Consider the following 91,157-nt stretch of genomic DNA (forward strand, 5'->3'; position numbering starts at 1 on the left):
TGGAAGCCGTCCATCGGCACGACCTCCACGGCGCCTTCCGGCAGCAGATCGTGCAGGCTCGCCGACAATGTCGACTTGCCGGCCCCCGGCGGTCCGGCAATGGCGACGATGAAGCGCTTTGCCTTGCCGGCGCGCTTGAAGATGGTGGCGGCGAGATGGGCGATTTCGGACATGGCGGCCTCGCTTGCCCCTGATGGTTGGCGCGACCGTTATTCTGGCGGCACTCGGCGGAAATTTCAAACCGGCATTTTGGGTAAGGTGCGGTGGTCAAGTGTCGAAACGCCGACGTTCGAAGCCAATCCGCTCAACCAGCCGCGGCCTGCCCGATGCGCAGGAAATCGCTGTCGAACGGCACCTCCCGCGCCGAGCCTCGGCCCAAGAGCCGCATGCGGCCGTCCGCCGTGGTGACCTCTTGCGGCGGCTCGCCGCCCGCCAGCGGCAGGGCGCCGATGACATGGCGGAAGGAGACGCTGGCGCCTTCGCCGACCGTAAACGCCGTCGCCACGCCTTCGCGTGTCAGCCAGTTGTCGCCGATCGAGGCGGCATGGCCGACGGCTGTGCGCCCGTCCTCGATGCCGAGCACGCCCAGATGCCGGCCGCTCCACGGCGCGTAGTCGCGGCCGCCATTGCTGAACCACAGCATGGTGACCGGCAGCTCGGCCGGGTTCTTCAGCACCAGAACCAGATCGTCCTCGGCCCGGCGCGCCAGGGCCGTCCAGCCTGGCCCGCCATGATCGGCCTCGACCAGCGTGACGAAATCCTCGCGCCGGTCGTCCATGCGGTAATCCGTCAGGTCGAGCGTGCCGCCGCCGGCGGCGGGAAAATGGCCGAGATCGCTGCTGCGTCCGGGATAGGCGAGCAGGAAGCGGCCGCGCGCGGGATCGGGCTCCAGCGGATCGGCCGGCGAGGCCGCGAAGCGTTTTGGCGAAAAGGCCAGCCGGCCGCCATCCGTCATCGCCGTCATCGGATGATGGGCGACGGAGATCGCGCCGTGGCCGCCGGAAAACACATGTTCCTGGTAGAGAAAGGCATGGCCGTCGCGCAGCGTCAGGATCTTGTCGACGGTCGCGCCCATCACCTTGCGGCGCAGCCGGAAAACGGCTCGCCAGCCGCCGTCCACGGCGCTGCTTTCGGTGACGTCCCAGGCGCTGTTGGCCGGCCAGCCATGCAGCGGCGCTTCCTCGACATCGCTGCGCGAAAACGGCGCGCACAGGAAATCGCCGGACAGCCGCACCGTGCCCTCGGGCAAGTCGGCCGGCAGCGTCTCGCGTGGCGCGCCGACCCAGGGTGCGCGGTGCAGCGGCCGCAATTGGCGCCCGCCATTCTCGATCACCATGTCGGCGACATGGCCGACCGTGGTGTCCAGCGAAACCGAAATGCCGCGTGCCTTGAGGGTAACCGTATCCATAGCGCTCTCATCGAATCCGAAGGCGCAACAAGAACCGTTCGCCGCCGGTTGCGCAAGCGCCGCGACCGGCATTTTGCATCATCCTAGGAACGCAAGCTTGCGAAAGCAGACAAAGCTGGGGCTACCGCTATTAACCAAATGGACGCAGCCGGCGGGTTACGTTAGCTTCGCCGCATCTCAGCAACAGCCCAGCCAGAACAGACCTGTCCTTGTCCCCCTTGCGTCGCCTTCCGCTCGTCCAGAGACTTTTCGTCGCCCTTGGCCTGTTGCTGATGGCTGCGGGCTGCTCGACCACGACACCGCCGGACTCTGTGCTCGCCGTGCCGGCGCCGCCGCAGAAATACGCCGCCATCGTCGTCGATATCAGAAGCGGCAAGCAGCTGTTCGAGGTCAATTCGAGGGCGCAGCGCTATCCGGCCTCGCTGACCAAGATGATGACGCTCTACCTCCTGTTCGAGGCGATGGAGAGCGGCCGCGTCTCCAAGGAAACGCAGATCCCGGTCTCCGACCACGCCGCCTCGCAGCCGCCGACCAAGCTGCGATTCCGGCGCGGGGAAACGATCGACGTCGACTCCGCCATCCGCGCCATCGTCGTCAAGTCGGCCAATGACGTGGCGGTGGCGGTGGGCGAATATCTCGGCGGCTCGGAGGAGCAGTTCGCCGCCATGATGACGTCGAAGGCGCGCCAGCTCGGCATGACCAGCACCATTTTCCGCAACGCCTCGGGCCTGCCCGACGACGGCCAGGTCACCAGCGCGCGCGACATGGCGGTGCTCGGCATGGCGCTGCACCAGCGCTTCCCCCAGCATTTCCACTATTTTTCCGAAAGCGACTTCATGTTCCGCGGCCGGCTGGTGCGCGGCCACAACGACATGCTCGGCCGCGTGCGCGGCGTGAACGGCATCAAGACCGGCTATATCAGGGCTTCCGGCTTCAACATCGTCACCTCCTACGAAGCCGACGGCCGCCAGCTGATCGTGGTGGTGATGGGCGCCGACAGCGCCCGCCAGCGCAACGACCATGTCGAGGCGCTGATCCAGCGCAACCTATCGCCGGCGGTTGCCGACGCCCCGACCAGGGTGATGTACGCCGAACAGCAGTGAACGGGCGAGCTGCGGGGCTGCCTCGCTTCGGACCAGCTTGCTCAACTATCGAAGTCAGTGCCGCCCCTCATCGCCCTGCCGGGCACTTCTCCCCGTATAGTGACGGGGAGAAGGGGCTGGCCGCAACCTCGGCACCCTTTTTGCAGCGTTGGTGATGGGCGAAACCGGCGATAACAGCCCCTCTCTCCCCGTTCTACGGGGAGAGATGTCCGGCAGGACAGTGAGGGGCGGCGCAGTCGCTCGAAAGCGGGCGATGGCGTCCACTTGACCCGATAGGAATTTTTTCTTGACAGGTTGAAGGCAACTATGCTACTATTCTCGCTATGGTGCTGATTTGCGCCGGCCACCCGCCGCAAGGCGGGTTTTTGTTGCCGTCGCTCAGGCGCCAGCCGATCACTTCGTCGGAGCAAGGAGCGTAGCGACGCGGCGCGAGGATCCATGCCGCGACTCGGCAGGCGCCGCAACGGTTCGCAATTCTGCTCCACCGCCGCCAATGCCACGGAATGGATCCAGGCTCCGCGACGGAGCTTCGCCCCCGTTATGGTTTTCCCCAGGGGTTGATAACGATTTCATAGAGCCGCCGCCAACCTCGAATGTCTCTCTACCAGCCCCGAAAGGCGGCCCGCTGCCCCTTCCTGTCACGCAATCGTCCGCAAGGCGTGGCATAGGCATGCCAAATCGCCGTGATGCTGGCTAAGCATCGCCGCGTCGGTCTATCGTCTTCCACCACAGCAGGAGCCCGCACCATGAGCACCCTCCCCAAGGCGTCCGAGCAGCAGGCGGACAATGACAGCGGCGGCGAATATTTCGAGGCGCCGACCACGGGGGAGGACCTGCACGGGGTTTCGGACGAGCATTTCGACACGCCGGAAGTGCCGGACTCCGAGCCGGCCTTGCCCGGAACCTCGCGGGCAAAGCCCAAGAAAAGACCGTCGGCGATCTCGGGCCGCAAATTCCGCAAGCGCGACCTGGTGCGCATCGACGATTTGCGCCCGAGCCTGGCCGACCGCATCCGCTCCGACCATCCCGACCTGCCGCATGGCGCCCGCATCAGCCGCGAGGAGCTCGGCCGCTACCGCATGCGCTACATGGAGGAGCTGCTCCAGCAGGAGCACGGCGAATTCTCCGAGCTCGACCGCCAGGTGGTGGAATCGATCGCCAGGCAGGACACGATTTCGGAAAACTCGGAAGAGGAGTTCGAGGAGCACCGCTCGTTTGCCGATCGCGTCTCCGACAACATGGCGGCCTTCGGCGGCAGCTGGTGGTTCCTGATCTCGTTCGCCGGCGTGCTCCTGGTGTGGATCGCCATCAATTTGTTCGAGGGCTTGAACCGCGCCTTCGATCCCTACCCCTTCATCCTGCTCAACCTGCTGCTCTCCTGCATCGCCGCCATCCAGGCGCCCATCATCATGATGAGCCAGAAGCGCCAGGAGGTGAAAGACCGCCTGCGCTCCTTCAACGACTACCGCGTCAACCTCAAGGCCGAGCTCGAAGTGCGCCATCTGCACGAAAAACTCGACTACCTCATCTCGCGCCAATGGACCCGTCTGGCCGAGATGCAGCAGATGCAGCTCGACGCCATGCATGAGCTGACCGGAGCGAAGAAGGCGAAGCGCGCGGCACGGGGAGTGAGGAGGCGGGCGGTGCGGGGCGAGGCGGGAGGATGAGGCATTGTCTGCGCAGCGATTTCGTTGAGCCGCTGCAGAAATTGTCTGCCGGTAGAAAGTCTGGCGTTAAAGTTTAATTTCCCGAAGAGGAATACCAAGGCAACGGCAATAGCTTGTGCCGGAATAGCCGCAAGGGGTAGCGGGCGTGGCCGTCAAAATTGTGGTCGCGGTAACGGATGGAGACTGGTTCGAGCAGCTCCGCCGGATGCCAGATTTGATGGAGGTCAATTTCTGGTCGCCATCGCCAAGACCGTTTCGAGCGTTGCAACCGGGTGAGCTGTTTCTGTTCAAATTGCATGCCCCGATCAACATGATCGTGGGAGGTGGGATCTTCGCTTCCTCTACAGTCATGCCCCTATCGCTGGCATGGGAGGCGTTCGGCAAAAGCAATGGGGTGACGAGCCTCGCCGAGATGCGAACACGCATCCTCTGCTATCGAAAGCTCGATCCGAGAACAGCCGGACCCGTCGAGATCGGTTGCCGAGTTCTCACCCAGCCCTTCTTTCTCGAAGAGAGCCGCTGGTTTCCGCCACCGCCATCTTGGTCAAAGAACATTGTTTCGTTTACGACCTACGGGACTGATAGTTCTGAAGGCGCGGCACTTTGGAATTCGGTGCAGGACGCAATGACTCCCGCTGTTTCCACCAGCACAGGGTTTTCGGAAGAGGCGTCGCGATTTGGTGAGCCTGTGCTGATACGACCGCGTCTCGGTCAAGGAGCGTTTAGGCTGTTGGTGACGGATCTTTATGACAGGCGATGCGCCATTACGAAGGAGCGTACCTTGCCAGCATTGGAGGCCGCCCATATTCGCCCCTATGCCGACGGTGGAGAACACTCTCCGAACAATGGCATCCTCATGCGGCGGGACATCCACAGCCTGTTCGATCAAGGGTATGTGACCATTACTCCTGATAGTCGTTTTGAGGTGAGCCGGCGCATTCGCGAGGAATTTGAGAATGGTCGACACTACTACGAACTTCACGGATCGTCCGTTGCTGTCCCTTCCATCGCCAGTCAGCAGCCCGATCGCGATGCGCTGACCTGGCACAACAACAGCCGGTTTCTCGGATGACTCGCATTCGAACAAAAATGAGTTCGCCGTTGAAGCCCGCGCCCGCTTCCGCTAAGAAGCCGTGACTTGCCGGTTCACCCGGTTCGTTTTCCGGCCCGCCGGGAAGCACCCGTAGCTCAGCTGGATAGAGCGCTGCCCTCCGAAGGCAGAGGTCACAGGTTCGAATCCTGTCGGGTGCGCCACTCAAGCCGCTGATTTGATTGGTATATTCGCGCCGATTTTGCGCGATGCCCCCTCCAAATACCCGTCCTGTCACAACGTTGTCACAGCAAATGAACGGACAAGCATGGCATCAATCAGAAACACCAGAGTAACAACCCAGCTGTTTCATCGATTGCTGCCACGCTAACAGAGTTAGGGAACATGACGGTGTCTTAGATCACAAGTCTAGGCCACGCGCCCGCTGCCGTTCAATTTTTCCGCCAACGCCTGCGTCTCTGTCGCGCTTTTTGGATGGCATTTTTTGTGCACGGCCGCGCCGTTTTCGAGCGACGTCGGTCCGCCCTTGCCGTGTTCCTCGATATGGTGAATTTCGACCTCACGCCAGTTCATCGCCACGTCGCACACCGCGCATTGTTTTTTCTGACGGTAGAACAGAACGCTTCGTTCCAGTTCGCCGTAAAGCCGCACTGGGTCCTTAGGCTGCAGCGGCTGAAGGCTCCCCAGCATCTTCTCCTGGTAGAAACGATGTCGCTGGGCGATCGTGTCTCCTCGATCCGAATTGACGCGTGTCCATTGCGCATACTGCGACCAGTACTCACTCGGCGTGGAGGCCTTCCTCGTCAGATTTCCTTCGGCGACTGCTGCCAAAAACTTGTCTAGCGCTTCCGGTAAGCGGCCTTCCCAGCTGCGCACATAGTCGTCCCATAGCGTGTCAGTGAGCAACACGAGGTGGATCGCGTCATGCCCGCGCAACTTTCCGTGCTTTCCAGGCTGGAGCAGTTGGGCAAGCTTGTCGAGAATGGCGACCAGGCGAGCTGCGCCATCGGACGCAGAATCGAAATCGAGATTCTGGTAATAGAAATCGTCCAACGCCTGTGCGTTGATGTCGCAATAGCTATCTGCGCCACTTTCCCGCCGATGGAAGAACAGCACAGCAATCTGCGCCGCGAGCTGCCGTGTCTTGCCACGATCCTGCCCAGGCTTCATGCCCAACGAGCGCACGAAGAAATCGTGGCCGGGATAGCGTACCAGCTCAGGCTTACCACCGATCTGCAATATGAAATCCGTGAAGTTGCCGGGGAACGCGTCCCGCCTCTCCTGCGCGCTTAGCGGTACGCCGCCCTGCAACCGGACGAAAAGGTCCCTTACCTCATTGGCGTCTTTCGTTTCAATCTTCGCCACGGGAATTGAGGCATCGAGGAAGCGTGCCTGCAGTTCCTCACCCAAACCCTCAAAGTTCTTATGCGCCCAATCGCACGGCTGATTTTGGATGAAGCCAGGGAACTTGGCAGCCGCTGCGTCCACTATCGGATCGAACAACTTGAATGCACCTTGCGCGAACTCGCTCAGCGCGTTTATCCGTTGCTGACCGTCGATCACTTCGAGCCCCTCGCTTTTCATACCCGCGACGCTCTTCGAAACATGATGCAGGTAGATGCGAGGCAAGGGATAACCGCGCAGCACGGAATCGATAAGTTTCTTCTTCTGCGTTGAATTCCAGACGATACCCCGCTGATATTCTGGATTCGCTTTCAGCATCTGTTCCTTGTGTAATTCGACAAGGTCCCCAACCGTCATGGTCTCCGATTTAGCTTTCACGATTCGCCCCCAAACTTCAAAGTGCGTTACGACTTCGTTGATAATCCTGTATTTGTCTAAGTTGCCCTATATAGCTCTATGCCTGCTCGTATTTTGAGACCACTTTGAGCGCGAGCAATAGTGCGTCCGTCGCCGTGGTTGCAGCCTCCACGAGATCTGCTCGGTGTAGTCCAGTTCACTTTGGCAGCCGGCCTCCTCAACAACATGTCGTTAATGGCTTTGAATGTCTGCTGATACAAAAGCACACTCCCTCAGTTTGCGCCGCAAGCTACCTGGGCGAGTGCCTTCTGCCAACGAGTTGCGCAATGGCGAAGCTTCTGCGCAGGCCGGCTTCCTTCAGCGCCTCGCAGCAACTGATCGCGGTGCGGTCGTTCTGGTAGAAAATGGCGGTCGGGCGGCACTTGGCCGCTCCCGCCCTAAACCCACCCAGCCGCCTCAAAAAACCCCGGCACTTCGTCCAACCGCCGCGCCACCGCGTCCGGCTCGTAATCCGCCGGCGGCCTTCGTCCTGTCCCGCGGTCGACCCACACCGCGCGGAAGTGCAGGTCGCGGGCTGCGGTCAGGTCGAGGTGCGGGCTGGCGCAGATGTGGACCAGCTCGTCCCTGGTCACGCCAAGGGTGCGCCAGGCGTGTTCGAAGATCTGCCGCGACGGCTTGTAGGCCTGCGCCTGTTGCGCGGTGATGACCCGGTCGATGGCGCCGCCCAGCTGCGCGACATTGCCGGCGATGATGGCGTCGTCGGTGTTGGAGATGATCGCCAGCTTGAAGCCGGCTTGCTTCAGCTTTTGCAGCGTCGCGACGACCTCCGGGAAGGGCGGCATGCGGCCGATCGAGGATGTCAGCAGTTCGGCGTCGCCGGCTTCCGCTTCCAGCGAAAAATCCCGCATCGCCAGCTGCAGCGCCTTGGCCGTCACCTCGGCGAAGGAGAGGTGCGGCCTGGTATGCTCGAGCTGGTGTTCGTGCCGGTCGTAGACCGGGATGAATGTCTGCGCCTCGATCCTGCGGCCCTTGCGCGACAGGATCGTCTCCATCGCGGCCATCAGCCCTTCATCCCATTGGATCAGCGTGCCGTAGCAGTCGAAAGTAAGCCAAGTCGGGCGCGGTCCGCCAAGTGCCATTCGGGTATCCCCTGCGAAAGACGTCGGAATCCCGAGGGAGATTAGACCACTGCTCGCTTTTATCCAGATGCAGGGTTCCCCGCGTTGGAGGGCCACCTCTCGGCCGTGGAGATCATCTTCGCTGTGTCCGGACATCGCAGCCACCGGAGGTCACAGTTGCGCCGGAGGCAGGCCAACTACCCCTGTCGACCAACTGCGCCTAGGCACTCGCCGTCAACGTGGAGAGCTGGTCGGTGTCGTAGCGGTTCCGCAGCTCGGCAAGCGCCTTCGGGTCCGGGGAGCTCTTTGCGGCCAGCCTGGCAAGTTCCTCGAAATAATGCTCATGCCCGGGCGGCGAGACGGTCATCAGCACGCTGGCCGGTTTCTCGCCGACATTGGTGATGTTGTGCTGCACGCCGGGCGGAATGAACAGGAAGGTGCCGGGGGTCGCCCGGATTACCTGCGCGCCGACGTGCCAGACACATTCGCCGTCAAGCACATAGAAGGTCTCTTCCTGCACGCGATGGATATGCAGGCCGGTGGCGAAGCCGGCCGGTATGGTCCAGTCGAACATGCTCGTGTGTCTGGTATCCTCGCCGGTGACGAGAAACACCATCGGCTGGCCACGCAACATGACCCCCTTGTTCTCGTCGGGCATCCGGATGACAGGGGCGGCGCTCATTTGATCCTCCATCGGTTCGCTGCTTTTTCCCGCAGCCACCGGCACAGGATGCCTCTACCCGGCCGGCCAGTCGTGAAGCCGTTGCGAAATCATTGCGAAAAGATTGCAAACGGTATCTCCTTCGGGAATGGCAACGAGCCTCGCCTTTGGCCCCTTTCGCATCGACGGCGAAGCCGGGATCCTGTTCCACGGTGACCAGCCGACGCCGCTCGGCCAACGGGCCGTCGCGCTGCTGGCGCTGCTTGTCGAACGCACGGGCAAGCCGGTTCCCAAGCAGGCGCTGATCGACGCCGCATGGCCGGGCCAAGCGATCGAGGACAGCAATCTGACGGTGCAGATCGCGGCGGCCAGGCGCATGCTGGAGAGCGCGGCCGGCGGCGGAAGCTGGATCGAGACGCTGCCGCGGCACGGCTATCGCTATGTCGGGCCCGAGGTCGCGATCGGTGGCCTGGGCCCCGAGGCGGCAACGCTGACATGGCCCGGAAAGCCTTCGATCGCGGTTCTGCCGTTCTCGAACCTCAGCGGTGATCCCGAACAGGATTATTTCGCCGACGGCATCGTCGACGACATCATCACCGGCCTGGCGCGCATCAACTGGCTGTTCGTCATCGCGCGCAACTCCTCCTTCACCTATAAGGGGCGCGCGGTGGACGTGAAGCAGGTCGGCCGCGAGCTCGGCGTCCACTATGTGCTCGAAGGCAGCGTGCGCAGGGCCGGCGGCAGCGTGCGCGTCACCGGCCAGATGATCGACACCTCGACCGGCGCCCACATATGGGCCGAGCGCTTCGACCGCGCCTCCGCCGATATTTTCGCGCTCCAGGATGAGATCGCGCTGGCGGCCGTCGGCGCGATCGCGCCCAGCCTGCGGCGCGTCGAAATCGAGAGGGTGAGGCGCAAGCGCCCCGACAGTCTCGATGCCTACGACCTCGTGCTGCGCGCCCAGCCGGACGTGGATTCCGGCATGCCCGAACGGGTGGCGCAGGCGCTCGTGCTGCTCGAACGCGCCATCGAACTCGAGCCGACCTATGCGCTTGCCCATGGCAACGCCGCCATGTGCCATCATTGCCTGTTCCTTCGCGCCGGCTTGCAGGAAGCCGATCGCGAGGCTTCGGTACGCCATGCCCGGCTGGCCATCCTGCACGGACAGGACGACGCGGCCGCGCTTACCCTTGCGGGGTTTTCGATCGGCATGGATGGACATGACCGCAAGGCCGCCTTCACCGCCCTGGAAGCCGCGCTTGCCGTCAGCCCGTCATCCGCCCTGACCTACATTCTGGGCAGCGTCATCCTCGGCTGGAGCGGCGAAGCGGAGCAGGCCATCGCGTGGAGCGAGCGCGGGATGCGGCTCAGCCCCTTCGACCCCTGGGCCTTCGCCGCCTTCGACGCGCAGGCGATGAGCCATCTGCTGCGCGGCCGCTATGACGAGGCCTGCCGTGCCGCATACAGGTCGGTGCAGGCCAATCCCGCCCACAGCATCACCTATGTGCAACTGGCCGCCGCCTTGGCCAAGCTCGGCCGGCTGGACGAGGCGATGGCGGCAGCGGCGCGGGTGCGTGAGCTGCATCCGACGTTTCGCTACGGTCGGCAGTTCGCCGCCGTACATTGCGCCCCGGCGGTCGCGCAATGCCTTGGCGAGGCGCTGCAGGCCGCCGGTCTGCCGCAATAGCGCCGGTGCGTCTTCATGGAGACCGGCCTGGGCGGCAGATGGCGGACGGGCGGTTCTTCGGCGCCCTTACCGCACCACGCCCCTGCAAGCCCAGGCAACGTTCGCAAACGACCGCGCGCCATCCGGCCGGCCGGCCTCATAGGCATCGCGGACGGCGGCCTCGCTGCGCGTCCGCTCGGCTGGATCGAGCGTCATCATGTATTTGCCGAGCGGGCCTTCGCCGGCCGCTATCGGCGCCCAATAGTCGTCGAAGTCCCGGTAGTCCATGCGGATCATCAGCTCGGTTTCGGTCACGTCGGCCAGGTCCTGCTCGACAAAAGTCCGCTTCATTTCGCCCGGCTGCATCATCGGCTGGAAGCAATAGCGGCTGCGCATCTGGCGTCCGCCTTCGCTGAGCGCGGCCACCGTGTCGATCATCATGCGCATGCCGGGCATGCCACCGAGATGATCCCACACGACGGCCGCCACCACGCCGCCCGGCCGCACCACGCGGCGCATCTCGCCCACCGCCTTGCCGGCCTCCGGCACGAAGTGGAGCACGAGCAGCGCCAGCGCGCGGTCGAAACCATCGTCGGCGAACGGCAAGGCGGTGGCGTCGGCTTGCTGGATCTCGATGCGCGGGTCGGTGTTGCGCCGCTTCGCCGCCTCGACGAAGACGGGCGAAAAGTCGATTGCCGCGATCGCCGCGAGCTCGGCGGATTTGGCCAGCTCGAATGTCAGGCTGCCGGTGCCGCAGCCGACGTCGAGGATCTTTTCGCCGCGGGCAAGCCCGGCGAAGTCGATGAATTTGGGCGCGAGCTTGCGGCTCCAGCGGCCCATGAGCTGCTCATATCCGCTGGCGTCATGAACGGTGAAACTTGATGTCATCTCGCTCTCCCTGCGCTGAAGAGGCGAGGCTAGGGCAATTCCGGGAAAGGTGTGAGGCGGTTTTCCGTCCGCGGTCGCGCGACCTGCCTTCGACGAATGGCTAGTGCCTGGGCGTGGGCTCCGCGCGGTTTAGCCCTCACTGGCGGGTCAACATCGCCCAACTCCGCCTTTCGGTGGGTGCCTGAAGGTCACTTCAACCGTACGATTCCCGGCCCGCCGGATCCGCGCCTCGCCAGCCCGTTTGGCATCCTGGCGCAACGGGCTGGCCGAACGCCCGGCTTCAGGGCCGCACGGCGGTCACTTCGATTTCGACCAGGAAGCCGGGACCGGCGAGGCCCGCGACCTGCACCACCGAACGCGTCGGCAGGTTCGGCTGGTCCTTGGTGCCGAAAAACTTCGTGTATCCTTTCATGAAGCCAGCAAAATCCATCTTGCCGCCCTTGGCGGGATCGCCGACCAGGAAGACCTGCATCTTGACGACGTCGCCCATCTTCAGGCCGAGATCGGCCAGCGTCTTGTCGATCGACTTCAGCACCGAGCCGGTCTGGGCCTCGGTGTCGCCATAGGCGGCGATCGTCGCCTTGTCGGCCTTCTCGTCGATGACCGACGGCACGGCGCCGCTGAGATAGACCGTGGTCTTGCCGGCCGGCACCTCGACGGCGCGCAGGATCGGAAAATCCGAATTCGGAATCTTGTGGCGAACGACGTCGTCGGCCACGGCCGCGCCGGCCGCCAGCATTCCCGCCGCCAGCACGGCGGCCCCAATCCATGATTTCCCGATCGATGGTTTCATGACCCGTTTCCTTCCATTCGAGAGGGCGGCGAGCGCCGGAATGCCCGCCGCGCGGTTTGCGTTGCCGCATGTGCGGGCGACATCCGCCACTCAGCGGACATCCTTCACGTCCTGCGCCGTCACGGCATCCTTGTAGTCGTTGCCGAAATGCGTCCTGACATAGTTGACCACGGCCGCGACCTGGTCGTCGCTCATCATCTGCCCCACCGGCGGCATGCCGTTTTGCCCGTGCAGGACGAGGCTTACGGGATAGCCGCCGGTCTCCAGGTTCTTGTTCTTGGCCAGCGCCGGATAGTGGCCGGCGCCGACCGCGCCTTGCCCCTTGTCCAGGTGGCAGGCGGCGCAGACATTGGCATAGAGCGCCGCGCCGTCCTTTTCGGTGAAAGTATCGCCCTGGCTGAACGTGACACCGGCCGAATCGGCGAACGCGCCGGGGGCCGTGAACGCCATGGCGACGGCCATGGCGGCGATGAGACCGCTGGGTCTTTTGAAGGAGCTGCTCATGATGGGATGCCTCGCGGGATACGGGGTGAACGAAGGGATCGGCATGGCCTCATCCCTGCATGACGCGCTGGTGCAGGCGGGTGATGGCGTTGAGCGAGGACAGGATCGCGCCCTCCTGCCAGGCGGGAATGTAGGAGGCATGCTCGCCGGCCAGCACGATGCGGCCGTCGATCTGGCACAGATTGTCGTAATGCTCCTTGCGTGCCTCCTCGGTCCAGTCGCCCGCGCAGCCAAGCGTGAAGGGCGAGCGGTGCCATGCCCAGGAAACGCCGGTCTCGAACTCCTGCTTGTATTGCGGGTGGATCTGCGCGCCGTATTCCACCGCCTTCTGCACGCGCTCCTGCGGGGTCATGGCGGTGAATTCGTAGGAGTTCGGTCCGTTCCATGTGTAGCAGCCGAGCAGCACGCCCTTGCCGCCGGCGTTGAAGCCGGTGCTGGGGTAGGAGATCTGCGAGATCGGCAGGTTGGTGTAGCTGACGCCGCCGAAGATCGATTCGTCCTCCTCCCAGAAACGGCGCTTCATCTGCAGGCCGACCTTGACCGAGGACGCATAGGGCACCGCCCCGATCGCCGCCTGCATGGCGCCGCCGACCTGGATTTCGATCTGGCTGAGGATGGTGAGCGGAATGGTGCACACGCACCAGTCGGCGCTGGCTTCCTGGGCGGTTCCGGGGTTTTTCGCGTCCTCATAGGTCACCGTCACGCCCTTGTCGTTCTGGGCGATCTTGGTGACCTTGGCATTGTAGGTGATGAGGTCGCCGACCTGCTTGGCGAAGGCTTCGCCGATCCTGCCCATGCCGCCGACCGGCTGGAACATGGTGGTCTGGAATTCGTAGAGCGAGAAGTTGGCGAGGCTGCCCCACAGGCGCGAGTTCAACACATCGGACGCGCCGATGACCTGACCCGCGGCCGGCTCGGCGCCGATGCCGCCGCCCGGCTCCTTCTCGTAGCCGCGGAACTCGGCGGTCGCGAGGCTGGATTTGTAGCTGTAGTCCTTGTCCAGCGCCCCCCAGGACTGCAGCGCCTCGAGCAGCACCTCCTGGTCCTCCTTGGAGACGAGCCCTTCCAGCTGGCCCTTCTTGGCCACCTTGGCCAGCAGCTCCGACGTGTGGCCCTTGAAGTCGGTCTCGATCTCGCGCACGCGCTTGGGCTTGCCGCCGAAGGCCTCGGTCGAGTGCAGCAGGGCGTTGTGATTGGTCTGCTGGAACGGCTCCAGCGTCACCCCGAGCCTCCGGCAGTAGGCCAACAGCCCGTTGTGATGGTAAGGGATGCGCCAGGGGCCGGGATTGAGGTAGAGCCCCTCGTCGAACTCGCATTTCTGCGTGTAGCCGCCAAGTTCGGCAACGGTGTCGCCGCCGCGTATCGTCCAGTTGCGGCCGCCGGCGCGGGCATTGTATTCGAGGATCTTCACCTTGTAGCCGGCCTGGCGCAGTTCCAGGGCCGCCAGCATGCCGGCCAGGCCGGCGCCCAGGACGAGCACCGAAGCGCCCTTCGGGTCGCCTTCGAGCTTGATCGGTCCCTTGTAATCGGACTCTGCCGCCAGCCCCATGCTGGTCATGGCCTGGTACATTGCGGCGCTGCCCGCCGTGATGCCGATCATTTTGAGAAGGTCGCGCCGGCGCATGCCGGCAAGGGATTGTTCGAGCTGCATGTTCGTCTCCTCGATCAGCGGCACGCCGCGATCCGCCGCCTGTTGCCCCCGCAAGCTCGAGGCGAGCCCCGGTGGACGACGCAAGGCTATGCCTGCAACCCAATCTGTTCAACCAACACGCCGCGCTTGGAACAAATGTCCTCGAATCTTGGCGCAATAGGGCTCTCGCGGCGTCGCTGGCCGGCATTTTTCACGCCTTCGCGGCCTCGGGGCCGGCGGCCAGACCGCTTGCTGTGCCAATTGAAAGGGCACGCCTGGCTGCCCCGGCAGCGGGAACGTCCGTGGCCGGCCGGCGCTCGCGGCGCCGGCTTTCATCACTCAAAATGCTTGCCTTGTCCGCCGGTCGGTCAGCCTGCCACGGCCCGCACGCTCTCCCTCTCCACCAGCGGACATTCCAGCTTGGTGATGGGATAGCGCCCCCGTCTCACCGTCGCTGGCGCCTCGAGCTGTTCGATCGCCCATTGGCCCATCGCCATATGCGGCAGGATCGAGGTGGTCAGCGGCGGGAACAGATGCCTGGCGATTTCCTCGTCGTCGTAGCCGACCACGGAGATGTCCTGCGGGATGTGCAGGCCGGCTTCCTTCAGCGCTTCGTAGCAGCCGATCGCGGTGCGGTCGTTCTGGCAGAAGATGGCGGTCGGGCGGTCCTTCAGCGCCAGGAGCTTGACGGTCGCGGCATAGCCGGCACTTGCCGACCAGTCGCCCTCGACCACCAGTTCGGGATCGAAGGGGATGTCGGCGGTGGCAAGAGCGCGGCGGTAGCCTTTCAGGCGGTCCTGTGCCGCCTGCATCCAGGGCTCGCCGGTGATGGTGGCGATGCGGCGGTGGCCGTGGCTGATCAGGTGCCGAGTGGAGCTCTGGCCGCCGGCGATCTCGGAGGGCACCACGGCGGGGAAGGCATAATCCGACGTGTAGCAGTTGAGCAGGATCACCGGGATGTCGAGGCTGTAGAGGAAATCGGGCGCCGTGATCTCGCGGGTGAAGATGGTCATGTAGATCAGCGCCGAAATGCCCCGCCTGGTCAGCGCCTCTATGGCGCGCGGCTCCATCACGGCGTCGCCCATGGTCTGCGCCACCAGAAGCACGTTGCTGGCGTTCCACGAGGCCTGGCGCGCGCCCTCGATGGCGACGACGGCTTCCGGGCTGGTGGCGAGCTGGTCGACGGCGAAGCCGATCACCCCGTCCAGCCCGTCGAAGGCGCTGGCCGGCGCCTTCAGTGCCGAAAAGGCCGGCGCACTATAGCCCAGCGCGCGCGCCGCCTCGATCACCCGCTCGCGCGTCTGCCGCGACAGTTTTATGCCAGGCGAATTGTTGAGCACGAAGGAAACAGTCGCCTGCGAGCAGCCAGCGGCGCGCGCAATGTCGGTCATGGTGACCCGGCCCTTGGGCTTCACCGGCGCCTTGCGGCGCCTTGCCGTCGCGATATCGGTGGTCTCGCTCATGCTGTCCGTGTTCCCCGGCCTGTCCGGCCTGCCCGGCGACCATCAAGGCCGCGCCGGTTTATAGAAATATCGGCTGACTTATATCTATTAGCGGGCGACCGGTCTACTGGCTAAGGGGCTCGGGCAGCTTAAAATCACAGCATATGAGCCGATTGTCCCTTTTGCGCCAAACCCTTACGTTCTCGGCAAAGCCAACAGCGTCACCGCCGGCGCGGTCGCCATCGAACGCAACTAATACCGTTTACTAATACGAAAATGCGCTGTAACGTCGGTCCGTCGCGTCCGTTTTCCCTGGGGCGCGGTGCATGCGAATGGCCCGATGGCAAGCGGATAGTACCCCCGCGAAGCCTTGTCGCGGACATGTGATATGTCAGACAAATCGGACTATTTACGAACGGGGGATGAGTCTCTAAAGTCCGTCGCCGTGGCTGGAACGACGCCATCTTCAGTGCCGGGAACCCTTGAGGAGGAGGGCGTCCAAGCCGCGAACGGCAAATCAGACAAGTGCAGGATCGGCCGGTCCGACGACCGGCCAAAACGGGAGGTTGAACATGAAATCCTTGATACGCAATGCATCCGTGGCCACCGCGGCGCTGCTGCTTGGCCTGACGGCGAGCACGATCGCGCGCGCCGACGACAAGCCGACGCTGGCCTTCGTCGTCAACGGCGCTTCCGACTTCTGGAAGGCGGCCGAAGCCGGCGTCAAGAAGGCGCAGGGCGAACTGCCCGACTACAATCTCGAGCTGAAATATCCCGAGCAGTCCTCGGTCGCCATCCAGCAGCGGCTGATGGACGATCTGGTCACCGCCGGCGTCAAGGGCATCATGGTTTCGGCCGTCGATCCCAAGACCTCGACCGACGGGCTGAACAAGATCGCCTCGGAAACGGCGCTGTTCACCACCGACAGCGACGCTCCGCAGACCAAGCGCGTCGCCTATATCGGCTCGTCCAATGTCGATGCCGGCAAGCAGGCGGCCGAAATCGCCAAGAAGGCGATGCCGGATGGCGGCAAGTGCCTCGGCTTCGTCGGCCTGCTCGGCGCCGACAATGCCAAGGAGCGCATCCAGGGCATGAAGGATGGCCTGGCCGGCACCAAGATCGAGCTCGTCGACGTGCGCGGCGACGACATCGACCAGGCCCGCGCCAAGAAGAACGTCGAGGACGCGCTCGTCGCCAGCCCCGACGTCACCTGCATGGTCGGCTTCTACTCCTACAACACGCCGCGCATCTATGAAGCGCTGCGCGATGCCGGCAAGCTCGGCTCGATCACCGTCGTCGGCTTCGATGACGATCCGATCACCCTGGGCGGCGTCAAGGAAGGCACCATTGCCGCCACCGTCGTGCAGCAGCCCTTCGAGTGGGCCTATCAGGGCATGAAGCTGATGGCATCCTATCTCAAGGGCGACAAGTCGGGCATCCCGGCCGACGGCCTCATCATCATCCCGACCAAGATCATCGGCAAGGATGACGTCGACGCCTACGCCGCCAATCTGAAGGCGATGGCTGGAAACTAAGACCGAAGGCAGTTCAGCCGGCTCAACGTCGCTTGAGCCGGCTGCTCTTGCATTGACGAACCCTTCGAGGCCAGTCAGTCTGCCAAGAGGTCGGCCCGCCAACGCTGTCAGGCATGATGAATTATTCCGACACATCCATCGCCGCGACCATCGCGTTCCTCAGCCTCGAGAACGTGCGCAAGACCTATCCGGGCGTCGTAGCGCTCGATGGCTTCTCGATGGAGGTCAGGCCGGGCGAGGTCATCGGTCTCGTCGGCGAGAACGGCGCCGGCAAATCCACCTTGATGAAGATCCTCGGCGGGGTGACGCGGCCGGACAGCGGCACCGTCACCGTCGACGGCACCGCCCATGACGGCCTGAGCGTCGAGGGCAGCCTTGGCTCCGGCATCGCCTTCGTCCACCAGGAACTCAACCTCTTCGAGAATCTCGACGTCGCAGCCAACATCTTCTTCGGCCGCGAACCGCTGCGCGCCGGGCCGCTCAGGCTCGTCGACCGCGCCAGGCTGCGCGCCATGGTGGCGCCGCTCCTGAAGCGCGTCGGCGCCAATTTCTCCGCCGACACGCCTGTCGCCGAACTGTCGCTCGCGCAGCAGCAGATGGTCGAGATCGCCAAGGCGCTGTCGATCAAGGCAAGGCTGGTCATCCTCGACGAACCGACGTCGAGCCTGCCGATCGCCGAGACCGACAAATTGCTCGACGTCATCAGGGCGCTGAAGGCGGACGGCATCAGCGTCATCTTCATTTCGCATCGCCTGCACGAGGTCGAGCGTGTCGCCGACCGCGTCATCGTGCTGCGCGACGGCATGCTGGCCGGCACCTTGCCCAAGCGCGACATCAACCACGACCAGATGGTCAAGCTGATGATCGGCCGCATGCTGAAGGAGCGCGAGAAGGCTTCCGAGGCGGCCCGCGCCCCCGGCGCCGTCGCCCTGTCGGCCAAGGCCATCCGCACCCCGACCTATCCCGGCCGCCCGGTAGATCTCGACGTCAGGCGCGGTGAAATCCTCGGCCTTGCCGGCCTTGTCGGTTCCGGCCGCACCGAGCTGGCGCGGGTGTTCTTCGGCATCGAAAGCAGCCTCGGCGGCACGCTCGAGCTCGCCGGCAAGCCGCTCGCCCTGGGCTCGGCGGCCGATGCCGTCGCGCACGGCATCTTCCTGGTGCCGGAGGACCGCAAGCTGACCGGCATCCTGCTCGACCTTTCGATCGCCCAGAACATTTCGCTGCCCAACCTGCCGGCGCATGCCAAGCGCTCCTTGGTGTCGACCAGCGCCGAAACGGCAACCGCCGAGAAGCAGAAAAAAGATCTCGGCATCAAGGCGCCCTCGGTGCAGACGCGCACCGGCACGCTGTCGGGCGGCAACCAGCAGAAGGTCGTGCTGGCCAAATGGCTGGCGATGAACCCCAAAGTGATGATCCTCGATGAGCCGACGCGCGGCATCGACATCGGCGCCAAGGCGGAGATCTACGGGCTGATGCGTGCGCTGGCCGACGCCGGCGTCGCCGTGCTGATGATCTCCAGCGACATGGAGGAGGTGATCGGCGTGTCCGACCGCATCGCCGTCATGCATGAGGGCCAGATCTCGGGCATTCTCGACAAGGACCAGTTCAGCCAGGAAAACGTGCTGCTGCTGGCGGTAGGCAAGCAGCCGAAATAATTCTGCCGCCGCGCCGCGGAAGCGCTCGGGCCGGCATTGGGGAGAAGATGATGAGCAAGAAAGATCTCGGCCTGCTGATCCTGATCCTGGTGGTCGGCGCCATCGTTGCCATCATCAATCCGCGCTTTCTGCTGCCGATCAACCTTGCCAACACCTCGAACCTGATCGGACTGTTCGGCATCCTGTCGATCGGCCAGGCCTTCGTCATCATCACCGGCGGCATCGAATTGTCGGTCGGCTCGCTGGTGGCGCTGCTGGGAACGCTTTTCATCGACTTCATCGCCGTGCGCGGCATGGAATGGCCGCTGGCCTTCGTGCTCATCCTGGTGCTCGGTGCCATCATCGGCCTGGCGCATGGCTGGCTGATCACGCGGCTCAAATTGCAGCCCTTCGTGGTGACCTTGTGCGGCCTTTTGATCTATCGCGGCGTCGCCCGCTTCTACACCGCCGACGGCACCGCCGGCTTCGCCTTCGGCCAGAATTTCCCGGAGCTCGAATTCTTGACCGCCGGCCGCTCCTGGGGCGTGCCGAACTCCTTCTTCGCCCTGATCGTCATCGCCATCGTCATGTGGGTGGTGCTGCACCGCTCGGTGTTCGGCCGCTATCTCTACGCCATCGGCAAGAACGAGGAGGCGGCGAAATATTCCGGCATCCGCACCGGGCGTGTCGTCATGGCCGCCTACGTCATCTGCGGGGTACTGACGGCGCTGTCGGCGATCTATTTCGCCATGTACACGCGATCCATCTCGCCGGCCAGCCACGGCCAGTTCTACGAGCTTTACGCCATTGCCGCGGCCGTGCTCGGCGGCTTCTCGCTGCGCGGCGGCGAGGGCTCGCTGATCGGCGTCATCCTCGGCACCGTGCTGCTGCAGGAGCTGCAGAACCTCGTCAATCTGCTCGGCATCCCGTCCTCGCTCAACTTCGCGGTGATGGGCGGCGTCATCCTCATCGGCGTGCTGATCGACCAGCAGTGGGGCGTGTTCCGCGCGCGGCGGCGCATGGTCGACGCCAGCCGCAAGAGCATCGCCGGGGCAGCGGCGGAATAGTCAGGGGCAAAAAGCCGCCGTCCGCCGTGGCCGTCGAAAGATAACGCCGCTCTATCTCGCCCGCCCCGCAATTCCGCTCGATCTGTTGTCGGCCGTATCTGTGCGGCCCCAAGTGACTTGAGTGCAAAAGGGGGGCGGCATCGCGAAAAGCGGTCTTGCGAGCTTCCATCCGGATTGGAACGAAACCCTTATCTGGGCGTTGTTCAAAGCTTTTCTATTCGGAGGCATTGTCATGGCCGCGAATCCGCTAAGCACCGCCAAGGTGGGAGGTCATCCCATCCATCCGATGCTCATTCCCTTTCCTGTCGCGTTCCTTGTCGGCGCGTTTCTCACCGATTTGATGTTCTGGGGCACTGCCGACGCCTTTTGGGCACGCGCGTCGATGTGGCTGATTGGGGCAGCCATCGTCATGGCTCTCCTGGCGGCGATTGCCGGCTTTATCGATTTCCTGAGCGAGCCGCGCATCCGCGCCCTGACGGACGCCTGGTACCACATGGTCGGCAATTTGACCGCCGTCGTTCTGGCGCTGATCAATTTCTATCTTCGCTACAGCCAAGGCGCCGAAGCGGCAGTTCGCCCATGGGGAGTGCTGCTTTCATTGATCGTTGTCTGCATCCTGCTGTTTACCGGCTGGAAAGGCTGGGAAATGGTGTACCGCCATCACGTCGCGGTTCTGGACGCGCCGACACAACCTTCGGCAACGCCGTCGGCCGGCACGCGTCGTGCCGATCACGACCGGCACGCGGCATAAAACGAAGGCGCATTCGATATTCAGGTCAGGCGGGCGCCACCTGACCATCAACACCTTTAGTCGATCAGCCCCGACATGTCGGAGAATGCCATCGCCTTGCGCAGCACCTCGGCAAAGCGCTCGCCTGCCGCTTCGCGCGAACCGCTATTGTCGATTGAGGTGACGCCGGGTCCGGAGAGCGTCACAGGGGCGCTTCGCGCCAGGCGTGCCAGAACCTCCCCGCGCGACTCGCGGCCACGCATCGCCAGCCGCCCGGCCAGCACATCGGGCGAAGCGGTGATCTCGACGACGGCCAGGTTGGCATAGCGCTTCCGCAAGCTAGGGATGATCGCACGCGATACATTGGCGACAGCGACATGGCCGTTGGCCACTGCCCAATCGACCTCGGCCGGCAGGCCGTAGCGCAGGCCGTGCGCTTCCCAGGAAACGGCGAAGGCGCCGTCGGCTTCGGCCTCGATGAAGGCGGCATCGGCCAGCGTGTCGTGATCCTCGCTTGCCGTGTCGCTCGGTCTGGTGATGACGCGGCGCACGAATTCCAGCCGCGTCTCGTCGGCGAAGAGCGCCTTGGCATGGCCGATGATCGTATCCTTGCCGGCGCCGCTCGGGCCCACCACGGCAACGAAGACGCCGTCGCGTATCGGAAACGCCTCGGCCGACAGTTCACGCTCGATCAATGCCGAAGCCATCACGCGACCCGCCGCCCCTGCCGCCAGACCGTGCGCACCACCGGAACGTGGTCGTCGAGGCGCACGCGCACCAGGTCGGCCCGGCGGCCCTCTTCGATGACGCCGCGATCGGAAAGACCGACGGCCTCGGCCGGGTTCTTGGACACCATTGCCACCGCCTGCGGCAGGGAAATGCTATCGACGACGTCGCCGAGAAAGAAGGCGGACTGGATCAGGCTGAAGGGGATGTAGTCGGACGACAATATGTCGAGCAGGCCGTCGCTGGCCAGCGTGCGCGCCGAGACATTGCCCGAATGGGAGGCGCCGCGCATGACATTGGGCGCGCCCATCAGCACGCCGAGCCCGGCATCCTTCGAAGCTCTGGCGGCCTCCTCGGTGGTCGGGAATTCGGCAACGCGCACGCCTTGCTCGATGGCTTCGTCGACATGGCCCGTCGTCGCATCATCATGGCTCGCAAGCACGATGCCGCGCTCGTGGCAGGCGGCGGCGATGAAGACGCGGTTCGGGGCCGAATTCCGGGCCGATTCGCCCATCCGCTTCTCGCAGAATTTCTGGAAATCGTGATCGGTCAGCTTCAGCTTGCGTTGGTAGTAGTAGGCGTAGGTTTCGAGGTTGACGAACTGGCGCTGGCCTGGCGCATGGTCCATCAGCGAGGCGAGCTTCACCCGTTCGTCGGTCTCGAAATTGGCGAAGGCCCTGAGGCAATCCGGCGCCGAGACCTCGCAGCGCAGATGGATGAAATGGTCGGCCCGCAATCGATCCATCCGCACGCTGTCCTCGATCGCGTCGGCGAGCTTGCGGATATCGGCGGCGTTGAGATCGGCATCCTCGTCCATGCCGACACGCAAGGCGTCGAGCACGGTGGTAATGCCGGCGGTCGCCACTTGCGCGTCATGGGCGAGGACGGCGGCGATCGGGTTCCACCGCACCTTCGGCCGCGGCGCATAATGGCCTTCGAGATGATCGGTGTGAAGCTCGACCAGCCCCGGAATGATGAAGTCGCCAGCCATGTCCTCGCCGGCTCGCACGGCGCCGGCGGATATGTCGGCGATCAGACCGTCACGCATCACGAGCGAGCCCTCGATGATCTCGTCGGCAAGAACGATGCGGGCGTTGCTCAGAATGGTCTCGGCGGTCATTTCAGGCAGTCCTTGGTTTTTTCTGGCCTTTACGGCTTGTTGCTTCAGGCGGTTTTTCTGGCCGGACGGCGCCCGAGCGCGTGTTGGGAAAGCACCATGAACGGGGCGCCAGGTTCGGGCTCGATGAACAACGTCAGCGCGTCCACCGGAACCGGCTGGCGCAGCACCTCGGCGAACAGGCCCTCGATTGCCAGGCAAAGACGAGGGCTATCCTGTGGCCCGGCCCTGCCGGACAGCGTCATGTGAAAGCGGAAGCTCTCGAAGACGTAAGGGTAGCCCCATTGGCAGAGATTGCGGAATTCGCCCGGCTTCAGCGAGTCCGGGCTGCGCCGCTCGATCTCGGCCTCCGTCAACGGCGCGCGAAAGCGGTCGAAATCGCGCACCACATCATCGGCGAAGCGATTGAGCGGAGGCAATGGCGCCTCCGGCACCAGTGCGAAGAAACCGTCGATCTGGCTGACGACGAGACGCGGGATCATCACAACCGGCGTCGCCTCGGCAAAGGCGTCGAGCGCTGCGCGCAACGAGGCTTCGGTTTCGTTGGCCGCTAACCGGAAAGGGGCTTTCAGCGTTGCGTGAAAACCATAGCGCCGTGCCGATGCGGTGTGGAAGGCGACTTCCGCCGCCGACAAATCGCCCACCGCCTCCACCGGTCGCGTCGCGGCGCCGAACGGGTCACGGCCCAGCCAGTTGGCGGCGATCCGCGCCAATTTTTCGTCCTGTTGGGGGGTGAAGTAGATGGCGTAGCGCATCGAAAATCCTCGTCAGACCGTTGCCATAGGTGATTTCCATGACGGATTGACGAAGCTTTGAAGGGTTTTCGAAGGCAAATCGACTCCGCCGGTCCTTAGCCGACGATTTTTCTGATCTGGACCAACAGGTTCAGCCGTGAACGCGCAACGGTCAGGCCTTCATCAGCCATTCGTGCTCGGGCGCATTGTGGAATTTCCACGTCCGCTTCGGGCCGGCCATGACGTTGAGATAGTAGAGATCGTAGCCATGGCAAGCCGCGCAGGGGTGATAGCCCTTGGGCACCAGCACGACGTCGCCGTCCTCGATCGCCATCGCCTCGTCCAGCGCGCGGGAGCCGTCCTTGTCGGCGTCGGTATAGACCCGCTGGAAAGCAAAGCCCTGCGGCGGGTTGAGGCGGTGATAATAGGTTTCCTCGAGATAGGATTCGTTAGGCAGATTGTCCTGGTCGTGCTTGTGCGGCGGATAGCTCGACGTATGGCCGCCGGGCGTGATGACCTCGACCACCAGCAGCGAATCGGCCGGCTTGCCCTCGGGCAGGATGTTGGTGACGTAGCGCGTATTGGTGCCCTTGCCGCGCACCTCCTGGCCGAGGTCGTCAGGCCCGATGACGCGAACCGGCAGGCCGCCGCTCAATCCCGGCGCCGAGCAGACCGCCAGTTCCAGTCCGCTATCAGCCGTCACCGACCAGTCCGATCCCTGCGGCACATAGACCGACCATGGTTTGCCTTCGAAGGGCGACATGCGCTGGCCAAGCAGGCCGAGATCCTTGCCGCCGGCCGTGACCGTGCCCTTGCCGGTGACGAACACCAGGCAGACTTCGCGATCGTCCGTTGTTCCCGAAGCCGTTTCGCCCGGTTCCAGCCGGTGCAGGTCGAACCCGACATAGGTCCATCCGGCGCTTTGCGGCGTGACATGCGCGACACGGCCATGGCCCTTGTCGGCTTTGACCAGCAGCTTCGACATCCGGTTACTCCTTCGGTTCGACTTCGGCGGGCGCCTTGTTCTCGTCGGCCGGCTTGTAGAGATAAAAAAACTGCCAGACGCCATAGCCGGCGAAGCCCAGCGCGATCACGCCCCAGAACGGCGTGCCGCTCGCGAATTCGATGATCGACCAGATGACGCAGACCGCGACGACGGCGACACGCCGCCATAGGGGCCGGAAGAAGGGGTGCTCGGAATCTTTCATCGCGGCAACCTACAGCAAGCCCGGCCTGGCGAGAACCCGATCAGACATCGGGGAAGCCCTGGGTCTCGACCGTGTAGCCGGCCGCCGTCATCACCCGCATCAACTCCTTGTGGCCCACCTGCGCCATCTTGAGCGGCGGGTTCTTCTTCGGGTCCTGTTCGGCCTCGACCACGAACCAGCCTTCATAGCCGTGGTCGGCGAAACGCTGCACGATGGCGCCGAAATCCAGCGAGCCGTCGCCCGGCACGGTGAAGGCGCCGAGAGCCACCGCATCGAGGAAGGACTGCCTCGTGCGGTCGAGCTTCTCGATCACGCCCATGCGTACATCCTTCACATGCACATGGCTGATGCGCTTGTGGTGATTGTCGATGGCGCGCAGCACATCGCCGCCGGCAAAGGCCAGATGTCCAGCGTCAAGCAGCAGCGGAATGCCCGCTCCGGAATGGCGCATGAAGGCGTCGAGCTCCGCCTCGGTCTCGACCACCGCCGCCATATGGTGATGATAGGAAAGCGGCATGCCTTGCTCGGCGCACCATTCGCCGAATTCGGTCAGGCGCCTGGCATAGGCCTTCATCTCGTCGCTCGAGAGTTTCGGCTTGGTGGCGAGCGGCTTCGAGCGGTCGCCCTGGATCGAACGGCCAACCTCGCCATAGACGATGCAAGGCGCGTTGACCGCCTTGAACAGGTCGATCATCGGCTGGATGCGATCCTTGTTCTTGCTCATCTCCTCGTCGACCAGCGTGCCCGAGAACCAGCCGCCGCACAGTGTGACGTCAGCCGCCTTCAGGATCGGCAGCATCACCTTGGGGTCCTTGGGAAAGCGCCGTCCCATCTCCATGCCGGTGAAGCCGGCCGAACGCGACTGGCGTAGGCACTCCTCCAACGACACGTCGTCGCTGAGTTCCGCAAGATCGTCGTTCCACCACGCGATGGGGGACATGCCCAGTTTGGCTTTCAAGTCGTCACTCCGGTTCTTGTTCACCCTCCCCCTTGTGGGGAGGGTCGCTGCGAAGCAGCGGGGTGGGGGTGCGGCGCCAGACCCCACCCGGACCTTCGGTCCGACCTCCCCACAAGGAGAGGTAGGGGGTGGGCAGCGCCGAGATCAATCGCCGACGCTCTGCATCCGCCGCTTCTCGTCATAGACCTTGCGCGCCGCGTTCACTTGGCTGCGCTCGGAGACTTCCGGCACCGCCACGTCCCACCAGTGGCCGCCGGCATCGGTGGAGACCAGCGGATCGGTGTCGATGACCAGTACCGTGGTGCGGTCGTTGCCTTTCGCCTGAGCCAGCGCCGTCTCCAGCCCTGCGATCGACGAGACCTTCTCGGCGATCGCCCCCATGCTCGCGGCGTGCGCGGCAAAGTCGACGTCGGGCAGCACCTCGTGGCGCGCGTCCTTCAGGAGATTGTTGAAGTTGGCGCCGCCGGTCGCCATCTGCAGCCGGTTGATGCAGCCAAAACCCCTGTTGTCGAGCAGCACGATGGTTAGCTTCAGGCCGAGCATCACCGAGGTGGCGATCTCGGAATTGAGCATCAGGTAAGAGCCGTCGCCGATCATGACGACGACCTCTTCGTCAGGCTTGGCCATCTTGGTGCCGAGCCCGCCCGCAATCTCATAGCCCATGGTCGAGAAGCCGTATTCTGCGTGGTAGGAGCCGGGCGCGCCGGCCTGCCAAAGCTTGTGCAATTCGCCCGGCAGCCCGCCGGCGGCGTTGAGCAGCGTCACGCCGGAGCCCATGGCGCGTTGCACGGCGCCGATCACCTGCGCGTCGGAAGGGTAGGCGGCATTGGTCGACGCCGTCACCTTGGCGGCTTCGGCCTGCCATTCCTTCTTGCCGGCTGCCGCATTGTCGGTCCAGGCGGATGGCGCCTTCCAACCCTTCAGCGCGGCACCGAGTTCGGCCAAGCCTTCGGCCGCGTCGGCGACCAGCGGCGATGCCCGATGCTTGCCGGCATCGAAAGGCTGCACATTCAAGCCGATGATGGTCTTGCCCGAATTCTTGAACAGCGCCCAGGAGCCGGTGGTGAAATCCTGCAGGCGCGTGCCGATGGCGAGCACGACATCGGCCTCTTCCGCCAGCCGGTTGGCGGCCGACGTGCCGGTGACGCCGATCGCCGCCATGTTGAGCGGATGATCGTCCGGCAGCGAGGATTTGCCGCCCTGCGTTTCGCAGACCGGAATGCCGGCGCCTTCAACGAATTTCGCCAGTTCGTCCGAGGCCCGAGAATAGAGCACGCCGCCGCCGGCGATCACCAGCGGCTTGCTTGCGCTCTTCAGCGCTGCAACCGCAGCCGCCAATTCAGCCCGGTCCGGGCGCGGCCGGCGCTGGCGCCAGACCCGTTCGGCAAAGAAGCTCTCGGGATAGTCATAGGCCTCGGCCTGCACGTCCTGGCAGAGCGACAAGGTCACCGGCCCGCATTCGGCCGGGTCGGTCAGCACGGCCATGGCGCGGTTGAGCGCCGGGATGATCTGCTCCGGCCGCGTGATGCGGTCGAAATAGCGCGACACCGGACGAAAACAGTCATTGACCGTCGCCGTGCCGTCCGAAAAATCCTCGGCCTGCTGAAGCACCGGATCGGGAACGCGGTTGGCGAAGACGTCACCCGGCAGAAACAGGACAGGCAACCTGTTTACATGCGCAAGTGCCGCCGCCGTCACCATGTTGAGCGCGCCGGGCCCGATCGATGAGGTGGCGGCCATGAAGCGGCGGCGGAAATTGGCCTTGCCATAGGCGATCGCCGCATGCGCCATCGCCTGTTCATTGTGGGCGCGGAAGGTCGGCAGTTTGTCGCGCACCTGGTAGAGCGCCTCGCCGATGCCGGCAACATTGCCGTGGCCGAAGATGGCCCAGACGCCGCCGAAGATCGGTACCTTTGCGCCGTCGATCTCGGTCATCTGTTTGCTCAGGAAACGGGTCAGCGCCTGCGCCATCGTCAGGCGGATTGTCTTGCTCATTGGTTTCCTCCGCAGTCCCTGTGCCCGTGCCTTCTTATGCTGCTTTACGGCCGCGCGCGGCAAGCCATGCCTCGGTCAGTTGCTCGAAGCGCGATGCCATGTCGGCAATCGCTTCGTCGTCCGACATCTTCCCGGAAAGCCATTGTTCGGCGGCATTGATGAAGATGGTGCGGCCGACCGCGAAACCCTTGACGATAGGCGCCTTGGCCGTCGCTGCGAAGGCGGCCTCCAACTCGTCCTGCGGCGCCTCCAGGCCGAGCAGCACGACTCCGCGGCACCAGGGGTCGTTCTTCAGGATCACGGCCTCGATCTTCGTCCACGCGCCTGCGGATGCCTGCGGTTCGAGCTTCCACCAATCCGGCTTGATGCCGAGTGCATAGAGTTCCTCAAGCGCGCGCGGGATGGTCTTGTCGTCGAGCTTGCCGTGCTTGCCGGCGATGATCTCGATGAGAAGCTCCCTCCCCACTTTCCGCGCGGCCTCGAACAGGGCGCGCAATTTCTGCTGCTGTTCCTCCTTCAAGCCCGGCGGATCGTCGGGATGATAGAAGCACAGGCATTTGATGCAGTGTTCGACCGGCCATTCGGTGAGCTGCGAGCCGATATCCTGCGAGAATTCGAAACGCAGCGGCCGCGAGCCCGGCAACTCTACCGGCCGCCCGAGCCAGGCAAAGGAATGCCTGGCGAATTCGAACATCGCCTCGCGGCCATGTCGCTCGTCAAGCAGCATGCCGTAGCCGTCGCGTCCGGCGGCGACCTTGGCCGCCGCCTTCACCGTCAGCACCTTGAAATCCTCGATGCGCGAGGCATCGGCGCCGGTCTTGGCCGCGACGTCCTCGAGCTGCACCCGGTGATCGCAGGCGAACGCCATCAGCGAGGGAATGTCGTGCCGGCGCGTCGTTGCCCAATGGATGTGGTTGATCGCCTCGTCCTTGCGCAAGGCCAGATGCCTGCTGCCGTGCTCGAGGAAGAACTGCAATTCCTCGAAGGTCGGATATTCCGGCGCGCACAACAGCCGCGACACGGCGAAGGCGCCGCAGGCATTGGCCCAGGTCGCCGCCGTGGCAAGGCTTTCGCCGCCCAGCCAGCCGCGCAGGAAGCCCGACATGAAGGCGTCGCCGGCGCCAAGCACGTTGTAGATCTCGATCGGAAAACCCTTGCCGACCACGCCGTCCTCGAGATCGTCGCTGATAGGCCCGTCATAGACGATGCAACCCATGGCGCCGCGCTTCAAGACGATGGTGGCCGGGGACAGCGAACGGATCGTCTTCAGGGCGCTCAGGCAGTCGTCGGCGCCCGAGGCGATCATGATCTCTTCCTCGGTGCCCACGACGAGGTCGCAATCGGGCAGCACCGTCTTCAACTGCGCCGAGACGCGGTCGGACTTGACGTAGCGCTCAAAACCCTCGGCGTGGCCGGCCAGGCCCCAGAGGTTCGGCCGGTAGTCTATGTCGAACACGACCTTGCCGCCCTTGGCCTTCATGATGCGGATCGCCTTGCGCTGGGCGGCATCGCTGTTGGGCCGGGAAAAATGCGTGCCGGTGACGACGACCGCGCGAGCCGAGGAAATAAACGCCTCGTCGATGTCCTCCTCGGCCAGCGCCATGTCGGCGCAGTCGGAGCGGTAGAAGATCATCGGCGAAACGCCTTCGCTCTCGACCGAAAGCAGCACCAGCGCGGTCAATCGCTCCTTGTCGGTCTTCAGCCCGTCGGTGTTGACGCCTTCGCGCTTCAATTGTTCACGGATGAAGCGGCCCATCTGCTCGTCGCCGACCCGCGTCAGCAGCGCCGAACGCAGGCCGAGCCGCGCCGTGCCGACCGAGATATTGGCGGGGCAGCCGCCGACCGACTTGGCGAAGGAGGTGATGTCCTCCAGCCGCGAGCCGATCTGCTGGCCATAGAGGTCGACGGAAGCCCGGCCGATGGTGATGACGTCGAGCGCAGCGTATTTCGCGTCCACGGCTTCGCTCATTGGAACCTCCCGTCGGGCCTGTTATGTTGGGGTACACGCGCGAGCGGCAGCGTGGCGCCGAAAAATATGAAATAATAATTCCAATCCATAGTCAATATGGAATGAGCATTCCCCGATCTAAAATCGCCTTTTGCCTTCCCCTCAGGCCTTGCGCCCCTTGCCGGGGTTGCGCCGCTTCTCGCCGACGCCAACGGTCAGCGCCATGGCCAGCGCCATCGTCGCCGATAGCGAGCGGAAGCCGGCAAAATCCGCCTCGGCAACCTCGAACCAGACGCTGGCGAACTGAGCAAGCGGTGAAAACGAGCTGTCGGTGATGGCAATGATCGGCACGCCCTGTTCGGAAATCGTGCGCGCCTCCTCGATCGTGGCCGGCGCATAGGGCGAGAAGGAAATGGCGACGACGGCATCCGCGGGCGTCGCAAAGCTGACCATCTCGGCGTTGAGGCCGGCGGCTGATTCGATCAGCTGGTTGCGGATCTTCAGCTTGCCAAGCGCATAGGCGATGTAGGACGCCACCGGATAGGAGCGCCGCTTGGCCAGCACATAGATGGTCTGTGCCTTGGCCAGCAGGGAAATCGCTTCTTCCAGATGCGCGTCGTCCAGCGTGCGCGAAATGTCGTTGAGCGAGGTGCTGGCGGCGGCGACGAAGCCGTCGAAGATCGCCCGGTGGCCGGCGCCGCCCTCGGCCTTGGCGCGCAGCGCCTGCAGCCGTTCGTCATAGGAGGAGTTGCGCTCGCGCAGCCGTTCGCGAAACACCTGCTGCAGGCTGGTGAAGCCGTCAAAGCCGAGCTGCTGGGCAAAGCGGATCAGCGTCGAGGGCTGCACGCCGGCCGAGGCGGCGATGCTGGCGGCGGTGCCGAAGGCGATATCGTCGGGATTGTCGAGCGCATAAGCGGCGATCTGGGCGATGCGCTTGGGCAGGCTTTCGCGCCGATCGAGGATCGTGGCGCGCAGCGTCTCGAAGTCGCGAGGTACCCGTTCGTCCATCGTCGGCCCGTCCAAGCTCATCGGTGAAGCGTCCTCTCTGCCCCATCATAGCGAGGCTGCGCAAGAACACCATAAAAAATGAGGCAGACATTCCATTCCGAACAAAAATGGACTAATTCATCCACGTAGCATCTATGACGGTGGAGGAACGGAAAATGGTCGGCGTCGGTCTTATCGGCACGGGATTTATGGGCAAGTGCCACGCCATCGCGTGGAGTGCCGTCGGCGCCGTCTTTCCAGACATGACCAAACCGCGGCTTGTCCATCTCGGCGAGGTCAATGAGGATCTCGCCAGGCGCAAGGCCGGCGAGTTCGGTTTCGCCAGGGCGTCCGGTGACTGGCGCGCCGTCGTCAACGATCCCGAAGTGGACGTCGTCTCGCTCACCACGCCCAACCAGTTCCATCCGGAAATGGCCATCGCAGTTCTCGAGGCCGGCAAGCATTTGTGGTGCGAAAAGCCGATGGCGCCGAGCTTCGCCGAAGCCGAGGCGATGGCGGCCGCGGCGAAGAAATCCGGCAAGGTCGCGGCGCTCGGTTACAATTACATCCAGAGCCCGGCCATCCGCCACATCGGCGCGCTGCTCGACGAAAACATCATCGGCGAGGTCAACCATCTGCGCATCGAGATGGACGAGGATTTCATGGCCGATCCCGAGGCGCTGTTCTTCTGGAAGCACGAGGCATCTTCCGGCTATGGCGCGCTTGATGATTTCGCCGTGCATCCGCTGTCGCTGGTGTCGACCCTGTTCGGCCGCGTCGCCAGCGTCATCTGCGACATGGCCAAGCCCTATGCCGACCGCAAGCTGGCCGCCGGCGGCCGCCGCGCGGTCGAGACCTACGACATTGCCTCCGTGCTGATGCATCTGGAGAACGGCATCGCCGGCACGCTTCTGGTCAACCGTTCGGCCTGGGGCCGCAAGGGCCGCATCGCCGTCCAGATCTTCGGCTCCAAGGGCTCGATCCTGTTCGACCAGGAGCGGATGAATGAGTTCCAGCTCTACCTCACATCGGATCGCCCGACCGAACAGGGCTATCGCACCATCCTCGTGTCGCCACAGCACAAGCCCTACGACCTGTTCGTCCCCGCGCCCGGGCACAGTCTTGGCTTCAATGATCTCAAGATCATCGAATGCCATGAACTGCTGACCCGGCTCGCCGGCAGACCGGCGCGGCTCATCGAATTCGACGAAGGTCTGGAGATCGAGCGCACCGTGCATGCGATGGCGCGATCGTTCGAGGAGAAGCGCTGGGTGGATGTAAGGTAAGGTTCGCTCCGCTGGTCGGTTTAGCCGGCGGCCGCTGCGTTGACTTCCCACCCATTGACCCAGATCTGCCGCAACCGATCGCCTTCGCCCTTGAAGCGCAGTCCCGTCGGCTGGCAATCCTCGATGCGGTCGCTGCGGAAATTGCGGATCGCCTGGCGCAGCTCGCACCAGGCGACGATGTTGGCGGTCTCGGCGTAATAGATCAGCGCGATCGGGCGGATGAGGCGCTCGGAAGCGCGGCCAAGCTCGTCGCGATAGGAGAGGTCGAGCTTCTCCTCGTCGCGTATGGCGCGGCGCACCAGCGCCAGGTCGATCGCACCTGCAGAGGGCGCGGCGAATCCCCACGCATGCAGCGCATTGGCGTCGAGGGTCTGGCGCAAAGGCGGCGGTACCGCGCCGGCGATCTTGGCGCCGACGCGCTTGGCTGCCTGCTTGAGCTCGTCGTCGCCCGTGCGCTCCAGCAGCGCCAGTGACAGGACGATCGCCTCCATCTCCTCGATCGAAAACATCAGCGGCGGCAAGTCGAAGCCGGGGCGCAGGATATAGCCGATGCCCCTCCCGCCCTCGATCGGCACGCGCATGGCCTGAAGCGCTGCGATGTCGCGATAGATCGACCGTATCGTCACCTCCAGCTGCGCGGCGATCATTGCCGCCGTCACCGGCTGCCGCGCCAGCCGCAGGATCTGGATGATCTCGAACAGGCGCGACGCCTTGCGCATTTTTCTCACCCGTTGCCGATCACAACTGACACATCATCGTCAGTTGGTTCGGCCTATAGGATCGTCTATCGGATTGAAAATCAACAGGTTCCGCTGCGGCTGGGCCGAGCGAGGCGACAGGCTACTGACATGAGCTATGCTGAAAATCTCTGGCTGTTCTTTATCCTGCTGTTCGGCATCATCGCCGTTCCGGGCATGGACATGCTGTTCGTGCTGGCCAATGCGCTGACGGGCGGGCGCGACAGGGGCCTTGCCGCGACCGGCGGCATCATGGTCGGCGGCATGGTGCACACGCTGAACGGCGCGATCGGCGTCGGCCTGCTGATGCATTTTTTGCCGATCCTGTTCAAGCCGCTGTTGATTGCAGGCGCCGCCTACATGGCCTTCATCGGCATCACACTGATGCGCAGCTCCATCACTGTCGGTCGCGACGGGCCCGCCGGCAGCCGCTCGGCATGGAAGGCGTTTCGCCAAGGCCTTGTGACCTGCCTGATCAACCCGAAGGCCTACCTGTTCGTCCTTGCCGTCTATCCGCAGTTCCTGAAAACGGACTACGGCCCGATCTGGATGCAGGCGACGGTGATGGGCCTGCTGACCGTGCTGACGCAGGCCGCGATCTATGGCGGGCTCGCAATATCGGCCGGCCGCAGCCGCAAGTTGCTGATCGCCAATCCGCGGGCGACCATCCTTGCCGGCCGGGCGGCTGGGCTGCTGCTCTTCGCGGTGTCCGTGTTCACCGCATGGGAAGGGCTGAGGGCGGCGTAGTCTTGGGTTGGACCCGACCCGCCGCCCTTCACCTGGGACTCCGGCCGAATCAGGCGGCGCCCTGCTGCGTGGCGAGAAGCTCGTCCAGCTGCTCGAACGTCTCGGACATCGCATCCGCCGCCCCGGCGCCGGCGTCGAGGGCTTCCTTCGAGGGATAGAGCTCGCGCATGACCAGCAGCGTCTTGCCGCCTTTTTCCTCGAAGGTCACCGTGGTGACGGGTCCACCCTCACCCCCTTCGTCATTGGTCCAGACGAGGCGCGAGTGCGGTGTCACTTCGAGATACCTGCCGAAGAACTCGGCAGGGTTCGAGCCGTCATGCCCGAACACCAAACGGTACCCGCCTCCCACACGAACATCCATCTCGCAGGAACGCAGGAACATGCCCATCGACTTCGGCACCCACCACTGCTTGAACAGCTCAGGCTTGGTCCACGCCTCGAACACGATGCGCGCAGGCGCGTCGAAGCTTCGCGTAACGACCAACTCCCGGTCGGACCTCCGTTCCACCGTCGTGCGTTTGGCCTCACTCGCTCTTCCTGCGTCCATCGACGTCCTCCTTGCGTTTCAATTCCTCGATAACCTTGTCCAACTCGTCGAAGCGTGCGGCCCAGAGCTGGCGGTATCTCTCGATCCATGCGGTCTCCTCCTCCAGGCGGCGTAAGCCCAGCTTGCAGGTCCGCACGCGCCCGACCTTCCGAGTCGTGACGAGTCCCGCCTGCTCCAGGACGCCGACATGCTTCTTCATGCCCGTGAGGGTCATGTGGAATTTCTGGGCCAAGTCCGTGATCGAAGCGTCCGCACGGCCGAGCTGCTCCAGAACGCCGCGCCGGGTGGCGTCCGAAAGCGCGGCGAACGAGGCATCCAGGCGGGTCGCGGAATACTGAACCATTTGGTTCAGTATGTAACACGCGGGTCGGAGGCGTGCAAGTGAGGTGGAGCGCTGCGGGCCCTAGGGCGGCGTGGTCCTGGGCTGAAACCGGAAACGCCGCCCTTATGCTCCAACCGGATCAGGCGGCGCCCTGCCGGCTCTCCATCAAGGCGCGGCGCGCCGACCGGCGCCATTCCACGGCGCCGGCAAGGCCGTGCAGCACCGTCTCCGTGGCCGCCCAGTCGATGCAGCCATCGGTGATGCTCTGGCCGTAGACGAGCTGCTTGCCCGGCACGACATCCTGCCGGCCGGCGACGAGATTGCTCTCGATCATGACGCCCATAATGCGCTCGTCCCCCGCCGCGACCTGTCCTGCCACGTCAGCCGCGACCTTGGGCTGGTTCTCCGGCTTCTTGGCTGAGTTGGCATGGCTGACATCGATCATCAGGCGGGGCGCGATACCGATGCGGGCGAGTTCGACCGAGGCGGCCTCGACGCTTGCCGCGTCATAGTTGGGCTGAACGCCGCCACGCAGGATGACATGGCAATCCTCGTTTCCGGTCGTTGCCGCGATGGCGCTGCGTCCGCCCTTGGTCACCGCCATGAAATGATGCGGCTGCGCGGCCGACTTCACCGCCTCGGCGGCGATCCTGAGATTGCCGTCGGTGCCGTTCTTGAAGCCGACCGGGCAAGAGAGGCCCGAGGCCAGCTCGCGATGGATCTGGCTCTCGGTCGTGCGCGCGCCGATCGCGCCCCAGGCGACGAGGTCGGCGATGTATTGCGGCGTGGTCATGTCGAGGAATTCGGTCGCCGCCGGCAGGCCCAGATTGTTGACGGCCGACAGCACATTGCGTGCCATCCGCAGCCCCTTGTCGATGTTGAAGCTGCCGTCGAGGTCGGGGTCGTTGATCAGGCCCTTCCAGCCGACCGTCGTGCGCGGCTTTTCGAAATAGACCCGCATCACGATCTCGAGCCGGTCGGACAATGTCTCGCGCAGCGCCGCCAGACGGCTGGCATAGTCAACGGCCGCGACCGGGTCGTGGATCGAACAGGGGCCGACGATGACAACGAGCCGGTCGTCGGCCCCCGTCAGGATGGAGTGGATGGCGTTGCGCGAGGCGGCAACGGTGCGCGTCGCCGTGAGTGAGCGCGGTATCTCGCGCATCACCTCTTCCGGCGTGCTCAGCAGTCTCAGTTCCTTGACCCGAAGGTCGTCTGTGGTGGTCAACACGGCTTCTGCTCCTGGTTGGGAGACCTGCCGGCTGAAACAAAAAAGCCGCCAGGTCTGGCGGCTTGTCGGACTGTTTGCTGCAATCTTCAGATCGAGCGCAATCCTCCCGCCGCCAGCGAGCTGCTAAAGTACCAATAGGTGGCGGTCAGGTGGATCATGCGGCTCATATAGTCGAAGCGGCGGCGTTTGTCACGTACCCTGGTAGCAAGCAATTTCAGGTGAGGGCCGAGCCTTTGCGATTTCGTCATTCTAGGGCTAAGCAGGAGCGAAGCTCCGTCGCGGAGACCCTGGGATCCATGCCGCGACCTAGATGGGAGAGTGCTGCGGTGCAGAATCTTGCGCCGTAGCGACGGCCCGGAAGTCGCGGCATGGATCCTCGGGTCTGCGCCGCGTCGCTGCGCTCCTTGCTCCGCCCGTGGATGACCACCTGGTTAACGGTTTCGCTTACGCGGCCGCTACTCCGGCGACGCCCCAGCGATGCTCTGGTCGTAGTCGACCAGCGAGCCGGTCATCACGCCGGACTGCGGGCTGACCATGTAGCTGATCAGCCGAGCCAACTGGTCCGGCTTCACCAACTGGCCCATCGGCTGCGCGGCCTCGGCCTTCTCAAGCCAGTCGTCGGGTGCATCGTGCCATTTCTTCTGCACGATATCCTCGCCCTCGGTGTCCATCCAGCCGGGCAGCACGGCGTTGCAACGGATGCGGTTGAAGCGGTAGGCATTGGCGACATTCTTGGTCAGCGTCATCAGCGCGCCCTTGCTGGTCGAATAGGGCGTCAGGAATGACTGGCCGGTATGCGCCGACATCGAAAGCACGTTGACGATCGATCCGGGGGCCTTTTTTTCAAGCAGATGCGCCACCACGCCCTGCATCAGGAAGAAGGGTCCTCGCACATTGGTGTCGAAGATGGTGTCGAAGAGCTCCTCGCTGGTCTCCACCAGCGAGCCGCGCGCGGATGTGGCGGCGGCGTTGACCAGGGCGTTGATGGTGCCGAAATGCGAAAGCGCGGTGGCGACGGCGCGCTTGCAGTCGGCCACCTTGGAGACATCGGCGCTGATGAAGATCGCGTCGACGCCCGACTTCTTGAGGCTGGCGACTGCCTTGTCGCCCTTTTCCTGCGAGCGGCCGATCAGGGCCAGCGCCCGGCAGCCTTCGTCCGCCAATGCCTCGGCGACCGCGAAGCCTATGCCTTGTGCGCCGCCGGTGACGATGGCGCGCGTTTGTGAATTGCGATCGGCTGATGCGCTCATCGCTCTGCTCCTGTGCTTTAAGTCGTTACTTGTCGAGGCGGACGGTCTGGCCTGATGTCGCCGATTTCAGCGCCGCATCCGCCAGCCGAAGTGCGATGAGCCCGTCCGTCCCGCTCGGTGCTGCCTTCTTGCCCGACGTCGCGGCGGCGATGAAGGACGCAATCTCGATGGCATAGGCATCGAGATAGCGGGTCATGAAGAAGTCGTGCAGCGGCGGGCGCGTATAGCCCTTCTCATTGGCCAGTTCGATCGACACCGGCCGCTGGTTCTCGGCCGCGACCATGCCTTTCGAGCCATGCACCTCGATGCGCTGGTCGTAGCCATAGGTGGCGCGGCGCGAATTGGAGATGACGGCCTGCTTGCCGGAAGCCGTTTCGAGGATGACGCTGACCGAGTCGAAATCGCCGGCCTCGCCGATCTTCTTGTCGACCAGCACCGAGGCATGCGCGCTGACCGCCACCGGCTCTTCGCCGAGCAGGAAGCGCGCCATGTCGAAGTCGTGGATGGTCATGTCGCGAAAGATCCCGCCGGAGCGCGCGATGTAGTCGATCGGCGGTGCGCCCGGATCGCGCGACGTGATGGTCACCATCTCGACCACGCCGATGGCGCCGTCATCGATTGCCTTGCGCACCGCAGCGAAGTGCGGGTCGAAGCGCCTGTTGAAGCCGACCATCAGCGTCGCCTTGGCCTTCTCGACCACGGCCAGGCACTGCTCGACCCGCTTGACGTCGAGGTCGATCGGTTTCTCGCAGAAGATCGCCTTGCCGGCCTTGGCGAAGCGCTCGATCAGGTCGGCATGGGTGTCGGTCGGCGTGCAGATCACGACCGCGTCGATGTCCCCGGATTTCTCGATGGCATCGATGGTGCGCACCTCGGCGCCGTAGGCCGTGGCGAGCTCGCTCGCCGCCTTCTCGAATGCATCGGCAACGGCGACCAGTTTGGCCTGCGGATTGGAGCCGACGGCGCGGGCGTGGACCTTGCCGATGCGGCCGGCACCGAGGAGGGCGAAGCGGAGAGTCATGGAAATTTCCTCTGGGGAATGGTTCGAAGGTTGGCGGGGCGCCGGTCATGCGCGCAGGTGTTTTTCCGGTCAAGACAAGATCGACAGGGAGGCGATGACCGCCGCCTCCGCGCCCGGCCTAGGCCGCGAGTTCGGCCTCTCCGGTCTTGGCGCCGGTGATGTAGGAAACAATATCGTTTCCGTCGGTGTTCTCCTTGCGCAAATTGGCGACGATGCGGCCGCGCCGGAAGACGACGATGCGGTCGCAAAGGTCGAACACCTGGCGCATATTGTGGCTGATCAGGATCAGCGGCTCGCCATTGTCCTTCAGCGTGCGGATGATGTTCTCGACCTGCGCGGTCTCCTGCACGCCGAGTGCTGCCGTCGGCTCGTCCATGATGATCAGCTTGGAGGCGAAGGTCGCGGTCCTGGCGATCGCCACGCACTGCCGCTGGCCGCCCGACATGTGGCGGATGGTGTTCGACAGGTTGGGGATTTTCACCGCCGTGCGCACCAGCGCGGCTTCGGTCGCCTTGCGCATCCCCCGGCGGTCCAGGATCGAAAACGGTCCCAGATTGAACAGCACTTTTTCTCGGCCAAGGAACAGGTTCGACGGCACGTCGAGGTCGTCGGCCAGCGCCAGGTTCTGGAACACGGTCTCGATGCCGGCCTCTCGCGCCTCGATAGGGCCCGAAAAATTGACTTGCTTGCCGTCGAACCAGATCTGGCCGCTGGTCGGTTGCTCGACGGCGGTGATCTGGCGCACGAAGGTCGACTTGCCGGCGCCATTGTCGCCCATGATGGCGACGTGTTCGCCCTTGCGCAGCTCGAAATTCGTGCCTTCCAGCGCCTGCACGCCGCCATAGCGCTTGGTCAGGTTTTCGGTCTTCAGGACGATGTCTGACATGGTCAAGCCCTCAATGCCCGCAGGCGTTGGCGCCACTGGTCGAGAACGACGGCGCCGACGATGATCACGCCCTTGACCATCTCCTGGTAGTAGGCGTCGAGGCGCAGGAAGGTGAAGCCGGAGATGATGACGCCGAAGATCAGCGCGCCGATCACCGTGCCGATGATCGAGCCGCGGCCGCCCGACAGCGATACGCCGCCGATGACCGCCATGGCGATGGCGTCGAGTTCGTACATCACGCCCATGCCGGCCTGGGCGGTGAGGTTCTTGGAAGACAGCACCACCGCGGCGAGCGACGCGAGTATGCCGGCGATGACGTAGACCAGGATCTTGTGGTTGGCGATCTTGATGCCGGACATGCGCGCGGCGTCCTCGTTGGAGCCGATCGCATAGCAATGCTTGCCGTATCGTGTGTAGGTCATGATCAGCTGGAACAGCACGGCCAGCGACAGGAAGATGATGACGGGCATCAGGCCCTTGCCGATGGCGGCGAAGCTCTCGGTCGGGAACGAGATGGGCTGCCCCTTCGACCACCATTTGGCGATGCCGCGCGCGGTCACCATCATGCCTAGCGTGGCGATGAAGGGCGGAATGCGCGTGTAGGCGATCAGGGCGCCGTTGACCAGGCCTGCCAGCAGCCCGCAGCCGATGGCGACCAGCACCGGTACGATGACCGGCAGGTCGGTCCAGCCCTGAGCCAGGAACATCGCCTTGGGATTGGGGTTGCCGTTGACCGTCGCCACCTGGGCGAAGCTCATGGCGATCATGGCGGTGGCGCCCACGATCGAACCCGACGACAGGTCGATGCCGCCCGATATGATAACCTGCGTCACGCCGATGGCGATGATGCCGACGATCGATACTTGCAGGATGATGATCTGTAGCCGCGCCTCGTTGAAGAGGCCGCCGACATTGCTGCGGGTGTTGAACAGGAAGCTGTCGCCGAGGAAGACGCGGCCGATCAATTCGAAGATGACGACCAGAATGACGAGCGCCAGAAAGACGTTGAATTCCGCCGGCCATATGCGCTTCTTCGCATCATAGCTGACCCCGCCGACGCCATGAGATGTCTGTGCCAATCTTCTATCCTCCGTCAGCCGCGGTCGCTCCTGGCACCATGAAAGCGCCGAGAGGAGGAGCGGCGCCCGGTCCTATGAGCGCCGCCCCGAGGTGAACCGTTCCGCCGCTCAGTTCTTCTTCAGGAACTTGTCGATGTTGGCCGGCGTCACCAGTTGGAAGGGCACGTAGACCTTGTGTTCGACCTTCTCGCCCTTGGACAGTTTCAGTGCCGCGTCGAGCGCGCCGGCGCCCTGGCCGGCCGCGTCCTGGAACACGGTGGCGTCGAGGTCGCCTGCCTGCATGGCGGCGAGCGCGTCCTGCGTGGCGTCGACACCGCCGACGACAACCGTCTTCATGTCGACATTGGCGGCCTTCATTGCCTGGATGGCGCCGATGGCGCTTTCGTCATTGTTGGCGATGACGCCGTCGAACGGCTTGCCGGTCGACAGCCAGTTGGTCATCAGGTTCTGGGCCTCGTCGCGGTTCCAGTTCGACGTCTGCTTGTCGATGATCTTGATGAAGCTGCAATCCGGCGTCGCGATCACCTCCTCGATGTCCTTGGTGCGCTGCACGGCTGCCTGGTTGGAAAGCTCGCCCATGATCACATAGACATTGGCTTCCTTCTTGCCGGCTTCCTTGAACAGGCGGCAGACCTCCTTGGTTTCGAGCGTGCCGGAATCGGCCTCGTTCGAAGCGACGAAGGCCTGATTGTCAGGCAGCGTGTCGACATTGACCGGTTCGCGGTTGACATAGACCAGCGGGATCTTGGCGGCGGCCGCGGCATCCGACATCGCCTGCGTGGCCGAGGTGTCGACCGGATTGACGATGATGGCGTCGACGCCCGATGCGGCGAAGTTCTTGATCTGGTCGAGCTGTTTGGCGACGTCGTTCTGTGCGTCCTCGACCTGCAGCTCCACGCCGCTCATGCCCTTGGCCTGCTCGATCATGCCGTTGCGCAGCACGGTCAGGAAATTGTCGTCGAACTTGGCCATCGACACGCCGATCTTGGCGGCCATGGCGGACGAACTCATCAGCGCCGCGAAAGCGACGCCCAAAATCATTTTCTTCATTGTATCTCTCCTCCACTTTGGGTGTCCGGTCGCACCGATCTATCCGGAATCCCCGATCTCCTCGGGGAATCTCTCCCTGATATCATTTCGTTCCAACGCGGTTCACCACTGGCTGGAACGCCGAACTGCCTGCTCGAACCAGATGTTGTCGGAACGAAAGAACCAAAATGTACAGTCAGTGAAATATTTATTCCATTTCGGATCGGGGCGTCAAGGGAGATTCCGAATCCGGGCGTGCGATTTTCGGCTGCCTCTGATGGATTCTATCATTTCAGGCGGCCGGTTTGCGGCAGACCGGGCTGCCCGGGCGCTTTATCGTTTCATGGAAACGCTCTACCTCCCGTCCCGACGCGACCTGGACGGAAAACCGCTCCCGCGCTTTCCTGAAATGGCTTCAGATGTTTTCCGGCAAATAGATCTCGAAGGGGAGGAATGTCTGGCCGGGCGCATTGGCCGCACCGGTTTCGATGGCATACGCCATCCGATCGACGAGCTCGCGACAGAGCGCAGCAAGCGGCGTCGAGATCACCATCGTCAGGATGTTGTCGGCAAGCGCGGCGCGCGATTCGGCGTTGATCTCGTTGCAGACGACCACCGGCATGCTTGCGGGCTTCGCTGTCCGCAGCGCCGAGACGGCGCCCTCCATGCCGCCGCCGGCGACGTAGCAGCCGACAAGATCCGGATATCGCGTCAGAAGATCGATCGTCGCATCATGGGTCACCTGGTTGGCCTCCAGATTGACCAGCGTCTCCAGCACGTTGAAGTCCGGCGCATGCTCGCGAAAGAAGGAGCGGAAGCCGATCTCACGCAGCTCATGGCCGTGGAAGCGATGGCTGCCGACAAAAAGGGCGACCTTGCCGGGCTTCCTCGCAGCCTTCGAGATCATCCAGGCGGCGGTGCGGCCGACCTTGCGGTTGTCGAGCCCGACATAGCCTTCGCGGATACCGGCGGCGAAGTCGGACAGCAGGGAGAAGACCGGCTGCCCCCTGGCCTTTAGCGCCTCCACGACCGCCGTCAGCGTCGGATGGTCAGGGCCGACCACGGCGATCGCCCGCGATTTCGCCGCCAGCCTGCGCATCTGGGCGGCGATCTCATCCGGAGCCAGGGAGCTGGCGAAATCGATGGTTGCGACGCCACGGAAGCGCTGCGATTGTGCGACCGCGAGCTCGAGTTCCCGCGCGAAATCGCCATAGAAAACGTCATTGCCCCGAAGCAGCAGGAAACCCAGCCGATACTCGGGCATTTCCTGGCGCATGCGCTGCTTGATCAGGCCTGCGGCATGATAGCCGATCTCGGTCGCGGCGTCATAGACGCGGCGCGCCGTTTCCTCGCGCACCGGCAGGCGGCTGTTGAGCACGCGGTCCACCGTGGCGACGCTGACGCCGGAGATGCGCGCCAGATCTGATATGGTCGGCCGTTTCGCCATGTATGCCCTCGTTCGACTGCGCATCTTTCCTACATCATTATGATAGGAAATGATAGAAACTATCTTTATGATGTTGAGTCTATCATGAGCTGGCGTTATTTTCAGCCTCGAAGCCAGGAAATGTCGGGCATTCGCGTGGCGGATGCCCTTGCCGAGGGAGGCAACCATGCATGCTGCGCCGTCCCGGCGTGACTACAGCCTGATCGGCCGCGACGCCAGGCTGGCCGTCGAGACCGGCCTGTCGGCGGCCGAATGGTATCACACCGACATTCCCCGCAAGCAGATGAAGGAACTTATGCAGCGCTCCGACGCGTTCGCGCTCCGCGACACGGCGATCTGGGTCGCCGCGCTCATCGTCAGCGGCGCCGGCGGTGCCTGGTTCTGGGGCACCTGGTGGTGCGTGCCGTTCTTCTTCGTCTATGGCGTGCTCTACGGCTCGTCCACCGATTCCCGCTGGCACGAATGCGGCCATGGCACGGCCTTCCGCACGCAGTGGATGAATGATTGGGTCTATCAGGTCGCCTGCTTCATGATCATGCGCAACCCGGTGACCTGGCGCTGGAGCCACACGCGCCATCACACCGACACCATCATCGTCGGCCGCGACCCGGAAATCTCGGTCATGCGGCCGCCCGACCTGGTGCGCGCCATCCTCGGCTTTGTCGGCGTGCTCGACGCCTGGCATGCGATGTCAGACATGCTGCGCAACGCCGCCGGTAACATCAGCGCGGCCGAAAAGACCTTTATTCCCGAGCAGGAACAGCCGAAAGCGATCCGCATCGCCCGCATCTGGACCGCGACCTATGCCGCAACCATCGCGCTGGCGCTCTATACCGGCTCGTTACTGCCCTTGATGCTGGTCGGTCTGCCCAGGCTCTATGGCGCCTGGCACCACGTCATGGTCGGCCTGCTGCAGCATGGCGGCCTTGCCGACAACGTCACCGACCATCGGCTGAACAGCCGCACCGTCTACATGAACCCGATCAGCCGTTTCATCTACTGGAACATGAACTACCACGTCGAGCATCATATGTTCCCGATGGTGCCCTACCATGCGCTGCCGAAGCTGCATGAACTGATCAAGCATGATTTGCCGGCGCCGACGCCGTCGATCCTGGCCGGCTATCGCGAGATGCTGCCTGTCTTCTGGCGCCAGTTGCGCAACGAGGATTATTTCCTCAAGCGCGAGCTGCCGCCAACGGCCAGGCCGTATCGCGAGGATTTGCACAACGACAATGCTGCCTTCAACGCCGCGGCGGAGTGATATCCGCCCGTGAGGCGCGATCGGGAATTCTTGACGGGAGAAATGTATGAGCGACTGGGTCGAGGCCTGTGCAGTGGGAGACATCGACGAAGAAGATGTGATGCGGTTCGATCACGGCGGCCGCAGCTACGCCATCTATCGCAGCCCCGATGATGAGTATTTCGCCACCGACGGCCTTTGTACGCACGAAAAGGTGCATCTCGCCGACGGGCTTGTCATGGACGACATCATCGAATGTCCCAAGCACAATGGCCGCTTCAACTACAAGACAGGCCAGGCCAAGGGCGCGCCGGCCTGCGTCAATCTCAGGACCTATCCGGTCAAGGTCGACGCCGGCAGCGTCCTCGTCCAGATCGGATGACCGGTATGACGCGCGGAATGGTCATCATCGGCGCCGGGGAATGCGGCGGCCGGGCAGCGCTTGCATTGCGTGACCTCGGCTATGAGGGACCGGTGACGCTGGTCGGCGACGAGCCGCATCTGCCCTATGAACGGCCGCCTCTGTCCAAGGACGCCATGGCCGGCGGCGTGCCCGAGATCAAGGCGATCGCCAGCGACGAGATCCTCGCCGAAAAGTCCATCCGGCATATCCATTCCATTCAGGCTGCAGCGATCGATCGCGCCGCGCATACTGTGCGCCTGTCGGACGGTTCGGTCCTGCCCTACGACAAGCTGCTGCTGGCGACCGGCTCGACGCCGCGCAAACTGCCGATGCCCGGCCTTGGCGGGCGCTGCGTCTACCTCAGGACCTTCGCCGATGCGCTGGCTATCCGCGCCCATCTCAAGGCGGGTAACCGCATTGCCGTCATCGGCGGCGGCTTCATCGGCCTCGAGCTCGCCGCGGCGGCCCGCAAGCTCGGTGCTGCGGTCGCCGTCATCGAGGCGCAGCCGCGCATCCTGATGCGCGGCGTACCGGCCGAGATAGCCAAGGTCGTCCATGACACCCACGTCGCCGAAGGCGTCGACATAGCGTGCGGCGAAGGCATTGCCTTGATCGCCGACGACGACCGGCAGGTGCGCATCGCGCTTGCCGGCGGCCGCGAAATCCTCGCCGATCTCGCCATCATCGGCATCGGCGCCGTGCCGGTGACGGCTCTTGCCGCCGAAGCGGGACTGGCCATCGACAACGGCATATCAGTCGACGCCGAACTGCGCAGCAGCGACCCCGACATCTTCGCTGCCGGCGACTGCTGTTCGTTCCCGCTTGCCGTCTATGGCGGCCGTCGCGTGCGGCTGGAGGCCTGGCGCAACGCCCAGGAACAAGGCGCGCTGGCGGCAAAAAACATGCTCGGCGCCGGCGAAGCACATGCGGCGGTGCCGTGGTTCTGGTCGGATCAATACGGCCTGTCCCTGCAGATCGCGGGGCTTTCCGACGAAGGCCGCAGCACGGTGCGCCGCGATCTCGGCGAGGACGCCTTTATCCTCTTTCACCTTGCCGAGGACGGCAGGCTGGTGGCCGCCAGCGGCATCGGGCCGGGCAATGCGGTCGCCCGCGATATCAGGCTGGCGGAGATGCTGATCGGCAAACGGGCGAGGCCGGCGCCGGAAGCGCTCGGTTCGCAGGCGGTGAAATTGAAGTCGCTGCTGGCGGCGTAGGATGCAACGCCAATTGTCAGGGTCTGCGGCGCAGGCGTTGGCAAATTAACGTCAGCGCGCCTGAGCTCCCTAAAACAGCGCCTTCAGCTCCGGTAGTTTGTCATTGACCAGCCAGCCGTAATAATTCTCCTCCGGCAGCTTCACCGGCTCGCCGGCGGCGCTGCGCTTGTCGTTCTCCGCCTTCAGCGCATAGGCGCGCTGCTCGGGATTGCCGACATTGTAGAGCGTGGCGGTCAGGCCCGGATTGCTCGAAATGTCGAAGCCGGCGATGCTCTTGTAGGCGTCGATCGATTTCCGGATCGTCGCGGCGACGTAGGGCAGCGTCAGGTCGGGATCCATGATGGTCTTGTAGACCGCATTGGGATCGCCGACGTCGAGCTTGGGCAGGCCGGAAACCTTGTGCACGAGATCGCTCATCTGGAGCGCGGTCAGCGGATTGAGCTGGCCGAGACCAAAGGTCTGGCCGGCATAGTAGGGCTGGAAGAAAGTGGCGCCGAAACGGTCGTTGGGGAAATCCTCGCCGCCCACCGTCTTTCCGCGAAACGAACGGTTCCACACCTGCTCGCGGCATTCCCATAAATCGTAACTGTCGGACATTCCGGCGCATTTCCTGAATTCCGGCCGCTGCACGAAATCCGTGATGTCCTCGCCGTCATAGGCGAAGGACAGCTTGCTGGAGAGATAGGAGATCGCCTTGACGTAGTAGGTCTGCAGCCGGTCGTAGGCGTCGACATTGTAGGTGTGCTCGCCGACGATGGCGCCGACAATGTGCATTGGATCGATGCCGTAGACGCTTGCCGCCTTCTTGATCTTGCCGCGCAGGTCGGCGTCGTTCTGCAGCAGCGCATAGACCTTGCGGTATTTTGCCTGGAACGTGGTGTTGGTGGCCTGCGTGCGCCGGCTCGAGGCTCCCGGAATGCTGGGCTGCTCGGCATTGCGGTTTCCCGGCGGCACCAGGGTTGCCGCGTCGGCGCCGAACAGCGTTGCCGCCAGCGTCAAGCCGAGAATGACTGGGATGAGTTTTTTCATGCGCCCCGCCGCCTAGAGAATTGCCGCGCAAACTAGGTAAAGCTCCTGGTCGAGTCGAGAGCGGCCCTGCGCTCGGCAGAACGAAAGGTGGCCGAATGATACCATCCGGCCACACATGATCCATTCGCCCGACAGGCGCCGGAACGATCCGGCGCGCGCCTGCTCAAAGAATGAAGCGCGACAGATCGGTGTTCCTCGACAAGTCGCCGACATGTTTCTCCACATAGGCGGCGTCGATGGTCACCGCAGTGCCGTTGCGGTCCGGCGCGTCGTAGGAGATCTCGTCCAGCACGCGCTCCATCACCGTCTGCAAACGCCTCGCGCCGATGTTCTCGACGCTGGCGTTGAGGTCGACGGCGATGCCGGCCAGGGAATCGATGGCGTCGTCGGTGAAGTTCAGGTCGACGCCTTCGGTCTTCATCAGCGCGATATACTGCTTGATGAGGCTCGCTTCCGTCTCGGTCAGGATGCGGACGAAGTCCTCTTTCTCCAGCGCGCGCAATTCGACGCGGATCGGCAGGCGGCCCTGCAGCTCCGGCAAGAGGTCGGACGGCTTCGAGACGTGGAACGCACCCGATGCGATGAACAGGATGTGATCCGTCTTCAACGGCCCATATTTGGTCGCCACCGTGGTGCCTTCGACCAGCGGCAGCAAGTCGCGCTGCACGCCTTCGCGCGAAGGGCCGCCGGAGATGTCCGACCGGGCCGCAATCTTGTCGATCTCGTCGAGGAAGACGATGCCGTCATTTTCCGCGGCGTCCAGCGCCCGGCGCACCACCTCGTCCTGGTCGAGCAGCTTGTCGGACTCGTCGTTGACCAGCAGGTCGTAGGATTCCTTCACCGTCGTCTTGCGCAATTTGGTCTTCTTGCCGCCCATTGCCTTGGACAGCATGTCGTTGATATTGAGCACGCCGATATTGGCGCCCGGCATGCCGGGAATCTCGAAGCCGGGCATGCCGCCATTGCCGGTGTCGGCCACTTCGATCTCGATCTCCTTGTCGTCGAGTTCGCCCTCGCGCAGCTTCTTGCGGAAAGAATCGCGTGTGGCAGGGCTGGCGGTCTTGCCGACCAGCGCTTCCAGCACGCGTTCCTCGGCGTTGACATGGGCGCGCGCCTTGACGTCCTCACGCATCTTCTCGCGCACCAGGCCGATGGCGACCTCGACGAGGTCGCGCACGATCTGCTCGACATCGCGGCCGACATAGCCGACCTCGGTGAATTTGGTCGCCTCGACCTTGACGAAGGGCGCACCGGCCAGCCGCGCCAGGCGGCGCGAGATCTCGGTCTTGCCGACGCCGGTCGGCCCGATCATGAGGATGTTCTTCGGCATCACCTCTTCGCGCATCTGCCCCTCCAGCTGCTGGCGCCGCCAGCGGTTGCGCAAGGCGATGGCCACGGCACGCTTGGCGTCCTTCTGGCCGATGATGAAGCGGTCGAGTTCCGAAACGATTTCGCGGGGAGAAAATGTGCTCATATCACTAAATTCCACTTTGCCACTGCTTGATGGCCTCGAACGGATGCAGCAGCATGATCACGTTGAGTGTCAGATTGTCCCGAATAAGGTAGCCCGTACCCAGTTCGAAAAGGATGGCGAGGCTGACGATCACCCATATAGGTAGCCTTCGCGCCATCACAAATCCCAGCACCATGGCCAGCGTGTCCGACACCGAATTGATGATGCTGTCGCCGTAATAGTCGAGCGAGATGGTGCCGGCGCGGTAGCGCTCTATGATGAACGGGCTGTTCTCGATCAGCTCCCAGCCGCCTTCTATGAAGACGGCGAAAGCCAGCCGCAAGCCGACCGGCGAACGCGGAAACAGGAACCTGGCCAGCGCATAGAACAGGAAGCCGTGGATGATGTGCGAGAACGTGTACCAGTCCGATATATGCTGGGAATTCTCGGAACTGTTCACCACGCCGTGCCAGAGCTTGACATAGCCGCAGGTGCAGATCGGCGGATGCCCCATGCCATAGAGGGCTCCAGCCTGGAAGATGACCAGGGCGAGCACGAGCAGAAGCCCCATCCGCCAGCTGTCTTCATACGCCGAGAGCGTTCTGTCCTCGCCAACTGCGTTCATCCGTCAGTTCCCCGCTTCCGTGTCGCCCGCTTGCGTCTCGTGCGCATCGATTGCCATCAGCACGACATCACCATATCTGGATTGCCGGCGATCAATTGCGCGGAATCCCGCCTTTTCATAGGCGCGGATGGCGCGGCCATTGGATGGGTCGGGATCGATGATGACGCGCGGCACGCCTTCCTCGAACAACTGCTCGACGAACTGGCGCACCATCGCCGAGCCATGGCCGATGCCGACCAGTTCCGGCCGGCCGATCGACAGGTCGATGCCGAGCGTCCCGAACGGCTGGTCGGCATAAGGGTGGTCTTCTTCCAGGTGTGGATCGTAGCTTTGCAGGTAAGCGATCGGCGTGCCGTCGAGTTCCACGATCAGCGGCTCGACGGAAATCGAATCGATATGATCGCGAATCTCGGCGATTTCCGTCTCTGGATCGTCCCACCACTGAGCGACATGCGGTTCGGCGAGCCAGCCGGCGATCATCGGCAGGTCCTTCTGGGTCACCGGTCGAAAATCGTAGCTATGTTCGTGTCTTTCCATGATCTTCTCCGAAGCCGCCTCCATTTTTCGCTTGCGCGGTCTTTCGGATCGGGATCATGGACGCCGGCCTGTTTCAGGCGGCATTGAGTGTTTCGACGACGAAATTGTTGTTGGTGTAGACGCAGATGTCGGAGGCGATCTGCATCGCCTTGCGCGCGATCTCCTCGGCATCCTTGTCGCTGTCCATCAAGGCGCGGGCCGCAGCCAGCGCATAGTTGCCGCCTGAACCGATGGCCATGACGCCATGCTCGGGCTCGAGCACGTCGCCGGTGCCGGTCAGCGCCAGCGAGACCGACTTGTCGGCCACCAGCATCATCGCTTCCAGCCGGCGCAGATAGCGGTCGGTGCGCCAGTCCTTGGCGAGTTCGACACAGGCGCGCGTCAACTGGTCGGGATATTGTTCGAGCTTGGCTTCGAGCCGCTCCAGAAGCGTGAAGGCGTCCGCCGTGGCACCGGCGAAACCGGCGATCACGTTGCCATCCTTGCCGATGCGGCGCACCTTTCTCGCGTTGCCCTTCATGATGGTCTGGCCAAGGCTGACCTGGCCATCGCCGGCGATCACCACCTTGTTGCCCTTGCGCACCGTCACGATGGTCGTGGCGTGCATGGTCAGTTCATTGGACATTTGCTGCTCCGATTCGCGCCATCCCTCAAAAGGCGATTGGCGCGGTACGAGTGACTTTGATCAGCCCATATGTATGCATGGGGGCGGTGATTGCAAACGCTCGATACCGGCCTGGATCGCAACTGGCAATCGCCGGATCATGCTGCTAGAAGGCTTTCGTTTTCAAGCAGGCGAACGCCTGAAGCGCTTAAACTCACGGACAAGGACAAGGCCATGTCGCCCCGTTCCGCCGAAATCAGCCGCAAGACCAGGGAAACCGACATTGCCGTGTCGGTCCATGTCGACGGCTCCGGCAAATCGGACATCGTGACCGGCGTCGGCTTCTTCGATCATATGCTCGACCAGCTTTCGCGCCATTCGCTGATCGACATGACCGTTCGGGCCAAGGGCGACCTGCACATAGACGACCACCACACGGTCGAGGACACCGGCATCGCGCTCGGCCAGGCGCTGGCCAAGGCGCTGGGCGAGCGGCGCGGCATCATGCGCTATGCCTCGATCGATCTTGCCATGGACGAGACGCTGACGCGCGCGGCGATCGATGTCTCCGGCCGTCCCTTCCTGGTGTGGAACGTTTCGTTTTCCTCGCCCAAGATCGGCACCTTCGACACCGAGCTGGTGCGCGAATTCTTCCAGGCGCTGGCACAGAACGCCGGCATCACGCTGCATGTCACCAATCACTATGGCGCCAACAACCACCACATCGCCGAAACCTGCTTCAAGGCGGTGGCGCGTGCGCTGCGGACAGCACTGGAGCGCGATCCGCGCCAGCCGGACGCGGTTCCCTCCACCAAGGGATCGTTGAAGGGATAGGTCATGGCCAGCTATGTCGTGATGGAACCGCCGGCCCCTGGCGAAAAGGCCGATGCGACGGCGCTTGTCCGCGACGGCTTCACCTGGCTCGGCCTGCTGGTGCCGCCGCTGTGGTTCGCCTGGCATCGGCTGTGGATCGAAGCGGCGCTCACCTTCATTGTCATGGCGGTGCTTTCGATGCTTGGCGAAAGGCTCGGTCTCGGGTTGGCCGGTTCGCTGCTGTCCCTGCTTGTCTCGCTCTATGTCGGCTTGGAAGGGCAGGCGCTGCGCATCGCGGCGCTCCGCCGCCGCGGCTGGCGCGAATGCGGGGTGGTCGAAGCCGGTTGGCTCGACGATGCCGATGCGCGCTTTGCCCTGGAGGCCGAGCGGCATGCGGATGAAGCCGAGCCTGCGCCGCGCATGGTGCCGGACGCCGCCCTGGCGCGCCCGGCGCAGCCGGGCATGGCGCTTGGGCTGACCCACATTCCGGGAAGGCGCTGACATGCGCGTTGCGATCATCGATTACGGCTCGGGCAATTTGCGCTCGGCCACCAAAGCCTTCGAGCGCGCGGCGCGCGAGGCGGGCATCGCCGCCGGCATCGACCTGACCGCCGACGCCGAGCGGGTGCGCACGGCCGACCGCATCGTGCTGCCCGGCGTCGGCGCCTATGCCGATTGCGCGGCCGGCCTGCGTGCCGTCCCCGGCATGTGGGAAGCTGTCGAGGAAGTCGCCATCGCCAAGGGGCGTCCTTTCCTCGGCATCTGCGTCGGCATGCAGCTGATGTCGCAGCGCGGCCTCGAAAAGACGATCACCGATGGCTTTGGCTGGATATCAGGTGACGTGAAGGAGATCACGCCGGCCGATCCGGCACTGAAGATCCCGCAGATCGGCTGGAACACGATCGAGCTGATGCGCAAGCATCCGCTGTTCTCCGGCGTTCCAACCGGGCCAACCGGCCTGCACGCCTATTTCGTCCATTCCTATCATCTCGATGCGCGCAAGCCCGACGAGGTGCTGGCGATCGCCGACTATGGCGGCCCGGTAACGGCGACCGTCGCCCGCGACAATCTCGTCGGCACGCAGTTCCACCCAGAGAAGAGCCAGGCGCTGGGCCTCGCCCTGATCACCAATTTCCTGCGCTGGAGGCCTTGAGGAGCCATGAGCAAGAAGGGCTATTGGATGGCGATGATCGATGTTCGCGATCCCGATCTGTACAAGCGGTATATCGAGGCGAATGCCGTTGCCTTCGCCAAGTACGGCGCGAAATTCGTCGTGCGGGCGGGACGCCACGAGAGCCCGGAAGGGCCAACCGGCAACCGCCACGTCCTGGTCGAATTCGAATCCTACGCCAAGGCCGTCGAATGCTATCATTCGCCGGAATATCAGCAGGCCTCTAAATTCCGGCTTGCCGCCTCGACCGGCCATTTTGTCATTGTCGAAGGCGCCTGAGAAAATGATCCTGTTTCCGGCAATCGACCTCAAGGACGGCCAGTGCGTGCGCCTCAGGCACGGCGACATGGCGACCGCGACCATCTACAACGACGACCCGGCCGCCCAGGCAAAGGCATTTGAAGAGCAGGGCTTCGAATGGCTGCATGTCGTCGACCTCAATGGCGCCTTCCAGGGTCAGAGCGTCAACAGCGCCGCGGTCGGCGCCATCCTCAAGGCGACCAAGAACCCGGTGCAGCTCGGCGGCGGCATCCGCACGCTCGAGCAGATCGAGGATTGGCTCGACCGCGGGCTTGCCCGTGTCATTCTCGGCACCGTGGCCGTGCGCGATCCGGACCTGGTCAGGCAGGCCTGCAAGGCCTTTCCGGGCAAGGTCGCCGTCGGCATCGACGCCAAGGGCGGCAAGGTGGCGGTCGAGGGCTGGGCCGAAGCGTCGAGCCTCGGCGTCGTTGAGCTAGCCAGGAAATTCGAAGGCGCCGGCGTCGCCGCCATCATCTACACCGACATCGACCGCGATGGCGTGCTGACCGGCATCAACTGGGATTCCACGATCAGCCTCGCCGACGCCGTGTCGATCCCCGTCATCGCCTCTGGCGGCCTCGCCTCGATCGCCGACATCGTGCGCATGACCATGCCCGACGCGCAAAAGCTCGAAGGGGCGATCTCCGGCCGTGCGCTTTACGACGGCCGTATCGACCCGGCCGAAGCATTGGCGATCCTGAAAGGCGCGCCCCCGGTGGAGATGCGATCTTGAAAGTCTCGATCATCCTGGCCTCCTATGACAGCGGCCATTATCATGGCGGCATGGGGCAGGGGCCGGACGCGCTGATTGCGGGCGGACTGGTCGAAGCCTTGACCATGGCCGGCCACGATGTCGCGGTCGAGGACATCGGCAAGGTCGGCGATGCCCAGGAGCGTGAGATCGCCACCGGTTTCGCTGTCTGCAATGCCGTTTCGGGCGAGGTCCGCATTGCCCGCGACAGGGGACGCTTTCCCATCGTGCTGGCCGGAAACTGCCTGACATCAGCCGGCGCGGTCGCCGGCGAAGGCGCCGACGCGATCATCTGGGCCGACCAGCACGGCGACCTCAACACGCCCGACACATCCATATACGGGTTTCTCGACGGCATGGCGCTGGCCACCGTGCTTGGCCTGTGCTGGCGCCCGATGGCGGCGGCCATTCCCGGCTTCCAGCCGATCGATCCGTCGCGCTGCGTGCTCGTCAACGCTCGCGATCTCGACCCGGACGAGAAACAGCTTCTGGAGGCATTGCCGGTGATCCGCACGGAATGTCCGGGAGCGGCAGCGGCAACCGAAAAACTCAAGGTCGCCGGCGCTAAACGCGTGCACTTGCATCTCGATCTCGACGTGCACGACCCTGAGGCGCTGCAGGCCAACCGCTATGTAGCGCCGGGCGGGCCGAACCCGGAACAATTGCGCGACGCGACCTGCGCTATGGCGCTTGCGGTGCCGATCGTCGGCATCACCGTTTCCGCCTACGATCCGGCTTTCGATGCGCAGGCCGATGTGCCGCCGCTGGTCGGGCAGCTGCTCAACGATCTCATAGCCACGATAGAAGGCCGCTGATGCTGAAAGCCCGCGTCATCCCCTGTCTCGACGTCAAGGGCGGCCGCGTCGTCAAGGGGGTCAACTTCGTCGATCTCGTCGATGCCGGCGATCCTGTCGAGGCCGCCAAGGCCTATGACGCGGCCGGCGCCGACGAGCTTTGCTTCCTCGACATTACCGCGTCATCGGACAATCGCGAGACCATCTTCGATGTCGTCGCCCGCACGGCCGAGCAATGTTTCATGCCGCTCACCGTCGGCGGCGGCGTACGCCAGGTCGCCGATATCCGGAAATTGCTCCTGGCCGGCGCCGACAAGGTGTCGATCAACACGGCGGCGGTCAAGAACCCGGATTTCGTCGCCGAGGCCGCCGACAAGTTCGGCAACCAGTGCATCGTCGTCGCCATCGACGCCAAGAAAGTGTCGGGCGCCAGCGAGGCCGACCGCTGGGAGATATTCACCCACGGCGGACGGGAAAAAACCGGCATGGATGCGATCGAATTCGCCCGGAAAATGGTCGATCGCGGTGCCGGCGAGATCCTGTTGACCTCGATGGACCGCGACGGCACCAAGGCCGGTTACGACATCGCGCTGACCCGCGCGGTATCGGACGCGGTGCGCGCCCCGGTGATCGCTTCGGGCGGTGTCGGCACGCTCGACCATATGGTCGAAGGCATTCGCGACGGTCATGCAGGTGCCGTGCTGGCGGCCTCCATCTTCCATTTCGGCACCTATACGATCGCCGAGGCCAAGGCCCATATGGCGCAAGCCGGCCTGCCGATGCGGCTGGACTCCTCGGGCGATCGGCCCTAGAGGCTTGCGGCTAAGAAACAGGGCCAAGGCGCCATGACTGAGTTTTCACTCTCCGACCTGGAGACAATCGTCAGCGAACGCGCCCATTCCGGCGATCCGGACTCGTGGACCGCCAAGCTTTACGCGCGCGGCATCGAGAAGGCGGCGCAGAAGCTCGGCGAAGAGGCGGTCGAGACGGTGATTGCCGCCATCAAGAGTGACAAACAGGCGCTCGTTTCGGAAAGTGCCGATCTTATATATCATTGGCTCGTCGTCCTCGGCATTTCGGGTGTGCCGTTGGACGACGTGCTTAGGGAGCTCGAAAGCCGCACCGGGCGTTCGGGTATCGCCGAGAAGGCGTCACGGTCCAAGCGCTGACCGCGAGGAGGGCAGGAATCTCGATGGATCAGCTCGCACCGACCGAGAAATATTCCCCCTTTCGCTTTTTCTCGGCCGAGCAATGGTCGCAATTCCGCGCCGACACGCCGCTGACGCTGAGCGAGGATGAATTCCGCCGCCTGCGTTCGCTGAACGATCCAATCGATCTCGAAGAGGTCAAGCGCATCTATCTGTCGCTGTCGCGGCTTCTGTCGGCGCATGTCGAGGCCAGCCAGTTGCTGTTCCGCCAGCGCCAGGCTTTCTTCAACGCCTCGGACGTGGTCAAGACGCCCTTCATCATCGGCATCGCCGGTTCGGTCGCGGTCGGCAAATCGACCACGGCGCGCGTGCTGAAGGAGCTGCTCGCGCGCTGGCCGTCCAGCCCCAAGGTCGATCTCATCACCACCGACGGTTTCCTGCTGCCCAACGAGGTGCTGCGCCGCGAAAACCTGATGGAGCGCAAGGGCTTTCCCGACAGCTACGACGTGGGCGCGCTGCTGCGCTTCCTCTCGGGCATCAAGTCGGCGCTGCCCGATATCCGCGCGCCGGTCTATTCGCACCTCACCTATGACGTCATCCCCGGCGAGTTCGTCACCATCGACCGGCCCGACATCCTGATCTTCGAGGGCATCAATGTGCTGCAGCCGGGCAAGCTGCCGCAGGACGGCAAGATCGTGCCTTTCCTGTCCGACTTCTTCGACTTCGCCATCTACATCGATGCCGACGAGAAGCTGATCCACGAATGGTACATTTCCCGCTTCATGCGGCTGCGCGAGACCGCTTTCCGCAATCCGGAATCGTTCTTCCATCGCTATTCGCAACTGTCGGAGGATTCAGCGCGGGCGATTGCCGAAGGCCTGTGGACCAACATCAACCTGAAGAACCTGCGCGAAAACATCCTGCCGACACGCGCCCGCGCCGACTTGATCTTACGCAAAGGCGCCGACCACCTCGTCGAGGAAGTGGCGCTCAGGAAGCTTTAGCTGGCGCGATTAACGGCACTTTAGGCTATCCGAGCTAGTTTCCGATGCAATCTTAATGGGATCGCAAGCAGCTATGCCTCTGTCCCAGTTTCGATCATGACCTTTAATCTTTTGCGGAGGCTCGTCCTTTTAGAGGCAATCATATGAGCTTGTCGGGCGCAAGAACGTTCGATGCGATGGTCGCATCCCAGTACCGTATCGGCAGTCTGCGGCAATTCTCGCTCGTTGGACTGGTCGTCGTGATCTCCTTTTTCATGCCTTGGACAGCGGGTGACAACACCGATGTGAGTTGGATAATCATTATCTGCGAGAAGATTTTTTCTGGTCAGAAACTCTATGTCGACATTTTAGAAACCAACCCGCCTTTTTCGGTCGCTCTGTATATCGGACCAGTGTGGTTGTCCCATAGGTTGGGAATTTCGCCGGAATTGGCGATCGAATATTTCATCTATCTTATCTTCGTCGTTTCGATTTTGTTGTCGGCCCTTGTGATCGAGAAAGGCAGGATCTTTGTCGATCTCAGAACCCAGTGGGTCTATCCCATGCTCGCGGTTCTGCTTCTGATCATGCCAGGGAATATTTTCGGACAACGCGAGCATATCGGTATGATGCTGTTCATGCCGATGCTGTTCCTGATGATGTGGCGTTCCAACGATAGTCCAGGCCAGCATATACCATTTGCACTTGCATTCACCGTTGGGCTGGCGGCAAGCGTGTTGCTGCTCGTTAAGCCCCACTGGGCACTTGGCATCGCACTGCCTTATCTTGTCATCGCCTGGCGAAGGCGGTCGCTTCTGGCCTGCCTGACTGTTGAGAATATCGTCATAGGCGCGATCTGCACGGGGTATCTCGCCAGCGTGCGAATATGGTTCCCAGAATTTCTTGATACGTTCTTGCCTTTGCTGATGCGCTACTATGTCAGTCTGCGGGCCAACATAAATATTCTGTTGGCGTTGCCGACCTTTGCGGTGTTCGTCGTTTTTATAGCCTTCCAGATGCGGAAATCTGCTTGGCGAAGTGATGTGGCAATTGCGGTAACAAGTGGCGCAGGCTTCTTTGTCTCAATGGCATATCTTGGCAAATATTGGCCCAATCACCAGTATCCGTATCAGCTTGCGTTGCTGGTCGCGATGCTGTTGGCTGTTGCATCGCGAAGGCAAAAAGTGCTCGCGCTTTCAGGAGAAGAAGCGGCTTCGGAGCGCGCCAATGCAAGACTTCATTCTAGCGCCGCCTTTGCCGTGGTTGTCGCTCTCACGGTAACGCACCACCAGTTTTACCAGATGCCGGAAAAGAGCCTGGTCGATGCAATCAAGGCCCGATACTCCTCGCCGTCCATTGTTCAGGTCAGTTCGGATCTTTCCGTCGGGAATCCGCTGGCGAGGATGGTCAATGGCCGCTGGCTTTCAGCCTACGCTCATGATTGGGTTGGCGCCCATGCGCTTTGGGGTTTGATGAAAGGCAACTATCACGGCGAAGACGAACGAATAGCGCGGCACGACCTCGACAACTATACGCTTTATGTCAACTCCTTGATCCGCGACAACAAGCCGGACATCATCCTTGTCGATCGCTTGGACAAGAAGAAATCCGTGTTGTCGTTGGCGGCAAATTATCCTCCAATATGGACTACCTGGATGCGTCAGAACGCTGACTTCCAGGCCTTGATGAGCAATTACGAAGAGATCGCGCTAGGAGACTACATCGAGGTCTATGCGCGGCGCAGCAGTGCTCACTGACCCCTCGTCACCCGCCGCAGCGTCAGATTGATCCTGCCGCCATTTTTCAGCAGCGCCGAGGTCGAGGGATAGATGCGGTCGACGCCGTGGAAGCAGAGGCGTCCTTCGCCGCCGAGCACGACGACGTCGCCGCTCTTCAGCCTGAACGACCGGGTCGCCCCCTCGCGCGTCGTCTGGCCGACCCTGAACAGGCAGTCGTCGCCCAGCGAGACCGAGACGACGGGTGCTGAGAAATCCTCCTCGTCGCGGTCCTGATGCAGGCCCATCTTCGCATCCGGCGCGTAGAAATTGACCAGGCATGCCTGCGGCGGATGCGGGTAGGCCGAGACCTCTCGCCACAACCGCATCAGCACATCCGGGATCGGCGGCCACGGCGTCCCTGTCACCGGGTGCATCGGCTGGTAGCGATAGCCGCGTTCCTTGTCGGTGACCCAGCCGAGCGGACCGCAATTGGTCATGCGCACGCTCATTTCCTTGCCGGTGCGCGGCATGGCCGGCACGAATAGCGGCGCCTGCTGGACGATGCCTCTCACATCCTCCACCAGCGCCTCCTGCACGTCGCGGGACAGATAGGCCGGCATGTGGCGGACGCCCTTGGGCAGAACGAGCATGAGGTCGGTCGCTAGCTCCGTTTCGTCGGTTCGAGCATGCCATCTGAAAATGAAAACGGCGACCCGAAAGCCGCCGTTCCCGAAAAATTCGCGTCTCCCTTGATCAGGTGAGGTCTGGAATGCGAAGGACCTGCCCCGGATAGATCTTGTCGGGATGGGTCAGCATCGGCTTGTTGGCCTCGAAGATGACCGTGTTCTTGGCGCCCTTGCCCTTGCCATAGCTTTTCTCGGCGATCTTCCAGAGATTGTCGCCCTTCTGGACGGTGTAGAAGGTCGGTTCCTTGGCCGCGGCCGCCGCCGAACCGGAGGCCGGCGCGACCTGCAACTCGTCCGCCTGCACCTTGGAGACGCCTAGCGTGTTGCCGACGGCGATGACCGCCTTTTCGAAAACCGACTGGTCCTTGACCACGCCCTTCAGCACCGCCGTGTCGCCCTGGACGACGACCTGCACGCCGTCGGTACCGAGCTTGTGCGAATCGAGTTCTTTCTTGAGCGTATCGGCGCTGGGTGCCGCTTCCTCGTCACCGCCTATGCCGAGCTTTTTGCCGACGCTCTTGACGAAATCGAACATACCCATCTCCAGGTCTCCTTGCTGTGGCAATGAGTAAACCTTGCATCTGCAAAGCGAAATTGAAAGCGGGTTCACGCGCGCGATTGGTGTGTTGCTTAATCGTTCTCTACCCGGCCGCGCAGTTTCTTGATGGTGCCGCGTCCGGCCTTGCTCTTCAGCCGCCGTTCGACCGCGCCTTTCGACGGTCTCGTCTTCTTGCGCGGCGGCGGTGGCGGCTCGGCCGCCTTGGCGACCAGCGCCGTCAGCCGCGCCCGTGCATCCGCCCGGTTCTGCTCCTGCGTGCGGAAGCGTCCGGCTTCGATGACGATGACGCCGTCCTTGGTGGCGCGCTGGCCGGCAAGCCTGATCGTGCGTTCGCGCACGCGCTCCGACAGGCCGGGTGCGTTGCGTGCATCGAAGCGCAGCTGCACCGCCGTCGCCACCTTGTTGACGTTCTGCCCGCCGGGGCCGGAGGAGCGGATGAAATCCTCGTGCAGATCACCCGGATGGATCACGGCATCGTCGGCAATGATGATTGTGTCGTCGCTCGTCATGCCGCAGTCATGGCGCGGCGCACGAAAAAAGAAAAGGCCCGATCGGGACCGGGCCTTGCGAGGATGGCTGAGCCTGGCGGGCGATTATTCCGCCGCTTCCCGCATGTGCGGCGCCGCGCCGAGGACGGAGGCGTCGACATGGCTTTCGAACTTCTCGAAATTGACGGCGAACATGCCGACCAGCCTTGCCGCTTGCCGGTCATAGGCCGATTTGTCGGCCCAGGTCGATCGCGGGTCGAGGATGGCGGCGTCGACGCCCGGCACCGCCACCGGCACCTCGAAACCGAAATTGGCGTCGGTACGGAAACCGGTCGTCTTCAGAGAGCCGTCGAGTGCCGCGGCAAGCAGCGCGCGCGTCGCCTTGATCGGCATCCGCCTGCCTGTGCCGTAGGCGCCGCCAGTCCAGCCGGTGTTGACCAGCCAGCAATCGGCACCGTGCTGCGCGATCAGCTCGCGCAGCAGATTGCCATATTCCGAGGGATGGCGCGGCATGAACGGCGCGCCGAAACAAGTCGAGAACGTCGCTTCGGGCTCGGTCACGCCCTTCTCCGTTCCGGCCACCTTGGCCGTGTAGCCGGACAGGAAATGATACATCGCCTGCGCCGGGGTCAGTCGTGCGATCGGCGGCATCACGCCGAAAGCGTCGGCGGTCAGCATGATGATGTTCCGGGGATGGTCGGCGCGCCCCGTCTTGCTGGCATTGGGTATGAAGTCGAGCGGATAGGCGCAGCGCGTGTTCTCGGTGAGCCGGCCGTCGTCGAAATCCGGCACGCCATGGGCGTCGAGAACGACGTTCTCCAGCACCGTGCCGAAGCGCTGCGTGGTGGCGAAAATCTCAGGCTCCGCTTCCGCCGACAGCTTGATGGTCTTGGCATAGCAGCCGCCTTCGAAATTGAAGATGCCGTGCGGCCCCCAGCCGTGCTCGTCGTCGCCGATCAGCGTGCGCGACGGATCGGCCGACAGCGTCGTCTTGCCGGTGCCCGACAGGCCGAAGAAAATCGCGGCGTCGCCGCCAGCGCCCTCATTGGCCGAGCAGTGCATCGGCATCACGCCCTTGGCCGGCAGCAGGTAGTTCAGCATTGTGAACACCGATTTCTTCATCTCGCCGGCATAGGAAGTGCCGCCGATCAGGACGATCTTGCGGGTGAGGTCGACGGCGATCACGGTTTCGGTGCGGGTGCCGTGGCGGGCGGGGTCGGCGCGGAAGGAGGGCAGGTCGATGATCGTCATCTCGGGCACGAAATGGTCGAGCTCCGCAGCTTCCGGACGGATCAGCAGGTTGCGGATGAACAGCGAATGCCAGGCAAACTCGGTGATGACCCTGGTGGGCAGCTTCAGCTCATGGTCTGCGCCGCCGACAAGGTCCTGCACGTAGAGATCCTTGTCCGCGGCGTGCGCCCGGAACTCTTCGAGCAGCGTCTCGAACTGGTCCGGCGAGATCGCCTTGTTGTTGTCCCACCAGATGTCATTCTCGGTGGCGCCGTCGCGGACGACGAACTTGTCCTTGGGCGAACGGCCGGTGTGCTGGCCTGTTTCGGCGACCAGCGCGCCATGTGCGGTCAGCCGCGCTTCGCCGCGCCTGATTGATTCCTCGTAGAGGGCGGGCGCCCCGAAATTGTAGCGCACCAGGCCAGAGGTTCTGAGACCGATACGATCGATCGCGCAGGCAGGATTGCGTTTGCCGACTTCCGACATGGGTGACCCTTCTCCGATTTGCCGCATCTTTGCCGGCGCCTTTCCGGCACGCCCACTACGCGAGCTTAGATGGTCAGAACCAGAAAAGCCGAATGATATCAAATCATTAATCGATTTAAATATTTTGAAAGTTGTTTAAATCGTTTATATGTGCAAAAAGTTTCGTGGTTGCCCAAAGGATTGGCGGCGCTGGTTCGTCCAATCCATATCGAGGTGCGATCGTGGCCGCCGGCATGCCGCCCGTGACAGCGGCGAAGGCCTATGCCACATTTTGTACCTAATTTGTCCTGCAAAAGCCCCTTCTCTACCAAAGAAGGGACAGCTCATGAGGGAGCCGCTTGAAATGGCAACAATCGCGCTTGTCGATGACGACCGCAACATTCTGACCTCGGTGTCGATCGCCCTCGAATCGGAAGGCTATCGCGTCGAAACCTACACGGATGGTGCGTCCGCGCTGGAAGGCCTGGCGGCGCGCCCGCCGAATCTCGCCATCCTCGACATCAAGATGCCGCGCATGGACGGCATGGAACTCTTGCGCCGGATGCGCCAGAAATCCGACCTGCCGGTCATCTTCCTGACCTCCAAGGACGACGAGATCGACGAGCTGTTCGGCCTCAAGATGGGCGCCGACGACTTCATCCGCAAACCCTTCTCGCAGCGTTTGCTGGTCGAGCGGGTGCGCGCGGTGTTGCGTCGTGCCAGCGCCCGTGAGGCCGCGGCAAAAGCGCCCAGCCAGCAGGCGCGCTCGCTCGAGCGCGGCCAGCTCGTCATGGACCAGGAACGCCACACCTGCACCTGGAAAGGCGAACCGGTGACGCTCACCGTCACCGAATTCCTGATCCTGCATTCGCTGGCACAGCGCCCCGGCGTCGTAAAAAGTCGTGATGCGCTGATGGATTCGGCTTATGATGAGCAGGTCTATGTTGACGACCGTACCATCGACAGCCACATCAAGCGGCTGCGCAAGAAGTTCAAGGCCGTCGACGACGACTTCGAGATGATCGAAACCCTTTACGGAGTCGGATACCGGTTCCGCGAGGCGTGAATAGGCGGGTAGGCAATAGAGAATAGTCGGTAGTCAGTTTTGAATGGTGCGAGCGGCCACCCGTGCATCGCCGCGATCTCAGCCAACCATTTCTCTATTCGCTACCCGCTACTCACTAATACTAAGCAGGGAACTGCTGTTCGATGGCAGTGGAAGCACAGCGGAGCAGATCGGCGGGCGTTGCAAGGCGGCCGGCGCGCATCATGCCCGCGTTCCTGTCGAAGCTCACCGTGCCCATGCGCCGCTTCCTCGGCCATCACATTTTTTCCAGCCTGACGCGGCGTATCCTCTTCCTCAATCTCGCCGGCCTCGCAGTCCTGGTCACCGGCATTCTCTATCTCAACACCTTCCGCGACGGGCTGATCGACGCCCGCGTCGAAAGCCTCATGACCCAGGGCGAGATCATCGCCGGCGCGATCGCCGCCTCGGCGACGGTCGAGACCGATTCGATCAGCATCGATCCGGAAAAGCTGCTTGAGCTGCAGGCCGGCGAAAGCCTGGGACCGGGCTCCGACCAGCTCGACAATCTAGATTTCCCGATCAATCCCGAGCGCGTCGCCCCGGTGCTGCGCCGGCTGATCTCGCCGACCCGCACCCGCGCCCGCATCTACGACCGCGACGCCAATTTGCTGCTCGATTCGCGCCATCTCTATTCGCGCGGGCAGATCCTTCGGTACGATCTGCCCCCGGTCGACGAGGAAGAGCCCGACCTTGTCGAACGCATCCAGAAGTTCATCTTCGACTTCTTCCGCAACACCGATCTGCCGGTCTATCACGAGCAGCCGGGCGGCAATGGCGCCGCCTTCCCGGAAGTGGTCAAGGCGCTGACCGGCAGCCCGTCGACCATCGTCCGGATCAGCGAACAGGGCGAGCAGATCGTTTCCGTCGCGGTGCCGATCCAGCGCTTCCGCGCCGTTCTCGGCGTGTTGATGCTGTCGACCGAAGGCGGCGACATCGACAAGATCGTCGCCGCCGAACGCAAGGCGATCCTGCGCGTCTTTGGCATCGCGGCGCTCGTCACCGCCATCCTGTCGATGCTTCTGGCCTCCACCATCGCCAATCCGCTGCGCCGGCTGTCTGCGGCGGCCGTGCGGGTACGGCGCGGCGTCAAGAGCCGCGAGGAAATTCCTGATTTCTCCGACCGTCAGGACGAGATCGGCAATCTGTCGATTGCCGTGCGCGACATGACGAACGCGCTCTATGCGCGCATCGAGGCGATCGAGAGCTTCGCCGCCGATGTTTCCCATGAATTGAAGAACCCGCTGACCTCGCTGCGCAGCGCGGTGGAGACCTTGCCGCTGGCCAAGAACGACAATTCGCGCAGCCGGCTGATGGAGATCATCCAGCACGACGTCAGGCGGCTGGACCGCCTCATCACCGACATTTCGGATGCCTCCCGTCTCGACGCCGAGCTGGCGCGGGATGACGCGGGGACCGTGGACCTGAAGAAGTTCATCACCGACCTCGTCGCCGTCTCGCGTGAAACGACGCGCAACAAGAAGGCGGTCGAGATCGAGCTCAGGGTCGCCAAGCTGCCGCAGGGCGTCAAGGGCTATTTCGTCGTCGGCCACGACCTGCGCATCGGCCAGGTCATCACCAACCTGATCGAGAACGCCCGCTCCTTCGTGCCAGAGGAGCGCGGCCATATCATCCTGTCGCTGGCGCGCACCGGCAAGTTCAACATCCTCACCGTCGATGACAATGGTCCCGGCATCCGCGCCGACAACATCGATCGCATCTTCGAACGCTTCTACACCGACCGGCCCGCCGGCGAGGCCTTCGGCCAGAATTCAGGCCTTGGCCTGTCGATATCCAGGCAGATCGTCGAGGCCCATGGCGGCACGCTGACCGCCGAGAACATCCCCGGCACCAAGCCAGGCGAGATCAAGGGCGCCCGCTTCGTGGTTACGCTGCCGGCCGAAGCATGATCCCGAAAAGTGGGAACCGGTTTTCGGATCAGATCATGCCTCATGCAAAAATGATCCCGGATATCGCGGCCTTACGGCCGTCATCCTCGGGCTTGTCTCGAGGACCCGCCGCACAGCGTGGCTATGGTGCGAACACTATTGGAAGGCCTGCAGATCCTCGGGATGACGGCGTTGGATCAGGATTTCCGAAATACACAAGCGGGCACGCTCATGCAGCCTGAAAACATCCACGCAACGGCCATCCTGATCGGCGAGCGCGGCGTTCTCGTCAGCGGCGCATCCGGTTCGGGCAAGACGACGCTGGCGCTGGCGCTCATTGACCATTGCCACCCGCGAGGCTTGTTCTCACGGCTCGTCGGCGACGACCAGCTTTTCGTCATGGCACATGCGGGACGGCTGGTGTGCCGCGCGCCCGCCGCGATCGAGGGCCTGGTCGAGGTGCCCGGGCTTGGTCCGCGATCCGTGCCGTTTGAAGCGGGTGCCGTCATCGATCTGCATGTCAGGCTTTTGCCGGCCGGCGAAGTAGCACGCTTTCAGGAGGATGCCGACGACACCATCGCCGGCTGCCTGGTGCCGCGGATTGACGTTGCGGAACGCAATATTGCCGCTGCCTTGCCCGCCGTGATGGCGCATCTGTCGATCGCGCCTTTTCTATGATGCGACCGGGTTTTTTGCTGCAATGCGTCAAAATGGCATGGGCCGGCGCAATTTTGGGCTTGTCAACGAGCCGCGCGTCGACAAGATAGCGCTCCCGCCGCCTGGAATGGCTGGCGAGCATAAAATGCGCCTGTGAAGCGGCGATGACGGGAGCCACCAAAGAATGATCGGACTCGTGCTTGTAACGCACGGTCAACTGGCCACCGAGTTCCGACATGCCGTGGAACATGTCGTCGGGCCACAAGACAATTTCGAAACCGTGGCGATCGGGGCTGACGACGATATGGAGCAGCGCCGGCGCGACATCGTCGACGCCGTTGCCCGTGTCGACACCGGGGCGGGCGTGATCGTGTTGACCGACATGTTCGGCGGCACGCCTTCGAACCTTGCCATTTCCGTGATGGAGTCCGGCCGCACCGAGGTGATCGCCGGCATGAATTTGCCGATGCTGATCAAGCTCTCCTCGATCCGCAAGAGCGACAACATGGCGGCGGCCCTCGACGAGGCGCAGGCGGCGGGGCGCAAATACATCAATGTCGCCAGCCAGCTCCTGAGCAGCAAATGAGCACGATGTCGTCGGAAAAGGACCAGATCGTCCGCGAATTTCCGATCGTCAACCAGCGCGGCCTGCACGCGCGCGCCTCGGCCAAGTTCGTACAGCTCGCCAGCGGCTACAACGCGTCGGTCCATGTCGAGAAGGACGGCGTCAAGGTCGGCGGCACCTCGATCATGGGTCTGATGATGCTGGCTGCAAGTCCGGGTTATTCGATTCGCGTCACCGCCAGCGGTCCCGAAGCGCTTGAGGTCATGAATGCGCTGGAGCAGCTGGTGGCGTCCCGCTTCGGCGAGGAATGCTGATCCCTTACCTTCGCATGAAAGACATGCAGGGATAAAGATTTCTTTATATCCCATTGTCGTCTTGACGCCGATCTGCTAGTCAGTCGGGCAATTCGCGCCCTTCGACGCGCCTGCCGGCGCGGGCGCATCCGCAACCAATTCAACAGCGTAACAATTCGCATCGGAGCACTGCCATGACGGGTAGCAAGGACTATGTGGTCGCCGACATCTCGCTTGCCGGCTGGGGCCGCAAGGAAATCGAGATCGCCGAAACCGAAATGCCGGGCCTGATGGCCTGCCGCGAGGAATTCGGCTCCAAGAAGCCGCTCAAGGGCGCGCGCATCACCGGCTCGCTGCACATGACCATCCAGACCGCGGTGTTGATCGAGACGCTGAAGGCGCTCGGTGCCGATATACGCTGGGCTTCCTGCAACATCTTCTCGACCCAGGACCATGCGGCTGCTGCCATCGCCGAGGCCGGCATCCCGGTCTTCGCCGTTAAGGGCGAGACGCTTGAGCAGTACTGGGACTACACCGACAGGATTTTCCAGTGGGCCGACGGCGGCACCTCCAACATGATCCTCGATGATGGCGGCGACGCCACCATGTACATCCTGATCGGCGCGCGCGCCGAGGCCGGCGAGGACGTGCTGTCCAATCCGCACAGCGAGGAGGAGGAATATTTCTACGCCCAGGTCAAGAAGCGCATGAAGGCTTCGCCCGGCTTCTTCACCAAGCAGAAGGAAGCGATCCGCGGCGTCACCGAAGAGACGACCACCGGCGTCAACAGGCTCTACCAGCTGCAGAAGAAGGGCTTGCTGCCTTTCCCGGCCATCAATGTCAACGACTCCGTCACCAAGTCGAAATTCGACAATAAATATGGCTGTAAGGAATCGCTGGTCGACGGCATCCGCCGCGGCACCGACACCATGATGGCCGGCAAGGTCGCCGTCGTCTGCGGCTATGGCGACGTCGGCAAGGGCTCGTCCGCCTCGCTGAAGGGCGCCGGCGCCCGCGTCAAGGTCACCGAGGTCGATCCGATCTGCGCCCTGCAGGCGGCGATGGACGGCTTCGAGGTCGTCACGCTCGAAGATGCCGCACCCACCGCCGACATCGTCATCACCACCACCGGCAACAAGGATGTCGTCACCCTCGACCACATGCGTTCGATGAAGGACATGGTGATCGTCGGCAACATCGGTCACTTCGACAACGAGATCCAGGTGGCATCGCTGCGCAACCTGAAATGGACCAACGTCAAGCCTCAGGTCGACATGATCACCTTCCCCGATGGCAAGCGCATGATCTTGCTGTCGGAAGGCCGCCTGCTCAACCTCGGCAACGCCACCGGCCATCCGAGCTTCGTCATGTCGGCGTCCTTCACCAACCAGGTGCTGGCGCAGATCGAGCTGTTCACCAAGGGCGAGCAGTACCAGAACCAGGTCTACGTGCTGCCCAAGCATCTCGACGAGAAGGTCGCGCGCCTGCATCTCGACAAGCTCGGCGCTCGCCTGACCGAACTGTCGGGCGAACAGGCAGCCTATATCGGCGTGACCCCGCAGGGTCCGTTCAAGCCGGAACACTACCGCTATTAACCAAAGCTGAATTTACTACCAGATATTGACGCCGGGCGATTGACTTTTCGCCCGGCTTTATTTTTGCGCCGAATGATTCTTCACGCCGATTCCAGCAGGCGCTATTGTTGTGATTCGCGGTCCGGGGACGAGGACCGGCGTACGCATCAGGGCGGTCTTGCATTCAGGCGGCGAAGAGGACCAAGACATGCCGGGGGATAACCCGCTTTACGCGGGACGGGCCGTTTCCGGCGGCCATGACGATTCGAGGACTACCGGCACCGCCACGCGAGGCGGGCGCCCTTCATGGCGCGCGCGCGCCGGACTGTTCCTTGCCGGCTCCGCACTTGGCTGGCCTTTGGCCGGCACGGTGGCCCACGCCCAGGCTGCTGGTGCGGAGGCCGCAAGCCTATCGGTGAGCACGGTCGAGGTCGTGCAGCTTGCCGTCTTTGTCGGAGTGATGGGAGCGGCATTCCTGTCGGCCATCGTTCTGATCCGGGAGAGAGCGCGCACCTCGGCCGAAAATGTCGAGCTCAGGAGCCGCATCGCGGACATCAACGCGGCGCTGCGCCGTTCGGAGGCGCTGCTCAACTTGCGCGACCAGCGTGTCGTCGTCTGGGCCTCGGAGAACAAGAAACCCGAGCTCATCGGCACGCTGCCGGTCGAAAGCGGCGCGCCCGAGGAGCGGGCCGCCTTCCTTGCCTTCGGCCGCTGGCTGATGCCGCGCTCGGCTGCGGCACTCGAGCATGCCGTCGCGGGGCTGCGCGAAAGAGCCGTGTCCTTCGACCTCGTCATCGAAACGCAGACCGGCGCTCCGCTGGAAGTGCATGGCCGCAAGAGCGCGGCGCATGTGCTGGTGCGGTTCGTTTCCCTTTCCGAGACGCAACGCAGCCAGGCCCGGCTGAAGATCGAAAACCAGCGGCTGGCCGCCGACCATGATACGATGATCGGCCTGCTCGAGGCGCTGAAGATGCCGGCATGGCTGCGCGGCGAGGACGGCCGCCTGAGATGGGTGAACCGGGCCTATGCCGAAGCGGTCGAGGCCGAAAGCGCGGAGATGGCTGTCCGCGACGCCAAGGAATTCCTCGGCGGCCAGGCGCGCGAAGCGATCGCTGCCCAGCACAAGTCCCATCCTGTCTTCGAACAGACGCTTTCCACGGTGATCGAGGGCGACCGCCGCGTCTTCGCGGTGACCGATTTCGCCGGCGCCGACGGTTCGGCCGGGCTTGCCTGCGACACCAGCGCCATCGAAACGATCCGCAGCGAATATGAGCGCACCGTGCGCAGCCACGCCGACACGCTCGACCAGCTCAACACGGCGGTCGCGATCTTCGACACCGACGAGAAGCTGCGCTTCTTCAACCAGGCTTTCCAGAAGCTCTGGGGCCTCGATGCAGGCTTCCTGCACAGCGCGCCCGATAACGCTTTGCTGCTGGATCGGCTGCGCAGCGAGGGCAAGATCGCCGAGCAGCCGGAGTGGCGTCGCTGGAAGGAAGGCCTGCTCGGCGCCTACCGCGCGGTGGAATCGCAGGAGCATTGGTGGCACCTGCCCGACGGCAAGACCATCCGCGTCGTCGCCAACCCGCAGCCCAAGGGCGGCGTCACCTGGGTGTTCGAGAACCTGACCGAGAAGATGGACCTCGAAAGCCGCTACCGCACCGCGGTGCGGGTCCAGGGCGAAACACTCGACAACCTCGCCGAAGGCGTGGCGGTGTTCGGTCCCGACGGCAGGCTGCGCCTGTCGAACCCGGCATTTGCTACTTTGTGGGGCCTGGACGCCGAAACCGCCCGGCCCAATGTCCATGTTTCCGCAATCCGTGAGCTTTGTGACCTGCAAGCGATCGACAGCCCGTGGGGCGGCTTCGTCGCCGCCATCACCGGCTTCGACGACGAGCGCCGCGACCGCCACGGCCAGACCGAGCTCAACAACGGCACCGTGCTGCGCTACGCCGTGATCCCCCTGCCCAACGGGCAGGTGATGATGACCTTCGTCGACGTTACCGACAGCGTCCGTGTCGAACGCGCGCTCAAGGACAAGAACGAGGCGCTGGAGAAATCCGACCAGCTCAAGAACGAATTCGTCCAGCACGTGTCCTACGAACTGCGCTCGCCGCTGACCAACATCATCGGCTTCACCGAACTGCTGTCGCTGCCGGCCACCGGTCCGCTGACGCAGAAGCAGCGCGAATATGTCGAGCATGTCGGCTCGTCGTCCTCGGTGCTTTTGACCATCGTCAACGACATACTCGACCTCGCCACGGTCGATGCCGGCATCATGCAGCTCGACATTTCCGAGGTCCATGTCGACCGCACCATCGCCGCCGCCGCCGAGCTGGTTGCCGACCGGCTGGAAGAGCATTCAATCAGGCTCGAGGTCGATGCCGCGGCGGCGCCGAAGACCTTCCACGGCGACGAAATCCGCATCCGCCAGATCCTCTACAACCTGCTCAGCAACGCCGCCAACTACGCGCCGGAGGCCAGCGCCATCCGGCTCGCCTGCCGTCAGTTGGCGGACGGGGTGGAATTCTCGGTCCATGACGATGGACCCGGCATGCCGCCCGACGTGCTTGACTCGGTGTTCCGCCGCTTCGAGCCGCGCGCCAATGGCGGCCGCCGGCGCGGCGCCGGGCTCGGACTGTCGATCGTCAAGAGCTTCGTCGAGCTGCATGGCGGCAGCGTCCGCATCGAAACCGGCAAGGACAAGGGCACGACCGTCATCTGCACCTTTCCCGACATGCCGGGCATCCGCGCCGCGGCCGAGTAGCGCACTCGATGGCCGCATTGATGCTCGAGCGTTTACTCGCCGACGAAACACAGACAGCGCGGCTGGGTGAGGATCTGGCGCTGGCGTTGCGCGCCGGCGACGTCCTGGCGCTGAAGGGCGATCTCGGCGCGGGCAAATCGACGCTGGCGCGGGCGCTGATCAGGGCCTTGGCCGACGATGCCGGTCTCGACGTGCCGAGTCCTACCTTCACCCTTGTGCAAAGCTACGATACGCGCATCCCGGTCCACCATTTCGACCTCTACCGCCTGTCCTCGGCAGCCGAGCTCGATGAACTGGGCTTCGACGAGGCGTTGGCGCAAGGCGCGGCCCTTGTCGAATGGCCGGAACGGGCCGAGGGTTATTTGCCTGGGACCGCCGTGCTGATCGAACTCGTCCAGCATGGCGATGGCCGATTGGCGAGACTGTCCGGGCAAGGCGCTGCCTACGATCGGGTGGCGCGGTCGCTCGCCATGCGTGATTTCCTCGAAGGCGCTGGATGGGGCGAGGCCAGCCGCCGCCATTTCATCGGCGATGCCTCTGCCCGCTCCTACGAAATTGTCTCGCTTCCAGGCCACGCCGCGAGGGTGCTGATGAACTCGCCGCGGCTGGTGCTGGGCCCGCCGGTGCGCGACGGCAAGCCCTATGGCGTCATCGCCCACACCGCCCAGTCGGTGTCAGCCTTCGCCGCCATCGACCGCGCGCTGCTCGCCGCCGGGGTCAGCGTTCCCGAAATCCATGCGCAGGATCTCGACCAGGGATTCCTGCTGCTCGAACATCTGGGCTCCGAAGGTTTCCTGGACGGGCATGGCAGGCCGGTCGCCGAGCGCTATGAGGCGGCGGCCGAACTGCTCGCCATGATGCATGGCAAGACCTGGCCCCACCGGATGGAGGCCGCACCGGGTGTGTTTCACGATGTGCCGCCCTTCGACCGCGACGCCATGCTGATCGAGGCGGACCTGTTGGTCGATTGGTACGTTCCGATGCTGACGGGCGCGTCGGCAGGCGATGCCTTGCGCGTCGGCTACCATAAGGAGTGGAACGCGGTTCTCGATCGGCTCGCTGACAGCCAATACACGCTGATGCTGCGTGACTTTCATTCGCCGAACATCATCTGGCGCGCTGAGCGCTCCGGCCATGACCGGCTCGGTATCGTCGATATCCAGGACGCGTTGATCGGCCCCGCCGCTTACGACGTCGCCTCTCTGGCCATGGACGCGCGCGTCACCATCCCGCCAGGCATCGAGAAACGCACGCTCGATGCCTATGTCGCCGCCCGCCACGCGGCCGGCCCATTTGACGAGGCGGCATTCCTCGAGGCCTATGCGATCATGGCGGCGCAGCGCAATTCCAAGATCCTCGGCATCTTCGTCCGGCTCGAAAAACGCGACGGCAAGCCCTATTATCTGAAGCACTTGCCGCGTATCCGCGACTATCTGCGCCGGGCGCTGTCTCATCCTGCCTTGGCCGGCCTTCGCGAGTTCTATACCGCTCACGGTCTGCTGGAGGAGCAAACGCCGTGACATCGATACCGGACGCAGCGAGCGTGCCCAAAACTGCGATCGTGCCCAAAACTGCGATAGTGCCCAAAACTGCGATAGTGCTTGCCGCAGGGCTCGGCAAGCGCATGCGGCCGATCACCGACACGATCCCCAAGCCGCTGGTCAGGATCGCCGGCAAGACGCTGCTCGACTGGGGCCTCGACAGTCTCGCCGCGGCCGGCATCGGCAAGGCCGTCGTCAACGTGCACTATCTTCCCGAACAGATCGTCGCCCATCTCGGCGCGCGCCATGCGCCGCGGATCGTCATTTCGGACGAGAGCGAGCGGTTGCTCGATTCCGCCGGCGGCATCGTCAAGGCGCTGCCGGAGCTCGGCCAACAGCCCTTCTACATCCTCAACGCCGACACCTTCTGGATCGACCAAGGAACGCTCAATCTCAACCGTCTCGCCCTTGCATGGGACGCCGCGAAAATGGATATTCTGCTGATGCTGGCGGATCTCCATCAGGCGACCGGACACTGCGGCAGCACCGATTTCCTGGTGGCGCCGGACGGCACCCTGCGGCGTTCCAAGGGCGATCCGGCGGGCCTGATCTATGCCGGGGCGGCGATCGTCCATCCGCGCATCTTCAAGGGTGCCCTGCCGGAACCTCATTCGCTTAACGCCTACTTCGACAAGGCGATCGCCGCCGGCCGGCTGTCCGGCATGCCGATGCATGGCCATTGGATCACCGTCGGCACGCCTGACGCTATTGCCAGCGCGGAAGCGGCGGTCGCCGACGCGCTAGCCGAGTTGCAATGAGCGGCCCGGGCCGCGTTTTCTCCATTCCGCCCGGTGCGCCGTTTCTGCCGACGCTTGCCGAGGCGCTGCTGGCCGGGCGTCTTGTTCCGGGCTTTCGCTTCGATGGCGACCCGCTCGCTTTGGCCGATGTCATCATCTATGTGCCGACGCGCCGCGCCGCGCGCGCCTTGCGTGGCGTCTTCGTCGACAGCCTGTCGGCGAGGGGCGGCGGCGGTTCGGCGATTCTGCCAGTCATCCGGCCGCTCGGCGAGTTCGATGAGGACGAGGCCGCGTTCGAGACGGAAGCGTCGGCGGCCATCGACCTCGCGCCGCCGATCGCGGCGACCGAACGCCTGTTGCTGCTGGCGCCGTTGGTGCGTGCCTGGAAACGCCGGCTGCCGGCGCATGTGGCGGCGCTTTTCGAGGAGGAGATCGTCATTCCAGCCTCCACCGCCGATGCGATCTGGCTGGCACGCGATCTCGCCCGGCTTATGGATGAGATCGAGACGGAAGGCACGGACTGGACGCGGCTCGCTGACCTGGTGAGCGGCAATCTCGCGGGATGGTGGCAGGTCACGCTTGATTTTCTCGGCATCGTCACCGACGCCTGGCCGAAATTCCTTGGGGAACGGAACCTCTCCAACCCGGCCGCGCATCGCAGCGCCCTGCTCCGGCTGGAAGCGGCGCGGTTGCGGCGCAATCCGCCCGCCGGGCCGGTTATCGCCGCCGGTTCCACCGGCTCCATCCCCGCCACGGCAGAGCTGCTGGCCGCAATCGCCCGCTTGGCGGGAGGAGCCATCGTGCTGCCAGGCCTCGACCGGACGATGGATGAGCCGTCTTTCCAGGCCATCACGGCGCCGGGCGCACGTCCGGCCGTGCTCGGCCATCCGCAATACGGCCTCGCCAAGCTGATCGGCACCATCGGTGTGCTGCGCGGCGATGTCGAGGAGATCGGCGCGGCCGGACATGAACTCGCGCTTCGCGCCGCCCTCGTCGGCGAAGCGCTGCGGCCGGCCGAGACCACCGAATTGTGGGCCGAGACGCGCAGCGGCTTTTCCCCCTCCGACATCGAGCAGGCGTTCTCCGGCGTGAGCCTGCTGGAGGCAGCCGGCGAACGCGATGAAGCCGTGGCGATCGCCGTCGCGCTCAAGCGCGCAGTCGAGCAGCCCGGCCAAAGAGCGGCCCTCGTTACCGGTGACCGTGCGCTGGCGCGCCGCGTCTCGGTCGAGCTCGCTCGCTTCGGCGTCGTCGCCGACGATTCCGGTGGTGTGCCGCTTTCCAACACGCCCGCCGCCGGCCTGCTTGGCCTGGCGTTGCAGGCGGTGTTCCGTCCCGGTGACCCGGTCGGCCTGCTGTCGCTGCTCAAGCATCCCCTGCTTGCCCTTGGCCTGGACCGGACGAGCGTTCGCCATGCGGCGGAACTGATCGAACTGGTGGCGCTGCGCGGCGGCACCGGCCGCCCCGACATCGCGTCGCTGCCGGACCTGTTCGAAGCCCGCCTGGTTGACCTCGGCGCCGACAGCAGGCGGCCTTTCTGGTTTACCCGGCTGACCGTGCGCGCCATCGAAGGCGCGCGGAATTTGCTCGGACGTCTCAACGAAGCGCTGGCGCCGCTTGCCGCCTTTCGCGGTCAGGCCGACGCCGGTCTTGTGGCGCTGGTCGGGGCCAGCGTCGTGGTGCTGGAAAATCTCGGCCGTGCGGCCGATGGCGGGCTTGGCGCGCTCTATGCCGGCGATGCCGGCGAGAAACTGGCCGAGCTGTTGCGCGGACTGGTCGCGGCGCCCGTGCCGCTGTCGTTTGCCGCCGACGAATGGCCAGATGTCATGGCGGCGCTGATCGCGCCCGAGACGGTCAAGCCGGCGCAAGGCACAGACAGGAACGTTGCCATCTGGGGGCCGCTGGAAGCCCGCTTGCAGAATGTCGACACGTTGGTCATCGGCGGCATGAACGAAGGCGTGTGGCCGCGCAAACCCGAAAGCGACCGCTTCATGTCGCGGCTGATGAAGACAGGCATCGACCTGGAGCCGCCCGAACGGCGCATTGGGCTTGCCGCGCATGATTTCCAGATGGCCATGGGGGCGGCGAAGGTGGTGCTGTCGCGCTCCGCACGCGCCGGTGACGCGCCCGCCGTGCCCTCGCGCTGGCTGCAGCGCATTCTCACTTATATCGGCAAGGACCAGGCAGCCAGGCTTGCCGAACGCGGCGACGAACTCATCGCCTGGGCGCGCGCGCTCGATACCGGCCCGCGGCGGGACTTCGCGCCGCGCCCGCAGCCGAAGCCGCCGGTCGCGCTGCGTCCAACCCATTTCTCGGTCACCGAGATCGAGACGCTGCGTCGCGATCCCTACGCCATCTATGCCAGGCGCATCCTCGGCCTGCTGCCGCTCGACCCGGTCATCCGCGACCCGGGTGCGGCCGAGCGCGGCACGCTGTTCCACGCCATCCTGCATCTGTTCTCGGGCAGCGTGGCCGATCCGCGTGCTCCCGATGCGCTGGCCGGCCTGCTCGCCGCCGGCCGGACCTGCTTTGCCGAGGCAGCACTTCCCGCCGATGTCGAGGCGGTCTGGTGGCCGCGTTTCGAAAAGCTCGCCGCCAGCATCATCGAATGGGAACGCGGCCGCGCTGGGGCCGTGGCCCGGCGCCACGCCGAGGCGCGAGCGGCCAAGACCGTGGTCGGCCAATCCGGGATCACCCTGTCGGGCTATGCCGACCGGGTCGATCTTCTCCATGGCGGCATGGCCGACATATTGGACTACAAGACCGGCTCCTCGCCTTCCAAGGCGCAGGCGCACACGCTGCTGTCGCCGCAACTGGCCCTGGAGGGCGCGTTGCTCAGGCGCGGCGCTTTCCAGGAACTCGGCGCGCGCGAGCCCTCGCAATTGGCTTTTGTCAGGCTGAAGCCGAATGGCGAGGTTTTCGAGGAATCGATCCTCGAATACAACCGGCAGCCACGCACCGCCACGGACCTCGCCGAGGAGGCCTGGGCGCGGCTGGAGAAATTGCTCATCCACTATGCCGATCCGGCGGCCGGCTACCTGTCGCGGGCACTGCCGTTCCGCGAAGGCGAGACCGACGGCAACTACGACCATCTCGCCCGCGTGCTCGAATGGTCGGCGGGCGGCGATGCGGATGACGAGGGAGGGGAGGCATGAAGAAAGCCTATCCCATCCCCGGCGAAACCGCCTCCAGGCAGGCCAGCGCCTCGGATCCGAGGAATTCCGCCTGGGTGTCGGCCAATGCCGGGTCCGGCAAGACCCATGTGCTGGCCCAGCGCGTCATCCGGCTCCTGCTGCGTGGCACCGATCCGTCGAAGATACTGTGCCTGACCTACACGCGCGCCGCCGCCGCCAACATGTCGAACCGGGTTTTCTCGACATTGTCGGAATGGACCGCGCTCGGCGATGCCGAATTGGCGGTGAGGGTCGAGGCGCTCGATGGCCGCCGGCCCGACCGCGAAACCATGCGCCGCGCCCGCCGCCTGTTTGCCGAGGCGCTGGAAACGCCCGGCGGCCTGAAGATCCAGACCATTCATGCCTTCTGCGAATCGGTGCTGCACCAGTTCCCGCTGGAAGCCAACATCCCCGCGCATTTCGAGATGCTCGACCCGCAGATGGAGGCATCGTTGTTCGCCGCCGCGCGCCGTGAAATGATTTCGGGCAGCGCGGCGGATCGGCCGGACCTCGCCGAAGCTTTCGCCGCCGTGCTCGAGCGCGGTGGCGAGGCCGGGCTCGACGCTTTGCTGGGTGAGATCGTCCGCAAGCGCGACGAACTGGGCGCCTTCATCGGTGAGATCGATCGAGGCGGCCCGAACTTCCAGACGCTGTTCGACGAATTCCAATTCCGCCCCGGCCAGACCGCCGAAGGCATAGCGGCCGCCATCTGGCCGCTGCCCGGCTTCCTGCCGGATTATTTTGCCGGCTTCGCCCAGGCGGCGGAGGCCGCCGACGCCAGGACGGTGCTCAACAACATCTTGCCTCATGCGCGCCTGGCTTTCGCGGAAACCGACCCCGTGCGCCGCCTGCAGCTGCTTTCGCGGGCTTTCCTGAAGGCCGACGGCGACGTCTACGATCCAGCCAAGGCCTTCAAGAAGGCGCTGCTCGACCGGCTGCCGGACCTGGCGGAGCGCTATCTCTCGGCGACCACCGCAATCGTCGAGACGGTCGACCGGCTCGCCCTGTTCCGGATGCTGGAGGGCACGCGCGCCGCGCTGACGCTGGCCGACTGGCTGGTCGCCCGCTACGAGCAGTTGAAGCGTGGCCGCGGGTTCCTCGACTTCAACGACCTGATCACCCGCACCGTCAGTCTCCTGGCCAGGCCCGATGCCGGCCCGTGGGTGCAATACAAGCTCGACCAGGGCATCGACCACATTCTGCTCGACGAGGCGCAGGACACCAGCCCCGACCAATGGGAGGTGGTGAAGCGGCTGGCCGAGGAATTCTTTGCCGGCATTGGCGCCCGAGACACCGCGCATCGGACGATCTTCGCTGTCGGCGACGAAAAACAGTCGATCTATTCCTTCCAGGGAGCGGCGCCGGATTCCTTCGCCGACAGCAGGCTCCTGTTCGCAAGCAAGGTGCGCGACGCCGATGCGCCCTTCGCCGATCTGAAGCTCACCTGGTCGTTCCGCTCGACCGACGATGTTCTGGCCGCCGTCGACCGCGTCTTCGCCGATCCGGTCGTGCGGCGTGGCATCAGCCATGACCCCGATCCGCTGAGCCACAAGGCGATACGCACCGATGCGCCGGGCTATGTCGAGGTCTGGCCATCCATCGGCGCCGACGTCGTCGACGAGCCGGACGACTGGACCCAGGCAGTCGACCATGCCCGCGCGCCGGCGGTTCGGGTTGCCGAAAACGTCGCCGCCACCATTGCCGGCTGGATCGGCAATGGCGAGGTCATCGAAGGCCGCGGCAAGAAGCTGCGCCCTGGCGACGTGCTGGTGCTGGTGCGCAAGCGCGATCGCTTCGTCCATGCTCTGACGCGTGCCCTGAAACGTCGTGACATCCCGGTCGCCGGCGCCGACCGGTTGAGCCTGCCCGGCCACATCGCGGTCAAGGACCTGATCGCGCTCGGCCATTTCCTGATCCAGCCGCAGGACGATCTGTCGCTCGCCGCCGTGCTGCGGAGCCCGATCTTCGATCTGTCGGAAGAGACGCTTTTCACACTGGCCGCGCAAAGACCATCCGGCCTGTCGCTGGCCGGGTCCCTGCGCCAGCATGCCAGCCAAAGCGAAGCGCTCGCGGCGGTCGCCGCTCAACTCGACATCTGGGCCAACGAGGCCGTCTTCAAGCCGGTGTTCGAATTCTATGCCGGCCTCCTGGCACGCGGTGGCGTGCGCCGCAAGATGGTTGCGCGGCTCGGGCCGGAGGCCGGCGACATTCTCGACGAATTCCTGAGTTTCTGCCTTGCCGAGGAGCGGGCCGGCTTACCCGGGCTGGAAGCCTTCCTGTCGACGCTGGAGAGCGCCGGCCCAGAAATCAAGCGCGAGATGGACCAGACCCGCGACGAGGTCCGCGTCATGACCGTGCATGCAGCCAAGGGGCTCGAAGCGCCTGTCGTCTTCCTGGTCGATGGCGGTTCGGCTCCGTTCAGCGATCAGCACCTGCCGCGCCTGATGCCGTTCGAGGGTTCGGGGCTGAACTGGAGCGGCAAGGGCTTTCTCTGGCGCTCGGCCAGCGACGTCGCCAACGGCATTTCGAAGGCTGCCGCGGCAAGGGCGCGCGATCTCGCCGATGACGAGTACCGGCGGCTGCTCTATGTCGGCATGACCCGGGCCGAGGACAGGCTGATCGTTTGCGGTTATCACGGCAAGCGCGCACCGAACACCGGCACCTGGCATTCGCTCGTCAGCCGTGCCCTGGTCGGGGCGCCGGAGAGTGCCGAGTATCCGCATCCGGCCGGCGGCGGCGTCTCAGTGCATCGCTTCCAGGTGACCGGATTGCCGCCGTTTGCACCGGTCGCCGAGAGCGAAGCCAGGCAGACGCGGGACTTCGAGCCGCCGCCCGAAATCTTGTTCAAGCCGCTGCCGCCATACGAGGACCTGCCGCGCCCGCTGTCGCCATCCGGAGCCTCCGCCCTGATCGACGAGGGCAAGGAAAGCGTCATCGACACCGGCTCGCCAGTGCTGGATGGCGACGCCGAACCCGGCTTCGCCGTCATGCGAGGCCTGGCGCTTCACAAACTGCTGCAGATGCTGCCCGGCGTGGCGCAAAACGAACGCCAGGGCGCAGCCGAACGCTATCTCGCCCGCGCCGGCGCGCAATGGCCGGCCGGCGAGTGCGAAAAGGCGGTCGCCTCGGTGATGGCGATCCTTGCCGATCCGCGTTTCGCGCCGCTTTTCGGACCCTCTTCGCGCGCCGAAGTGGCGGTCATGGGCAGCCTCGACGTCAAGGGCACGAAACGCTCGATTTCCGGCAAGATCGACAGGTTGGCGGTGACGCCGGACCGCGTATCCATCATCGATTACAAGACCAATCGGCCGGCGCCCGCCTCGCTGGGCGAGGTTCCGCCCGCCTATCTGCTGCAGCTCGCGCTCTATCGCGCCTTGCTGCGGCCGCTCTATCCCGGCCGCGAAGTCACGGCGGCCTTGCTGTTCACGGAGGCGCCGCGGCTGATCGAACTACCGGCTCGGGCCATGGATGACGCTCTTGCCCGACTCACGCGAGCGTGACACAAGAACTGCTTGAAGAAGGGCGCGGCAACCACCACATTTGGTGCGACGAAAAATTTCGAAAGGATTTCCGCATGGCTACCGTCAAGGTCGACAAGAACAATTTCCAGACCGCTGTGCTCGACGCCAAGGAGCCGGTCGTGGTGGATTTCTGGGCGGAATGGTGCGGTCCCTGCAAGATGATCGCGCCGGCGCTGGAAGACATCGCCAATGAGCTCGGCAGCAAGGTGAAGATCGCCAAGCTCAACATCGACGAGAATCCCGAACTGGCAGCGGAATTCGGCGTGCGCTCGATCCCGACGCTGATGATCTTCAAGGGCGGCGAAAGAGCCGATGTGAAGGTTGGCGCCGCGCCCAAGACCGCGCTGTCGCACTGGATCAACGGTAATCTCGCCTGATCAATCCGAAATTCCTGACATCAAGCCCGGCCGATCGCGCCGGGCTTTTTGTTGGCGTCATTGGTCGCCCGCTCTGGCCCTGACGTCCGGGGCCTCCATGTCTTCTGCTGGAAGCAGATGCAGGGAGAGGAAAAATGACCGGATCCGCCAAGGCCACCGTCTTCATCGACAATGAGCGCGTCATCGTCACGGAATACCGCTTTCAGCCGGGCGACAACACCGGCTGGCACCGCCACGGCCACGACTATGTTGTCGTGCCGCTGATGGACGGCAAGGTAAAGCTTCTGACCAAGGACGGCGAATCCTTCGCCGAAATGAAGAAAGGCGCGCCCTATTTCCGCAGGGAAGGCGTCGAGCACGACGTCATCAGCGCCAATGAGGGCGAATATGCCTTCATTGAGATCGAGCTGAAATAGCGGCGTTCGCCTCGAATACCGCAGCGGAAACCGGTATATATGTCTTCCAACAACGGAGTTTGAGATGGCCGAACCTCAGCTCTCGGTCCGTAGCGCAAAAGCACGCGACCTGGCTCATAGACTTGCTCGTCGCGAAAATCGCTCGATAGCAGATGTCGTCGAGCGAGCGCTTGAATCGTACGAGATCCGTGAGGCGGGACGCGAGCCCGCCACCACCTTCTACGCCCGCCTCACGGCCAGTTGTGGCGTCGATATCGATCTGAAGGAAATCATCCGCGACGGCCGCCTGGTTCATGCTGGACCCGAGCTTTGATTTTCGTCGACACCGATGTGATTTCAGAAACACTCAAGAAGGCACCGGACGAAGCCGTTCTCGCCTGGCTTGTCCGCAACGATGCTGAATTGGCCCACGGTGACGATTGCTGAAGTCGCTTTCGGCATTCACAAAATCCGACCTGATGAGCGTGCGGATCGCCTGGAGCAGGGGCTTTCTCAATGGCGCCGTCGCTTCGCCGACCGGATTTCTGGGCTGACGGAAGAGGCTGCGCTGGTTTACGGGGAGATCATGGGAACCGCCAGCCGCCTGGGCCGTGGAATGTCGGCTCCCGATGGCATGATCGCCGCGATCGTGCGTGTAAACGGTGGTCGGCTGGCGATGCGCAACCTCAACGACTTTGCCACCGCCAACCTCGACCTGATCTCACCGTGGGATTTCTAGCGTTGGAACGGATCACGCGAAGCGTCTTTGGTATGTTGTGCCATGACGTTTTCCCAAGCCGAGATCGTTTTCCGGGGGCGGGTAGGATAGATTTCCGATTATCGCCATGTCACGTCGGCGGCGTGCCGTTCTCCGCCAACACCGCTCCAGCCAGATAGAGCGAACCGCCGATCAGGATGCGCGGCGGCGGGCCGTCCCAGGTGTCCCGCAGTAACATCAGCGCGCTGGCGACGGAACTCACCGGCTCGGCCGTCAGCCCGGCCTCGGTGGCACGGGCCGCCAGTTCGTCGTTCGGCACGCTGGCGTCGCTCAGGCTCACCGGCACGGTATAGACGTGCCGGGCGAGGCCATTGAAGGCGCGGAAATAGCCGCTCTGGTCCTTGGTGTTGATCATGCCGGAGATGAGAAAAAGCGGCCTGGGGTTCTTCTCTTCCTGTTCGGCCAGCGCCTCGGCGACGACCACGCCGGCGCCCGGATTGTGGCCGCCGTCGAGCCAGATGTCGGCGCCCTTGGGCGCCAGTTCCGTCAGCCTGCCTTGCGACAGCTTCTGCATCCGCCCCGGCCAGGCGACAGTGGTCATCGCCTTCTCGGCGGCACGGTGGCTGATCTCGAAGCCGGCTGCCTTGACGGCGGCGATCGCGGCGGCCGCGTTGGCGAACTGGTGGCGCCCGGGCAGCCGCGGCGGCGACAGATCCATCAAGCCATCATCGTCCTGATAGACCATGCGGCCGTTCTCCTCGAAGGCGAGGAAATCCTGTCCATAGACCAGGGTCGGGCAGCCGAGCCGCTCGGCGGTTTCGATCAGCACCTGCTGCGCCGCCTCGGTTTCCTGCGCGCCGATGACCACCGGGCAACCGCGCTTGATGATGCCGGCCTTCTCGGCGGCGATCAGTTCGACGCGGTCGCCGAGATAGGCTTCGTGGTCCATCGACACCGGCATGATCACCGAGACAGCCGGCCTGGCGATGACATTGGTGGCGTCGAAGCGGCCGCCGAGGCCGACCTCGACGATGGCGGCATCGGCCGGATGCTCCGAAAACAGGATGAAGGTGACGGCGGTGAGGATCTCGAAAACGGTGATCTTCTCGCCGCCATTGGCCTTGGCGACGCGGGCGATGGCCTCGGCGAAGATATCGTCCTCGACCAGCCTGCCGCCGCCATCGGCCGCCAGCCGGTAGCGCTCGTGCCAGCTGACCAGATGCGGCGAGGTGTGCACGTGCACGAGCCGGCCGGACGCTTCCAGAAGCGCCCGCGAGAAGGCGGCGCAAGAGCCCTTGCCGTTGGTGCCGGCGATATGGATCACCGGCGGCAGCAAGTCCTGAGGATTGCCCAGCCGCTCCAGCAGCCGTGAAATGCGGTCGAGCGAAAGATCGAAGCCTTTCGGGTGAAGCGCCATCAGCGCTTCGATTTCACGGTCGGCGGCAAGCGTGGTCATGTAAGAGTCCTAAGCGCGCGATGGATCGCGCGCAATCGCGGTTCGCGGCAAAGAGTGTCGCGTCAGGCCTGCGGCCGTGCTTCCGTCGCGACCACCGCCGGCGGCAGGATTTCCGGCTCCAGGGGCTTGTGCTCTTCCGGCATCTTGAGCAGCATCTTCAAGAGCCGCGCGATGGTCCGGCGCATCTCCAGTCGCGACACCACCATGTCGACCATGCCGTGCTCCATCAGATATTCGGAGCGCTGGAAGCCGTCCGGCAGTTTTTCCCGGATGGTCTGCTCGATGACACGCGGTCCGGCGAAGCCGATCAGTGCGCCGGGCTCGGCTATATGCACGTCGCCCAGCATGGCGTAGGAGGCAGTGACGCCGCCGGTCGTCGGATTGGTCAGCACGACGATGTAGGGAAGGCCGGCTTCCTTCAGCCGGTCGACGCCAACCGTGGTGCGCGGCAATTGCATCAGCGACAGGATGCCTTCCTGCATGCGCGCGCCGCCGGAAGCGGCAAACAGGATCAGCGGCCGCTTGCGCTGCACGGCCACCTCGAAGGCATGAACGATGGCGTCGCCCGCGGCCATGCCGAGCGAACCGCCCATGAAGGCAAAATCCTGCACCGTCACCACCACCGGCAGGCCTTCTACGGTGCCCAGCGCGTTGACGATGGCATCTTCCAGGCCGGTCTTGGCCTTGGCGTCCTTCAACCGGTCGGTGTAGCGCTTCTCGTCGCGGAATTTCAGCGGGTCCAGCATGACCTTGGGATTTTCGAGCTGTTCGTATTTGCCGTCGTCGAGGAAGTATTTCAGCCGCTCCTTGGCCGAGATCTTCATGTGATGGCCCGAAGACGGGATGACGAACTGGTTGGATTCCAGATCCTTGTGGAACACCATCTCCCCGGTCTCGGGATCCTTGATCCACAGGTTCTCGGGCATGTCGGTGCGCCGGCCGAGCATCGAATTGATCTTCGGGCGAACGTAGTTGGTGATCCAGTTCATCGCTTCGGCTCCTGTCCTGACGAAGAGTTAGAGCAATTCCAGGAAAAGTGTGAACCGGTTTTCCGACCGGAATTGCGATAAAGCAAAAAGATAGAGCGGTTCGGCGTTTCCGTGAAACGGCAAACCGGTCCAGCGCATGCCGCCCGGGATGGCGACGTGCACAAGACCTGAGGTAGGAAAACTATTCGGCGGCAGCAAGGCGGGCCGACCGCACGCCCTGCGCGAGGCCGCTGACCAGCGTGGCGACGGCCTCGGCCGGGTCGGCGGTCTTTTCACCCTTCGGCCCCAGCACATTGGCGACCGCATTGACGATCGCGGTGCCGACGACGACACCGTCGGCATTGGCGCCGATGACGCGCGCCTGTTCGGCGGTCTTGACGCCGAAGCCGACGCAGACCGGCAGATCGGTATGGCCCTTGATGCGCTTGACCGCCGCAGCCACTTTGCCGGTGTCGGCCAGCGCGGAACCGGTGATGCCGGTCATCGACACGTAATAGACGAAGCCGGACGTGTTCTGCAGCACCTTGGGCAGGCGCTTGTCGTCGGTGGTCGGTGTCGCCAGCCGGATGAAGTTAATGCCGGCTTTCAGCGCCGGGATGCACAGTTCCTCGTCCATCTCAGGCGGCAGGTCGACGACGATCAGCCCGTCTATGCCGCTGGCCAGTGCGTCCTTGAGAAAGCGGTCGACGCCGTAGATGTAGATGGGATTGTAGTAGCCCATCAAAACGATCGGCGTCTCATTGTCGCCGGTGCGGAAGTCAGCCGCCATCTTGAGCGTCTTGACCAGCGTCTGGCCGCCTCTAAGCGCCCGCAAGCCCGCGGCCTGGATCGCCGGGCCATCGGCCATCGGATCGGAGAACGGCATGCCGAGTTCGATGATGTCCGCGCCGGCCATTGGCAGCGCCTTCATGATCGACAGCGAGGTCTGATAGTCCGGGTCGCCGCCCATGAAATAGGTGACGAGCGCCGGGCGGCCTTCGTTCTTGAGCTTTGCCATGCGGCGATCGATGCGGGTCACCATGATCAGATCTCCATGCCCAGCATCGAAGCCACCGTATGCACGTCCTTGTCGCCGCGGCCGGACAGGTTGACGATGACGATCTGGTCCTTGTCCATGGCGGGCACGATCTTCACCGCATGGGCGATGGCGTGCGCCGATTCGAGCGCCGGGATGATGCCTTCGACGCGTGTGGTCAGCTTGAAGGCCTCCAGCGCCTCGTCGTCGAGGATCGGCACATATTCGACGCGGCCAGAGTCGCGCAGCCAGGAATGCTCCGGGCCGACGCCGGGGTAATCGAGGCCGGCCGAGATCGAATGGCCGTCCATGATCTGGCCGTCGGCATTTTGCAGGAGATAGGTGCGGTTGCCATGCAGCACCCCCGGCGCGCCGGCGTTCATCGAGGCGCAGTGCTCGATGCCGTCGAGGCCACGCCCGCCAGCCTCGATGCCGATGATGCGGACATCCTTGTCGTCGAGGAACGGATGGAACAGGCCGATGGCATTGGAGCCGCCGCCGACGGCGGCGATGATGGTGTCGGGCAACCGGCCTTCCTGCTCGAGGATCTGAGCGCGCGCCTCCGAACCGATCACCGACTGGAAGTCGCGCACCAGCTCCGGATAGGGGTGCGGGCCGGCGGCGGTGCCGATCAGGTAATAAGTGTCCTCGACATTGGTCACCCAGTCGCGCAGCGCCTCGTTCATGGCGTCCTTCAGCGTGCCGTGGCCAGCGGTCACCGGCCGCACTTCGGCGCCGAGCAGTTTCATGCGGAAGACATTGGGGCTTTGGCGGGCAACGTCCGTGGCACCCATGTAGACGACGCAGGGAAAGCCGAAACGGGCCGCGACGGTGGCCGACGCCACGCCGTGCTGGCCGGCGCCGGTCTCGGCGATGATGCGCGTCTTGCCCATGCGCTTGGCCAGCAGGATCTGGCCGAGGCAATTGTTGATCTTGTGCGAACCGGTATGGTTCAGGTCCTCGCGCTTGAAATAAACCTTTGCGCCGCCCCCGATGCCCTTCGCCAAGGAAACCTCACGAAGATGCCTGGTCAGTCCTTCGGCGAAATAAAGCTTCGACGGCCGCCCCGCATAATGGGTCGAAAGATCGGTGAGCTCGGCCCTGAAATCCGGATCGTTCTTGACCTCGTTCCAGTGCCGTTCGAGGTCGAGGATCAGCGGCATCAGCGTTTCGGCCACGAAACGACCGCCGAAAATGCCAAACATGCCCTGTTCGTCGGGTCCGGTGCGGAAGGAATTGGGTGTCGCCGGCTTGTTCATCGCCGATCTCCTGGCATCTCGATTTTCTTGAGCATGTCCTGTCGAAAACCGGTTTCCACTTTTCCGGGACATGTTCGGGTTTGAGGCGGTCAGGCGGCGCGGTCGTCTCGCACTGCCTTGACGGCCCGGAAAAACTGCTCGATCAGCGCCGGATCCTTGACGCCCGGCGCGCTTTCCACGCCTGAGGAAATATCTATTCCGGGCGGGCTGGCAAGCCGAAGGGCATCGCCGATATTGGCGGCGTTGAGCCCACCGGAAAGCATGTAATCGAGCCCGGCGTCAAGGCCGGTCAGGATGCGCCAGTCGAACGCAACGCCATTGCCGCCCGGCAACTCGGAGCCCTTCGGCGGCTTGGCGTCGAACAGGAACCGGTCCGCGACCCCGACGAACGGTTTGATGCGCTCGAGATCGGCGGCTTCGCTGAGCGGCAGCGCCTTCATGACCGGCAGGTCATAGCGGGCTTTCAGTTCGGCCACCCGTTCGGGCGTTTCCGAGCCGTGCAGCTGCAGCATGTCCGGGCGCATGCTGTCGATGATGTCGTCCAGGAAGGTGTCGTTGGCGTCGACGGTAACGGCAACCGCCAAAGCCTTGCCGCGCGCCGCTTCGCGCAACCGCCCGGCTGCAGCCGGTTCGATGTAACGCGGGCTCTTGGCAAAGAAAATGAAGCCGACATGGCTGGCGCCGCCGGCCAGCGCCGCGGCCATTGCCTGGTCGGTCTTCAAGCCGCAGATTTTGACGTCGAGTGCCATGGCGCGGGAATTGACATGAAATCGAGGCAGAGTCGAGAAAAAGCATGTTGTTTGCCGGCAGGGCCAAAGGCGCTACCTATCATGGGAAAGCATGCAAGGCGGGAGAACATCATGACTGACAGAACCGTTGCCGAACTCAGGCAGAAGATCGCGCAGGCGCGCGAGGTGATCGCGCATTTGATGGACAAGGCCGCCTTCAACGGCGCCGAGGCGCATCGGGCGCTCGATTATTTCGACACCGACGCCTTCGATCGGAATTTTTTACCGTGGCCGCATCATAGCGAAGAGGGGCTGCGGCCTGAAGAGTTGAACGCCGCGAATGACGATTGAGTTCGTGCGCCCAGTAAGAACGTAGACGCTGGCGGGACCGGAGGTGTGAAGCATCACCGCGGAAAAGCTTATTTTCTGGCGCCGTACGACGCTTCATTGCGCTACTCGAAAACGATCGCCTGCAAGGCCCCGCCATTGCGCTTCAGCCAGTCCTTGCAGCGGTCGGTGTCGGGGCAGAGCTTTTCGCACAATTTCCAGAATTTCGGGCCGTGGTTCATCTCTTTCAGATGCGCTACTTCATGCGCGACGAGGTAGTTGATGACGGGCGGCGGCGCCATCATGATGCGCCAGGAAAAGGACAAATTGCCTTCGGAGGTGCACGAGCCCCAGCGGCTGGACGTATCCTTGTAGCGGATCGCCTTGGCGCGCTTGCCGAGCGCCTCGGTGTGCCTGGCCACCAGCTTCTCGATCTCCTTCTTGGCCTCGCGCTTCAAAAAATCGGCGATGCGGCGCGGCAGGTGGATGCGCTCGCCATGCACGATCAGCAGCGGGCCGCGTTCGTCGCGCGACACGGTGACGGTGCCGCGCCTTGACGGCTCATGCACGATGCGGTGCGGCACGCCGCGTATGGGGATCTTGATGCCGGGCCGTACCTGCGGCCGCGTTGGCACCTTGGCCAGCCGCTGCTCCAGCCAGTCCTGATGACGGTCGAGGAACCGCTCCACCTCGCCACGGCGCAGGCCCGGCGGCACGGTGATACGCAGGCCCTGGCCGCCGGAATCGATGCGTAGCGTCAGACGCCGCGCCCTGGCGCTCTCGACGATCTTGAGCGGCAGCGTGCGGCCGGCAACGCAGTATTCTCGCTCCACGACAGGCGTGGGCTTGGGCTTCGTCAGATTGCGGAAGAATCCGAGGGTCATGGCCGGACGATACGCGATTCGAGAAAAACGAATAGAACAAAAAAGAAACGGCGCCGCTCGCGCGACGCCGTTTTTTCACGATCGGGCCTGTCGCTCAGCCTCAGTCGTCAAGCAGGTTCGAGCCTTTGCCACGCTTGGTGGGGGTCGTGCCTGTGCTCGGGTCGCTCTTTGCCGGAGCGGTCGACTTGTTGCGGTTCGCCATGAAGCGATCGAACTCGTCCTGGTCCTTGGCGCGACGCAATTCGCGGGCGTAGTCGTCGAACTCGGTCAACATGTCGTCGAGCTTGCGGCGTTCCTCGGCCAGGCGTTCAAGCTCCTTTTCGCGCCAGTCGTCAAACGCGACGTTGCCGGTCCGGGCGGAGCCGTGGCCCCAGCGCGCGGCTTTGTCGGAACCGCGGCGGCAGCCGGCGAAGATGCCGTCGGTCGCGCGGTTGACGTCACGCTTGAAGCCCTCGAGCCGGTCGCCCCAGATGATGTAGGCGAGCATGGCGAAGCCGAGCGGCCAGAACACCATGAAGCCGATCACCATCAACGCGATGGTTGCCGGCGTCCAGGCCGGGCGGATCAATGCAGATGTGTTCATTTTCTCCCATTCCTTCGGTTGGAGACAGCCAGGACCGGCTGCGTGGAATCGAACAGCCAGGACCGGCTGCGTGGAATCGAAATGGGAAGGCAAAAACGGCGATTCAAGACAATGTCGGCTAAAACCGGACAAGCTCCTGAAATGATTATCGCTTTTTGAGCATATCGAGGAAAAGCACGACCAGCCCGGCAATCAGTCCCCAGAATGCGGCGCCGACGCCGAACAAGGTCAGCCCGGAGGCGGTGACGACAAAAGTGACGGTGGCGGCCATGCGCTCGCTTTCGTCCTTGAGCGCGATCGCCAGCGCGTTGGCCAGCGAGGCCATCAGCGCAAGACCCGCAACCAGCACGATGAGGCTCTGCGGCAGGACGGCGAAGATCGCCACCAGGGAGGCGCCGAAAATCGCGAAGATCAGATAGGCAAGGGCATAGAACGGCCCTGTCTTCCAGCGCTCCGTTGGGTCTGGATGAACGTCGGGCCCGGTGCAGATAGCCGCCGAAATTGCCGCCAGATTGGTGGTCGAGCCGCCGAACGGCGCCGAAAGCAGCGAAAACAGGCCGGTGATGCCGATCAGCGGACCGGGTTCCGGATGGTAGCCGGCGGCACGTAGCACGGCGAGGCCCGACAGGTTCTGCGAAGCCATGGTGACCAGGTAGAGCGGTACTGCCAGGCCGATTATCGCCTTGGCGGTGAACACAGGCGCAATCACAGTGAGCGTCGATAGTTCAGGAGTGGGCAAACCGCCGACGCGGCCGGTGAGAAACGCGGCGAGACCGCCGCCGACCAGCACTGCCAGCACCGACAGCGCCGGATTGAACAGGCGGATGACGAAGAAGGCGGCGATCAACGGCAGGATCAGCCAGGGATCGACGGGAACAGTTTTGACCGCATTGAGCGCGAAGGTGACGACAATGCCGGCCAGCATTCCTGAAGCGACCGAGGGCGGTATCCCCGAGATCAGTTTCGTCAGCGGCCGGAACAGCCCGGTGGCGACCAAAAGAATGCCGGTAACGATGAAGGCGGCGACGGCCTCGCCGATCGAAAAACCGCTCGACGCCGCCATCAGCGCCAGGCCCGGCGTCGACCATGCGGTGATGATGGGCATTTTCGTTCGCCAGGACAGCCACAGGCTTTCGACCGCCATGGCCAGGCAGATCGTGGTCACCCAACTCGCGGTCTGAATTTGCGTGGCCTCGACCGCGTGGGCGGCGGCAATGACGATGGCCAGCGTGCCGCCGAAGCCGACGATGGCCGCGACGAAGGCTGAGATCGGGATGGAAAGGCGCATCGTCACTTGCCCCGCGCGGCCATGTCGCCGACCGCCCGCACCAGCATGTCGAGATCCTGCGGCCGCGACAGCCGGTGGTCGCCGTCCGGGATCAGCGACAGCGTGACATCGTCGGCCGGCAGCAGGCTGACCAGCCTCAGCGCATGGCTCGACGGCACGTCCCGATCGGCCAGGCCCTGCAAGACGTGTACGGGGCAGTGCGTGTCGAGCGGGCCTGTCATGACCAGGTTGTCGCGCCCATCCTCGATCAGCGCGCGCGTGTAGATGTAGGGCTCGGTGGAATAGTCCGACGGCTCCTCGAAGAAGCCTTTTTTGGCAAGGTCGCGCTTCTGCGCTTTGGTCAGCACCGGTTCGACCAGTTCTGCGGTAAAATCCGGCGCCGGTGCTAGAAGCACCAGACCGACGACGCTTGCGTCGCCTGCCTTGCGCAATTCCTGCACCATGCGCAGGGCGATCCAGGCGCCCATCGACGAGCCGACCAGGATCTGGCTGCCGCTGGTGAAATGCCGGAACACGGCCAGGCTTTGCGAAAGCCATTTCGAGATCGTGCCGTCGGCAAAGGCGCCGCCGGATTCGCCGTGTCCGGAATAGTCATGGCGCAGGAAGGCGCGGCCTTCTTTTGCCGCCCAGTCCGAAAGCGCTTCAGCCTTCGTGCCCAGCATGTCCGACTTGTAGCCGCCGAGCCAGACGACGCCAGGCGTCGCGCCAGCAATATGGCGCACCGCGATGCTCGATCCGTCGACATCCAGAAAGACAGGGGCAGTCATGGCTTTTTCCTCACGCCGACTTTCGGCGCAGGGTCTTGTGACACAGCCAGTGGTGTGGCGAAAAGTGCTCGCGATCTTTCTTTGTTTGCCGCAGGCAGCGATCAGGTGATTTTCTGTCAATGCTGTGCTATTGACTCCGCCCGCGCGCTCACCACATTGGCGCGTCCACATATCAACACCTGCAAATCCAGAACGAAACGGCCAAGGAGACCACGACCATTCGCAGACCTTTCAAAGCAGCGGCGCCGACCAAGGATGGGCCGCGCTCCAATCGTGACATCCGGGTTCCCCGGGTCCAGCTTATCGACGCCGAAGGCCAGAACCGTGGCGATGTTTCCATCAACGACGCATTGCTGCTCGCCGAAGAGGCAGGGCTCGATCTCGTCGAGATATCGCCCAACGCGCAGCCGCCCGTCGTAAAAATCCTCGATCTCGGCAAGTTGAAATACGCCAACCAGAAGAAGGCGGCCGAGGCGCGCAAGAACCAGAAGGTCATCGAGATCAAGGAGATCAAGATGCGCCCGAACATCGACAGCCACGACTACGAGACCAAGATGAAGGCGGTGCGCCGCTTCTTCGAGGAAGGCGACAAGGTCAAGCTGACATTGCGCTTCCGTGGCCGCGAGATGGCGCATATGGAGCTCGGCATGCAGCTTCTGAACAAGGTGCGTGAGGAAGTGGCTACCATCGCCAAGGTGGAAGCGGAGCCGAAGCTCGAAGGCCGCCAGATGATGATGGTGCTGGCGCCGCGCTAGATCACGATAAGGTTAGCGCGACCGACGCGCTCCAATTCCGCCTGAATTGTGCTACAGGGCGTCCCGGCGATCGGCGGGACGCCCATTTCTCGGCCATAGCTGCGGTCGCCGGCTAAGTTCTCGACGATCGGATTCCTCCCTTGGACAAAAAACTCAAATACGGGCTGGGTAGCTACCAGCGCACGCGCAGGCTGGTGCTTGCCGTGCTTGTGGTGGTGCTGTTCGCAGCCCTGCTGTTCGGGCAATCGAGCTTTCCGCCTGATACGGCGATGCATGAAACGATCGAGATGTTCGGCGTGCTGCTGATTTTCCTAGGTATCTGCGGTCGCCTTTGGTCGACGCTCTACATAGGTGGGCGCAAATCTTCCGAAGTTGTGACGGGCGGGCCTTATTCGATCACCCGCAACCCGCTCTATGTGTTCTCGACTGTGGCCGCGGCCGGCGTCGGCGCGCAGATCGGCTCGTTCTCCGGCATCATTCTGTTCGCTGTCCTGTGTGCGGGCGCCTTCCATATCGTCATCCTGCGCGAGGAGAAATTCCTTAAGGAAACGCTCGGCGAGCCCTATCAGGCCTATCTGGCAAGAGTGCCGCGATTCTTTCTGAAGCTTTCCCTCTACCAGGAAGGCGACACCGGCAGCTTCAAGCCGCGCCTGCTGTTGACCACGCTTCTCGACGGCCTGGTGTTCCTCATCGCGCTGCCGGCCTTCGAACTGATCGACGGCGCCCAGCAGTCGGGTATGTTGCCGGTGTTGTTTACGCTCCCCTGATGAAGGACCGGGCGCCGCATCCGGGCGTTCGGGGAAACGCGCGGCGCGGTGGGTGTGTCGGTAGCTAATCAAGTTGTCCGGTTTGGTAGCACATGATCTGTCCGCTTCTGTTTTGGCGTCGAAGCGGTTCACGCGGCTTGCCTGATGGGGCAAGTGTCTTCGATTTCGGCGCCGTCAGGGCTGTAGCGAGCGATGCGGCGCGGCCCGTGAAAGATCGCGAGGGTTCCATCCGGGTAGTGCCTGACCTTGACGGTGGCTTTGACGAAGTGATGCCGGATCGGGCTCTGCGGCAGCTGCAATCGCAGCCGCGCGAAGGCGACCGTGTTGTCGCGGGCAACGACGCGCTCCTCCTCGATGCACAGGATCTGGGCCAGTTGTTGCGGGTCTGCGGCGACAAAGGCGCTGTCCTCGACCGCGGCCGGCCTGGCGAAGCGGGCATTGTGAGCTGGTAGGTAGGTCTGTGCGATGAACCGGTTGGCGGCCTCGATGTCGGCAATTCCGGCCAGCGCCAGCTCCCTCGGCAGCCGATCCTGCAAGGTGGAGAACATCCGCTCCGAGCGGCCTCGCGCTTCAGGGGAATAGGCTGGAATATGTTCGATACCCAGCCGCTCGAGCGCCCGGCCGACCTGGGTCAGCCGGCTTTTGTCGACCGCCTCGCCGGCCTTCAGCGTCACGAAATAGTGGCTGCCGCGATCGCTGTAGAGGCTCGATGGCAATCCCTTGGCGACGAATGTCTCCAGAAGGCCCTGAAAGCTCGACGCCGTGCCTTCCTCCTCGATCAGGAAGGCCGAATAGATCGTGCTCGTCGCATCGTCCATCGTCACGATCAGGTCCAGCATCGGCTCACCCACCAGCCATCGATGACGGCTGCCATCCTGATGCAGCATCATCCCCTCGCAAGGCTTCCTCTCCCGCTTGCGCCGGTGA

Annotated in this window: 89 protein-coding genes, 1 tRNA gene and 1 pseudogene (1 of these 91 cut by a window edge); 42 read left to right on the top strand and 49 right to left on the bottom strand. The window is 63.8% G+C overall.

Features of this window, described 5'->3' with window-relative positions; translation table 11 throughout:
- Both FJ959_RS04630 and FJ959_RS04635 read right to left on the bottom strand, forming a co-directional pair.
- Positions 1–173: the 5' end (the start) of a nucleoside triphosphate hydrolase gene (locus tag FJ959_RS04630; protein WP_140491298.1), read on the bottom strand. Its footprint begins 439 nt before the window's first position; 173 of the gene's 612 nt are visible here — the first part of the coding sequence; its start codon is at positions 171–173; its stop codon lies off the left edge, out of view.
- A gap of 131 nt (positions 174–304) precedes the next feature.
- Positions 305–1,408, bottom strand: coding sequence for a hypothetical protein (locus FJ959_RS04635; protein WP_140628723.1), 1,104 nt, complete (start codon positions 1,406–1,408; stop codon positions 305–307).
- A 272-nt stretch (positions 1,409–1,680) separates the two neighbouring features.
- On the opposite strand from FJ959_RS04635, the gene FJ959_RS04640 reads away from it, so the two are divergent.
- The 4 genes from FJ959_RS04640 (at position 1,681) to FJ959_RS04660 (ending at position 5,432) form a co-directional block, all read left to right on the top strand.
- Positions 1,681–2,511: a D-alanyl-D-alanine carboxypeptidase family protein gene (locus FJ959_RS04640; protein ID WP_224519056.1), complete on the top strand. Its 831-nt coding sequence runs from the start codon at positions 1,681–1,683 to the stop codon at positions 2,509–2,511.
- 746 nt (positions 2,512–3,257) lie between these two features.
- Positions 3,258–4,178: a DUF1003 domain-containing protein gene (locus FJ959_RS04650; RefSeq protein ID WP_140628729.1), complete on the top strand. Its 921-nt coding sequence runs from the start codon at positions 3,258–3,260 to the stop codon at positions 4,176–4,178.
- A gap of 145 nt (positions 4,179–4,323) precedes the next feature.
- A complete protein-coding gene (locus FJ959_RS04655) occupies positions 4,324–5,250 on the top strand; it encodes an HNH endonuclease (RefSeq protein ID WP_246680765.1) in 927 nt (308 codons plus the stop codon).
- A gap of 105 nt (positions 5,251–5,355) precedes the next feature.
- Positions 5,356–5,432: transfer RNA gene (locus FJ959_RS04660), tRNA-Arg, on the top strand.
- A gap of 205 nt (positions 5,433–5,637) precedes the next feature.
- On the opposite strand, the gene FJ959_RS04665 is transcribed toward FJ959_RS04660, so the two are convergent.
- The 3 genes from FJ959_RS04665 to FJ959_RS04675 all read right to left on the bottom strand — a co-directional run bounded on the left by FJ959_RS04665 (position 5,638) and on the right by FJ959_RS04675 (position 8,790).
- Positions 5,638–7,011 carry a DUF262 domain-containing protein gene (locus FJ959_RS04665; RefSeq protein ID WP_140628732.1) on the bottom strand — a complete coding sequence of 458 codons (1,374 nt, stop codon included), beginning with the start codon at positions 7,009–7,011 and terminating at the stop codon, positions 5,638–5,640.
- A 416-nt stretch (positions 7,012–7,427) separates the two neighbouring features.
- Positions 7,428–8,129 carry a haloacid dehalogenase type II gene (locus FJ959_RS04670; protein ID WP_140628735.1) on the bottom strand — a complete coding sequence of 234 codons (702 nt, stop codon included), beginning with the start codon at positions 8,127–8,129 and terminating at the stop codon, positions 7,428–7,430.
- A 199-nt stretch (positions 8,130–8,328) separates the two neighbouring features.
- Positions 8,329–8,790, bottom strand: coding sequence for a cupin domain-containing protein (locus tag FJ959_RS04675; protein ID WP_140628738.1), 462 nt, complete (start codon positions 8,788–8,790; stop codon positions 8,329–8,331).
- Between the two features lie 127 nt (positions 8,791–8,917).
- Between FJ959_RS04675 and FJ959_RS04680 the strand changes: the two genes are divergently transcribed.
- The gene (locus tag FJ959_RS04680; protein WP_140554583.1) at positions 8,918–10,456 is read left to right on the top strand and encodes a winged helix-turn-helix domain-containing tetratricopeptide repeat protein; all 1,539 of its coding nucleotides are present in this window, start codon (positions 8,918–8,920) and stop codon (positions 10,454–10,456) included.
- A gap of 66 nt (positions 10,457–10,522) precedes the next feature.
- Here the strand turns inward: FJ959_RS04680 and FJ959_RS04685 are convergent, their stop codons facing one another.
- The 5 genes from FJ959_RS04685 to FJ959_RS04705 form a co-directional block, all read right to left on the bottom strand.
- A complete protein-coding gene (locus FJ959_RS04685; protein WP_140582923.1) occupies positions 10,523–11,323 on the bottom strand; it encodes a class I SAM-dependent methyltransferase in 801 nt (266 codons plus the stop codon).
- A gap of 280 nt (positions 11,324–11,603) precedes the next feature.
- Positions 11,604–12,116 (bottom strand): RidA family protein, encoded by a 513-nt coding sequence (locus FJ959_RS04690; RefSeq protein ID WP_140628741.1) that lies wholly within the window; start codon positions 12,114–12,116, stop codon positions 11,604–11,606.
- A 90-nt stretch (positions 12,117–12,206) separates the two neighbouring features.
- The gene (locus FJ959_RS04695; RefSeq protein ID WP_140554582.1) at positions 12,207–12,620 is read right to left on the bottom strand and encodes a cytochrome c; all 414 of its coding nucleotides are present in this window, start codon (positions 12,618–12,620) and stop codon (positions 12,207–12,209) included.
- Between the two features lie 49 nt (positions 12,621–12,669).
- Positions 12,670–14,271: a flavin monoamine oxidase family protein gene (locus tag FJ959_RS04700; protein ID WP_246678921.1), complete on the bottom strand. Its 1,602-nt coding sequence runs from the start codon at positions 14,269–14,271 to the stop codon at positions 12,670–12,672.
- 347 nt (positions 14,272–14,618) lie between these two features.
- Positions 14,619–15,713: a LacI family DNA-binding transcriptional regulator gene (locus FJ959_RS04705; protein WP_181172002.1), complete on the bottom strand. Its 1,095-nt coding sequence runs from the start codon at positions 15,711–15,713 to the stop codon at positions 14,619–14,621.
- Between the two features lie 551 nt (positions 15,714–16,264).
- Between FJ959_RS04705 and FJ959_RS04710 the strand changes: the two genes are divergently transcribed.
- The 4 genes from FJ959_RS04710 (at position 16,265) to FJ959_RS04725 (ending at position 20,679) form a co-directional block, all read left to right on the top strand.
- Entirely contained in the window at positions 16,265–17,227 is a 963-nt protein-coding gene (locus FJ959_RS04710) for a sugar-binding protein (RefSeq protein WP_140491278.1), read from the top strand.
- A gap of 116 nt (positions 17,228–17,343) precedes the next feature.
- Complete coding sequence (locus FJ959_RS04715; RefSeq protein WP_140628847.1) at positions 17,344–18,882, top strand: sugar ABC transporter ATP-binding protein; 1,539 nt, start codon at positions 17,344–17,346, stop codon at positions 18,880–18,882.
- Positions 18,883–18,932: 50 nt separating this feature from the next.
- Positions 18,933–19,928 carry an ABC transporter permease gene (locus tag FJ959_RS04720; RefSeq protein ID WP_140517717.1) on the top strand — a complete coding sequence of 332 codons (996 nt, stop codon included), beginning with the start codon at positions 18,933–18,935 and terminating at the stop codon, positions 19,926–19,928.
- A 232-nt stretch (positions 19,929–20,160) separates the two neighbouring features.
- Complete coding sequence (locus FJ959_RS04725; RefSeq protein ID WP_140625522.1) at positions 20,161–20,679, top strand: DUF2231 domain-containing protein; 519 nt, start codon at positions 20,161–20,163, stop codon at positions 20,677–20,679.
- A 56-nt stretch (positions 20,680–20,735) separates the two neighbouring features.
- Here FJ959_RS04725 and phnN read toward each other — a convergent pair whose 3' ends face one another.
- The 9 genes from phnN to FJ959_RS04770 form a co-directional block, all read right to left on the bottom strand.
- Positions 20,736–21,368, bottom strand: coding sequence for a phosphonate metabolism protein/1,5-bisphosphokinase (PRPP-forming) PhnN (gene phnN / locus FJ959_RS04730; RefSeq protein WP_181169563.1), 633 nt, complete (start codon positions 21,366–21,368; stop codon positions 20,736–20,738).
- Positions 21,365–22,504, bottom strand: a complete 1,140-nt coding sequence (locus FJ959_RS04735; protein WP_140628747.1) for an alpha-D-ribose 1-methylphosphonate 5-triphosphate diphosphatase — start codon at positions 22,502–22,504, stop codon at positions 21,365–21,367. The genes phnN and FJ959_RS04735 overlap by 4 nt, the downstream gene beginning before the upstream one ends.
- A 44-nt stretch (positions 22,505–22,548) precedes the next feature.
- A complete protein-coding gene (locus FJ959_RS04740) occupies positions 22,549–23,256 on the bottom strand; it encodes a DUF1045 domain-containing protein (RefSeq protein WP_140561734.1) in 708 nt (235 codons plus the stop codon).
- A gap of 151 nt (positions 23,257–23,407) precedes the next feature.
- The gene (gene iolB / locus FJ959_RS04745; RefSeq protein ID WP_140524146.1) at positions 23,408–24,220 is read right to left on the bottom strand and encodes a 5-deoxy-glucuronate isomerase; all 813 of its coding nucleotides are present in this window, start codon (positions 24,218–24,220) and stop codon (positions 23,408–23,410) included.
- Positions 24,221–24,224: 4 nt separating this feature from the next.
- The gene (locus tag FJ959_RS04750; protein WP_140491266.1) at positions 24,225–24,443 is read right to left on the bottom strand and encodes a DUF3329 domain-containing protein; all 219 of its coding nucleotides are present in this window, start codon (positions 24,441–24,443) and stop codon (positions 24,225–24,227) included.
- Between the two features lie 40 nt (positions 24,444–24,483).
- On the bottom strand, positions 24,484–25,401 hold the full coding sequence (gene iolE / locus FJ959_RS04755) for a myo-inosose-2 dehydratase (protein WP_140524144.1): 918 nt from the start codon (positions 25,399–25,401) through the stop codon (positions 24,484–24,486).
- A 144-nt stretch (positions 25,402–25,545) separates the two neighbouring features.
- A complete protein-coding gene (iolD, locus tag FJ959_RS04760) occupies positions 25,546–27,396 on the bottom strand; it encodes a 3D-(3,5/4)-trihydroxycyclohexane-1,2-dione acylhydrolase (decyclizing) (protein ID WP_140524142.1) in 1,851 nt (616 codons plus the stop codon).
- 34 nt (positions 27,397–27,430) lie between these two features.
- The gene (iolC, locus tag FJ959_RS04765) at positions 27,431–29,365 is read right to left on the bottom strand and encodes a 5-dehydro-2-deoxygluconokinase (protein ID WP_140628749.1); all 1,935 of its coding nucleotides are present in this window, start codon (positions 29,363–29,365) and stop codon (positions 27,431–27,433) included.
- Positions 29,366–29,506: 141 nt separating this feature from the next.
- Positions 29,507–30,352, bottom strand: a complete 846-nt coding sequence (locus FJ959_RS04770; RefSeq protein WP_181165350.1) for a MurR/RpiR family transcriptional regulator — start codon at positions 30,350–30,352, stop codon at positions 29,507–29,509.
- Between the two features lie 155 nt (positions 30,353–30,507).
- On the opposite strand from FJ959_RS04770, the gene FJ959_RS04775 reads away from it, so the two are divergent.
- On the top strand, positions 30,508–31,617 hold the full coding sequence (locus FJ959_RS04775; RefSeq protein ID WP_140491256.1) for a Gfo/Idh/MocA family oxidoreductase: 1,110 nt from the start codon (positions 30,508–30,510) through the stop codon (positions 31,615–31,617).
- Positions 31,618–31,637: 20 nt separating this feature from the next.
- Here the strand turns inward: FJ959_RS04775 and FJ959_RS04780 are convergent, their stop codons facing one another.
- Complete coding sequence (locus FJ959_RS04780) at positions 31,638–32,336, bottom strand: YafY family protein (RefSeq protein ID WP_140491254.1); 699 nt, start codon at positions 32,334–32,336, stop codon at positions 31,638–31,640.
- Between the two features lie 129 nt (positions 32,337–32,465).
- Here FJ959_RS04780 and FJ959_RS04785 point away from each other — a divergent pair, with 129 nt between their 5' ends.
- On the top strand, positions 32,466–33,101 hold the full coding sequence (locus FJ959_RS04785) for a LysE family translocator (RefSeq protein WP_140561739.1): 636 nt from the start codon (positions 32,466–32,468) through the stop codon (positions 33,099–33,101).
- A 49-nt stretch (positions 33,102–33,150) separates the two neighbouring features.
- On the opposite strand, the gene FJ959_RS04790 is transcribed toward FJ959_RS04785, so the two are convergent.
- The 10 genes from FJ959_RS04790 to FJ959_RS04835 all read right to left on the bottom strand — a co-directional run bounded on the left by FJ959_RS04790 (position 33,151) and on the right by FJ959_RS04835 (position 41,913).
- Complete coding sequence (locus tag FJ959_RS04790) at positions 33,151–33,648, bottom strand: SRPBCC family protein (protein WP_140524136.1); 498 nt, start codon at positions 33,646–33,648, stop codon at positions 33,151–33,153.
- Positions 33,626–33,991, bottom strand: a complete 366-nt coding sequence (locus FJ959_RS04795) for a metalloregulator ArsR/SmtB family transcription factor (protein ID WP_140524135.1) — start codon at positions 33,989–33,991, stop codon at positions 33,626–33,628. The genes FJ959_RS04790 and FJ959_RS04795 overlap by 23 nt, the downstream gene beginning before the upstream one ends.
- A gap of 118 nt (positions 33,992–34,109) precedes the next feature.
- Positions 34,110–35,201, bottom strand: a complete 1,092-nt coding sequence (locus FJ959_RS04800; protein WP_140524133.1) for a 3-deoxy-7-phosphoheptulonate synthase — start codon at positions 35,199–35,201, stop codon at positions 34,110–34,112.
- An 86-nt stretch (positions 35,202–35,287) separates the two neighbouring features.
- Positions 35,288–35,449: a hypothetical protein gene (locus tag FJ959_RS31560; RefSeq protein ID WP_181167258.1), complete on the bottom strand. Its 162-nt coding sequence runs from the start codon at positions 35,447–35,449 to the stop codon at positions 35,288–35,290.
- 207 nt (positions 35,450–35,656) lie between these two features.
- Complete coding sequence (locus FJ959_RS04810) at positions 35,657–36,451, bottom strand: SDR family oxidoreductase (protein ID WP_140517731.1); 795 nt, start codon at positions 36,449–36,451, stop codon at positions 35,657–35,659.
- A 25-nt stretch (positions 36,452–36,476) separates the two neighbouring features.
- Positions 36,477–37,472 (bottom strand): inositol 2-dehydrogenase, encoded by a 996-nt coding sequence (iolG, locus tag FJ959_RS04815; RefSeq protein ID WP_140524129.1) that lies wholly within the window; start codon positions 37,470–37,472, stop codon positions 36,477–36,479.
- A 118-nt stretch (positions 37,473–37,590) separates the two neighbouring features.
- Entirely contained in the window at positions 37,591–38,358 is a 768-nt protein-coding gene (locus FJ959_RS04820) for an ATP-binding cassette domain-containing protein (protein ID WP_140628752.1), read from the bottom strand.
- Positions 38,359–38,360: 2 nt separating this feature from the next.
- Positions 38,361–39,437: an ABC transporter permease gene (locus FJ959_RS04825; protein ID WP_140491235.1), complete on the bottom strand. Its 1,077-nt coding sequence runs from the start codon at positions 39,435–39,437 to the stop codon at positions 38,361–38,363.
- A gap of 108 nt (positions 39,438–39,545) precedes the next feature.
- The gene (locus FJ959_RS04830; RefSeq protein WP_140491233.1) at positions 39,546–40,487 is read right to left on the bottom strand and encodes a sugar ABC transporter substrate-binding protein; all 942 of its coding nucleotides are present in this window, start codon (positions 40,485–40,487) and stop codon (positions 39,546–39,548) included.
- A 394-nt stretch (positions 40,488–40,881) separates the two neighbouring features.
- Complete coding sequence (locus FJ959_RS04835) at positions 40,882–41,913, bottom strand: LacI family DNA-binding transcriptional regulator (protein ID WP_140628755.1); 1,032 nt, start codon at positions 41,911–41,913, stop codon at positions 40,882–40,884.
- Positions 41,914–42,079: 166 nt separating this feature from the next.
- On the opposite strand from FJ959_RS04835, the gene FJ959_RS04840 reads away from it, so the two are divergent.
- The 3 genes from FJ959_RS04840 to FJ959_RS04850 are packed head-to-tail and all read left to right on the top strand — an operon-like array spanning position 42,080 to position 44,773.
- Complete coding sequence (locus tag FJ959_RS04840; protein WP_140628758.1) at positions 42,080–43,177, top strand: fatty acid desaturase family protein; 1,098 nt, start codon at positions 42,080–42,082, stop codon at positions 43,175–43,177.
- A gap of 46 nt (positions 43,178–43,223) precedes the next feature.
- Positions 43,224–43,538 (top strand): MocE family 2Fe-2S type ferredoxin, encoded by a 315-nt coding sequence (locus FJ959_RS04845; protein WP_140524123.1) that lies wholly within the window; start codon positions 43,224–43,226, stop codon positions 43,536–43,538.
- Positions 43,535–44,773, top strand: a complete 1,239-nt coding sequence (locus FJ959_RS04850) for an FAD-dependent oxidoreductase (RefSeq protein ID WP_181168532.1) — start codon at positions 43,535–43,537, stop codon at positions 44,771–44,773. The genes FJ959_RS04845 and FJ959_RS04850 overlap by 4 nt, the downstream gene beginning before the upstream one ends.
- Before the next feature lie 69 nt (positions 44,774–44,842).
- Here FJ959_RS04850 and FJ959_RS04855 read toward each other — a convergent pair whose 3' ends face one another.
- From FJ959_RS04855 to hslV, 5 genes are all read right to left on the bottom strand, one after another.
- Complete coding sequence (locus FJ959_RS04855) at positions 44,843–45,802, bottom strand: DUF1402 family protein (protein ID WP_140625511.1); 960 nt, start codon at positions 45,800–45,802, stop codon at positions 44,843–44,845.
- A 163-nt stretch (positions 45,803–45,965) separates the two neighbouring features.
- Positions 45,966–47,276: an ATP-dependent protease ATPase subunit HslU gene (hslU, locus tag FJ959_RS04860; protein WP_140491221.1), complete on the bottom strand. Its 1,311-nt coding sequence runs from the start codon at positions 47,274–47,276 to the stop codon at positions 45,966–45,968.
- A gap of 4 nt (positions 47,277–47,280) precedes the next feature.
- Positions 47,281–47,880 carry a DUF2585 domain-containing protein gene (locus FJ959_RS04865; protein ID WP_140491219.1) on the bottom strand — a complete coding sequence of 200 codons (600 nt, stop codon included), beginning with the start codon at positions 47,878–47,880 and terminating at the stop codon, positions 47,281–47,283.
- 3 nt (positions 47,881–47,883) lie between these two features.
- Positions 47,884–48,417: a GNAT family N-acetyltransferase gene (locus tag FJ959_RS04870; RefSeq protein ID WP_140491217.1), complete on the bottom strand. Its 534-nt coding sequence runs from the start codon at positions 48,415–48,417 to the stop codon at positions 47,884–47,886.
- Between the two features lie 73 nt (positions 48,418–48,490).
- Complete coding sequence (gene hslV, locus FJ959_RS04875; RefSeq protein WP_140491215.1) at positions 48,491–49,042, bottom strand: ATP-dependent protease subunit HslV; 552 nt, start codon at positions 49,040–49,042, stop codon at positions 48,491–48,493.
- Positions 49,043–49,255: 213 nt separating this feature from the next.
- Here hslV and hisB point away from each other — a divergent pair, with 213 nt between their 5' ends.
- From hisB to FJ959_RS04925, 10 genes are all read left to right on the top strand, one after another.
- Positions 49,256–49,855 carry an imidazoleglycerol-phosphate dehydratase HisB gene (gene hisB / locus FJ959_RS04880; RefSeq protein ID WP_140491213.1) on the top strand — a complete coding sequence of 200 codons (600 nt, stop codon included), beginning with the start codon at positions 49,256–49,258 and terminating at the stop codon, positions 49,853–49,855.
- Between the two features lie 3 nt (positions 49,856–49,858).
- Complete coding sequence (locus tag FJ959_RS04885) at positions 49,859–50,335, top strand: DUF2628 domain-containing protein (protein ID WP_140491211.1); 477 nt, start codon at positions 49,859–49,861, stop codon at positions 50,333–50,335.
- 1 nt (position 50,336) lies between these two features.
- On the top strand, positions 50,337–50,987 hold the full coding sequence (hisH, locus tag FJ959_RS04890; protein WP_140491209.1) for an imidazole glycerol phosphate synthase subunit HisH: 651 nt from the start codon (positions 50,337–50,339) through the stop codon (positions 50,985–50,987).
- Positions 50,988–50,993: 6 nt separating this feature from the next.
- Positions 50,994–51,284 carry a DUF1330 domain-containing protein gene (locus FJ959_RS04895; RefSeq protein ID WP_140491206.1) on the top strand — a complete coding sequence of 97 codons (291 nt, stop codon included), beginning with the start codon at positions 50,994–50,996 and terminating at the stop codon, positions 51,282–51,284.
- Positions 51,285–51,288: 4 nt separating this feature from the next.
- Positions 51,289–52,038 carry a 1-(5-phosphoribosyl)-5-[(5-phosphoribosylamino)methylideneamino]imidazole-4-carboxamide isomerase gene (gene hisA, locus FJ959_RS04900; protein WP_140491204.1) on the top strand — a complete coding sequence of 250 codons (750 nt, stop codon included), beginning with the start codon at positions 51,289–51,291 and terminating at the stop codon, positions 52,036–52,038.
- A complete protein-coding gene (locus FJ959_RS04905; RefSeq protein WP_140563527.1) occupies positions 52,035–52,871 on the top strand; it encodes an arginase family protein in 837 nt (278 codons plus the stop codon). The genes hisA and FJ959_RS04905 overlap by 4 nt, the downstream gene beginning before the upstream one ends.
- Complete coding sequence (gene hisF, locus FJ959_RS04910; RefSeq protein ID WP_181170860.1) at positions 52,868–53,662, top strand: imidazole glycerol phosphate synthase subunit HisF; 795 nt, start codon at positions 52,868–52,870, stop codon at positions 53,660–53,662. Before FJ959_RS04905 ends, hisF begins: the two co-directional genes overlap by 4 nt.
- Positions 53,663–53,695: 33 nt before the next feature.
- Positions 53,696–54,019 carry a phosphoribosyl-ATP diphosphatase gene (locus FJ959_RS04915; protein ID WP_140582992.1) on the top strand — a complete coding sequence of 108 codons (324 nt, stop codon included), beginning with the start codon at positions 53,696–53,698 and terminating at the stop codon, positions 54,017–54,019.
- A gap of 23 nt (positions 54,020–54,042) precedes the next feature.
- Positions 54,043–55,002, top strand: coding sequence for a type I pantothenate kinase (coaA, locus tag FJ959_RS04920; RefSeq protein WP_140491197.1), 960 nt, complete (start codon positions 54,043–54,045; stop codon positions 55,000–55,002).
- Positions 55,003–55,145: 143 nt separating this feature from the next.
- The gene (locus tag FJ959_RS04925) at positions 55,146–56,738 is read left to right on the top strand and encodes a hypothetical protein (RefSeq protein WP_140582995.1); all 1,593 of its coding nucleotides are present in this window, start codon (positions 55,146–55,148) and stop codon (positions 56,736–56,738) included.
- On the opposite strand, the gene FJ959_RS04930 is transcribed toward FJ959_RS04925, so the two are convergent.
- From FJ959_RS04930 to FJ959_RS04945, 4 genes are all read right to left on the bottom strand, one after another.
- The gene (locus FJ959_RS04930; protein WP_140628761.1) at positions 56,732–57,349 is read right to left on the bottom strand and encodes an alpha-ketoglutarate-dependent dioxygenase AlkB; all 618 of its coding nucleotides are present in this window, start codon (positions 57,347–57,349) and stop codon (positions 56,732–56,734) included. The two genes, FJ959_RS04925 and FJ959_RS04930, sit on opposite strands and share 7 nt — an antisense overlap.
- 103 nt (positions 57,350–57,452) lie before the next feature.
- Complete coding sequence (gene lysM, locus FJ959_RS04935; RefSeq protein ID WP_140491191.1) at positions 57,453–57,926, bottom strand: peptidoglycan-binding protein LysM; 474 nt, start codon at positions 57,924–57,926, stop codon at positions 57,453–57,455.
- A gap of 89 nt (positions 57,927–58,015) precedes the next feature.
- On the bottom strand, positions 58,016–58,453 hold the full coding sequence (arfB, locus tag FJ959_RS04940) for an alternative ribosome rescue aminoacyl-tRNA hydrolase ArfB (protein ID WP_140491189.1): 438 nt from the start codon (positions 58,451–58,453) through the stop codon (positions 58,016–58,018).
- A gap of 84 nt (positions 58,454–58,537) precedes the next feature.
- On the bottom strand, positions 58,538–60,148 hold the full coding sequence (locus tag FJ959_RS04945) for a phosphoenolpyruvate carboxykinase (protein ID WP_140628764.1): 1,611 nt from the start codon (positions 60,146–60,148) through the stop codon (positions 58,538–58,540).
- Between the two features lie 343 nt (positions 60,149–60,491).
- Between FJ959_RS04945 and FJ959_RS04950 the strand changes: the two genes are divergently transcribed.
- From FJ959_RS04950 to FJ959_RS05025, 15 genes and pseudogenes are all read left to right on the top strand, one after another.
- Positions 60,492–61,193 carry a response regulator transcription factor gene (locus tag FJ959_RS04950; protein ID WP_010912942.1) on the top strand — a complete coding sequence of 234 codons (702 nt, stop codon included), beginning with the start codon at positions 60,492–60,494 and terminating at the stop codon, positions 61,191–61,193.
- A gap of 143 nt (positions 61,194–61,336) precedes the next feature.
- Complete coding sequence (locus tag FJ959_RS04955) at positions 61,337–63,121, top strand: sensor histidine kinase (protein WP_140491185.1); 1,785 nt, start codon at positions 61,337–61,339, stop codon at positions 63,119–63,121.
- 210 nt (positions 63,122–63,331) lie between these two features.
- Positions 63,332–63,778 carry an HPr kinase/phosphorylase gene (locus FJ959_RS04960; protein ID WP_140524428.1) on the top strand — a complete coding sequence of 149 codons (447 nt, stop codon included), beginning with the start codon at positions 63,332–63,334 and terminating at the stop codon, positions 63,776–63,778.
- 163 nt (positions 63,779–63,941) lie between these two features.
- On the top strand, positions 63,942–64,343 hold the full coding sequence (locus FJ959_RS04970; protein WP_140628767.1) for a PTS sugar transporter subunit IIA: 402 nt from the start codon (positions 63,942–63,944) through the stop codon (positions 64,341–64,343).
- Entirely contained in the window at positions 64,340–64,636 is a 297-nt protein-coding gene (locus tag FJ959_RS04975) for an HPr family phosphocarrier protein (protein ID WP_140491179.1), read from the top strand. Before FJ959_RS04970 ends, FJ959_RS04975 begins: the two co-directional genes overlap by 4 nt.
- A gap of 173 nt (positions 64,637–64,809) precedes the next feature.
- A complete protein-coding gene (gene ahcY, locus FJ959_RS04980; RefSeq protein ID WP_140517752.1) occupies positions 64,810–66,210 on the top strand; it encodes an adenosylhomocysteinase in 1,401 nt (466 codons plus the stop codon).
- Between the two features lie 187 nt (positions 66,211–66,397).
- The gene (locus tag FJ959_RS04985) at positions 66,398–68,953 is read left to right on the top strand and encodes a PAS domain-containing sensor histidine kinase (protein ID WP_140628770.1); all 2,556 of its coding nucleotides are present in this window, start codon (positions 66,398–66,400) and stop codon (positions 68,951–68,953) included.
- A gap of 8 nt (positions 68,954–68,961) precedes the next feature.
- Positions 68,962–70,473 carry a tRNA (adenosine(37)-N6)-threonylcarbamoyltransferase complex ATPase subunit type 1 TsaE gene (tsaE, locus tag FJ959_RS04990; RefSeq protein WP_140628773.1) on the top strand — a complete coding sequence of 504 codons (1,512 nt, stop codon included), beginning with the start codon at positions 68,962–68,964 and terminating at the stop codon, positions 70,471–70,473.
- 74 nt (positions 70,474–70,547) lie between these two features.
- A complete protein-coding gene (locus FJ959_RS04995) occupies positions 70,548–71,252 on the top strand; it encodes a nucleotidyltransferase family protein (protein WP_140517791.1) in 705 nt (234 codons plus the stop codon).
- Entirely contained in the window at positions 71,249–74,383 is a 3,135-nt protein-coding gene (addB, locus tag FJ959_RS05000) for a double-strand break repair protein AddB (RefSeq protein WP_140628776.1), read from the top strand. Before FJ959_RS04995 ends, addB begins: the two co-directional genes overlap by 4 nt.
- A complete protein-coding gene (addA, locus tag FJ959_RS05005) occupies positions 74,380–77,901 on the top strand; it encodes a double-strand break repair helicase AddA (RefSeq protein WP_140628779.1) in 3,522 nt (1,173 codons plus the stop codon). The genes addB and addA overlap by 4 nt, the downstream gene beginning before the upstream one ends.
- Positions 77,902–77,975: 74 nt before the next feature.
- On the top strand, positions 77,976–78,299 hold the full coding sequence (gene trxA, locus FJ959_RS05010) for a thioredoxin (RefSeq protein WP_140491167.1): 324 nt from the start codon (positions 77,976–77,978) through the stop codon (positions 78,297–78,299).
- Positions 78,300–78,433: 134 nt separating this feature from the next.
- Positions 78,434–78,715 (top strand): cupin domain-containing protein, encoded by a 282-nt coding sequence (locus tag FJ959_RS05015; protein WP_140524093.1) that lies wholly within the window; start codon positions 78,434–78,436, stop codon positions 78,713–78,715.
- 64 nt (positions 78,716–78,779) lie between these two features.
- Positions 78,780–79,028, top strand: a complete 249-nt coding sequence (locus FJ959_RS05020) for a type II toxin-antitoxin system VapB family antitoxin (protein WP_140524091.1) — start codon at positions 78,780–78,782, stop codon at positions 79,026–79,028.
- Positions 79,025–79,433 (top strand): annotated as a pseudogene (locus FJ959_RS05025) (PIN domain-containing protein). Before FJ959_RS05020 ends, FJ959_RS05025 begins: the two are co-directional and overlap by 4 nt.
- 109 nt (positions 79,434–79,542) lie before the next feature.
- Here the strand turns inward: FJ959_RS05025 and FJ959_RS05030 are convergent.
- From FJ959_RS05030 to FJ959_RS05050, 5 genes are all read right to left on the bottom strand, one after another.
- On the bottom strand, positions 79,543–80,868 hold the full coding sequence (locus tag FJ959_RS05030; protein ID WP_140628782.1) for a folylpolyglutamate synthase/dihydrofolate synthase family protein: 1,326 nt from the start codon (positions 80,866–80,868) through the stop codon (positions 79,543–79,545).
- A gap of 62 nt (positions 80,869–80,930) precedes the next feature.
- Complete coding sequence (accD, locus tag FJ959_RS05035; RefSeq protein WP_140491161.1) at positions 80,931–81,857, bottom strand: acetyl-CoA carboxylase, carboxyltransferase subunit beta; 927 nt, start codon at positions 81,855–81,857, stop codon at positions 80,931–80,933.
- Between the two features lie 181 nt (positions 81,858–82,038).
- A complete protein-coding gene (gene trpA / locus FJ959_RS05040; RefSeq protein ID WP_140554555.1) occupies positions 82,039–82,878 on the bottom strand; it encodes a tryptophan synthase subunit alpha in 840 nt (279 codons plus the stop codon).
- A gap of 2 nt (positions 82,879–82,880) precedes the next feature.
- Complete coding sequence (gene trpB / locus FJ959_RS05045) at positions 82,881–84,131, bottom strand: tryptophan synthase subunit beta (protein ID WP_140554554.1); 1,251 nt, start codon at positions 84,129–84,131, stop codon at positions 82,881–82,883.
- Between the two features lie 89 nt (positions 84,132–84,220).
- Positions 84,221–84,880 carry a phosphoribosylanthranilate isomerase gene (locus FJ959_RS05050; protein ID WP_140554553.1) on the bottom strand — a complete coding sequence of 220 codons (660 nt, stop codon included), beginning with the start codon at positions 84,878–84,880 and terminating at the stop codon, positions 84,221–84,223.
- A gap of 111 nt (positions 84,881–84,991) precedes the next feature.
- On the opposite strand from FJ959_RS05050, the gene FJ959_RS05055 reads away from it, so the two are divergent.
- Positions 84,992–85,210, top strand: coding sequence for a hypothetical protein (locus FJ959_RS05055; RefSeq protein WP_140491152.1), 219 nt, complete (start codon positions 84,992–84,994; stop codon positions 85,208–85,210).
- A gap of 101 nt (positions 85,211–85,311) precedes the next feature.
- Here the strand turns inward: FJ959_RS05055 and FJ959_RS05060 are convergent, their stop codons facing one another.
- The 4 genes from FJ959_RS05060 to FJ959_RS05075 all read right to left on the bottom strand — a co-directional run bounded on the left by FJ959_RS05060 (position 85,312) and on the right by FJ959_RS05075 (position 88,708).
- The gene (locus FJ959_RS05060) at positions 85,312–86,070 is read right to left on the bottom strand and encodes a M48 family metallopeptidase (protein ID WP_140561794.1); all 759 of its coding nucleotides are present in this window, start codon (positions 86,068–86,070) and stop codon (positions 85,312–85,314) included.
- Between the two features lie 100 nt (positions 86,071–86,170).
- Positions 86,171–86,653, bottom strand: coding sequence for a DUF2852 domain-containing protein (locus FJ959_RS05065; RefSeq protein ID WP_140491148.1), 483 nt, complete (start codon positions 86,651–86,653; stop codon positions 86,171–86,173).
- 145 nt (positions 86,654–86,798) lie between these two features.
- Complete coding sequence (locus FJ959_RS05070) at positions 86,799–87,941, bottom strand: benzoate/H(+) symporter BenE family transporter (protein WP_140628784.1); 1,143 nt, start codon at positions 87,939–87,941, stop codon at positions 86,799–86,801.
- 2 nt (positions 87,942–87,943) lie between these two features.
- The gene (locus tag FJ959_RS05075; protein ID WP_140625496.1) at positions 87,944–88,708 is read right to left on the bottom strand and encodes an alpha/beta hydrolase; all 765 of its coding nucleotides are present in this window, start codon (positions 88,706–88,708) and stop codon (positions 87,944–87,946) included.
- 218 nt (positions 88,709–88,926) lie between these two features.
- Here FJ959_RS05075 and infC point away from each other — a divergent pair, with 218 nt between their 5' ends.
- Together infC and FJ959_RS05085 are read left to right on the top strand one after the other, a co-directional pair.
- Positions 88,927–89,463 (top strand): translation initiation factor IF-3, encoded by a 537-nt coding sequence (infC, locus tag FJ959_RS05080; RefSeq protein WP_140491142.1) that lies wholly within the window; start codon positions 88,927–88,929, stop codon positions 89,461–89,463.
- 140 nt (positions 89,464–89,603) lie between these two features.
- Positions 89,604–90,230, top strand: a complete 627-nt coding sequence (locus tag FJ959_RS05085; RefSeq protein ID WP_140628787.1) for an isoprenylcysteine carboxylmethyltransferase family protein — start codon at positions 89,604–89,606, stop codon at positions 90,228–90,230.
- Positions 90,231–90,358: 128 nt separating this feature from the next.
- On the opposite strand, the gene FJ959_RS05090 is transcribed toward FJ959_RS05085, so the two are convergent.
- Positions 90,359–91,157, bottom strand: a 799-nt coding sequence (locus FJ959_RS05090; protein ID WP_140628790.1) for an ISNCY family transposase, incomplete at its 5' end; no start/stop codon positions are given.

Source organism: Mesorhizobium sp. B2-2-4, assembly GCF_006442375.1.
Lineage (GTDB): Bacteria > Pseudomonadota > Alphaproteobacteria > Rhizobiales > Rhizobiaceae > Mesorhizobium.

Excerpts from the sequence above, each read along its gene's own strand:
- FJ959_RS04955 (WP_140491185.1), top strand. The coding sequence starts at position 61,337 with ATGGCAGTGGAAGCACAGCGGAGCAGATCGGCGGGCGTTGCAAGGCGG.
- FJ959_RS04635 (WP_140628723.1), bottom strand. The coding sequence starts at position 1,408 with ATGGATACGGTTACCCTCAAGGCACGCGGCATTTCGGTTTCGCTGGAC.
- FJ959_RS05050 (WP_140554553.1), bottom strand. The coding sequence starts at position 84,880 with ATGGCACTCGACGTCAAAATCTGCGGCTTGAAGACCGACCAGGCAATG.
- addA (WP_140628779.1), top strand. The coding sequence starts at position 74,380 with ATGAAGAAAGCCTATCCCATCCCCGGCGAAACCGCCTCCAGGCAGGCC.
- FJ959_RS05030 (WP_140628782.1), bottom strand. The coding sequence starts at position 80,868 with ATGACCACGCTTGCCGCCGACCGTGAAATCGAAGCGCTGATGGCGCTT.
- FJ959_RS04775 (WP_140491256.1), top strand. The coding sequence starts at position 30,508 with ATGGTCGGCGTCGGTCTTATCGGCACGGGATTTATGGGCAAGTGCCAC.
- FJ959_RS04790 (WP_140524136.1), bottom strand. The coding sequence starts at position 33,648 with ATGGACGCAGGAAGAGCGAGTGAGGCCAAACGCACGACGGTGGAACGG.
- FJ959_RS04870 (WP_140491217.1), bottom strand. The coding sequence starts at position 48,417 with ATGGAAAGACACGAACATAGCTACGATTTTCGACCGGTGACCCAGAAG.
- FJ959_RS04960 (WP_140524428.1), top strand. The coding sequence starts at position 63,332 with ATGCAGCCTGAAAACATCCACGCAACGGCCATCCTGATCGGCGAGCGC.
- FJ959_RS04740 (WP_140561734.1), bottom strand. The coding sequence starts at position 23,256 with ATGCGCTACGCCATCTACTTCACCCCCCAACAGGACGAAAAATTGGCG.
- FJ959_RS04725 (WP_140625522.1), top strand. The coding sequence starts at position 20,161 with ATGGCCGCGAATCCGCTAAGCACCGCCAAGGTGGGAGGTCATCCCATC.
- FJ959_RS04750 (WP_140491266.1), bottom strand. The coding sequence starts at position 24,443 with ATGAAAGATTCCGAGCACCCCTTCTTCCGGCCCCTATGGCGGCGTGTC.
- trpA (WP_140554555.1), bottom strand. The coding sequence starts at position 82,878 with ATGGTGACCCGCATCGATCGCCGCATGGCAAAGCTCAAGAACGAAGGC.
- FJ959_RS04690 (WP_140628741.1), bottom strand. The coding sequence starts at position 12,116 with ATGAAACCATCGATCGGGAAATCATGGATTGGGGCCGCCGTGCTGGCG.
- FJ959_RS04835 (WP_140628755.1), bottom strand. The coding sequence starts at position 41,913 with ATGGCGAAACGGCCGACCATATCAGATCTGGCGCGCATCTCCGGCGTC.
- FJ959_RS04705 (WP_181172002.1), bottom strand. The coding sequence starts at position 15,713 with ATGAGCGAGACCACCGATATCGCGACGGCAAGGCGCCGCAAGGCGCCG.
- FJ959_RS04950 (WP_010912942.1), top strand. The coding sequence starts at position 60,492 with ATGGCAACAATCGCGCTTGTCGATGACGACCGCAACATTCTGACCTCG.
- FJ959_RS04770 (WP_181165350.1), bottom strand. The coding sequence starts at position 30,352 with ATGGACGAACGGGTACCTCGCGACTTCGAGACGCTGCGCGCCACGATC.
- hisA (WP_140491204.1), top strand. The coding sequence starts at position 51,289 with ATGATCCTGTTTCCGGCAATCGACCTCAAGGACGGCCAGTGCGTGCGC.
- FJ959_RS04820 (WP_140628752.1), bottom strand. The coding sequence starts at position 38,358 with ATGTCAGACATCGTCCTGAAGACCGAAAACCTGACCAAGCGCTATGGC.
- iolC (WP_140628749.1), bottom strand. The coding sequence starts at position 29,365 with ATGAGCGAAGCCGTGGACGCGAAATACGCTGCGCTCGACGTCATCACC.
- FJ959_RS04830 (WP_140491233.1), bottom strand. The coding sequence starts at position 40,487 with ATGAAGAAAATGATTTTGGGCGTCGCTTTCGCGGCGCTGATGAGTTCG.
- lysM (WP_140491191.1), bottom strand. The coding sequence starts at position 57,926 with ATGGGTATGTTCGATTTCGTCAAGAGCGTCGGCAAAAAGCTCGGCATA.
- FJ959_RS04970 (WP_140628767.1), top strand. The coding sequence starts at position 63,942 with ATGATCGGACTCGTGCTTGTAACGCACGGTCAACTGGCCACCGAGTTC.
- FJ959_RS05065 (WP_140491148.1), bottom strand. The coding sequence starts at position 86,653 with ATGAACACATCTGCATTGATCCGCCCGGCCTGGACGCCGGCAACCATC.
- FJ959_RS05060 (WP_140561794.1), bottom strand. The coding sequence starts at position 86,070 with ATGACCCTCGGATTCTTCCGCAATCTGACGAAGCCCAAGCCCACGCCT.
- FJ959_RS04700 (WP_246678921.1), bottom strand. The coding sequence starts at position 14,271 with ATGCAGCTCGAACAATCCCTTGCCGGCATGCGCCGGCGCGACCTTCTC.
- FJ959_RS04715 (WP_140628847.1), top strand. The coding sequence starts at position 17,344 with ATGAATTATTCCGACACATCCATCGCCGCGACCATCGCGTTCCTCAGC.
- FJ959_RS04685 (WP_140582923.1), bottom strand. The coding sequence starts at position 11,323 with ATGACATCAAGTTTCACCGTTCATGACGCCAGCGGATATGAGCAGCTC.
- FJ959_RS05055 (WP_140491152.1), top strand. The coding sequence starts at position 84,992 with ATGACTGACAGAACCGTTGCCGAACTCAGGCAGAAGATCGCGCAGGCG.
- hslV (WP_140491215.1), bottom strand. The coding sequence starts at position 49,042 with ATGTCCAATGAACTGACCATGCACGCCACGACCATCGTGACGGTGCGC.
- FJ959_RS05075 (WP_140625496.1), bottom strand. The coding sequence starts at position 88,708 with ATGACTGCCCCTGTCTTTCTGGATGTCGACGGATCGAGCATCGCGGTG.
- FJ959_RS04915 (WP_140582992.1), top strand. The coding sequence starts at position 53,696 with ATGACTGAGTTTTCACTCTCCGACCTGGAGACAATCGTCAGCGAACGC.
- tsaE (WP_140628773.1), top strand. The coding sequence starts at position 68,962 with ATGGCCGCATTGATGCTCGAGCGTTTACTCGCCGACGAAACACAGACA.
- FJ959_RS04925 (WP_140582995.1), top strand. The coding sequence starts at position 55,146 with ATGAGCTTGTCGGGCGCAAGAACGTTCGATGCGATGGTCGCATCCCAG.
- FJ959_RS04795 (WP_140524135.1), bottom strand. The coding sequence starts at position 33,991 with ATGGTTCAGTATTCCGCGACCCGCCTGGATGCCTCGTTCGCCGCGCTT.
- trpB (WP_140554554.1), bottom strand. The coding sequence starts at position 84,131 with ATGAACAAGCCGGCGACACCCAATTCCTTCCGCACCGGACCCGACGAA.
- coaA (WP_140491197.1), top strand. The coding sequence starts at position 54,043 with ATGGATCAGCTCGCACCGACCGAGAAATATTCCCCCTTTCGCTTTTTC.
- FJ959_RS04975 (WP_140491179.1), top strand. The coding sequence starts at position 64,340 with ATGAGCACGATGTCGTCGGAAAAGGACCAGATCGTCCGCGAATTTCCG.
- FJ959_RS04930 (WP_140628761.1), bottom strand. The coding sequence starts at position 57,349 with ATGCTCGTTCTGCCCAAGGGCGTCCGCCACATGCCGGCCTATCTGTCC.
- FJ959_RS04680 (WP_140554583.1), top strand. The coding sequence starts at position 8,918 with ATGGCAACGAGCCTCGCCTTTGGCCCCTTTCGCATCGACGGCGAAGCC.
- FJ959_RS04850 (WP_181168532.1), top strand. The coding sequence starts at position 43,535 with ATGACCGGTATGACGCGCGGAATGGTCATCATCGGCGCCGGGGAATGC.
- FJ959_RS04945 (WP_140628764.1), bottom strand. The coding sequence starts at position 60,148 with ATGTCGGAAGTCGGCAAACGCAATCCTGCCTGCGCGATCGATCGTATC.
- ahcY (WP_140517752.1), top strand. The coding sequence starts at position 64,810 with ATGACGGGTAGCAAGGACTATGTGGTCGCCGACATCTCGCTTGCCGGC.
- FJ959_RS04735 (WP_140628747.1), bottom strand. The coding sequence starts at position 22,504 with ATGACCGCCGAGACCATTCTGAGCAACGCCCGCATCGTTCTTGCCGAC.
- FJ959_RS04675 (WP_140628738.1), bottom strand. The coding sequence starts at position 8,790 with ATGAGCGCCGCCCCTGTCATCCGGATGCCCGACGAGAACAAGGGGGTC.
- FJ959_RS04650 (WP_140628729.1), top strand. The coding sequence starts at position 3,258 with ATGAGCACCCTCCCCAAGGCGTCCGAGCAGCAGGCGGACAATGACAGC.
- FJ959_RS04780 (WP_140491254.1), bottom strand. The coding sequence starts at position 32,336 with ATGCGCAAGGCGTCGCGCCTGTTCGAGATCATCCAGATCCTGCGGCTG.
- arfB (WP_140491189.1), bottom strand. The coding sequence starts at position 58,453 with ATGACGAGCGACGACACAATCATCATTGCCGACGATGCCGTGATCCAT.
- iolB (WP_140524146.1), bottom strand. The coding sequence starts at position 24,220 with ATGTCGAAGCTGCTGGTCAAAGCCGACAAGGGCCATGGCCGTGTCGCG.
- hslU (WP_140491221.1), bottom strand. The coding sequence starts at position 47,276 with ATGAGCACATTTTCTCCCCGCGAAATCGTTTCGGAACTCGACCGCTTC.
- FJ959_RS05020 (WP_140524091.1), top strand. The coding sequence starts at position 78,780 with ATGGCCGAACCTCAGCTCTCGGTCCGTAGCGCAAAAGCACGCGACCTG.
- FJ959_RS04855 (WP_140625511.1), bottom strand. The coding sequence starts at position 45,802 with ATGAAAAAACTCATCCCAGTCATTCTCGGCTTGACGCTGGCGGCAACG.
- FJ959_RS04985 (WP_140628770.1), top strand. The coding sequence starts at position 66,398 with ATGCCGGGGGATAACCCGCTTTACGCGGGACGGGCCGTTTCCGGCGGC.
- FJ959_RS04695 (WP_140554582.1), bottom strand. The coding sequence starts at position 12,620 with ATGAGCAGCTCCTTCAAAAGACCCAGCGGTCTCATCGCCGCCATGGCC.
- FJ959_RS04845 (WP_140524123.1), top strand. The coding sequence starts at position 43,224 with ATGAGCGACTGGGTCGAGGCCTGTGCAGTGGGAGACATCGACGAAGAA.
- FJ959_RS04895 (WP_140491206.1), top strand. The coding sequence starts at position 50,994 with ATGAGCAAGAAGGGCTATTGGATGGCGATGATCGATGTTCGCGATCCC.
- hisH (WP_140491209.1), top strand. The coding sequence starts at position 50,337 with ATGCGCGTTGCGATCATCGATTACGGCTCGGGCAATTTGCGCTCGGCC.
- iolG (WP_140524129.1), bottom strand. The coding sequence starts at position 37,472 with ATGACTCTCCGCTTCGCCCTCCTCGGTGCCGGCCGCATCGGCAAGGTC.
- FJ959_RS04865 (WP_140491219.1), bottom strand. The coding sequence starts at position 47,880 with ATGAACGCAGTTGGCGAGGACAGAACGCTCTCGGCGTATGAAGACAGC.
- FJ959_RS04640 (WP_224519056.1), top strand. The coding sequence starts at position 1,681 with ATGGCTGCGGGCTGCTCGACCACGACACCGCCGGACTCTGTGCTCGCC.
- FJ959_RS04785 (WP_140561739.1), top strand. The coding sequence starts at position 32,466 with ATGAGCTATGCTGAAAATCTCTGGCTGTTCTTTATCCTGCTGTTCGGC.
- accD (WP_140491161.1), bottom strand. The coding sequence starts at position 81,857 with ATGAACTGGATCACCAACTACGTTCGCCCGAAGATCAATTCGATGCTC.
- trxA (WP_140491167.1), top strand. The coding sequence starts at position 77,976 with ATGGCTACCGTCAAGGTCGACAAGAACAATTTCCAGACCGCTGTGCTC.
- FJ959_RS31560 (WP_181167258.1), bottom strand. The coding sequence starts at position 35,449 with ATGACGAAATCGCAAAGGCTCGGCCCTCACCTGAAATTGCTTGCTACC.
- hisB (WP_140491213.1), top strand. The coding sequence starts at position 49,256 with ATGTCGCCCCGTTCCGCCGAAATCAGCCGCAAGACCAGGGAAACCGAC.
- FJ959_RS04885 (WP_140491211.1), top strand. The coding sequence starts at position 49,859 with ATGGCCAGCTATGTCGTGATGGAACCGCCGGCCCCTGGCGAAAAGGCC.
- FJ959_RS04810 (WP_140517731.1), bottom strand. The coding sequence starts at position 36,451 with ATGAGCGCATCAGCCGATCGCAATTCACAAACGCGCGCCATCGTCACC.
- FJ959_RS04840 (WP_140628758.1), top strand. The coding sequence starts at position 42,080 with ATGCATGCTGCGCCGTCCCGGCGTGACTACAGCCTGATCGGCCGCGAC.
- iolD (WP_140524142.1), bottom strand. The coding sequence starts at position 27,396 with ATGAGCAAGACAATCCGCCTGACGATGGCGCAGGCGCTGACCCGTTTC.
- FJ959_RS05070 (WP_140628784.1), bottom strand. The coding sequence starts at position 87,941 with ATGCGCCTTTCCATCCCGATCTCAGCCTTCGTCGCGGCCATCGTCGGC.
- FJ959_RS04670 (WP_140628735.1), bottom strand. The coding sequence starts at position 8,129 with ATGGCACTTGGCGGACCGCGCCCGACTTGGCTTACTTTCGACTGCTAC.
- FJ959_RS04710 (WP_140491278.1), top strand. The coding sequence starts at position 16,265 with ATGAAATCCTTGATACGCAATGCATCCGTGGCCACCGCGGCGCTGCTG.
- addB (WP_140628776.1), top strand. The coding sequence starts at position 71,249 with ATGAGCGGCCCGGGCCGCGTTTTCTCCATTCCGCCCGGTGCGCCGTTT.
- FJ959_RS04720 (WP_140517717.1), top strand. The coding sequence starts at position 18,933 with ATGAGCAAGAAAGATCTCGGCCTGCTGATCCTGATCCTGGTGGTCGGC.
- FJ959_RS05015 (WP_140524093.1), top strand. The coding sequence starts at position 78,434 with ATGACCGGATCCGCCAAGGCCACCGTCTTCATCGACAATGAGCGCGTC.